We start from the raw sequence: 115343 nt of genomic DNA on the forward strand, positions 1-115343 counted from the left end.
CACATCCGGGTGACCTCAAAACACGAGCTCAAGGAACGCATTATGGCCGGTATCGACGACATCAATCGTCATCCCGTCATCCACACATGGTCATACAAGCTCGCCGAGGCTGCTTGATATGATTCGAACCACGAAAACGCGCTACTAGGACGATAGCCGACCTTATAATCGGCCGCTATATGCTGACAGCGCTTAAAAAGCGTCTGCGCCAGTTTTCGCCAGGCTCGTAATCAATCGAATGATCGACCGCCGGACCTTATTGTCGTTGATACTCGCGAAGCATGATACCTTCCGGTGATCCAGCGAACAGATGTATGTCATCAACTTCCACTACACCGTAAGCCTTCGGCGAAGGCCGCAGGCTAAGTCGCTTGAGCGTCGATCGCGCGCGGTGTCCAGTTCCACGGAAGCAATTACTCCAGCCTGGTAATTGGCGTGTCGGTGATGCGAGCGAGAACGTCGGCAAGCCATACTTGCGGGTCGTTGATCGGCTGCCGTCTAACCGTTCAAGTGCTTTCACTGACCGACAGAAAACGCGAGTGGGCGTCGGCAGGAGTAAAGGTTTGCTAGATGCCGCGAGCCGCCAACTGTGAACGCCCGGGAGATCTCAGCATCCCCAGGGAAAGTCCCATCGCTAGCCAGGTCACCAGGTTCGCCGCAAGCGTCCCGATCACGAACTGATGGTGCAGCGCTTCCGGAACCAGTGTCGCCGCTTCCGAGATTGCAGGTGCGCCGACCAGGAATGGCATCGCTACGAGCGCCGCCGCGCCAAAGAGCGCCAACGGACTGCGATAGTTTAACGCAAGCAAGATCGCGCCCGCAGTGCAGGCAGCGCAAGCGATCCACCAAACCTGGCGCTGAAGGAGGTCCGCAGCTGGCATCCCGGGAAGCTCCGGCGGAAGGCCGAGTGCGGGAACGAGGCTGAAGACGAGGTAGCCGGCAGCGCCCCACGCGAGACCGGATTTCCAGGACGTCAAGCTACCTTTGAGTTCGGCGAGGACCGTCATCATAAACGCGAAGCCGACATAAGCCAGGATCATGCCGACGACCGTCAGCGTGTTCCTCGCGAATGTAGCCACCTCAGGGTGCTCCTGTGCTCCATGTTCGCCGGCGTGGGCATGTTCGGTCGTATGCTCGTACACCTCCGCCTGGAGGATCATTGGCACGGTAACCGAGATATTGAGCGCCGACGCGAAAAAGCCTCCGATGAGACCTGCGATCAGGGCTGCAAAGAAGAGTTTCTGAAGATAGGCCATGGTTCCGACCTCAATGGCAGGGAAAACTTAGAGTGTGACGGACATCGTGAGCGGCGTCGTGGATTGCTGGAATTCCGGCGAAGCCTACGCCGCCAACCAGAAGTGTGCCCAACAAACCAAGCATGAGTAGTGCGGAGGCCTTTGCGGGTGTGGTTGCATGGGCGACTTTTTGTTCAGTGATCGTTGTCATATCGGTTCCTCTTTTTCTTAGGATGCTTCGTTTCTGATGGCTGCTGTCGCGGCGTGTTTGAGCGCCTCAGACATCTTTTGGATCGGTCCGGCCATCGAGAGGCCGTGTCGGCGCGCGATATAGGCAGGCTCGTTGTATGACAGCCATTGTTTGCCTTGATGGGTCCAGGCAAGCGCCTTGAGCGGCAGATCGATACCCGTGTGCGGTGCGTCGATGAGCAGAAGAGTCCCGACTTTTGGATTGCCGAAGATGAGCAAGACTGCATCCTCCATGGTCAACCCAGCATTCTTCGCGTCCGCGGCGAAGTCGATGACAGCAAACACCTTCATCCCGGATGCTTCCACGGCAGAGCGAAACCGCTCGATCGCTTTGTGCGGCGGCAGCTGGGTCTCGAGGACGGTCATACCCTTAGGCTTGATCATTGGGCTGACCTCGAAATTGAACCACGTTGGCGGGGCATGGCTTACGCTCCTCGAATGCGACTTTAGTTATCCCAAGTGCTACGAGCAAACCGACGACCTGAGCCACGACGAACGCAGCCGCGGTCGCTATGCTCAGCGCCACCGGACCGCCTGCGAACGCTGCAGCAATAGTGACTGCGGGATTGGCAAAAGACGTCGATGGCGTGGCTAAAATGGCCGCAACCAACCAAGCACCAACGGCGAATGGACCCGTATCCCATTTACCGCTTCGCCCGCAGCCAATGACGATCGTAAGCAACCCCGCCGAAGCTACGATCTCGCTGATGACAAGGCCGGGAGAGGGTTCACTTCCTATATTCGGGTTGGCTGCTGCACCGAACATCGTCGTGGTGATGATCGCGCCAACCACCCCACCGACGATTTGGGCAACGACATACGAAATCGTGCAGACGGCGGGGCGTTCGCCTCGGAGCCATTGACCGAAGGTGATCAGGGGATTGTAGTGGCCCCCGGAAACCTTTCCGAGGGCGATGATCAGTCCCACTAGCGAACCGGCGATCGAGATCGCGATAACGAGCGATGCCGCGATTCGCTCCCCCGCGAGCTTCTGCTCGACGGCTAGGCCGGAGCCAACCATCGCAATTGTCAGCAAGCAGGTGCCAACCGCTTCGACAAACGAACGTCGCAGGACAGGTATCGTCCCATCGACTTCGAAAAAGCACGCCGCTTCGCGCGTCGCCGCGATCTCAGCCATTGGGTTGGCCTTGCAACTGGCTTTTTGCGTGCGCCTCGACCTGGGCCATTTTGGCGGCGATATCGCTCGGGGTCAGGATACCCTTTTGGAACAAGATGTTGGCGAAGGCAACGATCCAGCGCTCATAGTAGGAGAGCTTTCCGATCATCTCCGAGCCTAGCGCCTCGACACCGCGGCGCTTCTCCTCGGTATTGATGATCTTGTGGAAATCGAGGACGTCTGCCAGGGCGTGGCAGCGCTTCTCCCACGGCAAAAGCTCGTGTTCGACACGTTCGATTTTCCCGCTGGCGTCGCCACCGATGTCGTTGGGCAGTTTCTTTACGAGACCTTCGCTGGACATCATGCAGCCCTCTTCTGATATTCGACCGGGATTACGCCGATCATCGCGTCGCGCGTTACCAGCGCGGCAAGTTCTTCTTCGGACAGACCTTCTGTTCCCGCCGGCCGCATAGGCAGCACGAGGTAACGAACCATCGCTGTAGAATCGCTGACGACGATCTCGATATCGTCCGGAATGTGCGTGCCGAATTCTTCGAGAACGGCACGGGGCTCGTAAACCGCCCGGGCTCGATACGGCTTGAGCTTGTACCAGTCCGGCGGCAAGCCGAGGACGGGCCGCGGGTAGCAAGAGCACAGCGTGCAGACGATGAGGTTATGGACTTCGGCCGTGTTTTCTAGAACGATCAGCTGGGTATCGTCGTAGAAAGTGATACCGAGTTCCTCGCAGCCCTTCCGGCCGTCCTCAAGCAGGCGCTTGCGGAACTCTTCGTCGACCCAGGCTCGCGCAACGACCTTTGCACCGAGCGCGGGAGTGCGGGAATCCAACACTTCAATCTGTCTACGGATTTCGTCCGCGCCGAAGAGCTTGCGTTCGACGAGCAGCTCGCGGACAGCGGTTTCCAGCATGTCGTAATAGCCCGGAAGCTCCGTGATAGAGATCTCCTCGTGCGGATGAGAATGATCATGGTCGTGATGATCGTGGTCAAGGCCGTCGTGATCGTGATTGTCGTCGTGCAAGGTCAAATCCTCTCCAGCCAGGTTTCAAAGACTTCGATCCGCAGGCCGTCGGTGGCCTGGCCTTTGTAGTCGGCCCAGATTTCGGTCATGGGGATCGCGATGCGGTAGTAATGACCCTTCGACCCGGCATTCCGGCCATAGCCTTCCTCCTCGTTGTCGACGCCCATCGTAGGGATAATGCGTTCGACAGTGCCGGCCTTGCCGCGGAGATAGGTGGGAAGTCGGTAGTGGCCGACCGGAAAGCGCACGGCCGTCCGAACCCGATCGCCTACCTGGAAGTCGGGGACTTCTCCGAGGGCGGGTACGACGGCTTGCGCTATCGACTGTGCAGTCATTTCAACGCTCCTTCATTTGGATGCGCTCAAACTGCAACGCTAGGCCGACATCGATCTTGTAAAATCGCGGACCTAAATGGCCATCGTCTTCGGCGTTCGTGCGTCGCTGACGTATTGTACAAGATCGCCTTTCAACGACCTGCTTGAAAGTCATGTCGCTGGTGGTTTCACGCGCTTTGCCCCCGCCCAGCAGCCAAAGACCAGGTAAGTTAGAAAGGACGCTCCATGACCGATCGTTTGGAGACCGCTCAGACGCAATACGTCGAGGCATATCGAACGCAATACGCCTACAGGAGGCTTGGGCCAGACTCAGGAACGCCATTGGTGTTGCTCCAACATTTCACTGGCACGATGGATGCCTGGGACCCCTTGGTGGTCAACGGGCTCGCCGCCGATCGCCCGGTTATCGTTTTCAACAACGCCGGTGTGGGTACATCGAGTGGCACAACACCAGACAACGTCGAACAGATGACGCTCGATGCTCAGAGCTTCATTGCCGCGCTGGATCTCGATGAGGTCGATTTGTTGGGCTTCTCATTGGGCGGTTTCATCGCACAAGCCATGGCCAACCGTGCGGCGGTGAAGGTGCGGAAGCTGGTTGTCGTCGGGAGTGCTCCAAAAGGAGGCGAGGAGCATCTCTCGCAGGTGGTCCAAGACGCGTTCAGCAAGAAGGCCGCCGACGTGCGGCTTCCATTGTTCTTCACCGGCTCGACCGCGAGCCAGGCTGCAGGCGAGGCGTTTGTCCGACGTGCAGGTGCCCGTTTGCAGGAGCGTGATCCGGACAAGGGCGACTCCGTCAGTATCCCGCAGGCAACAGCGATCGTTGCATGGTGCGCTGAGCCAGACCCGGAGCTGAAATCGGTGGCGAGTATCAAGCAACCGACGCTGATCGTTCACGGAAGCGACGACACGATGTTTCCGTCAATCAACGCCTACCGGATGTTCAAGGCAATGAGAACCGCATCGCTGATCATCTACCCGGATTCCGGACACGGTGCGCTTTTCCAATACCCCGAGACGTTTGTCGCACACGTCACGACATTCCTGAACCAGAAAAACTAAGCTTCATTTCAGATAGAACGGAGACAAGACAATGAACGAATTGGCGCAAACCATCATCGATGCGCATGGCGGACTTGATCGCTGGAAGCGCTTCGGGAAAGCAACGGCACACCTCAAGCAAGGAGGTGCTTTGTGGTCCCTCAAAGGTCATGAAGGTCAACTCGACGAGGTCGATCTGACTGTTGGCCTCGGCGAGCAATGGGCCTCTCACTCGCCGTTCAGCGCGGACGGCAAGGTCAGCCACTTCAAGCCAAATCTTGTAACTATCACCGATTCCGCGGGCAAAGTGGTCGAAAAGCTGGAAGAGCCCCGGGCTTCTTTCGCCGGCCATACGCTCGAGACCACCTGGTCCGATCCGCAACTCGGCTATTTTGCCGGCATCGCGATGTGGACGTATCTTAATATGCCGTTCGTCCTAGCGGCTCCTGGCGTTGAGACCGCCGAAATCGAAACCTGGACCGAGAAAGGCGAGACCTTGCGGCGGTTGCGTGTCACGTTCCCGTCGAACATCGCAACTCACTCCACTGTCCAGACGTTGTATGTCGACGCGTCCGGCCTGCTAAAGCGCCATGACTACGACGTTGAGATTGCCGGCAACACGCCGGGTGCACACTACATCTCCGAGTACACCGACGTCGACGGCATCAAGTTTCCGACGCGCCGGCGGATTTTTCCGCGGCAGCCGGACGGCAACTCGCTTGACGAGCCGCTGGTGGTTTCGATTGATCTTTCGGACATTCGCCTGAGCTAGGTCGATCGAGACGAAGGGCAGCTCGGTAAGCGCTGCCCTTCGCACGTTGGCGGAAAATGTCGAGGCGTCCCTCTTTACCCACACGCCAGATCAGTGGCGAAACAAAGCCTGTATGAGGCCGTCTTTCCTCAACGGTCAGTTGGTCTTTAATTTCGTCGGGCACAACAAAACCACCACGACCAGAACGATTTATGGCGTATATCACGGGCGCTTCATCGACGCGATGTTGACGCATTGCGATGACCTATTCTCAGCGGCCTTGGCAAGTGCGATGCCCACGAATAGTGACTATATTCAGCATGCTGCATAAGCAAATCGTCGCTTCGAGCGGACTGGCTGGTGCGGGACGGGACCGTATGCTGCAGACAGAACGCCGGTGAAGGTGCCGACGGAGATCACCCTCCGTCGGGCCATCGCTTCACTTAGCCTTGGCTGCATCTTCGATGATCTTTGCCACCTTATCCGGGTGCGAAACCATCACGACGTGCGATGCGCCCTTCACGACGACAGTTTCTTTCGAGTGAGCGCGCTCGGCCATCCAGCCGATAGCCTTTGGGGGAATGTTTTTGTCGGCGTCACCATATATGAACCAGGAGGGGATATCCTTCCAGGCGACGTCCTTCGCCTTGTCTTCGAGGGCAGCCTGCGTCACCGGACGTTGGGTGGCCGCCATCAACTTGGCTTCCGAACGCGGAACGTCGGCTGCAAACTGTTCCGGAAACTTGGCCTGGTCGATATAAAGATCCTTGCCGTTGTTCTCGAGAGTAACCGGCGTGGCAAGGGTCGGTGGGAGGGTGCTGCCAGGAAACTTGCCTGTCAGATCGAGTGCGGATTCACCGACATCCGGTGCGAAAGCCGAGACGTAGACAAGCGACTTTACCCACTTCGCGCCGGCTGCCGCCTGGGTGATGACCGCACCGCCATAGGAATGGCCGACGAGAATAACGTTCGTGTTGAGGCCATCCACAATACGTCGGACGTAATCGGCATCGCTGGGGACGCTGCGAAGCGGGTTGGCGACCGCAACGACCGGATAGCCGTCCTTCTCCAGCTTGGCGACGACACCGTTCCAGCTGGAAGCGTCTGCGAACGCGCCGTGTACGAGTACAACCGTCGGCTTATCTGCAGAATGTGCGTAAGCGGGAGCGCCGAGCACCGTCATTGAAAGCAGGGCGTGTATGATATGTTTGCGCATGGTAAATCCTTCTGATTTTTGTCGGCCGTCAAGCGACGTCGATGGAGAAGTGGTCTCACTCTTTATCGCCTGCGGCTTGTACAATCGAGTGGTCGATTCGGGCGATGAGGTTTCAGTGAGTCAGCTCACATTTCCGACACGGTCCAATCCGGAAACGAGCCTTGCCGGACATCATTTCGCATATGCTTCAGATGCCTTCTCAAGCGGGAACTCCTCTATCATCGCGTTGACGCCAGTCATCGCGCTAAACTTGAGCGTGAGATCACCCGTGGCAGGATCGCTGGTAAGTGAACCGTAGCCGACCATCTCGATGCGTTCAGGAAGTGATTAAACCTTGGGCTAGACACGAAGCGCAGCGGAGCATGAACAAAGGGTCGGCGGTTACTCGCCGTCGGCCCTCTTCGCACTGATATCACTAATTAGGTGCGCCGAGCTGGGTCGAACCGTCGATCAAGCAAAAGGGCCACAAGCTCAGCTACACCTGCCGTCAAACCGATCAGCCAAATGTTACCACCGCTGACGATCGCCGCGCCAATCGCGCTGCCAATCGAGAAGCCGAGGTACATGGTCGAGGTGTTGAGCGAGAGCGATACGGATGCTTGGGCTGCCGACGATGCGACGATCAACCGTGCCATCTGTGCAGGAAAGAATGACCAGACACTGAAGCCCCAGGCTGCTACCGCCACGAGTGCCGGGAGCAAAGCAACAGTTGGCGGAAGCGCCGTGGTGGCTGCCAACGAAAGGAAGGCCAAGGCAAGCAACGCGAGGGAACACGAGGCAACCATCTTTGAGCCGAAACGATCGTTGAGCGCTCCACCCGTTGTAACTCCAACCGCAGCCGCAACGCCCCACAGAGAAACCGTGGCCGCGATGCCAACGACATCGAAGTCAAGCACCCCTTTAAGGTACGGTGCAATATAGGGGTATGCTGTATACGCACCGATCGACCAGAACATAGTCACTGCCAAAAGCTTCAGGATCGCCGATTGACGAACAACGTGGATACGTTCGGCCAAGCTGGCGACGGTCATACCCTCAGCAACGGATCGCTTTATACCGATGACGATCCCGGTGATTGCTACAACACCCATAATAGCTACAGCAATGAACGTAGACCTCCAACCGAACGCATGACCTATAACCGCACCAAGTGGTAGGCCGAGTGCGATTGCAATCGTCATTCCGCCGCTCACGATCGCGAGGGCGCGGCCCCGCATGCTCGGTCCTGAAATCGCCCCAGCAAGGGCGTTCGCGCTTGGCACATAGAGGCCCGAAGCCATCGCCATCAGGATGCGCGCGACAACCAAGGTCTCGAAGTTTGTTGAGAACGCGGCGAGCAGGTTGCCAGCGGTAAAGATGACCATCGCGGCGACCAACGTGTCGCGCCGGTTCCACTTCCCGGTGGCGACCGTTGTTATGGGCGAGCTGATGGCGAGAACCAACGTGAAAATCACCACAAGCATTGCTGTGGCAGACAGCGTCATTCCCAGGTCGGCGGCGATAGTCGGAAGAAGCGGAGCGATCATGAAGCCTTCGGTGCCGATGGCAAACGTACCAAGGGCGAGGAAATAGGCTGGTACCAGTGAAGGTGCGACGCCCGTTGAAGCCGAATTGGCAGCGGCTTTACGCTCGCGAGTATCAAATCTGTCTGACATTGGATTTTCCTCGTGGAACCGTCCCGCGCCGCTGAGCGGGGACAGTTCCACGCTTGATTGGGCTCAGACTGGGATCGGGTTTTCGGCCAAGGACTGATTGAACCCGTGCACGAAGGCGTGTTCCTTGCTGCCCGGGTTGTCGCGAAGTGCCGCGATTTCCTCGACGTATACTTCGGGATCTTCGGTCTCTAGGCCCCTCATCGTCTTCTCGATGAAGACGTCTAGCGGCATTGCACGGGGATCGCCGCTCTTCTTGACGAGGTCCGTGTCAACCCATGGCGGAGCGATTTCCTGGACCGTGACATTGGTGTCGCGGAGCATGAAGCGCTGCGACATCGAATAGGAGTGAAGCGCAGCCTTCGTGGCGGAGTAGACGGCATTCGATGCAAGAGGCACGAAAGCGAGCACCGACGTGTTGTTGATGATTGTTGCCGAAGGCTGAGACTTGAGATGCTCAATGAGAGCCGATGTCATACGGATCGGGCCGAGAAGATTGGTCTCGATAATGCCGCGCGATACCTTGTCGTCGATCAAACCGGAAGCATCGTCGAACGGCATGATGCCAGCATTGTTGATGAGGACGTTCAGCTTGGGGTACTCGGTGATCAGCTGCTTGGCGACGCGGTCGATATCGTTGATGTCGCTGATATCGAGTTCAACGCCCTCGATGCCGGGATTTGCGGCAGAAACCTCATCGAGAAGAGCCTTCCGGCGGCCGGCGATGATGACCTTGTTGCCAAGCTTGTGAAAAGCTTCCGCAAGCCCGCGACCGATACCGGAAGTGCCGCCAGTGATGAAAATCGTATTGCCAGTTGTTTTCATTTCAGATCTCCAAATCGAGTAGACGGCGCGACCTTAGGCGTATCGGCGTCGTTTCGATTGGCAGATCATGTCCCAAAATCTCTCCGTCTCAAATGTCATTGAAACGGCATTTTCGGACATTGCAGAAGGTGCGAACGGTTCGGTCACACTACGGCTCAAGAGGCTCAGATTGCTTGATCTCCGGTGCATGAGATGCCCTCCTGAGGCTCTGGGGAGGCTGGCCGAATGAGCGCATGAACGCCCGTCGCATTCGGTCTCGGTCGGCGAAACCCGTGTCTCGCGCGACGATTTCAATTGGATGGTGTCCGTCCTCCAGCATTGCTCTGGCAGCCTCGAGTCTGAGCCTTTCGACGGCCTTCGCGGGCGAGTGGCCCGTCTCCTTGAGGAAAATTCGGCTGAACTGCCGTGGGCTGAGGTTCGCCGCGCCCGCAAGTTCTTCGACGTTGAGGGGGTTCCGGAGGTGCTCCTTCGCATAAACCAGAGCCTTGCGGATACGGTCTGAGCGCGGTTCGAGGTCTAACAGAGCGGAGAACTGCGATTGCCCCCCGGGTCGCCGATGATAAACGACGAGCTTCCGAGCAACCAAACGGGAAAGCGCGGCATCGAAGTCGTCTTCGATAAGGGCTAGCGTGAGATCAATCCCCGCGCTCATCCCGGCCGACGTCCAGATATTGCCGTCCTGAACGAAGATCCTGTCGTCGTCCACGTGGACTTGGGGATACTGTTCCTGTAGCCGCTTCGCGTGCGCCCAGTGGGTCGTTGCGAGACGCCCATTGAGGAGACCTGCGTCCGCGAGCAGGAACGCTCCGGTGCAGATTCCCGCGACACGCCTGCTTTCTGTCCTCCCTGCACGCGCGATGTATTCGCGCAGCTTCTGCGAAGGCAGTTTGGGAACCAATTCACCGACAACAATCAGAGTGTCGGGAAAATCGGATAGGGGAGCCGTCTCGATTCCTATCTTGAGCGACGACCTTATGGTACCCCCTGACTCTGACATGACCCGGAGCCGATAAGCTTCTTCGCCAAGCGTGTCGTTCACAAACTCGAATGCGGATAGCGCGGCCAGACCCATCACCTGAAAGCCGTCCTCTAGAATGAAACCTATCGTGCGCAACTGGGAATCCCTCTCTGAGGCAGTATCACGTTGTCCTAAAGCAGAAACGCCGCGTGGCAGCGGCGCTCCTTCGGCACTGGATCGTAATTTTACTCGGCCGCCTGAGCCGGCTCAACCCTCCAGTCTTCTTCCTCGATCTCTTTCGGGCGATACCGCGACCGCAAGAGAACGAAGAACACCGGTGTGAGAAACAAGCCGAACATCGTGACGCCGATCATTCCGCTGAAGACGGCCGTACCGAGTGATCGGCGCATTTCCGCGCCTGGTCCCTCGGCAATGGCAAGCGGCAAGACGCCGAAGATGAAGGCGAGGGCCGTCATCAGGATCGGGCGAAGGCGCAGATGGCAGGCTTCGATAGCCGCCTCGACTGCACTCTTGCCCGCATCCTGGGCCTGGCGGGCGAATTCCACGATCAGGATCGCGTTCTTCGCAGCCAAGCCGATGAGAACCACGAAGCCGATCTGGGTCAGGATGTTGTTGTCCATGCCCCTTAGGTAGACGCCAAACAGGGCACCCAGCACAGCTAATGGAACGATCAGGATGATTGCCGCCGGCAAAATCCAGCTCTCATATTGTGCCGATAGTGCGAGGAACACGAATATGACGGAGAGGGCGAAGATGTAGACCGCGCTGCCCCCCGCATGTGTTTCCTGATAGGAAAGCTCTGTCCATTCATATGTAGTGCCGGGCGGTAGGGTCTTGGTGGCCAATTCCTGCATCTTCGTAATCGCTTCGCCGGTGGAAACGCCGGGTGCTGCATTCCCTTGCAGGGGAACGGAGACATACATGTTGTACCGTTGCACGAGTTCAGGGCCGCTGGTTTCCTTGATGTCGGCTAGGGTACCCAACGGTACTAGTGCGCCAGCAGCGGACTTCACCTTGAGGTCGAGCATGTCGTCGCGCTCGACGCGGAATTGCTTGTCTGCCTGGGCGCGTACCTGGTACACCCGTCCGAATGCATTGAAATCATTTACGTAAGCTACGCCGAGGTTGTTCGACAGCGTTTCGAAGATGTTGGGGATTGGCACGTTAAGATACTGTGCCTTATCACGGTCGATCGAGAGATAGAACTCGGGGCTCGACTCGGAGAAGGTCGTGAAAACTCCGGTAAGGCCGGGGGTCTGGTTGGCCGCTACCATCATCTGGCGGGCCAGACCCAGGACGCGAGCCATGTTGGAATTGTCCTGGTCCATTATCTGCATCTTGAAGCCACCGGAGTTGCCGATGCCCTGGACCGGCGGAGGCGGGATGGCAATGATGAACGCCTCGTCGAGGCTTTGCAGATTCTTATAGAGAGTCTGGATGATCTTCGTAGAGTTGTCACCGCTTTCCAAGCGCTCCTCGAACGGCTTGAACGGTGTGAAGATGACGCCGGCGTTGGAGGCATTTGTGAAGGTCGCGCCGCTGAAGCCAGCGAACTGGACAGCGTTCGCGACGCCTGGCGTCGTCCGAGCGATCTCGCCGGCCTTCTTGATGACGGCATCCGTTCTGTCGAGCGAAGCACCTTCCGGGAGCTGCACGACAACGATTGCGTAGCCTTGGTCCATGATCGGGATAAAGCCGCTTGGAACTTTGGTATTGAGGAACCACGTCGCGCCGAGTAGGGCGGCGAAAACCAGGATGGCGCAACTCAATCCTGTCTTGGAGTCAACGATGTGCCGGACGCTCGACGAGTAGCCCGAGCTAAGCTTGTCGAAGCAGCGGTTGAACACGTCGGCGCACCACTTTCCCGCCCGACCCGCAATGTTTCTGGGAGCGTTTCCGTGATCATGCGGGCGCAAGACGATAGCGGCGATCGCCGGAGAGAGAGTGAGCGAGTTGAGTGCCGATATCGCCGTTGCGATCGAGATCGTAACCGCGAACTGCCTGTAGAACTGACCGGAAATCCCCGGGATGAATGCAGTAGGAAGGAACACCGCAATCAACACGAGCGAGATGGCGATTACGGCTGTGCCGACTTCGTCCATCGTAACGTGTGCTGCCCTTTTGGGCGACATGCCCTTTGCCAGGTTGCGTTCTACGTTTTCGACCACGACGATCGCGTCGTCCACAACAATGCCGATCGCTAGGACGAGACCGAACAACGTCAGCATATTGAGGGACATCCCGAATGCGGCGAGGAATGCGAATGTACCGACCAGTGAAACCGGAATCGCAACGATCGGGACGATCGCCGTTCGCCACGACTGAAGGAAGATCAGGACGACCGCCGCCACAAGGATGATGGCCTCGCCAATGGTCCGATAGACCTCGTTGATGGAGTCCGAGACGAAGGAGGTCGTGTCGTAGATGATTTTGTACTCGAGACCGGGCGGGAACTGGCCGGAAAGGTCATGCATGATCGATTTGATCTGGGCCGCAGTCTCCAGCGCATTGGTGCCGGGCCGGGCGAAGATGCCCATGCCGACCGCAGGCTGATTGTTGACGTAGGCGTTTGTCACGTAGTCACGCGCGCCGAGTTCGATCCGAGCCACGTCCTCGAGCTTCACGAGCCGGCCATCGGGCGTGGATTTGACGATAACGTAACGGAACTGCCGGGCGTCCGAGAAGCGCCCGTCGGTTCGCACGGCGTACTGGAAAGGGTTTTCCTTCGCGGTTGGCGGAGCGCCAATCGAACCACCGGATACCTGCACGTTCTGGTCCCGGAGGGCATTCACGACATCGCTCGTTGTCATCCCGTAGGAAGAAAGCTTCTCAGGATCCAGCCAGATGCGCATGGCGTACTGCCGTTCGCCGAAAATCTGAATGTCACCCACGCCCTGCAGGCGTACGAGCACGTCGCGAACACGGTTTCTCGCGTAGTTCGAGGTGTAAAGCTGATCGTACCGTCCGGTCGGCGAAAGCAGGTGGACGACCATCAGAAGGTCGGGCGAGCTTTTCGTTGTAGTTACGCCGAGCCGCTGAACTTCCTGCGGCAGGCGGGGCAGGGCGACGGCAACGCGATTTTGAACCAAGACCTGGGCTTTATCCAGGTCTGTGCCCAGAGCAAAGGTGATAGTCAGCGTCATCGCGCCGTCCGCGCTCGAATACGATGACATGTAGAGCATGTCCTCGACGCCGTTGACCTCCTGCTCGATCGGCGTGGAGACGGTGTCCGCAATCGTCTGGGAATCCGCGCCCGGATACGACGTCCGAACGACGATGGTCGGGGGAGCGATCTCCGGATACTGTGAGACCGGCAATTCGAAATAGGCAATTGCGCCCACGATCATGAGCACCAGCGAGATGACGCAGGCCAAAATCGGTCGCGAGATGAAGAAATGAGCGAATCTCATTGCCCTGCCTCCGCGCCCGATGCGGTCTCGGGAACCCCAGCGGAGTTATCTTGCGGTAGCGTCGTCTCTTTCGGGTCGACCTTCATGCCCGGGCGAATACGGACAACGCCGCGAACCACGATCGACTCACTGCCGTCGAGTCCGCTTCTTACGACCCGGTAGCCGAACACACGCGGCCCTGGGCGAATTGCCTTGGTGGTTACGACATTATCCTTGTCGACGATGAAGACCACGCGCTCGTCCTGATCCGAGCTGATTGCTTCGTCGGGGATGAGAACCGCTTGATACGAATTCGAACCCTCAAGCTCAACTCTGCCGAAGAGACCCGGCTGCAGGACGAAATCAGGATTGGCAAACCTTGCTCGAGCACGGAGCGTGCCGGTCTGCGGATCAACCCGGTTTTCGGCGAAGTCGAGGGTGCCGGAGTAGGGGGATCCATCCCTGTCACCCAGCTTCACGGAGACCTTGAGGCCTCCACCACCACTTTGGAGCACCTCGCCACGCTTCCGCGCGGTGTCGGCGTAATTGAGCAGCCGTCGTTCATCGATATCGAAATAGAAATCGATAGGGTCGAGCATTACGATCGAGGTAAGGACGGTCTGGTCCAGTTGGACCAGGTTTCCGACGGAAATAAGGTGACGGTCGATCCGCCCACTGAGTGGAGCTGTGATCCGGCTATACATCAGGTCCAGATTGGCTCTATCCAATGCTGACTGCGCGCCCTGCACGTTTGCAAAGGCGGAATCCAGCTCGCGACGACGGTCGTCCAGCGACGACACTGTCTGACTGCCGGACTTAACCAACGAGTTTACCCGGTCGAACTGAGCCTGTGCGAAAATAAGGGATGCATTAGCGACCGATAGGCTGGCTTTCGCCTGTCCGAGCGCGGTCGCGAATGGCCGCTGGTCAATTTCGAAAAGCTCGTCGCCCTCTTTGACAAGTTGGCCGTCCTTAAACTTGATAGCTTGGAGATATCCACCGACTCTGGCGCGCAACTGGACCTCTTCTGCCGCCTGGAAGCGGCCGATGAATTCGTCGCGGTCAACGATCTCGCGGACGACTGGTTTTGCAACCACGACCTGCGGTGCTGGGGGTGTTTCTTGGCTGATGGCGTTCGAGCTGATGGACGCGCTGAAAAACGCGGCCAGTAGCGAAAGTTTCCTGCGGGATGGCATTGTCGAGACCCTCTGATTGTTCGGACGGTCAAACCGTCGGTGGGCCGAGACTGAAACATCATGGGCAAACACGATTGTAGGATTTGGGCGTGGCGTGCGAGTTTCCCGGGGACGAAATGTCCAAGACGCTAGAATTGCCTCCGCTAGGATCCCGTCAGCCTTTGAAAGGATGTTCCATGAACAAGATTGCCGGACACGAAGATGAAGAGGTTCGAGATAGCGTCGAGACCCTGCCGGAATTCGCGGAGATCGCGCTCGAGTTGCCTCAAGTTGTAGAGCGACGAAGTGCCGACGGTGTTGAGGAAGCACTGCTTGAGAGCTTCCCGGCTAGCGATCCGCCCGCCTCGGGACGCATGACGTAGGCCGCTAGTCCTTACGCACTCAGCGACTCCGCTCCGAGAGCGGAGCACACCTCAGACAACTAGGACATATCAATGGAAACCAGCTCACGCGACTACCAGCGATTTCCGACGCTAACATCATTGCAGATCGAGATAGCGCAACGTTTCGCATGCGGCGGTCCGACGTCTCTCGGCCCGGGCGAAAGCATCTTTGCCGTTGGTGAACGAAATGCGCCAGCTCTGCTGGTATTGGACGGGCAAGTCGACGCCTACCGCCATGATGGATTCAAAGGTGACCACGGTGTGGCATCGCATCATACCGGGCAAATTTCCGGCGAGATCAATCAGCTATCAGGCCGCCCTGCGCTTGCCGGTCTCCGTGCAGGGCCCGAAGGCTGTACATTCCTTTCTTTCGACGCTGCTCATCTGAGGTCATTGATCATCGGGTCGGCCGAAGTCGGTGAGACGATCATGCGAGCATACATATTGAGGCGTGTAGCCTATTTGGATGCTGGCTTGGGTGGCTCAATCCTGCTGGGCACAAGGAGTGACCCCTCGCTAATCCGACTACAGGGCTTCCTGACAAGTAACGGATATCCCCACATTGTACTCGACGCGGCCTCTGACGAGGAGGGGCGGGTGCTCGTGGAGCGGCTAGGAATGCAGCCCGTCGACCTCCCGCTCATGGTTTGCCCCAGTGGCACGATCTTGAAAAACCCGACCGATACAGAGGCCGCAGTTTGCCTCGGCATCACACCCGAACTCGATCCGACGGTACTCTACGATGTCGCCATCGTCGGGGCCGGGCCGGCAGGCCTGGCAACATCGGTCTATGCTGCGTCGGAAGGTCTAAAAGCGATCGTCGTCGACGAGCGTGCCATCGGCGGACAAGCGGGAAGCTCTTCTCGAATCGAGAACTACCTGGGCTTTCCCACCGGAATATCAGGAGCAGCTCTAGCGGGGCGCGCTTTTAGTCAAGCGCTTAAATTCGGTGTCGAAGTCGCGCTGCCGCTTAGGGTAAGGGAACTCGTGACGCCGGATCCGGCTGCACCCGAAACTTCCCCAATCGTACTCGCACTCGAAGGCGGGCAGGAAGTTCGCGCGAAAACGCTCGTGATCGCCTCGGGAGCGCGCTATCGGACCCCGGAGATCGATGGGCTCGATGAAATCAAGACGAGCGCTGTTTCATATTGGGCATCGGCATTGGAAGCGAAGCTCTGCGAGGATGTAGATGTAGCGCTGATCGGCGGGGGAAACTCCGCTGGGCAGGCGGTAGTTTTCCTTGCACCGCGTGTGCGTCGTCTGCATTTGATTGTTCGTCGCGACTTGTCCGAGACCATGTCTCAGTACCTGATCGACAGGATCAATGCGCTGCCAAACGTTGATATCCATCTTGGAAGCGAGCTTGTCTCGGTCGAAAGGACCGGCGAGCCTGACGTCTCAGGCACGTTGCGTCATAAGGTTTCCGGCGAGGAAAAAAGCTGCGCATTCAGGCACCTGTTTCTATTCGCCGGCGCAGAACCCAACACCGACTGGATCGGCGGCAGAATCGCCAGGAACTCTAGCGGGTTCGTCATGACGGGGGGTGGCTTTGGCGATCAGTTCGCTACAGTAAACGATCGCCAGGCCTTTCCTTTGGAAACCAGCGTTCCGAACATTTTCGCTATCGGCGATGTCAGGGCGGGATCGACCAAGCGGGTGGCTGCTGCCGTCGGAGAGGGAGCGGCGGTCGTGAGCCAGATCCACCAGGCCCTGAAGCTCCGGGGATAGGCGCACGTCAAACGTAAAATTGCTGCCAGGCAATTTTGCAACATCAAAGCCGAATTCAGGCTTGGGCCGCCCCTCGAGTTTTCCTCACCGATCACAGATGGTTTACCGCCCGCGATTGCTGCGATCGCGTAACCCGATTTCCCCTATATGTTGAAAAATCGCATACGACCAGTAGACCGTAAAATGTGAGCAATGTAACTTTCCGGTAGAATCTCTACCTTTAGCACACGGAAAACATATGCTTGGGAATACTACCTATCCGCGCGGCTCCGAATGGAGACTGTGGGACCTTCACATTCATACGCCGGCCTCATTTCACTGGGAAGGCGCGCGATTCATCCCAGGCAATGATGTCCATAATAACGGAATCATCGATGATCTGATCGTCGCTCTGAACGAAGCCGAACCGCAAGTGTTCGCGTTCATGGATTACTTCACGTTCGAAGGATGGTTCCTCTTAAAGCGGAGGTTACAGGACCCGACGGCTCCCATGCTCGAAAAGACCGTCTTTCCTGGAATAGAGCTTCGCCTGTCAGCTCCGATGCGCGGCAGGTTGAATGCACATGTCGTTTTCTCTGACAAGATTCAGGACCAGCACCTCCGAGATTTCCTTTCCGCTCAGAAACTAGAGCTAATTGACCGACCGCTGTCTGACGCGGCGCTTGCAGACTACGCACGCCGCGCATCTTTGGAAAAACTTGCTCACCACGGCTTCAAGAAAGCTGACGTTGAGGCGGATGAAGCAGTAGCGCTCCAGGCAGGGTACACGATAGGTGAGATCAACTGCGACGCCTATAAGGCGGCAATTCGCAAGGTACCCAACGAAATGGCCATTGGGTTTATGCCATTTTCGACCAATGACGGTTTGACCGATATTGAGCGCAACCAACATTACGCTTACGCGCTGAGTCTCTTCGAAACATCACCCATATTCGAGACACGCGACCACAATGAATGGGCCGCATTTGCCGGTGTAAAAACGCCTGGCAACAAGAAATGGATCGAAGCGTTCCAGGCAGCGTTGCGAGATGTGCCAAGGCTGGCAGTCTCGGGCAGCGACTCTCATCGGTTTCGTGGCGTCACTGGCGATAACAACAAGCGCGGGTATGGCGACTTTCCCTCAAACAAAAAGACTTGGATCAAAGCTGACCCAACCTGGGAAGGACTTCTGCAGGCAATTCGCGAACCCGCAAAGCGGTCATTCCTCGGCGCGATGCCGCTAAAGCTGGAACTGGTGAACTCCCTCAAAACCTTCTACATCGACAGGATCGCAATCAAAAAGGTGCCAAACAGCACTTTTTCGGACGATTGGCTCGATGGCGTCGAGGTGACTTTGAACCATGACCTGGTTGCCATCATCGGAAATAAGGGCAGCGGCAAGAGCGCACTTGCAGATGTAATCGCTTTGCTTGGGAATTCGCAGCAGCAGAAGCACTTCTCCTTCCTTCAGACCAAACGCTTCCGTGGAAAGAACGGCGAGCCTGCGCACCATTTCGAGGGAACGTTGAACTGGCTCGCTGGTGAGCCTGGCTCGATGGTTTTGAGCGATAATCCCTCTGCGGAACGCGTCGAGCTGGTGAAGTATATTCCGCAGGGGCGCTTCGAAGCCCTATGCAACGAACACGTTATGGGCACGTCCAATGCCTTCGAGAATGAGCTTCGATCGGTTATCTTCACCCATGTTCCAACCGAGGTTGCGGACGGGGCCCTGGATTTTGAGCAACTTATTGAAAAGCAGGAAGAGGTCCATCGAGCTAAGATCGGGGAACTCCGAAAACGGCTTAGAATACTGAACGAGGAAATCGTCCATATCGAGGATCAGCTAAACCCTGCGCTGAAATCGAACCTTGAAGAACAGTTGTCTTTGAAGCGTCAGCAAGTTGTGGAGCACAAGGCTGCCGTCCCGAAGGAGGTCCCTGCGCCGACCGGCGAGCTTTCGGCTGAGCAACAGGACGCGACATCGCAGCTTGTCGCCCATTCCGAAGAGATGAACAATTGGCCGAGGCGCTTGAAAAAACGAAAGAACAACAGGTCCTCGTTGCCTCAAAGCGGCGCTCTATAAAGAATATCAATGCTAGAGTGGCGATTTTTGAATCCCAGCTTGGAGAATTGCGGTCCGGCATCTCGGCGGACCTGAAGAACATCGGCCTGCAGCTTGACGACGTCGTTCAATATAAAAGCGACCTGGCAAAACTGGCCGAAATCGAAAATGCCTTAGATGACGAAACCGCACAACTGATCGAACGGGCCGCTCAATTTGAGCAGCGCAAGCAAGCAATTCAGCAAGTGCGACTGGCGCTCGCAAGCAAGCTTAATGAGCCGCAACAATTGTACCAGGAGTATCTGGCTGCGATGGAGCGGTGGCAAAAGACCTTGGCAACGTTGGAAGGAACAGAAACATCGGCTGAAAGCGTTCGCGGCCTCACCGCCCGCTTGTCACAGCTGAAGGTGTTACCGGAGGCGCTCGGCAAGAAACGCGGAGACAGGCGCGAGTTAGCGGGTGAGATTTATGACCTTTTGGCCGCCCAGCGTGAAGGTCGGGCCGAACTATTTTCTCCTCTTCAATCGCTGATCCAAGGCAATACCCTGATAAGAGAAGGATACAAGCTGGAATTTGTCGCCAAGCTTGGCGCTTCTGTGGAGGCGATTGCATCTCGCTTGTTCACTCTGATCAAACAGAATGCCGGAGAGTTGCGAGGAGAAGAAGAAAGCCTTGCTGCAGTGAGGTCGCGCTTCGAAAAGCACGATTTCACAGCGAGAGATCATGCGACCCAGTTCGTCGATGATATGGATGCTCTTGTGAGGGAGGCCTCGAACCGGGTGTCAGGGGGTGGTGAAGGGATACGTCCCGTGCTCCGCAAGGATCGTGAGTCCGTAGAAGTCTACGACTTCATATTTGGCCTGGAATATTTGGAGCCAAAATACACCCTGCTTTTCCAGGACACCCAGATAGAGCAACTGTCACCTGGTCAGCGCGGTGCGCTGCTGTTGATCTTCTATCTCTTAGTTGACAAAGGCAGAAACCCAATCGTTTTGGACCAACCAGAAGAAAACCTAGACAACGAGACGGTGGTCAGCTTGCTCGTCCCGGTTCTCGAACAGGCGAAACAGAACCGCCAGATTATCATGGTTACCCACAACCCCAATCTCGCCGTAGTATGCGATGCCGAGCAGATCATCTTTGCGGAGTTTGACAGAAAAGCAAACCCGAAGATTACTTACGTGTCGGGGGCGATCGAAGCGCCCATCATAAACAAACACGTTGTAACAGTGTTGGAGGGGACCAAGCCCGCCTTCAACAACCGAAGCCAAAAATATCACTGAATTAGCGCAGGTAGGTCCCCGGTGCATCGCCGCCGAACAACTGCCTGGCGACGTCCGCATGTGGCGGCGCTAAGCAGCCCTCCGTTGCGCGCCAATCATCGAAACTACCTAACGCATTCCGCTAGGGTGCCACAGAGACATCGCTTACCGTCAAAACGTTAGGGGCTGCGCCGCAATACAGCCGACGACTAAACCGACCCCGAAAGCTATCAGAGAAACCGCATACCATTGACCAAGACGACATCAGTGCGGGAAGCATAAAACCGCGTTCGAGTGCAGATCTATCGAAGACGGCCGGCAAAAGTAGATCCGCGATGGGGCGCAGTTCCACACGAAGACCGTCCGCCTGCCGTAAGTGTGCGCCCACGCGCTGCGCGGCGTTCAAGTCGCTTCGCAGGTAATCTTCAACGGCCCGCCTGCGATCGTCGGGCAACCGTCGGTCGATGTATAGGTCGAACTCGGCGTCGGATGGCTTTCCCGTCATTTAATCCGCCTCAGATGTCCGTTCGCCGCGGGGTATTGGCGTAACGATGTTTCGACACTCTTCCGCAGGCGTTCCCGCGCACGAGCCAGACCCGGCAGGATCTGGCTCTCCGACGTACGAAGTACCCACGCTGCGTCCTCATGGCTCAAATCCTCCACAGACACCAGCAGGAGCAGTCTTCGATCGAAAGCCGATAGTCTAGGGAGGTGGTGCGCAACATCAGCTTGTAAGCCGCCCAGAGGATCGGGACTCCCGGGCTCACCTGAATTGTGGGTTTCGTCTGCTAGTCCAAATAGCGCGGAACATTTCGAGCCTGACCGCAGCTCTATCCACCCGGATCCATCTGGAGCGGAGCCTCTCCATCGCCCGTAAAACGAGATCGTCAACAGCTTCTTGAGTGATCCTTTTGCAGCTTTCTAGGAACGTTTCCATGCGCGTCTTTTATGATCGGGCACCTCGTGCTCGTCCCACCAAATCGGCAGCTAGTCTAAGATCGTCGGTCTCCGAGGCGGGCTCAAATTTGGAAACAATGGCCGCGATGTCGCCGGTCGAGCGTTCAATAGGTTCGGCGAATGCGTGTGCGGTCATCGCGCAGCGCAACTCCCAGAAAACCGCACCGTTAGAACGGGCATTGTTCATTGCTTCCTGGAGGATCACATCGGCAGCTCCCCGATCACTCGAGTGGATCGAGAGCGCCTTGAGGCGTAGGAGTTCCGCGCGGCACCACCCGCCATCCCCAGCGAGCGCTCGCTCGATTTGGTCGAGCGGAGCGCGGGTACCTGACACGACAACAAGATATTCGAGGCGCATGCCAAGAGACTCGGAGAGCTCTGTGTTCAACGTATTTTCACTATCCGTGCCAGGCAGAAGCAGTTGACGATATGACCCTATCCACTGCTGCCATCGGACCAGGCGGTGCTCCTTGGCGAGCTTTTCCGCCGTATCGAGATGCCCGATAGCAATAGCAGTCCTCCCGGCAAGGAAATTGAGTGGAAAGGCGCTGAGCATCAGCAGCAGGCAGGACGCTATGGAGTAGTCGAGCTTCTTCGCCTCCGCGACGGCGTCTTCCAACACGGTGAGAGATGTAACTGTTTTTCCTTCCAGAAAATCGACAAACGTCATGACGGCCAGGGCGATGATCCGTTGATCAAAGCCCATTCCATGGTTAGCCGTGCGTCTGACCTCACCGCTAGCATCGCTGAAGGACCCCGCAAGCTCCCATCGTGACAGTTCCAGATCGCCATGGAACAGGTAATTGTGCTCGAGCATACGACTGAAGGTTTCACGCGGAAGCTGGTTATGGCGCTCGCGCAATGCCAAGGCCCGCTCGATTGCTTCACCATAACGTCCGTGCGATGTTAGCAAGGCTATGAGCCCGCTTTGTGCCGCTACGAGCTTCCGCACGTTCCCTATTCTATCCGCGATTTCGACCGCTCTTCGGAATTCCGCGAAGCAGTCGGTGTCAGCGGGGAAGCCCTTCGTGTGATAAAGCGCACTTCCTCTCGAGAGTCGCAGGTCCAATTCCGTTTCTGTACCTTCGGCTGGGGACCCCTGTGTTTTCTTGAGCGCGCGCTCGGTCACACCAATCTGCTCATTCATCAGGCCGAGTTGGACCCAGAAGATGTTCGAGCGGCTTGCGAGTTCCACACCGACCTGACTGAAATCATCGGTCTCAAGCGCCCAATTGATTGCGCTTCTTATGTCGTGGATGAGGTCGCCATGTCGCCGCATCCAGTCAGCGGTGGGCAATGTCTTCCAGTCTTCCGCGGCGCGCGCGAGCGTGGTTTCGCAGTAGGAAGCGTGCGCTAAGTGAAGGGGAACCATGCTTCCGCTCTGCGCCACCTTCTCGATAGCATAGCTGCGCGTTGTCTGGAGAAGTCGATATTTCCCATCGCCGCCGCTAACGGAAAGCAGTGACTTGAGGAAAAGACCGTCAAACGCTTGGTAAAAATCATCGGTGGTCATGGCCGCAGCACTGATTGTCAGAGCGGCTTCCGTGCTGAACGCGCCGGCGAACATAGCAACATACTGGAAAAGCAGGCGCTCTTCCTGAGTCAGATTCTCGAAGCTCCAGTCCAAGGTTGCCCGGAGCGTTTGTTGCCTTGGTGGTGCCGTGCGGCGACCGCGTCGTAGAACCGAAAGCGGATTATCGAGCGAGGCCAAAAGATGGGCAAGACCGAGGTTTGCTACACCGGACGCAGCCAGTTCGATTGCTAAGGGGATGCCATCAAGTCGGCGCACAACCTCCGCAGCGGCGGAGACGGTCTCGTCCTTTTCAAAGTTTTCCTGCTCGGAGGAGAGCAGTACGCGGTCGATAAACAGTTCAACCGCGGGGGACGAGCGTATTTCGGAAGGACTTGCGCCTTCCGGGGGGACGGCTAACGAAGGAAGCTGGCGAATTTTCTCGCCGGATACACGGAGGGGCTCGCGGCTCGTGGTAAGAACCGTCGCCGTGTCCGTCGTCGCAATAATATCTTCTACAAGCACTGCCACCGACGTAATGAGGTGTTCGCAGTTATCCAACAGAACGAAATAGTTCCGGTCGGCCAGCGCGCCTAGAACGGCTTGTCGAGTGTCGTCCAAGAGCGACTTGAAGCCAAGCAGAGTAGCGAGTGTTGGAATTATCTCACTCTCCTCGCTCAGAGACGCTAGATCAACGAACAGGACCTCGCGCTGGGTGCTCTCCGCCTCCGCGACCGCAAGAGCCACGGAAGTCTTACCAACACCTCCAGCACCTGCAATAGTCACGATCCGGTTGCTTGAAACCAGCGCTGAGATTTCAGCCACGATACTGTCACGGCCGATAAGACGCTCAGTGAGGCGAGGCAGGCTCTGATGGATCCGGCGGGGTGTCGGGTCCTTTGCCCGTGTCGGCTCGTTAGTAACTTCCACCGGCATCACGAAAACGTAACCCCGACCGGGAACGTTTTCGATATATCGACCGGCGTGGCGGTCCCCAAGCAGCTTGCGGAGGGTCACAAGATGGACCCTCAGTGCGCCTTCCTCAACGATTGTGTCGGGCCAAACTTTTTCGATGAGTGTCGCTTTGGTGACTATCTCGCCCGCGGACATGGCTAGAACGGCTAGGATATCGAATGCCTTACCACCCAACTGGAGGGCTTTTCCGGATTCGGTCAGCCGCCTTTGAGACGGATCCAGCTCAAAACGCCCGAATTTCAATATCGGCATCGCCCACACCCAATCAAGTCGCGCGTCTTAGCGGTTTCAACCGAGGCTCGGGATCAGAGACGGTAAGGTTTCCCCTGGATAGGTCCTGTCACCTAGTCCGGTCGATTGCGGTCCAGACGCTTCGTTGACACGACGCCTAGATTACAATCAAGCCGCTATAAATTCGACTAGACTACCCCACAGTCGTTCGCAACGAATTTGAAAGGGTAAGCGCGGGATATAGCGCCGATTGCGCAGCTATGCGTTGTAACCGCCGTCAACATTTAGAACACTGCCTGTGATAAACGACGATGAGGGTCCGGCCAGGAAGCGGATGGCGTTGGCCACCTCCTCAGCGGTTCCGAGCCGTTTGAGGACGTTAGACTGCATCTCGGCTTCCAACATCTCACGCGACGCACCCTGAAACTCAGTGTTGATCGAGCCCAATTGGATCACATTTACGTTTATTCCGCGTGGACCCAGATCATGAGCCGCTCCACGGCAAAATGCGGTGATCGCAGCCTTGCTGGCTGCGTAGTCAGCCAGTCCGGGAGAGCCCACGCGATCGGCGAGGCTTGCGCTCAAAGCGATAATTCTCGAGCCCGGCACCATGAACCTTACGGTGGCACGCACCAGCGTCGTAACTGCTCTCACGGTCGCTACATACTGTTGGTCTAGAGCATCTTCATCCACGTCCACATCGTCGATTTGCCAGTGGGTGCGGTAGTTCGCGTTCGTGATAAGGACGTCAATCTGGCCCATTGACGCGGCGATGCCGCGACTGAGACGACCACACTCGAGGCCCGATGCCTGGCTCGGCCAAGTGAAAGTCTCGACACGACCGCCGTGTTGGCGCAACTCTTCGAACAACGCGGGATCCAACTCGTCGCCCTCTGTAGTCAGGGCGAGGTCGGCCCCTGCAGATGCGAGTAGGCGGGCGGTAGCAATACCAACGCCATGGTTGACATTCGTCAGTACGACAACCCGCCCCGCAAGCTCCTTGAAGGTCGAGTTCAGTATCTCCTGCACGGAAAATTCCTTCACGTAATTGGCAATCTGCCAAATAGAGCGCACCCACCGTACCGCGATAAGGCTCCTGACGAACCCCGTCTTGTATGATCAAGTTGCGACGGAAAAGCCCACGCATCCGGAGCACCATTGGGGTCGAGCTGTAAGCCTTGCACGACCAGGCAACGGCTATAACGACACTTAACAACGCTTAACTCGTGCTGGCTTGGGCACGAAGCTAGTCTCCGGCAATCGGAAACTGACGAATGGAGCCTGACCGTGCAAAACGTTTATCCGTTCACGACTCCCCCATCCGGCGAGCCAGGCTTGATTTCGGCGCGACAGGATCAGTTGGCGAGGCGTTCGGAGTTGGAAACGCTGGAACTCCATTCGCCAAAGTCGCCGAGGAGCGCCAGGGGAAGGCCCGTTGCGGGTTTGACCGAATGGCAGAAAGCAAAGATCGCTCGGTACATCGATGATCATATCGACAGTCGTATCAGAGTCGTCGAGTTGGGGCGGCAAGTGCGACTAAGTGCCAGCAGATTCTCCAAGGGCTTCAAAGTTTCCTTCGGACAGTCTCCTTATGAATACGTGCTGGCTCGCCGCATCGACGCCGCCAAATTCCTCATGCTGATGACCGAAGACTCCCTCAGTCATATCGCGCAGATATGCGGATTGAGCGATCAGGCCCATCTGTCGAAAATATTCAAGCGGATCGCCGGAACTACGCCCCTTAAATGGAGACGCGGTGACCCGTCATTGCGCTCTCTGTCGGCCTCCTGTCCGCGATGGACAAGGCTTCTGCCACCGGTCGTGCAGGCTTTGGCCGGATGAACGACCAGCCGACGTTGCCTGTGCGGTGTCCAGCCACCGAGACCTAGTTCCCTGACGGAGAATAGAAATGAACAAGACATTGCGTCTGATCACTGCTGCTGCAGCGCTTGGCATTGCGATTGCCGCAAGTGCCAAAGCAGATGGCGACGCTGAAATGGGAAAGAAGCTCTTCGCGAGGTGCAACGCCTGTCATGCAACAGGGGAGGAGAAACGGGTCGGACCCGGTCTCGCGAACATCGTCGGGCGGCCAGCAGCGAGCGCAACTGGCTACACCTATTCTGCTGCCATGAAAAATTCCGGGCTGACGTGGGACGAGGCAACTCTCGACCAATTTCTCAAGTTCCCCCAAGCGATCGTCAAAGGCACTCGCATGAACTTGGCTCTTCCCAAGGACTCCGATCGAGCTGACGTGATCGCGTACCTCAAGACCCTTGCAACTAAATAACCAGGGAAGAACGCCATGAAAACCATTACGATAAACGGTCAAAGCCATCAGGTAGACGTTCCCGATGACATGCCCTTGCTCTGGGTTCTCAGGGATATTCTCGGGATGACGGGTACGAAGTTCGGCTGTGGCATTGCCCAGTGTGGCGCTTGCACCATCCATCTTGACGACATGGCTGTAAGGGCCTGTCAAACGACCATGGACATGATCGACGGCCAGAAGATCACCACGATCGAAGGGGTCGGCGCGACGGAAATCGGCGCGAAAGTGCAGGCGGCGTGGCTCGACAAGGAAGTCGTGCAGTGTGGTTACTGTCAGTCTGGCCAGATCATGTCCGCAACGTCGCTCCTGGCATCTAATCCCAAGCCGACGGACGCCGAGATCGATGAGGCCATGTCTGGAAATATCTGCAGATGCGGCACCTACGTCCGCATCCGCGAAGCCATCCACTCCGTTACCGCATGAGGCACTGAAATGATCGAGAACCTCCATTCGAGACGCGGTTTCCTAAAAGGCACCGTCCTTGGCACCGCCGGCCTCCTGCTCGCGGTGCAGATGCCGCGATCCAGCAAGGGCGCGGCTAGCGCCGCAGCAGCAAATCAGAGCCCCTTCGTCCCCAACGCCTTTGTCAAGATCGACACCGCTGGCATCACTCTCATCATGCCCCATACCGAGGTCGGCCAAGGCATCTACACCTCGAGCGCCATGTTGATGGCGGAGGAACTGGAAGTCGGTCTCGACCAGGTGAAAGTTGAAGCAGCTCCGCCAGACCTGTCCAAGTACATGGATCCATTGCTCTACGACCAGGCGACCGGGGGCTCGACCTCGACGCGGGCCGATTGGGTGCGCCTGCGTCAAGCTGGGGCTGCGGCCCGCACGATGCTCATCGAGGCGGCCGCAAAGGAATGGGGCGTACCGGTAGACGAATGTCGCGTCGATGGAGGCAAGGTGCTTCACGATGGCACTGCTAGGTCGCTGACCTACGCCGACTTGGCTCCCATGGCAGCGGCGATTCCGCTACCCAAGGATCCGCCGCTCAAGGAGCCGTCGCAATTCAAGATCATCGGAACAAGAGCGAAGCGTATCGATACCCCGGAAAAGGTGAACGGGTCGCTTGTCTACGGCATCGACGTGAAGCTCCCGGGAATGAAGATCGCGACCCTCGCCATGCCGCCTGTTCTCGGCGGGAAGCTGGCGAAGTTCGATGAGGCGGCGGCACTTGCCATCAGCGGCGTCAAAGAGGTCGTGAAGACCGATGACGCTATCGCGGTTATTGCAGATCATATGTGGGCTGCCAAGCAAGGCTTGGACGCGCTCTCCATAGAATGGAATGCCGGCGCAAATGCATCGGTGACGCTGGACACCATCGTGGGCAAGATGGAAAAAGCTTCGCACGAGAAGGGCGTGGTTGTCCGAAACGTCGACAACGCCGAGGCCGCCATCGCTGGCGCAGCGGTAAAATTGGAGGCTGTATATCAGTCGCCTTTCCTGTCGCACTCGGCGCTCGAGCCAATGAACTGCACATTGCATATCCAGGACGACAGCGCGGAGTTGTGGGTGGGAACCCAAGTGCCCGTTCGCGCCCAAAACGCCGTTGCGGGTGCAACGGGTCTTCCGCCGGAAAAAGTCAAGGTGAACAACCTTCTCATCGGCGGAGCATTCGGTCGCCGGCTCGACATCGACACGATCGAGATCGGCGCGAAGCTACTCAAGGACATACGGTATCCGGTGAAGCTTGTGTGGACTCGTGAAGAGGACATGACCCACGACTTCTTCAGGCCTTACTACTACGACCGGGTCGCCGCCGGCCTCGACAAGGACGGTAACCTTGTCGGACGCACCCATCGTGTTACCGGTTCCTCGGTCCTGGCGCGCTGGGCTCCACCCGCCTTCGTGAACGGCATTGATCCGGACGCGCTCGATTGCGCGGCCGAGACACCATACGACGAAAAGTCTGTCCTTGCGGAGTTCGTGCGTTTCGAACCGGAGGGCCTCGTGACTGCCTGGTGGCGAGGCGTCGGGGCCACTCATAACGTATTTGTTGTCGAGAGCTTCGTGGACGAGATGGCGCACGCCACAAAGCAAGATCCGCTCGAATTTCGGCGCAAGATGCTCACCAAAAACCCCAGAGCCCTAGCTGTACTGAACCTGGCGGCAGAGAAGGCGGGTTGGAGCAATCCGCTTCCCGAGGGTCAAGGGCGGGGAATCAGCCTTCAATTCGCGTTCGGTACATATCTCGCGCACATCATCGAAATCGAGGTAAGTGCCGAAAAGGAGGTCAAGCTCCTGCGTTCGGTCATAGCCGTCGACTGCGGCGTGGTGGTAAATCCGGACACGGTCGAAGCGCAGATGCAAGGTGGCGTCATCTTCGGCTTGAGCAGTGCGATGTTCAATGCCGTGACCTTTACCGACGGCGCGGTGGATCAATCGAACTTCGACATGTACCGGGTGCTGCGCATCAACGAAGCTCCGAAAATCGAGGTTCATCAAGTAAGGAGCGCTGAGTTGCCGGGCGGTGTGGGGGAGGCAGGAACCGCAAGTGTCGCGGGCGCGCTCGGGAACGCAATCTTTGCGGCCACTGGGAAGCGGTTGCGATCCCTTCCTTTCGCAGATGCCGTGGCAGCCTAATGCTGAAAACACATCTTGCAAGGACGAGCCGTCTTGTAGAACGTGGATACGCCTATAGCGCACTGGAGCGCATCCGAGCACCGATAGGCCTTAACATCGGTGCTCGCGATCCTGGGGGAAATCATCGCTCACCGCCGATCTCCAATTCGGAGCATGGATGATGTTCGGCAGAATTGAAACGACAGCGGGCATGGGCGCGATGCTCGCGCATCGTCTGATCACAAGCCAGCGAACTTTCCAGAAGGGACATCTCCTCTCAGCCCATGACGTCCGCCTTCTTTTGGGGGAAGGTGTGCACCAGATTGTCGTGCACCGCCTCGAGCCAAGCGAGGTCGACGAAACAACCGCTGCGGAAATTGTGAGCCGTCCATTTGTTTCAGAAGACATTGAGGCCAGGGCGGCCGTCGGTGGCCGAATCAATCTTTACTCAACGTCCAGCGGACTTCTCCGGGCGAACCAGCCACTGATAGACGATTTCAATGCGATCGACGATGCAATTACTTTTGCCTGCCTGAACGACTATTCACAGGTCGCAGCGGGTGACCTCGTTGGAACGATAAAAATCATACCACTTGCAGTACTCCGACAGTCGGCCGCTGAAGCCGTTCGAAGCGCATCGAGCGCTGCCCCACTTCTTGTAAAACCGTTCATATCCCACACGGCAACGATAGTCTCGACGGTCTCAGAAGGAGTGAGCCCGAAGACGCTCGCGAAAACCGTTCGGGTTACCTCTGATCGATTGCTCGTTCGAGATAGCGAAGTGATTTCGGAAATCGTCGTCGATCATTCAGTCGTTCCTCTTGCGAATGCTCTTCTATCCGAGAGCACAATCCAGCGACATCGGCCCCACATGATTATCGTATTCGGTGCGTCGGCTGTCTCCGACGCACATGATGTCATTCCATCGGCGATACGAGCTGCCGGCGGGCAGGTCGAGCGGGTCGGCATGCCTGTGGACCCCGGAAATCTGGCAGTCGTGGGACGCGTCGATGGGACAATCATAATCGGTGCGCCGGGATGTGCCAGGAGTCCGGCGATGAACGGTTTGGACTTCATACTGGATCGCGTGATCGCCGGAGAAGAAGTCAGCCGAGCTGTGATCGCCCGAATGGGCGTGGGAGGGCTCCTGAAGGATATCGAAGGCCGGACGCAACGGCGTGAGGATATTGTCGGTCACGCCACCGTCTCTGACCTTCGAAAGATTGCCTGATCGGTTACGATCTCGATCAGGCGTTTTTGCGCGTCATTCAGACCTTGCTGTAGTCGCCGTTGATCCAGGCGATCACCAGAGAGGCGTATTCCTGGGCGGCGTCTTCCCACACGAAATGCCCCGCGTCGAGAACCTCGGCACGGCAACGGGGCATGCTTTTTCTGAGAAAATCTCCGTTGGCGGGTGGAACGAACGGATCGTCTTTACCCGATATGATGAGCGTGGGCACCGTAATGTCGCCAAGGAGGCTTTCGAGCTTTGGCAGGTCGGTTTCGTAAGCACGCACAAAATCAGCCGCCTCGTTCCAGCGCTGACCCGATGACGACCGTTTGTAGTCCCGCAGGGTGAACTCGGAGAGCGGAGCTTTCGCCGTCGACGATATAAGCTGATACACCTGATCGCCCCCGTCCGATCCGTCGAAATCGGCTCTGGACGACGATGCGATCTGCCGCAATGGCTCTCCGAGGAGTTCCATCTTGGTGCCTCCGCTACCTCCAATGATGCTCTCGAACCGCTCGGGGAATTCGCTAGCGGCGAAAAGGGCAGCTAGTGTTCCGACGTCGGGTGCGATGACGTGCGCTTTCTCGAGCTTCAGAGCATCCATTATTTTCACAAGAAACTTGCTCATTGCCGAGGGCGACATAAGATCCGCCCGTCCTTGCGACATGCCGAAGCCAGGCAGATCGATCGCCGTGACCGAGCCGAGAGAGGCAATTTCTGCCCAGACGAAATCGAAGGCGAACAAGCTTTCGGGCCAGGGCGCGGTCATCAAGATCGGGATGCCTAATCGCCTGTCCGACTCGATAAGCCTAATCTTCAGGCCATCGACCAGTTCCATCGTGACATTGTCCATGTCCATAGTGTGGGTCATTTGCGTGCTCCTGGTGTCGAACACCGGACAGTTACTTCAACGCAACCCATCCATCTTTGACGATCGAGCTTTCGAATGGCGGCGCACAGCCGCATCTTACAATACCGGCCGATTGAGCGATGGCTTTATGCCCCCCGATAAGCAGCGAGGCGCAAATGACCCAAGTAGAGAAGTTCGACATCCTAATCTTTGGCGGCGGTAAAGCCGGCAAGACACTGGCGATGGACCAGTCAAAAGCCGGCAAGAAGGTGGCCGTGGTCGAGGCCGGTATGATCGGTGGTTCCTGCATCAATGTGGCATGCATACCGAGCAAGACATTGATCCGGAGCGCTGAAATCACGCACCTCGCGAGAAATATGCACGAGTTCGGAGTGGTAGCGGACAATGTTCGCAACAACCTTGAGCATGCCAGAGATCGCACGGCGCGAGTGGTGGCTGAGATGGTTGCGACAAACCAAGCCGGCTTTGATGCCAGTGGCTTCGATTTGGTGCTTGGACGCGGTCGCTTCGTCGCTCCCAAGACAATCGAGGTTCAAACAGCGCGGGGTGCCCGGGTCGTAGAAGGCGAGCAGGTTTTTGTGAACCTGGGTACCTCGGCGCTGGTGCCCAACATCCCTGGCCTCAAGGAAGCAAACCCGATCACCCATATCGAAGCCCTTCAGCTCGGGGATCTTCCGACGCGGCTGCTGGTGGTTGGCGGCGGATACATCGGCATGGAGCTGGGGCAGGCGTTCAGAAGACTGGGTGCCGAGGTGGTGATAATTGAGCGCGCTGCTCGTCTCGCCCCACGCGAGGATGCTGACGTCGGCGAGGCTATTCTGAAAATTCTGTCGGATGAAGGCGTCGAGGTTGCCCTTGGTGCGTTTGATCTGCAAGTCTCAGGCCGATCTGGCGAAGGCGTAACTATCCGAAGTGCGGATGGTCGTTCGTTCGCTGGGTCGCACGTCTTGGTCGCGTCGGGTAGGACGCCGAACACGGCCGACATCGGTCTGGAGATCGCCGGAATCGAAACCGATGAGCGCGGCTTCATTAAGGTAGACGGGCAGCTGCGAACATCCGCGGCCGGCGTGTGGGCGATGGGCGAGGTGGCTGGTACACCGATGTTCACCCACGCATCCCTGGACGATTACCGCATCGTCAAGAGTGCGATGTCCGGCGGCACGCGCCGCACGGCGGACCGAATGATCCCGTACTGCGTCTTCATCGATCCCGAATTCGCTCGCATCGGCAGGAACGAGGGCGAGTTGAACAAGGATGGAACACCGTACCGTGTAGCAAAGCTTCCAATGGATGTTGTTCCTCGGGCCCGAACGCTCTCTCACCGAAAAGGGTTCATGAAGGCGATTGTCGCAGCAGACAGCGACAATATCCTGGGCTTCAGCATGCTCGGCATCAATGCAGGTGAGGTGATGAGTGTGGTTCAGATCGCGATCCTGGCGGGCTTGCCCTTTACCGCCCTTCGCGATGGGATTTTCGCGCATCCGACGATCACGGAAGGCCTGAACATGCTCTTCGCGAACGTCACTGCACCCTCCAAGCCCGCGTAGGCGGACGCAGGTCTGGGTAAAGCGCAGAGCATCCTTTGCGCACGATGTCAGGGAGCGCGCGTAACCAGCGCGTCTTAAAAGGATCGCGCAGTCCTGCGCTCATTGTTTTTGTCCGATCCTGTCGTCGCGGTTGCCCGCGACGACTTGGAGGCTCAATCATCCAATATCGTTCCAAGCCGCTGCGATAGAGAGGCACAACGGCCGTCACGCGGCTTAACGTCTCTACTAAGGAACGGCGATTTGAAGCGAGTCCTCGTAGTGTTCGCGCACCCAGCGCAGCGAAACACAAGCATCAACCTAGCGATGGCAACGAGGGCGAAGCAGCTCGACAGCGTAACCCTTGTTGACCTCTACGGAGAATATCCGCGGTTTGAGATTGATATCGAGAAAGAGCAGGAGCGACTGCTTGCGCACGACATCATCGTGCTGCAATTCCCGCTCTTTTGGTACTCAACGCCCGCTCTTCTGAAGCAATGGCAAGATCTCGTCTTGGAATATGGATTTGCTTATGGCCCCAAGGGAAAGAGGCTGGCAGGCAAGACCGTGATCGCGAGCGTGACCACGGGAGGCAGTGCCGCCGACTACTCTCAGCTGGGCGGAAATAAACATCCGTTTCCGGATTTCTTGCTGCCATTACGGCAGACCGCGGAACTGTGCGGAATGACGTTTCTTCCGCCGTTCGTTCTTCATGCTGCCAACCATATCGAAACCACGGAGGCGAGGATGCACATCGAGGCGTACCCCGTTTTTCTGGAGACACTCGCGTCAGACTCGTTCGATAGTTCCACCCTCTTCGATCTCCCTGAGATCCAGACGAAAGATGTGGCTGAGATGCTGGCGAGGATCGCGGCATGACAGCCATTGTTTTCTCCGCGTTCTCTTATCTTGCTTGTGCCGTGGGAGCGGTATTCGTGTCGAGACGCCTGGGCCTGGGTTCGGTTGTGGGATACATTGCGGCCGGCGTCTTCATGGGGCCGGTTCTGCATATGGCCAATACCGGTTCCGAGTATCTCGAGTCTTTATCTGAACTCGGGATCGTGATGATGCTCTTTCTGATCGGTCTAGAGATCGATCCGAAAATGGTCTGGCGGTTGCGCGCAAAGCTGCTTGGCCTCGGCGGACTTCAGGTAATCCTGACAGTCGCTGCGGTCACCTTAATAGGCGTGGCTTTGGATTTCGAATGGCAGCAGTCGGTACTCTTCGGCTGTATCGGAGCCCTGTCGTCCACGGCGATCGTCCTTCAAACCCTTGAGGAGAAGGGTGTACTCGAATCTGATGGAGGACGCGCAAGCTTTGCTGTCTTGCTGTTCCAGGACCTAGCCGTAATCCCGATGCTCGCGGGTTTGCCTCTGATGGCGAATAATAGTCACGCCTCCGCCGACGCGCACGGCGCGGACCTTCTGTCATCGATGCCGGGTTGGCTTGCCGCGCTGGCTACGTTCGGAGCCGTCGCTGTGGTCGTCGTTGGTGGGCACTATCTCTCCCGCCCGGTGATGAGAGCGATCGCGCGGGATGGCTTGCGGGACATCTTCACCGCCTTTGCGCTCCTTGTGGTCGTGGCGATCGCGCTCCTCATGTCAGTTGTGGGACTGTCTCCCGCTCTTGGCGCGTTCCTCGGTGGGGTTGTGCTGGCGAACAGCGAATATAAGCACGAGCTACAGAGCGATATCGAGCCGTTCAAAGGATTGTTGCTGGGTCTCTTCTTCGTCACCATAGGTGCGAAGATCGACTTGGCTGTTTTGCTTGGCAATTGGGTCTACGTCGCATCGGCAACCGTCGCGCTCATAGTAATCAAAGTCGCAATACTTCTGCCGCTTGCTCGGATGTTCCGGCTACGCGGCTCGGCTTCCTGGTTGATCGCGCTTGGCTTGGCGCAGGCGGGGGAGTTCGGATTTGTCTTATTGTCACTAGGGCAGCAGATGAGCATCCTCGATGCGCCCGTAGCTTCAATCGGCATATTGGTCATTACCTTGGGAATGATCCTCACGCCGGCATTGTTCATGGTTGTCGATCGGGTCGTGGCGGCACTCGAAAAGGCTGCAAATGCCCCCGCCGAAGCAGAGGTTCCTGGTGCTGGTACGGTTATCGTGGCGGGCCTTGGGCGCTTTGGCCAAATCATCAATCGAATGTTGTTGGCAAGCGGCCATAAGCCGGTCGTCCTGGATTACCGGGCCGACGTCGTCGACGATCTCAGAAAATTTGGTGTCCGGTCCTATTTCGGCGACGCCGGTCGCTCGGACCTGCTGGCGTCAGCCGGGATTGCCAAAGCGGATCTTCTAGTGGTCGCGATCGACGACCCCGAACGCACCGTGGAAATCGTACAGCGCGCAAGGGCTGCTAACCCCCGGGTCGTGATCATCGCACGGGCATACGACAGAATTCACTACTACCGACTTGCATCGGCAGGCGCAGATCACATCGTTCGCGAGCTATTCGGAAGCTCGGTGGAGGCAGCAGGCTTGGCGCTGCAAACTCTTGGCATGCACCCTTACGAAGTCGAAAAGCGCAAGAGTGCCTTCGTCCAGCAGGATTTAGCGGGTCTCGCACGAATGGCATCGCTTGTCGACGACGAGAAACGAGTCTCTGACAACGATCGCTTTGTCGCCGGGTTCAACGACATCGGGAGGGTCATTCAGGAAGCAATGCTGGGGAGGCGTGCCCGGTACGACGAGATCGTAAGCCGCGGATGGAGCCCACCGAAATTGGACCAAAGCCACACCCCTCCCCAAAACGAACACCGGAATGACAAGGTAGGAGCAAGACAATGAAGCGGGCCACGAAGGTTATTGCTGTGTTGGGGGCCGCAACGGTCCTTGGTGCTTTGGGGGCCGGATTGTTTTTCTTCCTGCCCCACTCACTTCCCGAGGTCGCTCCAGGTCCAACACAGCCGACAGGGGCGGCACTGGTTGAACGTGGCGAGTATCTAACAATAGCTGCCGACTGTGCTGCCTGTCACACCACCCGAGATGGAAAGCCGTTCGCCGGCGGGCTTCCTTTCAAACTGCCATTCGGAACGATTTATTCCTCTAACATCACCTCCGACAACGAAAATGGTATTGGCTCGTGGAGCGATGCCGAGTTTGTCAGAGCCGTTCGGTCGGGAGTAGGTCAGCATGGTGAAAACCTCTACCCTGCATTCCCGTACACGTCGTACGCCCTTCTTTCCACCGACGATATTCTGGCGATCCGGGCGTATCTGAGGACTGTCGCAGCGGTCGCCGCGCCGGCCCCGGAAAACTCCCTTTCGTTTCCTTTCAATCAGCGCTGGCTTATGCGGGGTTGGAATCTGCTTTTCCTGCCATCAAGCGAGTTCGCTGCAGACCCCTCAAGGGGGGATGAGTGGAATAGAGGCGCATACCTGGTCGAAGGCCTTGCTCACTGTGGTGAGTGTCATACGCCTCGAGGTTTGATGTTCCAGCGAAAGCAGGGAGAGGCTTTGTCTGGCGGCGAGGTCGACGGGTGGAAGGCATGGAACATCACGAGTGATCCTGAAACCGGCATCGGTTCTTGGACGGACGCGGACATCACCTCATTCCTGTCAACCGGGCACGCCAAGGGCCATGGCCCAGCTGGGAGTGCGATGCGCGAAGCCGTGGACCTCTCGTTTAGCAAGTTGCCTACGGCGGACATCAAAGCGATCGTCGCGTACCTCAGAACGGTCCCGCCCATTGCTACAGACCCAGCCACGAGAGTGGTAACCGAAATGCCATCCAGTCCTTCCGAGCCGTCGAACACTTTGGGCGCTCGCATTTTCGCCGGAGCTTGTTCGAGCTGTCATGGGAAGGACGGAAGCGGGCTGGTAAATGCTCACGCCTCCATCCAAGGGGCGCATGCTGTGAACGATCAAGAAGGCGCAAACTTGATACGCGTCATCCTGCAGGGATCGTCCGACGAGACTAAAGAGCCCGGACGGACGATGCCAGCGTTCAAAGCGATCTACTCGAACCAGGAAGTGGCGGCGCTGGCAAACTATGTGATTCAGCGTCTCAGCGCAAAAGCGGGCAAGGTGCTACCTGAGGATGTTGCGCGGGCGAGAGAGTGATGCTCGTTTCCACTACCTATACTTTGACCTGACCTGGTGAAAAAATCCGGGTCAGATGGAGCGCATTGCTCAAGGCTACCGATCGCCGAGGTATCGGCGAAAGGTCGAACAGCTTTGAACGATATTTGCGCCTCGCAAAAGAGCGAACGAGGCCCGATCCATACGGCGCACACTTCTAAGCACGTACAAATCGCGCACGCGAGCGACGGTGATGTCGTTCAAGTAGAGGTCGATATTTAATCCACCGACAGCTACCAAACGGTCATTCTGGAACGCTCCGACGAATAGTTCCCCCGGCTTGTCAAAGCGGTTGACCTGTGAGCTCGTTAGTGGCTTCGTCCCGAGGCTGAGCGATGTTCGGTTGCAAATGAAGGAACCGCCTGATTTCGAGAATATTCATAGCAGTCTCGTCAATTGGGGCCAACTTCGCTTCATAACGGGCCGAGTGCGACCAACAGCAGACATGTACGGTATCGCAAAACCGCCTATCGTGCGGTAGTTGCAAAAGCCAGGAAAACAAGTATCGCTTTAATCGGGAGTGAAGCGATAAGAGGGAGAGCCGGTGCTGCATCACATTTCATTTGGCGTTGCCGACATCGAAAGATCAGCTGCTTTTTATGACGCCACTTTTGAACCCCTTGGCTATGTCCGGGTCTGGGAAGACCTTGCTCCCGGCGATCCAGGCCAGGCAATAGGCTACGGTCTGCCTGGTGGTGGCGATAAATTTGCGATCAAGCTCCGAGGTGGAGAAGCTCATTGTCCGGGGCCCGGTTTCCACCTTGCGTTTGCAGCTCCAAGTCGAAGCGCGGTCACCTTGTTCCACAAGGCCGCTATGGACCATGGCGGCCTCGACAATGGAGCGCCGGGCTTGCGAACACACTATGGACCCACCTACTTTGCCGCCTTCATTATTGATCCTGATGGGCACCGACTGGAAGCAGTCTGCAAAGAGCCGGAAGTTGGGAATGAATGAAGCTTGAACAGTTTTTCATACCATCCAACCAGGCAGACGCCCGACTGGAAATTGTTGCAGCCAAGCCTCAACATCAGGGACCGAATCCGACGATAGTCTTCAACCATGGCTCAACCGGACGGGGCACAACAAGGCCCTCTATTCAAGATCGGTTTCTCCGTGTGTCGTGGCAGACTACTTCACTGCGCGGGGGTGGATGGTTCTTTTCCCGCAGCGTAGAGCCCACTGCGCTTTGAAAACGATCGGCCTGGGGCTCAACGGTCCTGCGGGAGCCCTTGTCATTAAGGCGACTAGGAGCAATCCAATAACGGCAAACCAAAACGCAGATAGGAAGCTGTCGCCGTATGCGAGCACATTGGATTGGGTCCTGGCGGAGCTAGATAGCGCGATGATTGCCTTGGCACTTCCTCCGTTGCCAGTCCCGAAAAGGTGGCTGAGCGCACCGATATGTTGACGCAAAGGGAGTGTGTCGGCCGTCAAATGCACACCGAGGGCGTTCGAATGGAACTGCTCACGAAATCGCAAGAACGTCGACATGAAGCTCGCGGCGACTTCTGCGCTTCCAAGTCGGAACACTTGAATGTAGGCCGAAAGGGAGGTCGACCTCTTCGGGTCCGAGTTTGCAACGATAAAGACAAACGCAGCGAAGAAAGTCATGACCTGGCCTGCCGTGTTGAGCAAAGTCGGCAGACGGAAGCTCTCGGGAAACCAATCGGAAGTTACCCTTAGCCCCATAAGCGCGGCGATCCCTGTGGCGGTCATGCCAAGAACAAGGATCACTCGCGGGTCGAAATATCTGAGAAGTACGCCAGTGATAGCGACAAAGAGAAATGCGGGAAGCGCCGCATAGAATATGAAGAGGCTGCCGATCTGATAAGGGCGCATGCCTGCAACGGTCTGCATGAAGCCAGGCACAAGCGTGCTTCCTGAACTGCTCGCCAAGGTGTAAACAGCGATGGCAACGAGGCCCAGCACGACATTTCTGGATCGCAAAACGCTCGCATGGGCCCATGGTCGAGAGACCATGGCTTCGTTGGCTAGAAACAGAACGAACAAAATCCCGCCCGCGATGAAAACCGAGTTGATCAATCCAGAGTGAAACCAGTCAAGCCGGTTGCCTTGATCGAGCCCCACGTAGAGCATGGTCATAGACGCGCCCAGCAACAACATGCCACCCCAATCGGCGTTCTCGAGAAGCGTGGTGTCGATCGGCAGTTTTGGCGCGCCCAGAATTAGGAAGATCCCGATGAGAGGTGCCAAAGCAACGTCTTGCCAGTAGAGCCACTGCCATCCCAAGTCTTCTCCATAGAAGCCAACCAAGGCGAAGCCCAAAGCCTGCGATAGTGGAATGCGGAGTGTGTAAATGGCGAGACCGACGATCCAATATTCCGGAGACAGGTTCCGGAAGATAATCATGAGAGTGGCCGGGATGAACACCCCAAGCGCGGTGGCGCGCAGCATATGGGCTGCGAAAAGCAGCTCTTGATTTTGGATGAGCGGGATAGAAAGGGATAGAAGCGCGTAAGACACGCTTAGAGGCACCATCACCCTGCGAACGCCGTAAACCGTGATGATCCACGCAACGGCTGGTGCGACGAGGATCTGTGGAGCGTTCGCCGCCGTATAGAACCAAGCACCCTCATCGAAATCCAGACCGAACGCTCCCCGCAGGTCCGGAAGGCCGACTGAAAACACCCGCGTGTCGAACCCAACGACGAACGACGCGAGGAGCAAGGCAGCAACAATGAACACCGGACGCTGATTGGCGACCGGCGGCGAGCTTGCCATCTCTCGGTTATTACTCATGGGTTCACGCTGTCCGTATCGACCGTCACCTCAGCAGACATCCCGGGGGAGAGCCGGTCAAGGAACGGCTGCCCTTCGTCGAGTTTGATCCTTACGGGAAGCCGTTGAACGACCTTCGTGAAGTTGCCAGTCGCGTTGTCCGGCGGAAGCAGCGAGAATGTCGCCCCGCTTGCCGGCGAAAGCTTGGCAACCTTTCCGCGGAAGGAGGTGTTCGCGAACGCGTCGATATCTACGATGACAGGTTGCCCAACTTGCATATGGGCGAGCTGCGTCTCTTTAAAGTTCGCTGTCACGTATACGTCGGGGAGGGGGACGATCGAAACGATTCCGCTGCCGACGCCGACGTAGTCGCCGACATGTGCAGACTTCTTGCCAACCACGCCGTCGAATGGCGCTAGGATCTTCGTGAACCCGCGATGAAGTTCAGCGGTCTCGAAGTTCGCCTGCTGGGCCGCGATCTGAGCGTCGAGCAACGGTCGTTGGCCGTCTAGCACGTCGAGCTGAGCCTTCTGTTGGTCAACTGCCGCCATGGTCGATTCAACGGCTGCCTGCGCCTGCAGGAAGGCGGCCTGAGCCTGCTGAAGCCGCTGCTCGGTACTCGCTTGACCGAGGCTACGCTGTCGTTTGAACTCGAGTTCCGTTTGAACAAAGGCGGCGGCAGCGGAGCGCTGTTGAGCTTCCGCAGCTTGGATCACGGCTTGCTGAAGTGTTTCCTGTCGCTCCAAGTTCGATCGGCTTGTCTTCGCCGCGAGGAGATTAGCATGCGCCAGCGCAGATGCGGCTTCGTACTCGCTGGGATCAATCTCCGCGATCAAGTCGCCCTTACTGACACGAGCGTAATCGGCGACCAAGACGGATTTGATGTTTCCGGAGACGCGAGCACTTAGATTGCTCACGTCAGCACCGATCGACGCGTCGTTGGTCATTTGATAGCGAGAGAATGAAGTCCAAGAATCCCATCTGACGGTGGAGTAGAAGACGCCGGCTATCGCAATGGATACCGCCGCGACCGGCAATACCATCCGCTTGATGAGGTCTCGAGCGGGGGCGGGGCGGTCTCCGGAGGCTCCCGCGGCCGCGCGATCGGTCTGTACGGTTGTATCTGCCATAATATGGCGACGGCTCCCTGCTGGTTCGCGACTACGGAAGGCTCCCATGAGCCCGCCCAATCACCCGTTATGCGGCAATCCCGTTCAGCAATTCGAACTCGTCCTCGGCAAGGACGATGTTACGTGCCGCGACATTCTCCTCAAGATGATTGACATTCGAGGTTCCGGGGATGGGGAGGATCACCGGGCTCCGCCTGAGCATCCATGCCAGCGCGATTTGGCTCGGCGTCGCGTGATGTGCGCGGGCAATCGCGTCCAAAGCAGAGCCTGGCTTGGAAAGTTCTCCCGAGGCAAGGGGAAACCAGGGGATGAAGCCGATATTGTTTGCTTCACAGTAGTCGAGAACGTCTTCACTCTCTCGATCGATTAGATTGTAGCGGTTCTGTACAGTTGCAACCGTGAAATATTTCGAGGCTTCCTTGATTTCAGCGACGGAGACCTCGCTCAATCCCGCGTTTTCGATGATCCCCTCCTTGATGAGCCGCGCTATGGCGTCGAACTGTTCAGAGGCGGGTACGCGTTGATCAATGCGATGCAACTGCCACAGACCGATGCGGCCTACGCCGAGCCTTCTCAAGCTTCCGCAAGCTTGTTCGGTCAAATACTCAGGACGGCCGTTTTGCGCCCATTGTCCAGGCCCACTCCGCGTCAAGCCCGCTTTTGTAGCGATCAACATTCCGGGGTAGGGGTGCAGAGCTTCCTTGACTAGCTCCTCCGATACATTGGGCCCGTAGGAGTCGGCCGTGTCGACAAAGTTCACGCCAATTTCCGGCAAACGACGCAAGGTTGCCAATACTGCGGCGCGATCAGAGGGCGGACCCCAGACGCCGGGCCCTGTGATACGCATAGCACCGAAACCAAGGCGATTGATCTTGTGCTTTCCGATCGCAAACGATTGGCGATTTGTGTTCTCACTTGCTTCCGGCATTTTACCGCTCCGTTGTCCGAGGCCTATTGGCGCTTTGCTCGTTATCCGGAGTAGTCGGAGAAGTGAAATCGGTATTGTAAGATTTAGCCTTCTGGATCGACGCATGTCGGCGCTCATCTCTTAGGTCCGAAAGTGCCGGATTCGCCAATTCCGCATGGACCAGTCGTGGTTTGATCGCATGAAGGTCAACAGCGAAGAGATACATCCGCCGTTTCTCTCCTTTGACCTTCGCGCCGCAGTCTCCCCCTCAGGCATGCCGCGCTTTGCCCCTGCCCCCGGTGTCTCATCCGCGGGCAGGGGCTTTTTCGTTCGTGCGTCGATTGGATTAGGGGGCAGCAGATTTAGGTGGGGGTGAAATGGCCACGGTCGTCGTGAGGACGCTTCATTCGGAATTGATTGCAGGTTCAATCTGCAGGTAGCGAGTCGCGCTCCGCAGCCACGTGAGTGAAGTGCAACGGCCCCGAGCGACGTTCGCTACATCATTTGTGACTGGCTGGATCGAGAAAATCGCTGTTAGCCCGATAATCGATAGAAATGCGAGTCCGTAAAGAGCGACCGCAGTATTTAGCGCCGCAGATCTGCCGGATGTGGTCCTCGCGCTACCTCTGCACGGGAACGCTCCCGATTTTTTATCAAGGGGCTCGCTTGAAACGGTGCAACATGTCCGCCGAGCGGAAACACTTCCCGCTCGGCCATTTGCGTAGTGATGTCAGCCCTTGATGAAAGCCAGCAGATCGGGGTTGATCACGTCGGCGTGGGTCGTCAGCATGCCGTGGGGATAGCCTGGATAGACCTTCAGCGTGCCGTTCTCGAGCAGCTTCACAGCAAGCTTTGCGGAATCGTCGATCGGGACGATCTGGTCGTCGTCGCCGTGCATGACGAGCGTAGGCACGGTGATCTTCTTGAGGTCCTCGGTCTGATCGGTTTCCGAAAAGGCTTTGATGCCGTCGTAGTGTGCCTTTGCTCCGCCGCTCATCCCCTGACGCCACCAATTCTGGATGGTGCCGGGAATGGCGGTGACGCCCGGCCGGTTAAAGCCGTAGAACGGCCCTGTCGGCAGGTCGAGGAAGAATTGAGCGCGGTTCGCAGCGAGCGCCTTGCGGAGTCCGTCGAAGACATCGATCGGAAGGCCGCCGGGATTGGCTTCGGTTTTCAGCATCAGCGGCGGGACGGCGCTGACGAGGACTGCCTTTGCCACGCGGCCTTGCGGTTCGCCGAACTTGGCGACATACCGTGCGACTTCGCCGCCACCGGTCGAATGGCCGATGTGGACGGCGTTCTTCAAGTTGAGGTGTTCATAGACCGCGGAAGCGTCAGCCGCGTAGTGATCCATGTCATGGCCGTCGGCGACCTGGCTGGAGCGACCGTGCCCGCGACGGTCATGGGCGATAACGCGGTAACCATGCTCGAGGAAGAACAGCATCTGAGTGTCCCAGTCGTCCGAGGACAGCGGCCATCCGTGGTGGAAAGCGATCGGCTGAGCGTCCTTGGGACCCCAATCCTTGAAGAAAATATCGACGCCATCCTTGGTCTTTACAAAATGTTCGGTCATGGGCACCTCTCCGTTGTGTTTGAGCTTCTCGATCTTCTGCGCGGCAAGAGACGGGGCCGCGATCAGAAGCGTAGTCGTCGCGCCGGCGAAAAGCGTCTGCCTACGGGTTAATGGAATTGATAGATCGGCTGCCACCTTGTGCTCCGTTACGAGATTTCGACAGGAGCAAGCCTAACGGTCACCAGGGAGGCGATATTGTATTTTTGCGCCCCGACCATGGGCACTTGGAATGTTCGGGACACGTTCCCGGCAATCTGTCGACAGCACGATGAGCCAACTCTGGATGGAGCCCATCAGGCGGCCATCCGTAGGCCGTATAATGGCCGGGTACCATCCAGCAGACAGATCGCAAACGAGTTGAACAAACTCTCGCGCTGTTTTCCGGAGCGCAAATCCGCAACAATGTCTGCAACCGAGGCAGCTTTGCTATAGAGGTAACGCGACGGGCTTCAGGCGGCTTTCGACGAACCAGAACTTCGCAGCAAAAACTGCTGTTCAACGAAATGCAGCGCATCGTCAAATGCCGCGATCAGGTTTGCTTGTCCGTGCGACGATCCCGGCAGGATAGTGAGGGTTGACGCAACTCCGGCCTCGGTCAGGGCCCGTTGCATGGCCATTGCGCCGTCCGCCCACACCAGCTCGCTGACAGCGTTGATCATCATCATCGGGCCGGAGGTCTCGCTGACCCGAGATAGTGGCGTCGAAGAAGCAAGCCAGCTAGCGTTGTTCGATACAAGCTGGAGAACTAGGTTCCGGAGTAAGGCATCATTCCGTCCGCCGTGCTCGACCACATCACGCGTCTGCCCCGCGAGATCAAAATCGTAGTCCTTGTCGGCCAGAAGCGTAGTCTCCCGCATAAAAGTCTGTAGATCAATCATGCCGGACCACGACACGGCCGGGACACTCTCGGAAAGCGCAACTTCAGTTGCCAGTGTCCCACCCGCCGAAAACCCCCAAGTGGCGATACGAGTGCGATCGAACTCGAACGATGACCCGGCCATCCATGTCAGCGCCAGCAAGACGTCACCGCGCGACTCCGAGAACAATGCGTGGGGCGGCAGCCGAAAGTTTGGCACAAAAGCAGTGTAACCTCTCTCCGCCAGCATTTCGCCTACTGCCGAGAGATCGCTCTTGTCGCCGTTAAGCCAACCGCCGTGTAAGAGGAGGATCGCGCCCTTGGCGAAACTCGAGGGTTCGTAGACGTCCACGAGATGGTGATCTGCATAGCGGATGTCGGAGTGCAACTTCATTTGATTTCTCCCGATTTGTGACGAGCGACGTCAGCTACAAGGCGGTCGCTTCGATAAGAATTCGCCTCATCTCGTCCAAGAGCCCGGTTCGTCATCATTACCTCTGAAGTCATCCTGCGATTCAGCCCGCGAACAAGAGGCGTCGGAAACTGTCGCTGGTCTTGTACGATCGGAGCCCCATGTGGGTGGTGTGGCCTCAGACGGCTGGACGGAGCCCACGGACGCGGGCTATGCCCAGGTGAAGCATCTGATAATTCCGTGGGGGCCCTCGGTGAGACGGTTTGAGGACAAGATTGTACTGGTAACGGGAGCGTCGAAGGGAATTGGCGCTGCATGTGCGGCCCGATTTGCAGGGGAGGGCGCGCAGGTCGTTGTGCATTACCACACCGACCAAGAAGGCGCGTCACGGGTGGTCTCAGCGATCGAAAGCGCCGGCGGACGAGCGATAGCATTGGCGGCCTCGGTCGCCGACGAGGACAAGGTCGTCAAGATGCTCTGGGAGATCGATCGCTTGTTTGGGCGCGTTGATGTACTCGTCAACAACGCCGGCGTGTTCAAACCGACGCCTTTGCAGACGATCGGTGAGGCCGACTTTGACTGGCACTTTAAGACGAATGTGCTTGGCATGCTGCTGATGTCCAAGCATGCTCTGAGGTTGTTCCCAACCGCAGGTGGCTCGATCGTAAACGTCGGCTCGACAGCCAGTACAATGGGCCCGCCTGGAGGCTCGCTGTATGCGGCAAGTAAAGGCGCGGTGACAACGGCTATCAAATCTCTTGCCAAGGAACTCGCGCCTCAGGGCATCAGGGTCAATGGTGTGAACCCCGGTTACGTCCTTACTGAAGGCGTAGCCGCAGCCGGTTTGGCCTCCGAGGAGTTCCAGGCGTTTATGGTGGCGGGCACCCCGCTCGGACGACCGGGTAAACCGGAGGAAATCGCTGCCGCCGTGGCGTTTCTCGCATCAGAGGATGCTAGTTTCGTCACAGGCGAAATCCTGGTCGTCTCGGGCGGTTCAGGGATGTGATGATAGCGCTTTCGAGATGGTGACCGGAGCGCCTTTATAAGCCGGCGTGCCAGAGTGAGGATCGTAGTCAGCGAGCGCGATCACACGATTGAGTTCGGGGTAATAGCCAGCGACGGTGCCTTGAGGAATGTTATACTCGATCGCGATGAAGCCGCTCGCCGTGCGAGGTGCCGCCTGCGGTCTCACGTTGATGGAGGTGATGTCAATCCTGTCACCTTCAGTGATGCCCCTTGCTTCCATATCGTGCTTGCACATGAACACCACATCCCGGCGTCCGAAAACACCACGATACCGATCATCGAGGTTGTAGATGGTGGTATTGTACTGACCGTGGCTATGGATCGTCGTCAATGCAAGTGCCTCCGGAAGGCTCGTTCGATGGTCCCCATCGAGGCCCCGCGACATGGGGCTAAATTCCGGCTGCGGGTTCAAACGCAGTATCGTCCTGAACGTCTGTATCCGGACGATCGTTGCCACGCGAATGCTCGCTGTGCCATTTACCGTCGCGGCCTTGGTAGACAATTTCGGTGGCGCGCCCTCCGACCCGTTGGCGTTCGGCGGCCAATTTGGCGGCGCTTAGTGCGGAGTCATGATCAGCAAACGGCTCCGACCAAACGTCATCGAGGCGGTAGGCATAGCCACCGTCATGTTGGCCAACATGGTAAGTGATGTGCATGCTTGGTGATGCTCCTTCATTTGAGATTAACGTTGTCTTGGAAACACCTGCTCTACCGGGTTTCGGCCACTTGCAGGTAAACCCTCACGTTTGGCTCCGGCTTCTCAAGAAGCACCGAACCGACGACCAGGTAAGCGGTCATCGCGATCATTGCCGAGCCGATGACGATCAAGGGAAACCTTGTTGAATAGTCATTTGGATTGCTTCTTGAGTGATCGCTGTCACGCATTTGTCGGTTCCATCGCTGGTCTGGAACCACGCTAAAGGCCGCTTGATCGATGATCTTGTATTTTTCGGGTGTCTAATGACGAAGCTAAGACTGAGCAGTTGCCGAGGATAGCCATGCAAGATCCGCCTTGCTGATTTGATGAATGAGCGAAACTCCGAGCATTGAGAGAAAGCACTGCGATTGTCACATAAGCTCGGAAGACACGAACCTTGAGACCTTCTGGTTAAAGCCAAGGCGTCCGGCACTGGGGCGTTCGGAGAAAATAATTGGAAACACCGCTGGACACTTGCCGAAATGACGCCGAGAGAGCGCTCTTGCATGATCGACGTCGTCGTTGACTCGTTGGAGGGCTTTGCTGAGGAGGCCGAACTTGACGGCGATGCGAAGTTCGCCTCCAACTGTCACGCAGTTGCCTGCACTATAACGGGCGCGCAAAGTTCGGAATGCGAACTGCGGATGGTTGAAATGCTTGTCGAGCAAGCGATCTCGCTGATGCACGCCTACAAAAATCGACGACCAGTCGGCGAGATCGTCAACTGAATGCGCTACCTCGCTAGCGGCGGGGTTGACTCGTTCGAAAGGACGAACGATCGGAACATCCGATTGCAAATTGGCTTCCGACCTCTGTGGACGTTCTCTGCAGCTTGAGTCAGCAGGAGCCTGAAGCTCGCGGCGTCGACTCCGTCAGAAGCGTTTAAACTCGCTATCAATGGATCATCAAGTAGCTCGGCAAGGGTCATTGGCTGGCACATAGCGGTCTCCTAAGCGTCCGACCTTGGTACCGGCTTCTCCGAAACCGCGATTGTCAAAAAGCGCTTCCCAGCACCGGGCATCCACTTGGGAGCGGCACAGTGGTCGGCTCCGAGACCGGTGCCAATGCAGGGCTAAGCTCTCGTTCTTTTCTTGCTCCGATTTGGAGTGGGAGGCAGGGAGTTTGCCTGGACGATACGTCCCTCGCGGGCATCATAAGCGTACTGGCTGGCCACCAGCCATCCTTTAAGAGGCCTAAGCGGCGGTATGCAGGTCAGTGCAACAAACGGACCGGTGACCAGCAACTGCGTCCAAACAGAAGCGTGATGAGCGACTTCAAGCCATACTGCAAGCAAAACGCTTGGTATGCAGGCGAAGCAGATCACGAAGAACGCAGGTCCGTCAGCAGGGTCGGCAAAGGAGTAATCGAGATCGCAAACTTCACACGATTTTCTCATCGCGATGAAGCCGTCGAACAACCTCCCTTGACCGCAACGAGGGCATAGCCCACGGACTCCGGTCTTGAAGGGTGACAGCGGCGGGTAATCAGTCTCCATCATTGTCTTCTCCGTGTTCGAAATCAAAGCCGTGAACCAGTGGAGGGGTCGACGACCAATGCTTGCTCTGACCGTCTTTAACGCCCTGGCAATCTCCGCCAGGATTTCCTTGAATGCCTCGGCATCAACCTTGTCGGATACGATTAGCGTCGTAAGCACCAGGTCGTCGGGAAGCTCGCCAGTCTTTGGCGGTTTTGGCGATGCATTCTCGTGGCAGAGCTACCCTAGCCACCCGAGCATGCAAGTTATTGTCTGATTGAGTTCTCCAGTCGTACTCCACCTCGCTTGGTTCCGCGCGGCGACATCGTGCAAGACACGGCGCTCCACAAACGCCAATGCTGTTTCGCATTGCCAGGACGCCACACTCCTCGATCCCGAAATGGGTCCATGAGACGGGCGACGCACCTGAACGGGCCATTCTTTCGCCATCGCGTGCCTAGAGACACGCCGTGCGAAAAGTGAAAGGAAGCAATATGTTTACCAAGGTATCTCTGGCGTCGCTTTTGGTTATGGTGTCATTCGGCGCGGCAACGGCCTCTAGCGATGGCTCGTGGAATGCTTTGTTTGCAAAGGCAAACGGCACCTGCATCGGGCTCTCGCGGATGCATACGCCTGAGGCATCGGCACCGGTCGTATTCGACGACAGCGTAGGCAAGATCGCCGTACTCCTGCGCGGTCAGGTTGGTAAAGGTAAGGCAAGGACGAAGGTCAACATGATCTGCCTCTACGACAAGCGGACAGGCAGAGCATCGATCGCTGAGTATCAGTGGCTCAGCGACTAATCGACAGTTTCCGGCAGCGTGGCTCCGGCGGGCTGCGTCGGGCCGCGCTCGTTTAGGACGTCGCCTACTTCACAGTCTAAGCATCTCTGGAGTTGCGTTTGATTGGCATACAGGAAGCCAAACTGTTCCACACCCGAGAAGCCTTCTTTCCCGCGGCCTTCGTCTTTGACGGTTCCGAGGCTAGGACGTTGAGCAGGCCCGTCAATTCGGCTTCGACCGCGACAGGGTGTACGGCCGCTTCCCTCATGAGCTCAAGGCATGCCCTTGCCCTCGTCGGCTGACGCAGGTTACGGAAGCCGTGCTCAAGATCGTAGCCAGCTTCTCCGAGCGAGACAATCTCGTCCGAAAATCGAGAGTCGACCCATTCGCGCACGGGATGTTCGCCTACCGAAAGCTTGGCTCGTTTCTCTCGAAACAGATCGATCTTTGACCTGATTGCAGCGCCCAGCGCCACGCGAAACCGCTCGGTGGCCTCATCAAGCTCGGCGAGCCATTCAGAGGACAGAAGGCGGGTTGTCTGCTCCCGGGTCCATCCTGTTCCAAACAGTGCTCCGAGGCCACCAACGCTGCCGAGCACGAGCGCGCCGGCGGGGCCGAACGCCAGAAGCCCTATCGTTTTTCCGGATAGTCCACCTACAGTCGCCAGCCCACCCTTGACCGCGTTATCGATAAGAACTGACAGGGGCAAATCGCACAGCTGCATACGACCACGCCACCAGCGATACAGATTCCGACCCGTAGATGCAGCCATGGCGAAATAGGGGACATGAAGGTCGCCCAGCGCATCACCAGCTTCCAGAGAAGTTCGCGTTATCAGGTCGGCAATCTCGTGATCGAAGCCGTCGATGTAGAAGACCTTAGACGCCCATGCTTCACCGCTTGCCAAGACCACATCGGCAAGCTCGGCGTTTGCGTACACGGGCATGTCTGGATACTTTGCAAAGTGTTCGCGCAAACCGTCCAGGCCGCGCAGGCACTTCACCTGGAAGGGATTTCCGTCGACCAACAGGTCAAAGGCCGGATTGTTGGAGGTATCAGGGAATTCGACGACATATCCGTGCTCAGCCAACCGCGCCGCCACGATCTGTTCCGACACGTATCCTCGAAGGTTGTTGCCCGCTCCAGCCGCCGCCGCGCCGGTCATCGATGAAATACGATCCGCGAACAGCCCGAACTTGAATATGTCGCTGATGTCCTCGATCCTTGAGAAATCCGCTGCGGATAAAACGATCGGATCGATTGCGGCGGCATTGAATACAATGTTCGCCGTGGTCGCAGCGCCAGCGGCCGATATCTCCAAGGCCTCGCCTCGGCTCGCGGATATTGCGCCCTCGAAGTATTTGGCGAAACCGTCGGCACTCTGCTGGCCGGGATAACCTCGAGGGGCGTCGGGAAGATGGCCGCCGACCGCCTTCGATACCGAAACCATTTTTGTCTGAAGTGCTTGGCGATCGGCAGCTGACAAACCGGGCAGGTCATCGGACTGCGCCATCCGAAACTGATCGAGGACGGACGCGAGGCCATCGACCCCCACAGGCAACCCTCTGAGGCCGAGGTGAACGACGACATTGGCAGCCAGTCGGCTGGCGCTCTGGCCATTGACGTGTCGGCTTGCCAGATACCCGATACCGGCGACAGCCGGTACGCTGAACAGTGGGTTCGCGAGCATGAACAGCGTCGAGACGGCAGCCGGTCCGCTCACGAAGGGAATGAAAGCGGACGCCTGAGCGGCTAAGACGTAGGCGCTAAAGCCAGCGAGATTCACGCCAACCCCTACAGCGAGAGCGGATGTTCCGGACACAGCCATAAGAAGGGCGGCATTGTCGCCCCTTCTAAGTGCGTCTCTTACCGCGGAATCCTGGGCTTCGGGGGGTAGCGTTTCGATATAGGCGCGCACTCTATGTTCGATCTCGGCCGTGTCGGAAGCCTTCAGCTCGCCTGTCTGAGTAGCCTTTGCGACGGTATCGGCGACGATTTTGGCCTTCTCATTCACCAGGATATCGAAATCCGCGACATTTCCTCCCGTCGCTATCGTTCGTATCCGCCGAATGGCGCTCCCGACAAGCGATTTCCCGGCTTCATGATCTTCTTCTGAAAGAGGCTGTGCGATTACGGCCGCGGCGGCGTTTGCCAGACTCACACATGCAGACGTGGACGTCCTCGTTGAGAGTGGAAACTTGGGGTCGATTTCAAGTGACTGCATGACAAGCGTCCAGAGGCGCAGACGCAACGTGGATGTCGAAGCCTCTGATGCGACGATCTTGTCGGAGAGGTCACGCAATCGGCGCGCAAAGGAAGCCACCTCGCTATCACGGCTTCCGTTCTGGAGACGGCTGAGCGTGTCGGCGATTTTATCCCGCGAGATGTTCAGCAGCGTCGTCGCTTCGAAGTTCGCCAGGAGGTCCGCTACCTCCTTACGCTCGAGCGCGCCAAGCCCTGCCAAAATTGCCCAAGGGGGTACGTCCATTCAGTCACCTCATGCCCTAACCCTTCGTGCCGGAAGGCTTTCAAAAAGTCGAGCGCAATCGAATAGCGCGAAACTGAATGGACAATTATGGCAACAGGACTCGCCTTCCGATGATCGGCGTGGCAACCATAGGTCATTCGAGCCACTTGGAGGGGACATGTGGGAATATCTTGGCATCGCGGCGGCCTTCGGCCTTGGGTGGGCAATCAGGAACGGGGCAGCCAAGCCGGATCGAGGAGCAGCCGCTCACGCGCTATCAATGAAGGCGCAAAATCTCGAAGAGGCCGAATCCAGATATCTCCAAACGCATCAGAGGGAGGTTGCCAACCGATCTCATGGAGAAGGCGTATAGGAAGGCCAGGCGGCGTCAGGACGAGGCTATCGAGGGTGGGCCTGCGCGGATCGAGGCGGAGCTGACGGCACTATCGCACAAGTATCCGTTCTTTCAGGATTTCGAAGTTACTCGTGCAAAATCTCGGCCTGCAACACGAAAGAGAAACGGAAAGTCTATCACGCTGGCATAAATCCGAAATTCCATGGGGCGACAGCTGCTTCCTAACGGGGCGCTCCCATCCAAAAAGATTATGGCGAGTTAAGGTCGGGCCGGGTGGGCCCGATCATGTTAGCAATCTCAGCAGCCTCTGGCCGAGCGTCGCCGGGGTTGTGTGGATAGTGCTCCCAACACCACCACCGTGTTTCGACAGACTTCGACGACGTATGGCCGAATCCGCCCCACGCCTTGCATCCCGCTGTCGAACACCAGTGATCAATGGTGGCGTCGATAGCACTGCTACGTCCATGGAGGCTCACGGAGGATTGCTCCCGAGCAATCGCAAGGTCCAACCGGAGGACTTGGGCGGTTGAATGCCTGCCTTGGTCGGTAAAAGATAGACTTCAACTTCGCCGTTGACTGGTGCCGACCTCTCCTGTGAGGCGGCAGGCTAGATCAAGCGCACGACGTTCGTGCCTGATCTGGCGTCCTCCATTCCCTGGGGTCATGCTTTTCACGACGACAGCGTCAGGGTATAGTGTGAGTCTAGTTTGGGAGTTTGTGCGGATGAGGGACCAAGAAGAATGGTCGCGGGTCGAAGCGGAAGCGCGCATACGCGACGTTTTCGATGACGCCAAAGCAGGTGAGCCGCAGATCGTCCGTGATAACGGTGGCAAGTTCGAAGTTAGATTTGTTGCCGATGATTCAGCTAAACCCGCTGGGCAGTATCTGGCGCAAGGCGGCCCTGATGAAGATTGAGCCCAAGCGCCGGCCAGCGTGGACGTGCCACATTGGGATTCGGCTACCATACTAATTTTGAGCCAGCACAGTTCTAACGAGGCGACACGTCACATGGCGCTTTCCAATCGTTTTGCGGGCGTTGGTCGTGGTTCGCACTGCTGCTCTGGGAATGCCGTAACGGCAAGGCGTCGGCAGATTGGCTGACAGCAGAGTATTTTATTGACCGAGGAACGGCCCAAATCTGATGGTTTGGATTGTAGACGCCCGGCAGCGCCTGGAATTTGTTGATCTGCACAAAGTCACCGTGGTTCATTGTCGCGATTGGCATGTCGTACACGATCGATAAAGCCGCGATGAAGATATCCTGCCCGGGTTTCTTGTCTTCTTCCGGATACCAAAGCTTGCGAAGAGGGTGGCAGCAGTAGAGCTTCGCAACTAGTCGTGCGACCGCGGGCGTATAAGGGGGGGAATAGAAACTCGTCTTCAGCAGGCCATCTATCCAGTCAGTCAACTTCCTAGCGCGGACTGGGTCGACTGGCCACAGCTCGGCTATTCCTGTTTCGACCTCCAGTATGGCCCCGAAGGGTATAGCCAAGCGCGATTGACGCGCCAGCCATTTTGAAACCGCTGGCAAAGGAGATGTCTTACTGGAGTTGCTGATTACATTCGTATCCAGCAAGAAGATTTCTTCAGTCATGCCTCCGGTCCGCATCACAATCAGATAGGACACGGTCGCGCGCCAGGATTAACAAGTTGTAAAAGGAAAGGTTAGCTACTCCTAATTTAGATAAGGGCGTTGACCTTTGTAGCGATGTTCGCTATATGTTCTTTCCATGAGCCAGATAGCCGTGAACCGAATTATACGAATTATTTGAACGCAGCCGCGCGGGCGGAATGGTGTCCAATTTCGTATCTTGTAGAGGTCACGCATGCAATCTCCGGATCACGTTAAGCAGAACAGACGCTCCGTCGCCGATACTGACAAACCCCTATTCTACCGACCACCGTTGAAAGGACCACCGCGCCCGATGTTCCGTTCGAACGCTGCGCGGGACATGGCTTCCATTCTGGATCTAAATCCAGGCGTCCAATCCTGGACATGCAGTGCCATTGCGTTGAGGGTCGGTCGTAGACAACACGTTTCCGATTTCCAGATGGAGGATGCCGACGGTCGCCAGTGGCTGCTGGATGTGTTCGATCGGAGAAACCCTCCCGATGAATGCATTCTCCAAGCCGCGGCGTCCGTACTCTCGTTTCAATACCGGAGGGTGGATCGTGCCGAGATTTACGATGGATTCAGACTTAGGAACGCGAACGATCTGCTCCGCTACGCCGGGCACAGTGTTCCACTCGGTGACCGAGTTTGTTTGCTGTCGCTACTGGGTGAACACGGCCCGTTGTCACTGTCCGACTGCCTCCGTGCAGTCCGGGAAACTCGGCCAGTGGCCGCAATTGCATCTCTTATCCTACAAGGCTACCTCGAGGTTGACCTCGACGACGAGCTGATCGGACCGGAGACGATGGTGAGACGAATTAGCGGCTGAGCCTTACCGCCGTCACTCCAATCCACGAGGCTCATCATGACATCCCTTTTTGCATCTCGGAGACCCGAAACCGGACCCGTCAACCTGGTCACAGTCGTCGCGCCGATGGCCGTCCGCAGAACCGTCAGGCATTTTCTGCGGTTATCTCACTACGTTCTTGCGATCCGAACGCCAAACCTGAACGATGTGTACGTATACGAGATGGCTGCGCGCGCTCTTCTCGATCCGCAAGGCCTGATGGACGAGGACGGACAGCTCGCGGTAATGGCGACCCAAGCGTCACACATCAAGGAAAGCGGATGGGACCTCGCACGCAGGTTCAACAAAATCCAACGTGTGCTTCTCTTCTATACGGACGAAACCGAAATCTCGGCCGATCTGGCTTTACTGATCGATCACAAAATCGAAATGCAGTTGCCAACACCCAAGCACTTCGAGGAAGGAGCAAAATACTTCGGACAGACGATTTCCTGTGACGAGGCAGCGTACCTCGCAACCCGCGATCTCCGCGACATCCGCTTGGCTTGGCGGCCAAACCGCTCGATCCCGAAGCTCATCCATCGTCTGAAGAGAGCCGTCCCGGAGGAGCCGCGGCCGAACGTCGAGCTGTCCGAGCGCGGGTCTCCGCGCTTGGAGGATCTCGCTGGATTTGGAGCAGCCAAAATCTGGGGGCTTCAGCTGGCCGCCGACATCAAGGCTTGGATGGCAGGGGAAATTGAGTGGGCCGATGTCGACAAAGGCATCGTTCTGGCTGGCCCGAGCGGCTGTGGCAAGTCGACCTTTCCGAAGGCTCTCGCCAACACCTGCGGTATCGCTCTTATCACCAGTTCAGCCGCGGCTTGGCAGGCCACGGGGCATCTTGGCGACATGCTGAAAGCGATGCGGAAAGCCTTCAAGGAGGCGGCCGCTGCCAGACCCTCGGTCCTCTTCATTGATGAAGTCGACAGCGTCGGAGACCGAGAAGCGTATAAGAATAGCGACTATCACGACTACAAGCGCCAGGTAATCAACGGGCTTCTGGAATGCATGGACTCTACCGACGGACGAGTGGGCGTCGTAGTGGTCGGCGCTACCAACGACGCAAGCGCGATAGACGCCGGCCTGCTGCGCCCCGGTCGGTTCGAGCAGGTTGTGCAAATCGAACGACCGGATGCAGAGGATCGGCAGGCAATCCTTAGATATCACCTGCCGGAGCTTGCAGTACAGGATTTCAGTCCATTCGTTGCACAGACCGAGGAATGGTCGGGTGCCGACATCGAGAAGTTGGCCCGGGACGCACGGCGAACGGCTCGGCGTTCGGGACGGAAAGCCGTAACGGACGACGACCTGCTCGGCGCAATGCCGACACTCTCTGCCTACACTGACGAGGAGCGATTTCGGCTCGCCGTCCACGAAATCGGGCACGCTGTCGTTGGTGCAACATTACGGCCGGAACAACTCTTAAAGGTCAAGATCAATCGGTGGCGGCCGGCCCAAGTGGGCTGGAACCAGATCGGCGTTACCTTTTTCGACGGTAATTCTCCACTCATGACAACGGCCTCCTACTTCACGGACACCATCGCGATCCTCCTGAGCGGGATGGCCGCGGAGCGCATCCTCCTCGGCGAGCATTCTATGGCATCCGGTGGCGATGCCTCGGCCGACCTTACCAAAGCCACCGATATTGCCACGATGATGGAACGATCCTTCGCGTTCGGCGACGGGCTTCTCACAGACATGGGCATCGGCCGACGCCCCATGGAGAACCTACGACAGTCCGACCCAGCCCTCCGTCAGGCCGTTCGGCAGCGCCTTGATGCTCAATACGACCGGGTGATGCAAATCCTCATATCGAACCGAGCTGAAGGGCAGAGCTTGGCCGAACGGCTATCGGATTGCTTCGAGCTCGAAGCCGCCGACATTCTTCAGGCGCTACATATCCAAGTGGATTCCAAAATGGAGGAGGAAGCATGAGAATTTCGGTGTTCTCCGACCTTCATCTCGAATTCGGCAAGCCCTTCACGGCCGCACCGCCTATCGGTACTGACGTCATCGTTTGTGCGGGCGACGTATTGGATAAAGGCGTCGTGCCAAGTATCGAATGGTTGGCGGCGATGGCAGAGCCAAGTATTCCCATTATTTTTGTAGCGGGAAATCACGAATTTTATCGCAGTTCCATGGTCGAGAGCATTGCGGCGGCGAACGCGCTACGCGATCGGCACCCGAATATCCATTTCCTTGACGACCGTGATGTCGTGATCGACGACGTGCTTTTCGCCGGCGCGACGTTTTGGACAGATTTCCGACTTTTCAATCGCAATCCGGAAACATCGATGTGGTGGGCCGAGAAGGGGATGAACGACTACAAGCGGATCAACCTCTCCAAGAAGCCATTCAGAAAGTTCAAGCCGATTGAATCTTTCCGAAGGCATGGTGCCTCGATCAAATTCCTGTCGGAAAGCCTGGGTAGAGCGGACGTCAGGAAGAGGGTTGTCGTTACACACCACGCGCCGTCGCCACGATCGATTTCCCGGTACTTCCGGGATGACCCGTTATCACCGTGCTACGCATCCGATTGCGAAGCGTTCATCAGGGAGGCAGAGCCCGATCTATGGGTCCACGGGCATGTGCACCACAGTGTGGACTACACGGTCGGCTTTACTAGGATTATCTGCAATTCACGTGGATATCCGGGGGAGGCGACGGGGTTTGATCCGAGCTTGGTGATTGAAATCTAGAGATGGCGCGGGCGATTTGAAGTGGAGACATGTCTTCCGGCAACGCTCGCGTTCGCAATCTGGAGCCTGTGTCCCAATTGGTATTGACGAGCGGATTGCCACGCGGTGCAATTGAGGAGCCATGAGGGGCTCCATGATCGCTGATTTCACAAAGGAACAACGGATGCGAATTATAGTCGGTGACCGCATGATCGCCGCCCGACGGCTGCACGAGTTGCTGCGCAAGAGAAACAGGCTCCAGAATACGCCTTCGATCGACGAGTGCGAAGAGATCGTTGATCTTCTCGTCGCAGGCGTCGAGCAAGCCGGGAGATAGGCGATTGCTTGACTGTAAGCTGCTCGAAAGTCGGGGCCGTGGACCTCTCTCTTGCTAGTTGCCTTCCTCGACACGAGCCAGCGATCTCTGTAGGCTGTCGATACGTCGAAGGAGACGCATCCAATGGGAACGACCATACCACCCACGGAAAACGAGTCTGACAAGGCCAGCTTTGGCACCGGCCTCGGTGGAGATTTCGAACCCCTCGGCAAACGGATTGTGATCCCCAAAGCACGGGACGAAACACCGCTGAAGATTAAACGCCAGCAGACGAGTAAAGAGAGTGATCGTTGATTTCCGCCGCAATGCCTGCGGCGTTGAACCACGTCATTCTATAGGCCGGTTCCAGGCTTGATATCAGGTCCGCCCTGACTACGCCGACGCTATTCTGTCCAGAACCTCTTCAGACAGTTGAGAGCCATGGCCAGGGTCTCCGGACTGCATCCATGAACCGGTCTATCCGAGCCAGGGACGGGCCGCAGCGCCACTGACGTCTCACAACGGACAAGGTTGGCGGTGGCCTGTCCGCCGTGAAGTGTAGAATTGACGCTCGTGCCCAAAAGCTCAGATCACGTGCTTCGGTAGCGCGGTACGACGAGCGAGTAGGGGCGTGTCGATGCCGAGGCAGTACCACTCCGCCTCTCGGACGAATCGCGTAAGGCCGAAGACCCCATGCGGTCAGGAGTCGCTCATTGGAAACAAGGCCTGCCTACCAGTTCCCCCTTTGCCTGAGAATACTTCGATCTTCGCAATCCGCCCTGCGGACTGGGAAGGTGTGGCATTCTCGAGCACGATGATTTGGGCGAAGTGCTTTAGTTCGTGCCTGTAGAACGATATAGCCAAATCCGATTTCGCCAGCGCGCTTTCATCGTCGGAAAGCTCGCCGTGCTTACTCGTTAGAGGCTCTCGGTAAGTGAGCAACGGAGTATCAAGGACCAGGAAACGCGGATGCGAGAGGCCGCGCCGATGACAGAAGAGCAGAAGCGCTACATTGAAAGCTGCGTGCAATATGGCGCGTACGCCCTTTCCGCTCGCGACCGAACTCGCAAGATCTTTGCCGGGGAGCAAGGCCTTGCCGATGTACTTGGCCTCGTCAACGCGCGGCATGTTCTTGATGCATGCTTCTTCCGAAGCGGCAGTGGATAGGCGGAGGTCATGTGATGTTCTTTCTGTGGGGTCGTTTTTTCCGCTGCAATTTATGGATCTGAGAAAATATAGGAGAAAATGCCTAATTTCGATCATTTCTGGCGTTTTCCGAAAATCTTAGGAGGTGTTTTCCGAGAATTTGAGCCTGATTTCCGAAAAACCAACCGCGCTCGACAGACAACTTGCCCTTGACGCTTCCGCTCCTTTTTGGAAATGCTAGGATGTCAGACCAATTCAAGCTCGACTGCCTATAAGAATTCTGGGGAACCATGAAGGCACCACGCAGCGACAGGCCGGTTATCCGGCCGCTTCCGGCCATGGATCGGGCACGTCAGGTGACCGACGCACTGGCCGAGTATGTTCAGAGCGCGCAATTGAGGGCAGGCGATCGCCTGCCGGCGGAGCGCGAGCTGATGGCGGCGCTGATGGTGGGCCGTTCGACGATCCGCGAAGCGATCCGTCATTTCCAGGCGCTCGGCGTCATCGAAACCCGAAAGGGCAGCGGAACTTACCTGCTGAAACCGGTTTCGAAGGCGACAATCCATATGCCGCTGTCGCTTGATACCGGCCATCTGCGTAACGCTCTTTTGCAAACGCTCGAGGTGCGTCGCGGGATCGAGTGCGAGGCCTGCATGGTCGCCGCACGCAAGCGGACCGACAAGGATCTCATCCTGATCGAGCAGAACCTCAACGAGATGGAGCGCGTCCACATAGAGAAGGGCACGTCGGGGCCTGAAGACCTTGCCTTCCATCTGGCGATCTACGATGCCACCCACAATCCGCTTTTCCGCCAGCTTCTCGAGCAGATGCGCGAGACATTCTGGCAGTTCTGGGAGCATCCCTTCGAGCGCGAGGACTTCGCCCGCCGCTCGTTTCCCTTTCACCGCACGCTCTTCAACGCGATCGCTGCCCGGGACGCCGAGGCCGCGCGTGAAGAGACACTGAAGATCCTCGGGGTTGTCGAGGAAGATATCAAGGAAATGTCGAAATGAACAATGGCGCAGACGCGTTCGATCTTGCCTCGCTCATCACAGCACACGACGAAGGAAACTTCGCCGAAGCCGTCGTGCCACCGATCTTTCAGACGTCGCTTTTCACCTTTTCCGACTATGACGACATGATCTCCTCCTATCGGGGCGAAAAGGTCCGGCCGATCTATACGCGCGGCCTCAACCCGACCGTTCGCATGTTCGAGGAAATGCTGGCAAAGCTCGAGGGCGCTGAAGATGCGCTCGGCTTTGCAAGCGGCATGGCAGCGATCTCCTCGGCGGTGCTCTCCTTCGTCGAGCCGGGCGACCGGATCGTTGCCGTCAAGCACGTCTATCCCGATGCTTTCCGCCTGTTCGGCACGATCCTGAAGCGCATGAAGGTCGAGGTGACCTATGTCGATGGTCGCGATGAAGAGGCGGTAGCCAAGGCGCTGCCCGGCGCCAAGGTCTTCTACATGGAAAGCCCGACCAGTTGGGTGATGGAAGCCCATGATGTCGGCGCGCTCGCGGCCCTTGCCAGGAAGCATGGCGTCGTCACCATGATCGACAATAGCTGGGCGAGCCCATACTTCCAGCAGCCGATTTCACTTGGCGTCGATATCGTCATCCATTCGGCCTCGAAATACCTCGGCGGCCACAGCGACGTCGTGGCCGGTGTCGTTGCCGGCTCGAAGGAGATGATCGCCCGCATCAAGGCAGAGGCCTACCCCTATCTCGGCGGCAAGCTCTCGCCGTTTGACGCATGGCTTCTGATCCGTGGCCTGCGCACATTGCCGATCCGCATGCGGGCGCATGAGGCGGCCGCGATGACGATCGCCAGGCGCCTGCAGGAACTCGACGTGGTGGAGACGGTCTGCCATCCGGGCCTTGCCAACCGGCTTCCGGCTGGCCTCAACGGCACGTCGGGCCTGTTTTCCTTCATATTCCGCGAGGGCGTCGATATCCGCGCCTTCGCCGATCACCTCAAGCTCTTCAAACTGGGAGTGAGCTGGGGTGGGCATGAAAGCCTGATCGTACCAGGCGAGGTCGTCCTTCAGCAGAAGGCGCAACCGAATTCCGCGCATACCTTCGGGATCCATGCGCGGTCAGTACGCCTTCACGTCGGCCTCGAAGGAACTGAGGCGCTGTGGAAGGACATCGAGGCGGCATTGGCGGTCGCCTCTTGAGTTGACAACCTGAAAAACCTGAAAAGGGGGAGCAAGCATGAAAAGACTGATCACCGCCACTCTACTCGCCACGATGATGGCCGGTACGGCGCTCGCCGATACCACGCTGAAACTGGTCGAGGTCATCACCAGCCCCGAACGAACCGAGACCCTGAAATCGATCGTCGGCAAGTTCGAGGCCGCAAACCCCGGCACCAAGGTCGACATCATCTCGCTGCCCTGGAACGAAGCCTTCCAGAAGTTCGCGACAATGGTCTCGGCCGGCGACACGCCGGACGTGATGGAAATGCCCGACACCTGGCTTTCGCTCTACGCCAACAACGGCATGCTCGAAAGCCTCGAGCCCTACCTTGCCAAGTGGGAGCACACCAAGGGCCTGACGCCGCGCGCCCTTGAACTCGGCCGCGACGTCAAGAACACCGCCTACATGCTGCCCTACGGCTTCTACCTGCGTGCGCTGTTCTACAACAAGAACCTCTTCAAGGAAGCGGGCGTTTCCGAGCCACCGAAGACGCTTGACGATTTCGTCGCAGCTTCCGAAAAGGTCTCCAAGCTTCCGGGCAAGTCCGGTTACTGCCTGCGCGGTGGTCCGGGTGGCCTGAACGGCTGGGTGATGTTCGGCGCGACGATGGCGGGCTCCAACAAGTTCTTCAACGAGGACGGCACCTCGACGATGAACAGCGAAGGCTGGGCAAAGGGCCTCGAATGGGTTGTCGATCTCTACAAGAAGGGCCTGACGCCGAAGGACAGCGTCAACTGGGGCTTCAATGAAACCGTCGCCGGTTTCTATTCAGGCACCTGCGCGATGCTCGACCAGGATCCGGACGCGCTGATCGCGGTTGCCCAGCGCATGAAGCCGGAAGATTTCGGCGTCACCAAGATGCCGGTCGGCCCGAGCGGCAAGGGCTTCACGACAATCGGCTTTGCCGGCTGGTCGATGTTCACCACCAGCCAGAACAAGGATCTCTCCTGGAAGCTGATCGAGACACTTGAATCGCCTGAGGGCAACATCGAGTGGAACAAGCGGACGGGCGCACTTCCGGTCCATACCTCGGCCGAGAAGGATCCCTTCTATGCGGGCGATCAGTTCAAGGGTTGGTTCGAGGAGCTGGCCGATCCGAATATCGTTCCGACCGTGATGCCGACCTACCTCGAAGAGTTCGCCTTCTTCAAGGATTCGCTCGCGATCAAGACGACCCAGCAGGCGCTTCTCGGCGACATCACGCCGAAGGAACTGGCTGACCAGTGGGCAGATTATCTGACCAAGGCACAGCAGAAGTTCCTCGCCAAGAAGTAACGGACCACCGGCGGCGGACCTGTCCGCCGCCTCCTTCCCTGTCTTGCGACGGCGCAACAAGCGCCGCAAAACGGATTTTGTCTGATGACCATGACTGCCGATACGCTGGAAAGGCACCAGGACAGGCGCCCCTGGCTGAAGCGCGTCGCCGATGCCTCCGAACCCTATCTCTACAGTGCGCCATCGCTGGTCCTGATCATTGCGGTGATGCTGGTGCCACTGGTGATCGGGGTGTCCTACGCGTTTCGTGACATCCAGCTGCTCAATCCCTTTTCGGGCGGCTTCATCGGGCTCGACCATTTCCGTGCACTCTCGCAAGATGCCGCTTTTTACGGTGCCTTGAAGAATACGCTGTTGTGGACGGGCGCCTCCGTCCTGCTGCAGTTCGTCTTCGGCCTCATCCTCGCGCTTCTGCTCGACAAGCCGTTCTGGGGCAGGGGTGTCGTGCAGGCTCTGGTCTTTCTGCCCTGGGCTGTCCCATCCTTCCTCGCCGGTCTGAACTGGGCCTGGCTCTTCAATCCCGTGATCGGCCCAATCCCGCACTGGCTGTTTGCGCTGGGGCTGATGAGCGAGCCTGCCAACATCCTCTCCGATCCGCAACATGCGATGTGGGGACCGATTATCGCCAATGTCTGGTGGGGCATCCCGTTCTTTGCGATCACCCTGCTTGCCGCATTGCAGGCGATTCCGCGCGATCTCTATGAGGCAGCCTCCATCGACGGCGCCGGCTGGTTCCAGCGGTTTCGTTCGATCACCTTGCCCTTCCTCGCGCCGACGATTGCCATCACCGTGCTGCTGCGCACCGTCTGGGTCTCCAACTTCGCCGACCTGATCGTCGTCATGACCGGCGGCGGGCCGGCCGACCGGACGCAGATCGTCGCGAGCTACATCTTCACGCAGGCCTTCAAGCGCCTGGACTTCGGCTATGCCTCGGCAATCGCACTGGTGCTGCTCGTCCTGCTGCTCGCCTACTCGATGCTGATCATCCTGCTGCGGCAGACCCTGCTGAACAAGGATTGATGCCATGAAGCGATCCCTTCTCCCCACCATCGCGCATCGCCTGGCCATTCTCTGCTACATCGTCTTTGCGCTGTTTCCGCTGTTCTGGCTCCTCAAGGTGTCGGTGACGCCGAACGACCTGCTCTATACGGAAGGCGTCCGGATGTGGCCTTCACGGACGACCTTTGAGCATTATTCCTTCGTCATCCAGCACAGTGCCTTCCCGACCTTCTTCAAGAACAGCCTGATCGTGTCGGCCTCGACCGCCGTCGTCGTGACAATCTGCGCTTCGCTTTCGGGCTATGCGCTGTCGCGCTTCAACTTCCGGGCGAAGTACTGGATCGTCGCCTTGATGCTGCTGACGCAGATGTTCCCGCTTGTCATGCTGGTTGCGCCGATCTTCAAGATCCTGACGCCACTGCACCTGACAAACAGCCTCACCGGCCTCGTCGTCGTCTACACCGCCTTCAACGTGCCCTTTGCCACCTTCCTGATGCAGTCGTTCTTCGACGGCATTCCGAAGGATCTCGAGGAGGCAGCGATGATTGACGGCGCAACGCAGTTTACGGCCTTCCGGCAAATCATCCTGCCGCTGACGTTGCCCGGCATCGCCGCAACGCTCGGCTTTGTCTTCACCGCTGCGTGGAGCGAACTGCTCTTTGCTCTCATGCTGATCAACGGCAACGACGCGGCGACCTTCCCGGTCGGGCTTTTGACCTTCGTTTCCAAATTCTCCGTGGATTTCGGGCAGATGATGGCGGCGGGCGTGCTCGCGCTCATCCCGGCCGGTCTCTTCTTCCTGCTCATCCAGCGTTATCTCGTCCAGGGCCTGACGGCCGGCGCGGTCAAGGGTTAATCAAAATGGCATCGATCGATATCCAGAACGTCAAGAAGGCCTATGGCCCCGTCAAAGTGCTGCATGACGTCGACCTCAGGATCAAGGACGGCGAGTTCGTCGTGCTTGTCGGCCCGTCGGGCTGCGGCAAGTCCACGCTGCTGCGCATGATCGCTGGCCTTGAGGACGTTACCGGCGGCGAGATCCGCATTGCCGGCAATCGCGTCAACGAGCTGCATCCGAAGGACCGCGACATCGCCATGGTGTTCCAGTCCTATGCGCTCTATCCGCACATGAATGTTGCCGGCAACATGAGCTACAGCCTGAAGCTTCGCAAAACCGCAAAGGAAAAGATCGCCAGCGCCGTCGGTGCTGCCGCCTCCAAGCTCGGCCTCGACCCGCTGCTCGAACGCCGGCCGAAGGCGCTTTCGGGCGGCCAGCGCCAGCGCGTCGCCATGGGCCGTGCCATCGTGCGCCAGCCGAAAGCCTTCCTCTTCGATGAGCCGCTGTCGAACCTCGACGCGCGCCTGCGCGAACAGATGCGCGCGGAAATCAAGAAACTGCATGGCGACCTGAAGGCGACGTCGATCTATGTCACCCACGACCAGATCGAGGCGATGACGCTCGCCGACAGGATCGTTGCCATGCATGGCGGTGTCGTGCAGCAGGTCGGCAGCCCGCTCGAACTCTACGATACTCCCGCCAACCTCTTCGTCGCCGGCTTCATCGGCTCGCCAGGCATGAATTTCCTGGACGCGACCTATACAGACGGCGGGGTCCGCCTGAAGGACGGAACGGTTGTCCCGCTCGCTGCGCCGCTATCGCTGACAAGCGGTGCTAAAGTCACGCTCGGCATTCGTCCGGAGCATGTTGTGATTGCCAGCGAGGGCGGTCTGACCGCGAACGTCGAATTGGTCGAGCCGACCGGCTTCGGCATCATCCTGCACCTGTCGCTGCACGGCCTGCCATTCAAGATCTTCACGCTCGACCGGGCCGCGTTGACATCCGGCCCGACAATCAACGTCTCGTTCCCCGCGCAGCATCTGCACGTCTTCGATGCCGATGGAACCAGGGCGAAGTAGGGCGAACAGCCTCAGCCGTGGGCGAGGCTGCCGCGCAGAACGGCGTTATCGAAGTCCGGCCTCGGCGTCGGAATGGCGACTGGTATCGCCGCGTCGGTGCTGACAGGTACGACAGCTTCCGTCGGTGCCGGAGGAGCCGGTTCCGTTCCCAAGGTCGCCACGGTCCCGGGCATCGGGATCGGCACAGGGACCGTCGTTGGAACAAGCGCCTCGAACTGCGCCGGCATCCTGCTGCGGCCCGGCAGATAGTTCATTGCAACTTCATATGCGGGCAAGGGTGCTGGCGTCTGCAGCGCGCCGTCCCGGCCACGCTTCTCGTAGAACGCATTGCCGCCGGCAATCGTCACGTAGTGCATGTTGCGATATGGAAATGACAGACCGTCCGTGTGAAAGAACATCGCGTCCTTGACGCCCGGATGCCGTTCGCCACGCAAGATTGCGTCAGCGGCGTCTGCCAGTTCAACCTCGGCGACAGGCTCGACCTCGCGCGTCATCACGCCAGGTGCAAACTGCCTCTGTTGGGCAACAACACCGCAGATTGAATCGGGATAGGCGCCCGACGTCAGACGGTTCATGACCACGGTTCCGACCGCCATGTAGCCGTCGCGATCAGAATGCTCGGATTCGAAGTACATTGCCCGCTTCAGGCAATCGCGATCCTTGGCCGTATAATTGAAGGTAACTTTGGTTGATTGCGCCGCGTGCGCCGCATTCCTGGGCTTGGTGGCTTCGCTCACCACCTTCGAAGCCGGTTGCTGTGCGGTCGTGCAGCCTGCAGCAGCCACGCCCGCGAGCAAAATCCCGGCGAGAGATTTTCCCAACGATGTATGCGCCCTCAATGTCAGGTGCCCCCTATTTAGAGTAGTAAGCCCTTCTCGATTAAGTGATCGCTTTCTTACCTGCGTTTCGGGTAAATTTCAAACCCAATTAGTATCACAATTTGATTTGGGCGCCTTTCGCCCGGCTGCGCAGGGTGATTCGCACTGCTGCCGCCCACCGAAAACAAAGAGATCTTCCATCGCCGGTAATGACCGCCAGGCGGATGCAACCACCGAAATCGGCCCGCGCGGCATGCTGATTCGTACCGTTATCGACCGCGTGGACCCGTCACTATGAAGCCGGCCGGAACAACTTCCACCGTGTCGGTCTGAAGGCGATCCGCGTCCGATCGAGCGTCCCTGCCTGCGAAGGCGACAGTTCGAGTTCGATGGGCGGATGTCCCTTGCCGATGTCGACCTCGATATGGCGCGTGCCGGCAACGCGCCGGCTTGTCGTCAGCAGACCGGCGATGCAACCGCCGCAGCCGTCCCGCAACTCGATATCGTGCGGCCGGAAGTAAAGCTGGGCGTCTCCATCTGCTTCGCTCTCGACCTTCAGCCCGAGCGGCCGGTCCTCGAACCAGATCTCGCCGCCATTGACCCGCACGTCGAGACAGTTCGACTGTCCGACAAAGCCAAAGACGAAGGGAGAGTTTGGGTTGTCGTACACCTCGTCGGGTGTTCCGATCTGCTCGATCGCGCCCTGGCTCATGACAACCACGCGGTCGGCAAGCTCCATTGCCTCGTCCTGGTCGTGCGTGACGAAGACGGTGGTGTGGCCGGTGCGATCATGGATCTCGCGCAGCCATTTGCGCAGATCCCTGCGCACCTGGGCGTCGAGCGCGCCGAAGGGCTCGTCAAGCAGAAGAACGGTCGGCTCAACCGCCATGGCGCGCGCAAGCGCCACGCGCTGACGCTGGCCGCCGGAAAGCTGGGCCGGATAGCGCTTCTCCAGGCCGGAGAGTTGAACGAGGTCGAGAAGCTCCAGAGCCCGCCTGCGGATCTCAGCCTTGGGCGGACGCCGCGCACCATCGCGCACTTTCAGGCCGAAGGAGACATTGTCGAGCACGGTCATATGCCGGAAGAGGGCATAATGCTGGAACACGAAGCCGATATTGCGCTGCTGCACGGTTTTTTTCGATGCATCCTCGTCGCCGAAATAGATCGACCCTCCCGTCGGGCTCTCGAGACCGGCAATAAGACGCAGCAAGGTCGTCTTGCCGGAACCGGAGGGTCCCAGCAGCGCAATCAGTTCACCGGAGTGTATGTCGAGCGAGACGTCGTGCAGCGCGGGAAAGCGTTCGAATTCCTTGCGCAGGTTTTGTACGCGAACTTCCATTCCAATTCCTTCAGTGCCGTCGGCTGGCGGCGATTTCTTCACTGTATCGCAGCTCGAGCAGCGTCTTTAAAACAAGGGTCACGAGCGCAAGCAAGGCAAGCAGGGTGGCGACGGCAAACGCGCCGGTGAAATTGTATTCGTTATAGAGAATTTCCACCTGCAGCGGCATGGTGTTCGTCTGTCCCCGGATGTGACCGGAGACCACAGAAACGGCGCCGAACTCACCCATGGCGCGGGCGTTGCAGAGCAGTACGCCGTAGAGCAGACCCCATTTGATGTTCGGCAAGGTCACATGCCAGAAGGTCTGCCAGCCACTGGCCCCGAGCGATATCGCCGCCTCTTCGTCACCCGTCCCCTGTTCCTGCATCAGGGGGATCAGCTCGCGCGCCACGAAGGGAAAGGTGACGAACATGGTCGCGAGAATGAGCCCCGGAACGGCAAACAGGATCTTGATATTGTAGGCGCTCAGCCAATGACCAAGATAGGTATTGGCACCAAGCAGCAGGACGAAGACCAGTCCCGAAATGACCGGCGAGACCGAAAAGGGCAGGTCGATCAACGTCGTCAGAAGAGCCTTGCCCTTGAACTCGAACTTGGCAATCGCCCAGGCGGCCGCCACTCCAAAAGACAGGTTGAGAGGCACGCTGACACCCGCGACGATGAGGGTCAGGCGAATGGCGGAAAAGGTCTCCTCGTCCTGCAGCGCCTCGATGAACGGTCCCGCCCCCTTGCGGAAGGCTTCGACGAAAACGGCTGCCAGGGGCAGAAGCAGGATCAGCGTCAAGAAAAGGAGCGAGACAAAGATCAGCGTCCGCCGTGCGAACCGGTGTTCGGTAACGGCGGAGCCCACCTTTGTCGGAGCGCTGGTATCAAGTGCCATAACCATATCTCCGTCTGCTCCAGCTCTGGATGAGGTTGATGATCAGCAGCATGGCAAACGAAATGACCAGCATCACGGCCGCAATGCCCGTGGCAGCTGCATAATTATATTCTTCGAGCTTGATGACGATCAGAAGCGGCGCAATCTCCGAACGGAACGGAAGATTGCCGGCAATAAAGATCACCGAGCCATACTCGCCGACGCCGCGGGCGAAGGCGAGCGCAAAACCCGTCAGGACAGGTGGGGCTAGGCCCGGCAGCAAAACGCGGAAGATCGTCTGCAGGCGCGTGGCGCCAAGCGTTGCGGCAGCTTCTTCCACCTCCTTGTCGATCTCCTCCATGACGGGCTGGACCGTCCGCACGACGAAGGGAAGGCCGACGAACACCAGGGCAATGACGATACCAAGCGGCGTGAAGGCGATCTTGATGCCGAGTGGTGTCAGGAACTGGCCGATCCAGCCATTCGGCGCATAAAGTGTTGCGAGCGCAATACCGGCCACGGCGGTCGGCAATGCAAACGGCAAATCGACCATGGCATCTATGATGCGTTTGCCAGGGAAGCGGTAGCGCACGAGCACCCAGGCCAGAACGACGCCGAAGGCGGCATTGAGGCAGGCGGCTGCAAAGGCGGCTCCAAAGCTGATGCGAAGAGCACTCAGCGTACGAGGATTGAAGGCAATGGCCAGGAATTCTGTCCAGCCGAGCTCGCTCGACCGCCAGGCAAGGCCCGAAAGCGGAACGAGGATCAGAAGGGTGAGCCAGGTCAAGGTAAGGCCGAGCGCCATTCCAAAGCCTGGAATGACGCTCGGCCGTCTGAACCGCCACCGCGTGGGGCTATATGCTTTCATGCGACGTATTATTGTGCCGGCTTGTAGATTTGGTCAAATACGCCGCCATCGCCGAAGAATTTCGGCTGCGCGTCCTTCCAGCCGCCGAAATCATCGATTGTCGCCAGCTTCAGGTTCGGGAAGCGCGCAATGTCTGCCTTGTCGGCAACTTCGGGCTTGATCGGCCGGTAGAAGTGCTTGGCAGCAATCTTCTGGCCTTCGTCCGAATAGAGATAATTCAGATAGGCTTCAGCGAGCTTGCGGGTGCCCTTCTTGTCGACGTTGCCGTCAACGACGGCGACCGGCGGGTCCGCGCGGATCGAGAACGCCGGGGTGACGATCTCGAACTGGTCAGGACCGAGTTCTTCCAGGGAGAGATAGGCCTCGTTCTCCCAGGCAAGGAGGACGTCGCCGAGGCCGCGCTGCACGAAGGTCGTTGTTGCGCCGCGCGCACCGGTGTCGAGTACCGGGACATGCTGCAGGAGCTTTGTTACATATTCCTGTGCCTTGGCGTCATCGCCGCCATTGGCCTGCTTGGCCCATGCCCAGGCGGCCAGGAAGTTCCAGCGCGCGCCCCCCGACGTCTTCGGGTTGGGCGTGATGACCTGGACATCATCCTTCACCAGATCAGCCCAGTCCTTGACGCCCTTCGGATTGCCCTTGCGCACAAGGAAGACGATCGTGGAGGTGTACGGCGTCGAGTTATTCGGGAACTTGGTCTTCCAGTCGGCAGGGATCTTTCCAGTCTTCTTGGCAATCGCGTCGATATCGCCCTCGAGGGCGAGGGTTACGACATCGGCATCAAGCCCGTCGATGACAGAACGCGCCTGTGCGCCGGACCCACCATGAGAAGCCTTGACGGTGACCGCTTCACCGGTGTCCTTCTGCCACTTCGCAGCGAAGGCGGCGTTGAAATCCTTATACAGTTCTCTCGTCGGATCGTAGGATGCGTTGAGAAGCGTCTGATCCGCGAGTGCGGGAGCGACAGACCCGATAGCGACGCTGCCTGCCAGCGCCACAGCCGCGAGAAGCCGTGTGATCCTTGTGGACTGCATGGAAACCTCCTTCGTTGATGGCCGAAACTCTACCAAGTCAGTCGTATAATGAAACGAAGAATGTTTCTGTTCCTCCCTCAACTCTGGAATGGCATCCCATTTGGAAGCCACTTTGGAAATGGACTTGCTCCCTCGGACACGCCGAACCTTCAAGTGCACCACCGGAACACGGCCCGTCTGCGGTCGCTTATCCTCATCGATATTGCCTGAATCGGGTCGGATGCACCGGCGGGGGGCCACCGAATGGTCGAGAGGCATTCGGTGCGATCCTGTCTGCCGGGTCCGGGCGGCAGCCGGGCCTGCGGCGTTGGCACACCGAGCCAAATCGGAGCGATCTACCGGTTCGTCAAAGACGCGAATCCGCCAGGAAATCAGAATAGAGTTCTTCGACGGTCCTGGCCTTGCGCATGGCTGCAAGAACCCCCGGCGCCTGCAGCTGACGCGCTATAGCCGCCAGCACGTTCAGATACTCGCCGCGGTTGGCCTCGCCAAACAGAAGCGCGAAGGCAATGTCTGTCGGCACGTCGTCGACGGCCTCGAAATCGAGTGGCCGCGCAAAGCGCACGAGCAAGCCACGCGGATGTGTCAGCCCTTCGACGACAGCGTGCGGAACCGCGACACCATTGCCGATCCCCGTCGATCCAAGGCTCTCACGGCTCTCCAGAGCCTGGAGTATCTTCCTCTCCTCGACATGGAAGGCGATGGCGGCTTTCTCAGCAATATTCGCCAGCGCCTTCCATTTCGTCGCCACCGACACGCCTATGAAGGTGTGCTCGGGACGGATGATCATCGAAAGGTCCATGAAGTCTCTCTTGTCGTTCGTGCGTGCGGGTCCGGGGATCGGCCAGGACTGTCGCTGTCGCCAGCCGGTTTCGTGGGTCGCCTTGCCCCGCGTTCATAGGCTCAGACGGGATAAAGGTTCGAGCGTGATAAACGACTACAAATATAAGCACCGCATAAAGATCACCCAAGCTTCCAACCACTGATCGAGGAAAATTCAGGCCAGTGCCCAGTTTCTAGAAATGAATTGATCGGCGGTTCCCGTACCATCGTCAGCGATAAATCTCGTCCGGCCCGGCTGATCCGACCTCAAACAAATGAGCATTTGAACTTTTATTGAGCAAAAGCCTTCTAGATCCGATTGAATGCGAAGGCTTCGGATCATATAGTCCGTCCAAAGCCGCCGCTCCCAGACAAGAGCGGGCGCCAACCGGGAAGGAAACACACAAATGGCCAAAGTCCGCGCGCTGGTGCTCGAGCGCCAGCATGAACTCGCGCTTCGCGACATCGATTTGCCAATGGAGACAGGCCCGGGACAGGTGAAGATCAGGATCCACACGGTCGGGGTTTGCGGCTCCGATGTACATTACTACACCCATGGCAAGATCGGTCCCTTTATCGTCAACGAACCGATGGTGCTCGGACACGAAGCGGCCGGCACTGTCATTGAGGTCGGCGCCGGCGTCACGCATCTGAAAGTCGGCGACCGCGTCTGCATGGAGCCCGGTATCCCCGACCCCAATTCCAAGGCGAGTCGCCTTGGAATGTACAATGTCGACCCGGCCGTTACCTTCTGGGCCACTCCGCCGGTCCACGGGGTGCTGACATCAGAAGTCGTCCATCCGGCCAATTATACCTACAAGCTTCCTGATGGCGTCAGCTTCGCAGAAGGCGCCATGGTCGAGCCCTTCGCGGTCGGGATGCAGGCCGCAGCCAAGGCGAAGATCAGCCCTGGCGATACGGCCGTCGTGCTTGGTGCCGGCCCGATCGGCACGATGGTGGCGATTGCCGCTCTTGCCGGCGGCTGTGCTCGCGCTGTCGTTGCTGATCTGGCCCAACCAAAGCTCGACATTGCCGCCCAATATCAGGGTGTCATCCCGGTCAATATCCGCGAGAGGAACCTCGTCGAAGAAGTGGCACGCCTGACGGATGGCTGGGGCGCTGATGTGATCTTCGAATGCTCCGGCTCGCCAAAGGCCTGGGAAACCATCATGGAACTGCCCCGTCCGGGCGGCGTCATCGTCGCCGTCGGTCTGCCGGTCAATCCGATCGGCTTCGATGTCTCGACGGCCTCGACAAAGGAAATCCGCATTGAGACCGTGTTCCGCTACGCACACCAATACGAGCGTTCGATTGCGCTGCTCGGCTCCGGCCGTGTCGATCTCAAGCCGCTGATCTCGGAGACGTTCAGCTTCGAGGATTCCATTGCCGCCTTCCATCGCGCCGTCGAAGCGCGTCCGAGTGACGTGAAGCTGCAGATCGTGATGGGGTAGGGCGCTTCGCAGGCTCTGTTGCGTTCATTCGGCGCGAACCTGCCTGCGGCGCCGACACCGATATTGCGATTTGCCTACTGCGACAGAACTCCCTCGGCGTCGCTCCAGGCGCATTCGAATGCCAGCACCGGCTTCGAAAAGCCCTTGAGACGTCGGCGCGCTGCGTTGGCGAAAAGATCGGAGGCTCCGTGCTCCCTGAAGATATTCTCCGATACGAGTATCTGATCGACTCCGGCTGCCGCGCAGAGCCGAGCGGCGAGCTGCACCGTCGAGCCGAAGAGATCGTGGCTGTCTTCGATCGGCTCGCCGCAATCAAGTCCGATACGAACGTGAATGGGTTCCGGCGTTCCGCTGTTATAGCTGGTGAATTCGCGCTGGATGCTCATGGCACAGCCAACGGCGGCGTGCGTCGAAACAAACGAGGCCATGATCCCGTCGCCGGTATGCTTCACTTCCCGACCCTCGCATTGTGCCAGGCAACGGCGCACGATCGCATCATGCGCTCGCACCAGTTCCGCAGCCATGCGGTCGCCAAGGCGTGATGTCATCTCCGTCGAGCCCACGATATCGGTAAACAGGATCGCCCTGTGCCCGGCATCCCTTTCGGCATCGGGCTGGCCGGCCTTCTGCTCGGGCTCGTGAATGCGCCCAAGGAATGCCTCGACCGCCGACAACGCCACCTCGACCACTTCACCGGCGATAAATCCATGTGCCTCGCGATGCACGCATTGCGCGGTCTCGGCGTCCGGCGCATCGATCAGGCAGAACGCCGTTCCGCGCCGCTGGTCATACCAATAGGTGAGGAACTTTACCCCATACCGATCCTCGACAGCCAGATCCTTGCGATGCGCCTCGGCAATGTCTTCGGCGGATGTCCCCGCAAGATCATGCCGGTCCATGAAGATAGCCACGTGCGTGCGTCCTTCGGAGAGCCCCTCAGCATTGGCGCCATCTTACGCCGTTGGCACCGTCAGGTCCACATGAGGGGATGCTGGCGCGTCGGCGGGCGCCCCCGGACGCCTTGCTGACAGAGGCCGGCCGCTGGATACTCACACCGCAGATCGCGGAAAACATGGCCGCTGGCCGACGTCAGAAAACGCAGCCTCGTGCCTCAAGCCGCATCTTTCTTCTCAGTATGATTTCGTTGCTTTTGCCTGAGTTTTTCGCTTTTGCTATCAGCTTTGCGCAGGCCTTCGGACTGAGCCTGGATTGACTGTCAGGCGCAACATATCCGCTTTGTTGTTGCGGGGCAGTGGGCGGAGCAGCAAGAACCGGATTAAAGGTGAGTGCGGCCACGGCACTGAACGCGATCCCAAATACCAGGTGCCTTTTCAACGCGACCTCCCTATTGATTGGTTGTTGAGGATAGGTTGCAAGCTCGCCTTTGGCCGTCAGTCGTGGTCAAGCAGGGCGTTCCAGCTATCCTGCACTCATTTTTTCGACTTCGCGGAATACTGACTGGTCAAGTTTCCGCCGAGGTTCGAATTGGACAGCGGCCGGTAGCGTTCGGCGAGCCGTGTCGCTTTCTCACTTTGCCGAAACTTCAGATAGGGCTCCAGCCATGCGATCTGGAAGGGTTCGAGTTTTTCCTTGCCAGTCGAAAATGTCTGTTCAGTGCCTGCCTTGGCCGCAGCCAGCTCTGGCTTCTGGAGTGCGGACAGCGTGAAATCAACGATCCGGTCGAGCTTGCCCTGGCATACGTTGAAACTGTCGTTGAACTTCGCATTCAGGAGTGCCGCATTGACGACAAGAGGACCCACCGCATGAAGCTGGTAATGGAGCGCCTTGTCGCCCCGCTTCATCTCCAAGGGCAGTCCGCCGTCATCGTCTGCCGAGCATATGACCATCTCATTCGTCTTTGCGCCCCAACTGGAAAGCTGGTCATTGTCTGTCGCAACTCCGATCTGGCCGACGGCGAGGCCTGCCCAGGCCCGCAAATTGTTTCGCGAAGCCATTTTCGGCGCGTCTTCGTCGAAGAATGTCATGAGCTCCACGCCGAGAGACTGAAGCCAGGTTTCGATTGCCTTCTTCTGTTCGTCGTCGGGCGGCGTGACGGCCTTCGCGTCGTGGTAGGATATTGCCATTCCCGCCAGTCGCGGCGAGATCGCAAGCTTGGCATTGAGCGTGCCGAGGTCGGAAAGGGCGCCGGCATCCGCCCAAGTCGACAGCGCACGATACAAACAGCGGTTCGTTTCGTCCCGCGTCGAAGCCTTCGGCGACTGGTCGGAAAGATTTGCCAGGCTCCTGACATAGACGTCGATCGGCTTCAACGCCTTGTCGACGGCCGCATCTGCATTCTCGTCGATGTCGGAACGAGACTTGTCATTGCTTTCATATCGGCTGCCCAACTCCAGGCTGACCACAGGTTTTCCGACGCTGGGGCACTTTACGGCCGCCAGCGCGTAGGGCGGTGCAGCAAGCAGGCCCATTGTCATGATGATAGATGGCAACTGCCACTTTCGGCGCCGATCGACGTGACCTTCGCATGGTGTCCAAAACCGAATGGTCTGCATGTCAATTGGCCTTCATTGTCATGACAACGAGCATTTCCTTGGCCTCCTTGTTGCCCAGGCTTGCCGCCTTTTCGAGCCACGTCCTGGCCAGCGAGAGGGATGGGGTGGTGCCAATACCGAACGCGTAGTTTCTGGAAAGCAGCACCATTGCTTCGACGTCACCCTTGCCGGCTGCCTTTTGGAACATATCCTGGGCGACCACCGCGTCTTCGGGACCGTCCATCCTGGCAAGCTGGAGCTTGCCAAATTCCCTCATGCCGACGGGATCGCCAGCTGCAGCAGCATCGTGAAACAGTGTCGCCAGGTTCACGCGCGCCAACACCTGCTGCTGTATGGCCTTGTGTGACCTCTCAAGCCGCGACAAGCTGTCAAGAATCTGCGCAGGCGAGGCCTTGCTGATCGTGGCAACCATCAGGTCGACCGCTTTTTCCTGGGAGTAATTGGGGCCCGCGGCGTCCAGGTAGGCCTTCAGCAGATACTGCTGGGCCTTTGCGTCGCCGCCCAAGGCCGCGACTTCAAACAGCCGCATGGCATTGGCCTGCATATCGGGCTGTGGGATCCGCTGGAACGTCTCGCCGAGCAGCCTTGATCTCCACGGCTTTCCTGCAGAAAACGCCTCTGCAACCGTCATCCATTTGACGGCATCCGCCGCCTGATTGAAGGAGAAATAGGCGCTGGCCATCGAAAGTGCCGAGTCGAAAGAGCAATCGATTCTACCCGCCGCCCGGGCAAGATAGCTCCGTTTTTGTTCGACGTCGGAAACCTGTCCGGCCGCGAAGATCATTGCCTCCGTATCACCACGAGCTTCGATAGCGTCGCTATAGTCCCGGTAGACGTCGGCAGCCGATGTCGACGGGCCCGACTTTGTTGCAAGAAGCTGCAGGGCGGCTCCCGATCCGCCTGCCGCTTCGGCATGAAGGAAATCTCCCGCCGTCTTAACCAGTTTCGCGTCTTGACCAAAAGAGGTCAGGATAAGATCGGCGGCGGCTGTCTTTGCACCCCGGCCGCCGGCTTGCGCCGCTTCCAGCAGCATTTTCAAGGCAACCTTCTTGTTGTCTACGCCGTCGTCCGCCTGCAGCATTAGAACTGCGTAGGCGGTCTTCGCGTCGGGATTTTGCGCAACGCGTTTTTCCCATTCGCCGATCGCCTCCGGGGTAGCCTTCGACGTCTTGAGATACCAGAGATACCCCGCAATGAAATTGGACTGCCCGTTCAAGGCGCCCGACTGCAGGCTCRCCGTTTCGGCGGTGCTGGGATGCTCGACAAGATCTCCGATGGTCTTGACAGACCACCCGGCATTGAGTGCCTCCTTTGCGGTCGCCGACCAGTATTGGGCCTTCTCGATCTGCGGACCGTCGGGGGCATGGCAAAGGTAGGCATCTCGAAGGTCGGCCATCGTGTCCGTCCGGCCATAGCTATCGAGCAATTCGAGGAGCAGATTTATGCCCTCGTCGAACTGACCGTCGGTGGCACTGTGTTGAAGACGGATCAGAGCCAAACTGCGGATTGATGTCATGTCCCGGCGCTCGGCGCCCTTCACGAAAAAGTCCGTCGCTGTTTTCTCTGCCCGCCAGTAGCCGCTTTCCTCGATGGCGAGATTGCCAAGCTTGGCAAAAGCCCAGCCTGGTGGGTCCGGGAGTGCAGCGAGTTCATTCAATGCGTGGCGGTATTTTTCGCGCGCGCCTTGCTGATCGGAGTCTTCGTAGAGATTTGCAAGTTTGATCAGGCTGTTTCGATGACCCGCGGCGACGGCAAGCTGATAGTAATACTCGGACTTGGCCAGATCCTTTGGAACAATCGCCCCAACCTCATAGAGGTGCCCGAGTTCAGACTGCGCGGCAACCACGCCCTTGTCAGCGGCAAATTGGAGATAGTGGATCAGCAGATTGTTGTCCTTGGTAATCTCGGAGCTGTCGAGATGGTAACGGGCAACATTCCAGGCTGCGTTTCCATCTCCAAGATCGGCGGCAAACCGCAACCACGCCTCAGAAATACGGCGATCGGCGGCGACCACTTCTCCCTTTTCGTACTCCCGGGCGATGCGCGTGACGCGGTCACATATTCCGTTGTCGAGCTTACCAACCATCGCGCCAAAGGCCATCGTTACGGCCAGCGACGGATCGACACTCCAGCCCTGGATCTGCTGACCCTCGAGATTTCTCTTGGCCAGCTCCAGAAGGGCGTTCGGGTTGCCGCCGTAGGCGGCTGCCACGAGATATGAAAGGGCCTTCTTCTCATCCTGCTTTGCGCTTACACCATCAAGCATCAGTTCAGCAGCAAGATAGAGGCTCTTCGGGGTGTTCGCCTCTGCGCGACTGATCAGCTGTTCAACCATCTTGCTCTGACGCAGCTCGTCAGTCTTTCCGGCGCGCAGGTAGAGTGTAATCTCCTCAGCGGCAACATCGTCTGCCTTCATTCCGGGGTCGATCGTGGGCAGAAGTTCGATCATCCGTTTTATGATCGGAAAATACTGTTGCGGGTCGATGTCGCGCAGGCGCTGAGCCTCCCTCAGAACAAGCCAAGGCTGTTGCTTCGGCAGCGCCTTTCTGTCCCAGGCAAGCCAGCGACCGACGACATCGCTGTCCTGTGAGCGCTGTTCGCAAATGGGTTTCAACTCAATCGCCGGAGGCAGAAACTCAACGGCAACCGGCTTTGCAGCAGCGGATGCGGCCCCCAAAACGGCAACCACGCCCGCTGCCACACCGAGATGGCTGATCCACAGAACTGAGAAACGCAAACGCCCGGTCACGATTGGATCTCCTATTGATTCAGGTAATTTTCTAATGCGATGACGCGGTAGTTGCCGGCGCTGCCGGAAAGAACAATCGTGAAGCCCGAGCGCCTCTTGAGATCCACCTTGCTGGTTTCCGCTACAGTCTTCCCGCCTTCCTGGATGGCAAAGCTCAAGCTCAGTGGTGCTCTCAGCGATACGCTTTGAGCCTCTCCCTGCGCCACTGCCTTCAGTGCGGTGGCCTTGGCAGCCGGAACCACGAGATCCACCGCTTTCAAATCGCTCAGATTGTAGAGATAAACCTGTGCCTTCGACGGATCGTCCTTGACCGCATCCGTGTAAAGCTTCGTCTGCCCATCTGCCAGGGCGGCGTATGTGTAGTATTTTCCGGGTTCGGCCGTCACCTTGGCTGTCTTGGCCCCCAGGGACATCTCCACTTCGCCCGGCTTCACGTTGACGTAGGGTGAGACGCCATCGCTAAAATTCTCGATGGATGCCCCCGCAATGATGGCTGAAGAGGCACTTGCGTCAAGAACTCGAATGAAGGAGGAATTCGGATCCATCGGCTTGCCGTAGAGGCCAGAGTCCTGGGCTAGCCCCGCTGAATAGGTTGAGGCAACCAGAAGAGTTCCTGCGGCGAATATTCCAAAGGCACGAGCCCTATCCATCAGATTATCCTCCTCTTGTGTTGCAGATGCCGACCGACACTTCCTTCGCCGACATGCGATCAAACTCAAGGTTCAGTTTTTGCGATGCCTGTACTCCAAAGTAGCGCACAGGAAAGTAATACCGCCCGGTGGAAATCATCCTGTCCGCACGCCGAATGCTGCTCTCGAACATGTGGCCGTCATTCAATCGGAAGCGTAGGGTTGCCTGTCGACTGCGGTCATCGCCGGAATACACGTATATTACTGCCGAATCCGGAATTTTGCTGCCATCCTGAAGGGCGATTTCGAGCGTACTGTCGCCAACGGTGGAAATCTCGTCGGGCTCGATCTCGTGGCAACTCTGGCCAGCCGCCGTCCTCAACTCGAGCAGGGGCGCATCACCAAATTTTCCGAGACTGTTGTAGATCGGGTTTTCCCAGATGAGAAAGCGCGGTCGCGACTCTGCGAAGTTTTTCGACGTCAGATAGGATGTAATTGATCCGAACTGATTGCCGCCCGAGATCGAATAATTCGTAACCGGGGAGGAGAGCGCTTGCGAGAGGAAGCCCGCAAAGTTGGACGCAGCCAGATCCGAGTAACTCGTTCCCACCAGCGCTACAGCGCCCTTCGAGGCGCCGTCTCCAAAGATATCGAGCCCGGCATCTCCGGCTGCCACCTCTGTCGTCGTAAACGCATCGGTTTCCGGCAATGGCAGGGCCTGTTTGCAATTCGCCTGCAACAGGCGGCGCATCGTTGAGATGATTGCTTGGCGCCCTGCGGGTTTGGTCTCGAATGAAGCCTTCGCGAGATCATTGACACCCGGAAGTTGCTGGATCACGGCCGCAATCCCATCTGCCGCTGCGCGAGCTCCTGAAGAGGTCCAGTGAAAGTCCGCTTGAAAGAACGGTGGCTCCTGACCTCCTGCGCGCTTCATCGCACCGAGAACATCGACCGTTACCACCCCGTGGTCGCGAAGGCGCTTGATGACATCGTCATAGACGCGCTTTGCCACGTCGTAGTCAAAACCATAGTCGCCCGCCTCGCGCGGCAGATACTCGGGCATCACCAGACTTTTTGTCGGAATTGGCACATAAACGAGCGTCGTTCCACCTGCTTCCAGAGCCTCCGAGAGTGCGGCCATTTGACTGGCCGTATGCTCGGAAAGTTGCTGCTCCATTCGCAGATCCGCGATCGTCCGATAGAAATACCCCTGACTGCCTTCCACGACGCTCAGTTGCTTGTCGGTCTCAAGGTTCGCACAGCCGAAGTTTGATTCCGCTTTGGCTGTCTGGGCCAGCACCAAGACGCCCAGTGCACATAGGACAACGCAGGGCCACCGCGACGATTTTGTCAGAGGATGCCTCATTGACTTACCTCGATCGGATTGACGGGCGCAGCGTCGAGTTGCCGGAGCACTGCCGCGGCCACTGTCTTGACACTCAGTTCAGGTGACTTTTCGGCGATTTCCAGATATCTGCGGGCCTCGGATTTTTCGTCTTCGTCCAGCAGACCTTCCGAGATCATCGCGATGGCTAGATCAAGCGCGACTTTGCTGTCGCCACCTTTTGCGGCCTCGCGTCGCAGTCGTTCGGCTTCCTGCGGGTTGGTGCCGAACGGCTCCCCGGCGGCATAGAATTTGACAAGCGCGTCGATTGCGACGGGGTTCCTGCGCGCGGCGTGCTGAAGCAGTGTCGCCTCTGCCTGGTCAAGGCGGACCTTGCTGACACCATCGCTGGCGCTCTTGAGCTGTCTTGCAAGCGGCGCAACCGCACCCGCCCTGCCGGTGGTGCAGGCGATTGTATAGTAGTGGATGGTATCCGCGTTATGGGCGGGATTTGTCGAGAGCCGTTTTGCGACGTAAAGCGCTGCCAGGCCATCGCCACGATCCGCCAACAATTGAAGCTCCCTGTAGGACACTTTTCGGTGGCCTATCATGCGCTTGCGAATTCCCTGAAGCTGGGCGCTGTTGAGCTGATCGGTGCGCGTTACTCCCTGATTAAATCCGCGTCGATAACGGCGTTCGTCGGCTTTCGATTTCCTGGTCTCGACCTTGGTGTTCTTGGGTTGGGTAACCGCGCCCGACTGGGTAACCGCGCCAGCGTCGCTGCCAGCGATGCATATCGCGATGCCAAGAGCGATCAGACTCGCGGTCCTGAGCATCCTGTTACTCCTTCGTCTTGAGATCGTCCGACTTCCACAACGCCGGATCGGTCAAGTAGCGGATCGGAAATTCCCATATGACGGTCTCTGGCCAACTCGTGCCGTTTGCGTTGGACAAGAACTTGTGCATTGGAAAAACCGGTCCTCGACCGACCTCGGCGACATTGAGGACGTTCGATCCCAGTGCCGCTTCAAGATAAGAAGCGAATGACCAAGCCTCGTTGGCACTGTAACTTGTCCCGACCAGAACCGTTGGAAAGCTCTCGTCTGCCAGAATGTCATTTAGCGCGTCGGACCCGGTTTGCGACGCTGTTTGCGGCGTGATGCTTTCATCAGCCAGCCCGATCGCAGCCGCAAGCGCCCTACCGGTGACGAATTTGACCAGGTCGCCCCGCACGTCCTCGGCTGGGGCATCATTCAGTGCATATTGCGCCATGGGGGAAACACCCGCCCTGGCCCCGGTAGCGTCGGCGACGGCCTTGGCACCAAGCGGCGTCCAATGCGTGTCGGTCTTCAGAAAAACCGATCCCCTCGACTTCATCTCAAGAAGCGCCGCTCTTGCGTCTACAAACTCAATATTCGCCGAAGCCATGGCACGGGTGAAGTCCAGATAGCGATCCCGGGAAATCTCGGCGTAACGAGGATCTGCAAGGTGCTCGCGATAGACATCGTTCTTGGCTGGAAGCGGAACAACAATCAGGCGTACGCCGTGTGAGCGCAACGTCGCCGCGATCTTGGCTATTTCCCTTGTGGCGTCGCTGATACCGGCTTCAGCGCTCGCGGCACCGCGAAATTCCTCGTCCGAAAACAGCCATCCTTCCTTTCCGACGATAACGCCGCGGCGGCCCTCCCCAAGGACCATGTACCTGGCTGCACCGATCAGATCGAACGCGAGTTCCCGGTGGGGAAGCTCAGTCTTGTAGAGCGCGTCGAGCCCGTCTCCGAGCATGCCGTGGCTCAGGGAGCCGCCATCGGTTGGCAGCCGTGAAAAGGCGCCGGCAATCTTATCTCGGATGTCGACATTGGCGAAGGCCGCATAGCCGAACAGCAAGGCGGGAAGCAGGAATTTTGTAATCGGTATTGCGCGTTCAAACATGGCACCACCCTCAGAATTGAAAATAGAGGAAGGGAGTCTGGCTGGATTCCGCGAGCTTCAGAATGGTGACCGTGGCGAGCAAGGAAAGCAGCAGTGGCATGACGATCGACTGGCGCATCACGGCGGCGCCGTCACCTGCCGGTGCTGCAATGTTTGTTTGCCTGAGCGATCCCATCATCGGCTCGATGGCCACCACGAAACACGCAACGGCCAGCGTCAACATTGCCTCATGCGTGACATCGAGAAGCGTGTCGGCACGAATTCCCAGCCCGTTTTGACCGAGCATGCCGCCATAAAGGGCAAAAGCATCGGCCACGCTGTCGGCGCGAAACATCACCCAGCCTAGCAACACGACCAGCAAGGTCCCTGGCAGGGCGATCCACCTGGTGTCGGCGATCCTGTTCCAGCCAGTCGCACGCTCAAGCGCAAGCCATCCGCCGTGCCATCCACCCCAAAGCACGAACGTCCAGTTTGCTCCATGCCACAGGCCGCCAAGCAGCATGACCAGAACCAGATTGATATAGGTGCGCGTCGGGCCGAGCCGACTACCGCCCAACGGAATGTAAAGGTAGTCACGAAGCCAGCTCGACAGGCTGATGTGCCAGCGACGCCAGAATTCGGTTATGCTGCGGCTGATGTAGGGGTTGTCAAAGTTTGGTCGGAACTGGAAACCGATCATCAGCCCGAGGCCGATTGCCATGTCGCTATATCCCGAAAAGTCAAAATACAGCTGCATCGCGTAGGCGATCGCGCCGAGCCAGGCCTCCGCCATGGTCGGATGCGAGCTTGCAAAAACGGTGTTGGCAATGGGCGCGATGGGATCGGCAAGCAGCACCTTCTTTGCAAGGCCTATGACGAACAGGGACGTGCCGTCCGTGAACTTCTCGAGCGTATGCTGCCTCGACTGGAACTGGCCGGCGAGATCCCTGAAGCGCAAGATGGGGCCTGCTATCAGCTGCGGAAAGAGGGCCTTGTATGCGGCGAGGTCGATGAAATTGCGGGTTGCAGGCGTGTCACGCCGATAGACGTCGACCAGATAGCTGATCGACTGGAAGATATAGAAAGAGATACCGATCGGAAGGATGAGGCGCCAGTGAACGCCAAGGCCGTGCGCATCGGTTCCCATCAACTCGGCGAAGCTGTCGATAAAGAAATTAAGGTATTTGAAGATGCCGAGCACAGCCAGGCACCCGGCAATCCCAATGGTTAGGAAGAGCTTGGCATGGCGGCTACCGAGATTGCGCTCGACCAGGATCGCAAAGGTGTAAACCCAGACGGTCGTTCCGAACAAAAGAACAAGGAAGTCCATACGCCACCACGCGTAGAAGACATAGGATCCCAAAAGGATCGTGACGGAGCGGCCCCGCATGGGCGTCAAATAATAGACCGCCAGGAAAACTGGCAGAAAGAGAAACAGGAAGACTTCGGAGGAGAATACCATTTTGATTCATCCCCCCTTTCCTGCGCAGGCAGCAAGGTCGACAGCGGAAAACGCCGCGAGAGCTGGCTGGTTGTCGATTGTTTTTCCCGCAAGACGAAATTCGCCAGGCTGCCTTGACGCGTCGAAAGCCAGCAATTGGCCGACGCTACCGGCAAATTCACCGACGCCGAGGCGCGGCATTTGCCTGTCGAAATCATTTCCCACCAGAACCACGGATCCGACCCCTGATCCAGCCAGGCCCGCTCGGTTTTCTCTGAACGCATTGCGGGATACTTCGAGCGGCATGCCGTGATACTGGTCGTCGACCGAAAGGCCTGCAAAGCCATTGCCTACGAAGTGGTTTTGACGAACGTGGCTGTGAAGCGCCGTGCGCATGGCAACGCCCTTGGAACCATTGTTGATGACGGCGTTTTGCTGCACTGTGACGCAGGCTGCTGTATCAACACCGATGCCGGTCAGTGCCGACAGGGCAACGATGTTGTTGGAGATCGCGACCGACGTCGCGCCGTCGGTCACAAAAATTCCGTTGCCTGCACCGCCCACGACGAGATTGTCATTGATCGTGACGCCGCTCGAACTGCTCATCACCTTGATGCCATGCGAGCCGCGGTCGCCGACAATAATGTTTCCAGCGATGTGCACGTCGCGCGCAGTTCTCAGGATGATTGCCGTCGTTGGGCTGTCAATGAAGCGATTACCCAGAATATTCAAGCCGTTGACGTCGATCAGGCTGAGGCCCGCGACATCCTGGAACAGACTGCCTTGCACGATCGAAGGCCTGGCGGCATTCGCAAATTGCTGTCGGGCAAATGCAATGCCTGCGGTTTCAGCTGACGCGTCGAAGCCAAGGCTGACGAGATTGCTGCGATCAATTGTTGTGGTGCCGCCGAAGGTGGTCAGGACGAAGGCCCGAAATGTCGACGCGCCCCGGCCAATGCCTTGCAATGTTGCATGATCAACCGTGAGCGAACCGGCGTTCACCATGAACGCGCCCTTGGCATTGTCCATCTTGAGAATTTCGCCGGGCGTTATCTTCAACTCTGCGCCATTCCAGATGAAGATTGGCGTGTGTGCAATGTATCCACCGGGCGTTGCTTCGAGATGTCCGGCGTGGCCAAGCGCTTCCAGTTCACGCCTGACATCGCCAAGCCGGAACGAGCCGCTCTCGATGACGACCGCACCGATCCCGTCAGGCGGCTGCGCAGCCAGAACCGTCTCCATGAAACCGGCGCCGGCTGATGGACCGATGCGGCGCACAAGAATGTCGACGGCAGATCGGCTGATCCTCTTCTGGCGACTTGAAGCAGGGACGCTGTCTGGCTGTTTGAGTGCTGGGAGCGCGTGAACCTCGCCAAAAGCCGCAGCGCGCTGGAAGACATCAGGCGCCGCGACGGAGAGGTCACGGGCGTCCTGTACCAGGGCCAGGAGCGGTTGCTGCTTCTGTGCAGGTCCGCCGTCCGTCGCCGATGACGACGTTGCCGCACCTATGGCGCTGAACATCAAGGCTACCCTCAACCAGCTAGGCATAGTCGGCCATCCTTACGCCGGTCGCGAACTGTGTCAGAGAGGGCGCGACGACACCGGCCATCACCGTTCCACAGCTGATCTCGACGATTTCCGCAGCACCATCTGCATGGTTGAAAAGCGTTACGCCCGTTGCCGAATCGATCATCGCCGACAAGCCGGCGGTGAGCTGTTCCTGAGACCGGTTGCCATTCACGCTGACGCTGCCGCGGATCACCACGAGCACCCGCGACACGCCTTCTTCCCCAATCAGGGTCACCTGCTTTCCTGGATCAATCGTCAGCAGATCCATTGCAAAACCCGCACCCGCCTGCATGGTCTTCATGCCGCCCCATTCCGTGACCTGACTGCGGTGGCTTTCTGCCTCGCGACGCTTGAGCGAAACGAGATGTTCAACGATCTTCTTGACATCCTGCGCACTGGCCCTGTTGGTGACCAGCAGGGCGTCATCGGTATCAACGACGACGACGTCATTCATGCCAACCACGGCAACCAGGCGATCACTGCCGCGAACCAGGGAGCCGCGGGTGTCCAGCAAGACAACATCGCCCGATGTGACGTTGCCGCTCTCGTTCTTCAAGCCGATCGAATGGATGGAGGTCCATCCTCCTACGTCGTCCCATTCGATTACAGTTGGGGCAAGTGCGATATCCCTGCATTTTTCGAACACAGCCATTTCCGTTGGCTGGCTGACGGCCTGCGCAAAGAAATGCTCTTCCAGAAGCAGCCCGGTTTCAGCGGCCAACGGCGAAGCCGCCGTCAATGCGCGGGTGACTGCATCAAGTGTGGCTGGGTCGTACCGTCGATATTCATCGACAAGTTTATCGGCCCGGAACATGCTGATACCGGAAGCCCAGTACGCAAAGCCGGTGTCAATCAGCGACTGGGCAACATTGACGCTCGGCTTTTCGATAAAGCGTTCAACCCTGTGAAGGCCGGGGTAATCATTAAATTCGCCGCCGTCCATGATGTAGCCGTATCCCTTTTCCGCATAGGTCGGATGGATACCGAAGGTCACGATCATTCCATCGAAAGCCGCACGGTGCATCCGCGCGATGACACGATTCAGGTCGCCCTGAATCACGTGATCGGAAGGGAGGACAATGAGAACGGCATCAGGCTCGGCGGCCATAAGGTAAAGCGACGCGGCAAGAACGGCCGGCCCGGTGTTTCGAGTTACCGGCTCAGTGAGGATGCTGGCTTTGCATTGTATTTCGCGAAGCTGACGGCCCACTGTTTCCACGTGTCGCGCATTCACACACACGATCGGATCAGAAAACATTTGCGTACGATGGCGCTGAACGGTGCTTTGGAAAAACGTCAGCGTTCCATCGCCGTTGATTGGTTGAAACTGCTTCGGCTGATGAGCCCTGGACAGCGGCCAGAGACGCGTCCCGGAGCCGCCGCAGAGAATAAGGGGATGTATGCGCTTCATTGTGCACCTCCTACGGTTTGCTCGGCCGCAAACGAGATGCCGCTGCGAATGGTTCGCAGCCATTGCGGGGTAGCGTCTAGACGGACGGCAACAGGTGATCCTGGCTGCAGTCCGGACACGGGTTGCAGTGGAACCAGAACTACCGATGCTGATTGGCCATCGCCAATGGCTTCGCGATCAACTTCGACCTTCGCAGGAACAGAGCCGCCATCGACGGTTTCAATCGTCACTTTCGCGCCGTCCGCAACATGGCGGAAGTCGGAGCCCGTGAAGGACGTGCGAACGATCATCGGCGCTCCCGGCTCGCTGACGAAGAGAACCGGCTGACCGGCAATCACGGTCCCACCCTTCGCAAGACCGGCTGTCTCAACATCGCAGTCGCAAGGCATCGTAGCCGTTACCGCAACGCCGGTTGACGCAAGGATCGAATATGCGGGCTTGCCGACTGCGGCATGAGTGTCGATAAAATCAAGCTGACCGCCCGTTGTTGCGGTCATCGTCGAACCCTGCCTGTAAGCGATGGCCGGTGCCTCTACGTCCGTCACGAAAAGGCGGTCACTGAGCACCGATGCTGCAAAGACAAATAGCGCGGCCGACGCGGCTGCGACGACGCATGTGCCGAGCAGCTTCGAAAGGCGCGATGAGCCAGACTGGGCGACTTTGTGTGCGGTATTTTTGCCTTTCGGCAGACTGCTTTCGGCCACCAGCATCCCGTTAACGTCGACGTGGTCGCCAGCAAGCCAGGAATTCAGGATGTAACGCAGTTGCGGCATATGCTGGCCGGTCGGATCGCGATAGCGAAGAGTAACTGCTCCGGTCTTGCTGTCAGCAGCAGAAACCGTCACGTCGATTGGAAGAGACATCCAGAAGCTCCCAAAATTGAAGCGAAAGATCGCCAATTTGTGGGCGCCCGGCCAATTTGCTCCGACGATTCCCGTCACGCGGGCCGCGACCATGGACAGTGCTGAGCCCTCATATGATCGCCCGTCGATGGTCACCGAGAAGGGCAGTTTGACGCGCGGATGTTCGTTGCCATCGGCAAAATCGAGCAAACTGTCGCGTTCCGCGTCTGCTGGCGGCGGGCTATCATTGTGTTCACGTTGATCAAATGTCGTCATGAGAAACTCCAAATCAGATCTTGGCGTTTGAAATCATAAAGGCAGCGAACAACAGCCACCCGCTTGCGAGGATGTGTACGTAGGTCGATGAGAGCCCGCGAAGGCGCTCGGAGGCGGATGGAATGCGGTGTGAGGCTTCGGCTGTTTGACGTGTCCATCTCTGTCGATCGAGACGAAAAAACACGAAGCTTTTGACGAGCGCCCCACAGATCTGGCTGAAATAAAGAAGGAACGGATAGGATATCGGGAAGGACGGTCGGAATGTCGCCAGCAGGCAGCAGTTTATGTACCGCGTGAACATGACCCACGCGACATAGATCGGCAGGACGAGCGGACTGACGAAGAGTGTCGACATGAGTACCGCTACCGGGCCGAAGAGGGTAGTCCACATGGAGATGCGCTGGTCCAGAAGCGACCACCAGGTGAACAAGCCAATGCGTCTTGGCCCAAGAGCCAATGCTCGGCCATTGGTTCGCAGCATGTTGCCAAACCAGCGCAGCATCAATGCCACAGCGGAACCCACAAAGCCCGGCTTCGGCTGGCTTTCCATCGAAACAGAGCGCACGTCGGGCAGGTAGGCCATTTCATAGCCGTTCTTCAACAGCCAGAACCACGTCGACTTGTCGTCACCAGTGACAAAGGGGACTTTGCCAAGACGCCAGTGCTCAAGCGAATCGTACTGAATGCTCTCGATAAAATCGGCATTGCAGGCGAGAGACGCACGGAATATCGACAGGCGTCCGGTCAAGGTCAGAACGCGCCTAGATAGGCCCATCGAAGACATCATCATGTGGCGCTGCGTGAAGCGCAGATTGAACCAGTCGCGAAAGAGCTTTGAATCGTTGATTTCGCAATCTTCGTCGGTCGTAACCGCGCCCAGGCTGTCATCAACGAAGAAGGGCGCGCATGCCTCCACAACATCTTCCGGTGGGCAGCTGTCACCGTCGACGAAGACCACAATGTCATCGTCTGTGGGGCATTGCCTCGAAAGGATCCGCAAGGAAGCAGCCAAGGCATCGCGCTTGCCGGTCGCCGGTATTCGGTCAACGATCAGATGAATGGCTCTAGCGTTTTGCGGCATCAACGAAAATATTCGCCGAACCAAACGCTCGTCAGCAACGTCCACGACAGAGGCAACGACGGTGGCGCCGCCCCGGGATGCGGCTGCAGCCCGAAAAATCGCGCGGTAGACACGCACTGTTACCGCGACATCAACCTTGTAGGTCGTGACGACAAAGAAGGCGTGAGCCGGTCTGTTTCTTGCCTCGTATCCCCTGACTGCAGCTGCTCGTCGGGCTGGATGCGCGAAGTGAATGAAGAGCTTCGCCCTTGCGAAATTCACGGCACCCCAGCCATAACGCCAGATACCCAGTGTGCCGATTGTCAGCGCCAGGCCGGCATTCTCCGCAAGCCGGTGGGTCGGTACGGCAATCGCGATACTCACGAAAACTAGCATGTAGAGGATGTGACCAAGCACAAGCATACGGGTCTCTCCTACCAGCAAATGCCTTCGTAGAAGCCGCCTGACCGCAAATCCGGCCTGAGGCGCGTGAGGTCGACAAGACTTTTGGCCACGGCAGCTCTTGCCAATGGCTCGATCGTCTCTTCGTAGCGATTGCCGACCAAAAGGACGTCGGCTTCGTCGATCAGTTCTTCGATCCCGGCAACCAGTCGTTCCTTAAGGTCGGGAACCTTGCCGTCGCCGCGCCCGGATCCACCAAGCTCGCTCTGATAGGCAACACGGACGCTCGGGTCGTAGACCTTCAGGCCGAAGCCCTTGGAAATCAGTCGTGATGCGAGCTCGGCAAGCGGGCTCTCCCGCAGATCGTCCGTCCCTGCCTTGAAGCTTATTCCGACCATTCCGACGGATCTGCCACCGCTGTTGTGGACGAGATTCTCGGCTCTCTCGATTTGGCGAGTGTTTGCCTCAAGGACCGAATCCAGCATTGGCGTCGCAACACCGCCTTTATGCGCGACATGACGCAGCGCGCGCACATCCTTTGGCAGGCAGGAACCGCCAAAAGCAAACCCCGGTCGCATGAAATAGGGCGACATGCTCACCTTGCTGTCGGAGCAGAGAACCTTCATGACCAACTGGCCGTCGATCCCACAGCTCTTGGCAATGTTGCCGATTTCGTTTGCGAAGGTGATCTTGGCCGCGCGCCACGAATTGCTGGTATATTTGATCATTTCCGCGGTCGACAGCGGCACGACGCTGCACACGCAGGCAAGCCTAGCGTTCAGCTCGCGCAGGATGTTTTCAGTCGTGGTGTCGAGGGTGGCAAAAACGATAAGGCCCGGATTGTAGTTGTCATCGATGGCTGTACCTTCACGAAGGAATTCAGGATAATAGCCAACCCCGAAATCCCTTCCTGCCGTCAGGCCCGAAACCATCTCGAGGATCGGTATGCAGGTCTCTTCCATTGTCCCTGGTACAATCGTGGACCGCAGGACAACGGAGTGGAATGAGTTCTTTCTGCGCAAGGCAGCGGCAACATCGCTGCACGCCTGCTTGACATAGTTGAGCTCAACTGAACCCTCGGCGGCGCTGGGTGTGCCCACACAGATGAACGTTATGTCAGTATTGGCCACTGCCGCGCAAACATCGGTCGTGGCCGAGAGCCGTCCACGGTTAACGTTTCGGGCCAGCAGCGTCGCCAGTCCAGCTTCGACAATTGGCGGCTCACCCGCATTGAGTTTGGCCACTTTCGAGGGATCGGTGTCAACCGCGACAACAGTGTGACCGTCCTCCGCGAGACAGGCAGCCGAAACGGCACCGACATATCCGATGCCAATAATGCTTATTCTCGACATGTCATGTCCCCGTTTTACGATCACTAAAAACTCTCGCTGCGGAATCCGGCAGCGTCTGCTTTTTAGGCAAGTCTCGAGTCTCGTCAGGCGCAAGAGAATGTTATGCCCGCGACAGAAGAAATGAAGTCGGGAAAAACAGAATAAATGTAGGGAAAATGCGAAAAGACGATTTTATATTTAGGCGCAATTGTATTGATCCGTAGAATAGACGGCAGCATCTATAGTACGTTCTAATTACGCGCGCGATTTAAGTATTGTATATGTCGAACCAGCCTCGTGATGCGCCATATTTTACTATGGATGCCCGGCTGGAAAGGCTGAGCTTGTCGGCTCCACGTGCCTTGTATGTCTCGACTGTTTTGGTGCTCACATGGATTTCGGCGGCAATTTCCTTCGTGCTGAATCCATATGCAAAAAGCTTTAGCACAATTTCCTCTCTGGCGCTGAGATTGCCCTCGGAAAGACGCTCGATCCTCTCGGGTCCGCTATTGATCAGGGAATGAAAACTGCGAATATCGAGCGCCGACAAGCTGTTGAAGACAGCCGCGCTGATGTAGTGGCCACCCTGCGCAACAAGCGATATCGCCTTATAGATCTGCTGATCGTCGTCGTTGGTGAAGACGATGTTTAGCATGCCATCGACGTAGATTTCGTCGATCCGGCGCGCGATCAGGGGATCCACCGCGTAGATGACCTTGAACGAGCTATCCCGCTCGGCATTTGACAGCCGACGCACGGCTCTGCCGACTGCAAGGTCAGCATCATTTGTCACTTCGCAAATGACAACAGTGGGGAGGGTTCGACCGATGAAATCGACCAATGATTCCTCCTTGCGTTTCGTGTCAACGAAACACATCGAGGAATCTCCCAACAAACTTGAACCTATGACGTCGGGCAGTCCCGGAGATGCGCAAATAGCCGAAACCCGGCTCTTATTCGGTGCCATGAAAGTTCCTCGATTAAGACGAAACTTCCTCCCAGGCTTAGTTCGAAGTTACTGCACGTGTCCCGATGTAATACGACATCGCCTCCGGACATCAGTGAAGTAAGCTAGAACCGTGCTTATAGTTTGGAATTTAAATTCCTAAGTCAAGGGATCAGTAAACATCTTTTGTTGCGCGATTTATCGAAAGCAAGGCCGATAAATACAGTTTTATGCTGCATAAACACGTAGGCGATATTGAAAGTTGCTGATTTCGGGAAACCTTTAATGACGCCATCTGATCGACCGCAACGGTGAGTAGTGTCAACCATGTGGGTGCTTTTCCCCACACGATACTCCTGCGATGCCGCGCCAGGCAGCCCCACTTGTGGAACCGAACTGCGGGACGACCAGATCAAGGTGAGCCGAAGGATATGGATGCAGGTCAATGCTCAGACCGCGGGGAGCGGGCTGCTGAAGAAACCCTTTCATGGCGGGGCGCCAGTCGTGTGCTGACAATTTTTTACGACCAACGGAACCTTTTCGCGATTGGCAGGTTTGAGCCATGGCCACGCACGGAGCCCTTCCTCCGGGCCACGCCTTTGGTGAAGGGCCTGCTGTCTCCCAGGCCAGGCTCTTCACCGTCCTTCCCACGCATTCGAGACAGGGACCGGCCCGATGGAGGCTTGCCCTATGCCGCCGGCAAAGCCGGATCACAGCACTTTCCGCTTTGGTTCAATGAAGGAAACCTCGCACGGCTCTCTGCCTGTGTGCGGGAACCCGCGTGCCGGAGCCAGCATGCCGGGGCCTGGCTTCAGGCGCTTGTCATCTCCTGTTCGCGATCATCCTGTCCTGTGCGCTGATCCGCACCATTGGCCCCAACGGCGCCATCTCTGCTGCTGAATGCCGTTGGATTGCCGAAGCTGCCGTCGCCTTTGGCCGGTTATCGGTCCAGCCGGGATGCGTGAAGGGCTTGTTGTCGACGACATAGTCGTCAGCCCGCCATCAGCGTTCCAAGCCTGGATGTCCCGGGACTTGCCGATTTCAGCGACTAACGGTAGCATTTGTGAATAGCGGTCGATCTGATACCTACTTTTAAGTGCCTGGAGTTGAAGAAGCCATCTCGGTTCTGCTGGAGACTGGTCGATGAAACTGTCATGTCGTGTTCCGCCAGCCTGCCTGTTGATCGTGCTTGCAGCCTGGATGGCCGCGCCTCGAGGTGCAGTGGCACAGACTGCCCCATCGGTTGGCGTTATCAGCGTTCCGGTGGAAGATGTTTCGCCCAAGCACGAATTCGTCGCGCGCGTGGAAGCGGTTAATGCCGTCGATATTCGATCGCGGATCGAAGGTTTCCTGGACAAGCGCCTTTTCGACGAAGGCCAGGTCGTCGAAAAGGATCAGGACCTTTTCCTCATCGATCCTCGATCCCTGGAAATATCCGTGTCAGATGCGAAGGCTGCCCTTGCGAGTGCGCAGGCGACGCTGGCTGACGCCCAGCGTCGACTTGCGCGAAATCAGTCACTGACCACACAGACCGTATCGCGTGCAACGCTGGAAGAAAGTCAGGCCGCGGTCGAAACCTCTCAGGCTTCCGTGATGTCGGCACAGGCGCGCGTGGGCCAAGCCGAACTTAATCTCAGCTACACCCGGATAACCGCACCGATCAAGGGGCGCATAGGGGCGGCCGAGTTGTCGGTCGGCAGCTTCGTCAGCGGCAGTTCGGTGACACTGGCTCGCATTGTCGAGCTGGATCCGATCCGGGTTGTATTCTCTGTCAGCGACCGATCGATCCTTGAACTGCGTGCGGCTGCCGGAGGTGCCAGCAAGGATGATCTTGCAAAGCGGTATGAGCCTGGCCTGCGACTATCCAACGGTCAGCAGTACAAGGAACCGGGCAAGATCGAGTTTTTCGGAAACGAGATCGACGAATCAACGGGAACGCTGGCAATTCGAGCGCTTTTTCCCAATCCGGAGCGCCTGCTCACCCCGGGCCAGTTCGTAACGGTGATAATTTCGGAAAGGGAAAAGACACTGCGCCCGGTTGTGCCGCTCGGAGCAGTCCAGCAGGATCGCGAGGGCAAGTTTGTGTTGCTCGTCGATGAAAAGAACGAGGTCGCGCTTCGACGCATAAAAGTCTCCCAGCAAGTGGGTGCAAACTGGGAGGTGGACGACGGCTTGAAAGGCGGCGAGACGCTGATCGTCGAGGGCCTGCAGAATGTCTCCGAGGGCTTGGCCGTGACCGTCACTCAGATATCCCCTGATGACAACAACCTGACCTCTGCCACTCCCGTCCTGTCACCATCCGGTACGCCGCAATGAACATATCAGCGCCGTTCATTGCCCGGCCAAGGTTCGCGATGGTTATTGCGATCGTCATGATCATCGCAGGACTGGTCTCCCTCCTTCAGATACCCGTCGCGCAGTTTCCGCAGATCACCCCCCCCGAAGTCCAGGTGACGGCAAGTTATCCGGGCGCGAGTGCCAGTGTCATGACTGACAGTGTGGGCGCACTGATCGAAGATCAGGTGAATGGTGTCGAAGACATGCTCTACATGTCGTCGTCGAGCACCAACAACGGCAGCTATAGTCTGACGGTCACATTTGCGGCAGGGACAGACCCGGCGATTGCCCAAGTCAACGTACAAAATCGCGTCGCAATGGCGACACCACGCCTTCCTGCTGCGGTCTCCCAAACAGGCGTCTCGGTGAGAAGTCGTTCCTCGAGCATGCTTCTCGGTTTTGCGGTCTATTCCCCAAAGGGGACCAAGGACGACGTGTTCATCAGCAACTACGCGACGGTCAATATCCGAGATGCGATCGCACGCCTGCCGGGCGTCGGGGAAGCCAGCGTATTTGGTCCCGTCTACAGTATGCGCGTATGGATGAACCCCGATCGGATGCAGGCGCTTGGGGTGACGGCATCCGACTTGACCACGGCCATCCAGGGCCAGAACGCGCAGGCATCCGCCGGCCAGCTAGGATCTCCTCCATCGCCGACAGGCCAGCAATTGCAATTGACGGTTCAGGCCCAGGGACGGCTTGCGGATGCAACAGAGTTCGGCAACATAATCGTCCGCACCAACAGAGACGGAGCGATCGTCCGCCTTCGCGACGTCGCCCGGGTGGAGCTCGGAGCGCAATCATACGACACGGCATCAACCCTGAACGGGCAGCCGAGTGCCACGGTTGTCGTTTATCAATCTCCGGATGCAAATGCGCTCGCCGTTTCAGCCGCGGTCCTTGCGGAACTGCAAACATTGTCGAAGCAGTTTCCTGACGACGTCGCATATACGGTCGTTTTCGACACGACCACTTTCGTTCGCCAAACCATCGAGGAAATTTTCATTACGCTGGCAATCACCTTTGTGCTTGTCGTGGCGGTCGTCTTCCTTTTTCTGCAGGACTGGCGTGCGACGATCATTCCCACGTTGACGATTCCCGTTTCGCTGATAGGCGGCTTTGCCGTGCTTTACGTGATGGGGTATTCAGCGAATACAATCACGCTGTTCGCCATGATCCTTGCCGTCACTCTGGTCGTCGACGACGCGATTATCGTCGTGGAAAACGTCCAGCGCGTCATGAGCGAAACCGGCGTCGACGTCCGCGAGGCGACACTGCGCACGATGGACCAGGTCACGGGCCCGATTGTCGCCACCACACTGGTGCTGGCCGCCCTCTTCGTGCCGGTCGCCTTTCTCGCCGGCATAACCGGTGAGCTCTATCGGCAATTTGCGGTCACCATCCTGGTCACGATCACTTTCTCGACGATCAACGCGCTGACGTTCAGTCCGGCAATTTGCGTTCTGATGCTGCGCCCCACCCCCGAGAGCCGCTCGCGGTTTTTTGTCAAGGTGAACCAGGGACTGGATGCTTCACGGCGGTTTTATCTGCGGTTGCTCGATCTCTTTGCCCGCAAGCTTGCCCTCAGCGCGCTGGTTTTTGCTGTCATCGTGGGCGGTACATACGGTTTCTATCGCATCCTTCCGACCGGCTTTGTTCCTTCGGAAGACCAGGGCTATCTCTTCATGAATGTGCAATTGCCGAACGCCGCTTCGCTCGAACGCACGCAGCAGACAATTGCGGCCGTCAGTTCCGTGCTTCAACGCACGCCGGGCGTTGCAAATACGATCGGAATTGCCGGCGCAAGCATGGTTGGTGGCGGCGGCTCCAATTCCGGAATGATCATTTCCGCGCTGAAGCCCTGGAATGAACGGGGGGCCGATCAAAGCGTCTTTGCTCTCATGGACCGATTGCGCGCGGAGTTCGCCGCGATTTCGACCGCCTCGGTCGTGCCGTTTAATCCGCCTGCAATTCCGGGTCTCGGGACGACTGGGGGTTTTGACTTCCGACTTCAGGCGCGGGCCGGGCAAAGCCAGGCGGAGCTCGCCGAAGTCATGAGGGGCCTGATTATCGCAGCAAACCAGACGAAGACATTGACCAGTGTCTTCAGTACTTTTTCTGCCGACGTTCCCGAGGTCTATCTTGATATCGACAGGAAGCGCACGGAGCTTTACGGGGTTTCGCCCGCCACGATCTTCAACACGCTGCAAGCCCACCTGGGATCGTCATATGTCGACGACTTCAATATTTTTTCGCGCGTATACCAGGTTCGCCTTCAGGACGAACCGAGTTTTCGAACCCGCATCGAGGACATTCAACGGCTGAGAGTGCGAAGCCAGTCGGGGAGCCTTATTCCGCTCCAGGGGCTGCTTTCCATTTCTACCGTCTACGGACCCAACTCCATCAGCCGCTACAATCTTTTCCCGTCCGCGGCGATCAACGGACAGGCTACCGCGGGAACGAGTACAGGCGCCGCCCTCGACGCCATGGAGACAATCGCTGCGCAAAAGCTGCCACCCGGCTTCGGATACGAATGGACGGGCATGGCGCTTCAGGAGAAGCAGGCCGGTAACCAAACAACAATCATCCTGATTGCGGGGATCCTTTTCACCTACCTCTTCCTCGTTGCCCAATACGAAAGCTGGAGCGTCCCGCTTGCAGTGATGCTGTCCGTAACAGTGGCCGTTCTGGGGGCGTTGGGCAGCCTTCTGATTGGTGGTATCGACCTCAACATCTATGCCCAAATTGGCCTGCTGCTGCTGGTCGGACTGGCCGCCAAAAATGCGATTCTCATCGTGGAGTTCGCCAAGAAGCGCCGGGAGGAAGGGCTGAGCATCATGGAAGCGGCGACCGATGGCACGTCACAGCGCTTCAGGCCAGTGCTGATGACTGCGATGGCATCTGTGCTTGGCGTGGTGCCGCTGGTCGTGGCTACAGGTGCGGGAGCAGGCAGCAGGCAGGCAATCGGCACGACGGTTCTCGGCGGCCTGGTGGTCGGATCGGTCCTCGGCCTCCTGATAATTCCACTCCTCTATATATACGTTCAAACGGTCAGGGAGGCGGTCAAGCGTCAGCTTTTTGGTGTCGATCGGGTCGACCCAGACAGCAAACCTCCGGCTGCGGCGGCCGCGGATTGAAAATCCCAACTCTTTAGGAAAGCTGAACTTTGGGATTCTCTGCCGAGAGATGCAAAGCGCACTATAGTTCTTGAAAGCGGAACATCTGGAAGATCGCGTCCTCTCACCGAGGCGGAGGAGCAATCACGCCATCGGTCGGTGCAGCAGGCGTCGAGCTGCTACAACGTTGCAACCCGGCGCAGCGGACGCGCGCGCCCCGCGGATATGACTCGCTCTGGTGCCACTTCACGACTTGAGATCGTTAGCGTGCTGTCGCTTGCCTAGGGATCTGAATCGCATGTCTCCCTTCCCATCTCGATATTTAACCTTGCATTTCTGGATCTGAACTCCATAATTGCAAGGATGATCCGCAGGCGAAAAACATTAGAACTCATTGAGCTCATCGATTCCAATCCGGCCGTCGCTTTGCTGGGACCTCGACAGGTAGGAAAGACAACGCTCGCATTGGAAATAGGCGAACAGCGGCCGTCGATCTATCTCGATCTGGAGTCGGACGCCGATCGAGCCAAGCTCTCCGAACCGGAGCTCTACCTTTCCGGTCACGAGGATAAACTGGTTATTCTCGACGAGGTCCACCGCCTTCCGGACCTCTTCCAGGCTCTTCGTGGACTAATCGACAAGGGGCGGCGAAAGGGATTGCGCAGCGGCCGTTTCCTTTTGCTCGGCTCGGCCTCAATCGATCTCCTGAAACAGTCCGGCGAGAGCCTGGCTGGACGGATAGCATATTTGGAGCTTGCCCCAATTGACGGCCTCGAGGTCCACACGACTGAGCTCAATACGCTGTGGAACCGGGGTGGGTTTCCTGACAGTCTTCTGGCCAGGACAGATGCTGTTAGCCGGCGGTGGCGCCTTGATTTCATTCGAACGTACCTAGAACGGGACATTCCGCTTCTTGGACCAAGGATCCCTGCCGAAACGCTACGCCGATTCTGGACAATGCTCGCGCACCATCAATCCGGCCTTCTCAATGCGGCAGACTTCGCCCGCGCACTTGGCGTCGACGGAAAGACCGTTGCTTCCTATCTCGATCTCATGGTGGATCTGCTTCTGGTGCGTCGGCTCGAACCCTGGCACAACAATGCGGGCAAACGCATGGTAAAGTCGCCGCGTGTGTACGTTCGCGACTCCGGGCTGCTCCACAGTCTACTTGGATTGACAACGCTCGAGGATATTCTCGGGCACCCGATCGCCGGCGCCAGTTGGGAAGGATTCGTGATCGAAACGCTTCATGCCGCTATGCCAGTGGGCGCACATGCGAACTTCTATCGTACCGCTGCCGGCGCCGAGGTCGACCTCATTGTCACTCTGCCCGGCGGGCGCCGTTGGGCAATCGAGATCAAGCGAAGTCTCTCTCCGAAAGTGGAACGCGGCTTTCATAACGCCTGTCTGGAACTGAAGCCCGATCGCCGCATCGTCGTTTACCCAGGGTCCGAGGCCTATCCTCTCAACAACGAAATCGAGGTGCTGCCGTTGCGACAGCTTGGTGAGCAACTCACGCATCTTCAGCCTTGATAGCGAGCGCGTCCGGCTATTTTAGTGTGATTTCACCAGACCGGAGAAACCAGCGACAGCCAGAAGGCTGAGGGCCCAGCCGATGACGGACTGGAAGAAAAAATATCTCAAGGAGAACGTGCCGTTTGGTTTCATCGAATCCGGTCGCCAGTATTCCCTTTGACCGATGGACGCTACAGGCAGGAGTACATCCAGCGAGTACATTGGCGCATTGAACTCCGGGTAGCTGGCCGCTTCCGGCTGATTGCGGAAGCAAGTGAGTTGGTCTTCCCCGACCGCGGCACGTCCAGCCAGGTCCTGTCCGGTTGATGGCATATAGCGGATTTCGGTTCGCGGGAGATCACACATCGTCCATTCGGGGGAACGCAGAACGATGGGATTGTTCGGTTTCATTGCACCGTCGCGATAGGCGAATGCGAAGACACCCGTGCCGATCGCCCAGAAGAGCATCAGCCAGACCAGCACCAGCAGAGGCTGCCGCCCGTAACGAAGGGTGACGGCGAGCACACCGTCGACAATCGCCAGGCTTGCCCGCAAGATTGGATTTTTGGCACGCGCTCGGCGCGCACGTCGCTGCAGTCGCTCCTTGGCGATCAAGACCGCACGGGCATCCTCGTCATGGCCCATTTCCCGCAATACCATTGACAGATGCTCGTAGGGCTGCGGCCAGAAGTCCGCGTTCCACCGTTCTGGCGTCTGACGCGATAGCCAGTCGAGCCGGCTTGCCGCATCGGCTGGTCCTCCAATGAAAGCACCGTACCGGCAGCGGTTCAAAAGCAGGTCGCCAGTCTTGGGCCAGCTGCTCTGATCGTCATCGATCGCGCCGATCGTCGTCGCAGTGAGGTCGAGCGCACCCTCGACGGATGCACCTTGTCGCAGGAAGAATGCGCCGTCGATGATGGCGCGATTGAGCCGCAGCGCATTGCCGTTGGGCTGCGAAAGTGATGCGGAAGTGCAATTGACGTCACCTCCGAAGCGGGCACCGAGCAGGCGCGTTTCGCCGACGATGGTCGCCCCACGCAAGGCAAGGTCGCCCCCGGCCACGATCGCGTCTGCGTTCAATGCGACTTCGCCCGGGCGTTCAACCTGTGCGCCGACCGCATTGACGTCGCCCCCCAGCCGCGCCGCCGAAAGATTGATGCCGCCACGCACATTGGCGCCACGCAACAGGATGCCACCGCGTGTTTCCAATGCCTCGGCGTCGAACGCCATATCGCCGGGCGAAGCGATCGAAACACCATCAGCCTCAATGCTACCGCCAATCCGCGCGCCGGGAAGGCGGATTTCACCGGTGACAATCGCGCCGCGAAGCGAAATGACCCCCCGTGCCTCCAACCTGTCGGCCTGCAAGCCGGGCAGGGCCGAACCGTCGAGGAACAGATTGTCGATAACCGCCGAGCGCAGCACCGGCGAGGCGTCGAAGTGACAATCCTTGAGACCGATGTCGCGCGGTATCCGGCACCCCTCCAGGTCGAGAATGCCAATGATCCAGGCTCCGCTCAGCCTCAACCCTTTTTCATGCAAACGATAGGCACCGTCGCCAAGGATGAGATAGCGCAACAGGTCCGCCCGCACCGTCCGCTCGGGATCTTCCTGTTCCGGCCGCAGACCGTCGCCCAATCGGTCGAAGTCTCCGAGCTGCAGATGTGCCACGACCTTCGTTTCAGCGGCGCTGAGCGGATGAAAATCGGCAAGGCTGGGTAGGACGGGAACATGAGATCCCGGTTGGGGCGCTTTCTGGTTCATGAAGCCGGCATCCGTCTGACACCGCGTGAAGATCTTGCTCGAACGCAGCTTTGCCGGAGTGGACATCTTCCGGGGCTGCAAATCGGTCGATCGACAGGCGAGGCATGGCAATTCATGACGATCGTTCTCCTCCACCATGGCGTTCGCGCCGTGAGCGACTATGCGCCTTGGCCGCAGGGTAAACGTGACCCAAGACATCGATCAAACTTTGGGGCTCCCGCAGGACCTCGGTCCCAACGATATCGGATCGTCGCTCGCTTGGAAACGCGCCGGGGCGGCTCTTTTCCAGCCCCGTTTCACGATTGATTTCGTCGTTTGGGCGGCGGGTCAAGAGATGACGCCGACATGCGCCGAGGCTATCAGCGGCATATCGGACCAGGAGCACAGTTTCTGGCCCCCAGAATGGTTGTCGTCACTTCAATCCTTGCTTCGCCTATACTTGACGGCCCTATATAAAGGGCGCTATCAATTCCGAACATCGAAAAAAATCAGGCGGTTCGGCCTCACCGGGATGACATCCCGCGTGGGGTTTTTTCGTTCATAGGTGCTTTTTGGACACTCGGACGGTTGTTCAGGTCGGCGTATTGTTTTCCCACTCCGGTCCCTACGCGGATCTGGGTGAGCAGGGCTACGCTGGCACAATGGCTGGGATCGCCGCAGTCAATGCACGCACCGGCCTGCCGTTCCGGCTTGAGGCCAGTGTTGCCGATCCGAAGGGAAATACCGATCGCTATGCTGCGCTTGCCGCCGAGCTGGTGAGCGGTGGCGAGGTCCGACATATTGTCGGCTGCACGACATCCTGGAGCCGCAAAGAGGTCATCCCCGTCCTGGAAAAGACACAGGCACTCCTCTGGTACCCCTGCGTCTACGAGGGGTTCGAGGCGAACGAGAATGTTGTCTATGTCGGCGCCTGCGCCAACCAGCACATTCTACCGCTTCTGGAATTCGCCCTTCCTGCCTTCGGCCGCCGGGGTTTCCTCCTCGGCTCAAACTACATTTGGGGCTGGGAGACCTGCCGTATTGCTCGTGATGTGATCCTGCGTTCCGGTGGCGAGGTCCTCGGCGAAAGGCACGTTCCGCTCGGCGACGCCGATATCGACCGTATCATCGATGAAATTCACCGCAAAAAGCCGGATTTCATCCTCAATTCGCTGATCGGACCGTCATCCTATGCTTTCCTGCGCGCCTATCGCGCGCTCGGCGAGCGCGACGGCGATTTCGCGCCCGGCCGTCGCCCGGTGCTGAGCTGCAATCTCGGTGAGAACGAGATCGTCAAGATCATGCCCGCGGCCGAAGGGCACTACACCACAGCCACCTATTTCGAAACGCTGGAGACGCAGGAGAACGCGCGCTTTCTCGCGGGACTTCCAGCAGACGCTCGCGCCGCCGGCATATCGGCCTTCTTCGCACAGGCCTATTCGGCGGTTCTGCTGATCGCTGCCGGGATCGAGGTCGCAGGCGAAGCGGCGGCACTCGATGTGCTCGAAGCGGTCAAGGCACGCGCGGTCGAAACGCCCTTCGGCCCGTTGCGGATCGACCAGGCCAACAACCATATTCACGTGGTCGCGCATGTCGCTCGGGCGACTGCCGGCGGCCGTTATGATATCGTCCGGCAAGGACGCGACGCGATCGCACCGGATCCCTTCCTCATCCGCTCGGCGCTTGCCGTTCCCGCAATCGAAACCGCGACGACGCCGTCCCGACCACAGCTGAGACTCGTCTAATGAACAATGGCTTCATGACGCCTTCCTTCGAAGGCCTAAGAGCGCTGATCCTGCACCGCCAACACGCCAATACCGAGGCGCTGGAACGCCAGTTCGCGCGCATCGGCGTCAGTGCCGTGACCGTCTGGCCGGAGCTTGCGGCCGAACAGTCGTTTCAGGATTTCGACGTCCTGATGTTCGACGCAGACATGGGCTATGATGAGCAGTTTCCCTGGAGCGCCGGCGAGGCGCCCATTCCCACGATCGCCCTGATCGGCAGCGAAGCACCGGGACGGATCACCTGGGCCGTCAGCCACGGCGCCGACGCGCAGCTGCTGAAGCCGATCGGCAGCTCGGGCGTCTATAGCGCGCTGGTCATTGCCACGCATGCGTTTAAACGCCGCAAGTCGCTCTCAAGCGAGGTCGCAACGCTCTCCGAGCGTCTGGCGAACCGGGAAAACCTTGCCGAGGCCACCGCGATCCTGATGGTGCAGGAGCGGCTGCCGGCCGACGCCGCCTATGCGCTTCTTCGCCGCCGCGCGATGGACGAACGCCGAACGATCGACGAGGTCGCTCAAATCATTCTGGAGAAAACCGGGTTGAACGAGGGCAAGCGCCGTGGCTGAGGTCGCCATCTCCGTCCCTGTTGCCCCGACACCCGGCGTCTTTCGCCGCCTCCTGAAGCGCAAACTTGCCGTTTTCGGGCTGATCGTCATTGCGCTGATCGTTTTCGCCGCAGTGTTTGCGCCATGGATCGTTCCTTACAATCCGGATGAACAGTTCTTCGAAGGACTGACGCTCGAGGGCGCGCCGCTCGCGCCGAACGCGCAGTTCTGGTTCGGCACCGATCTGGTCGGCCGCGATCTCCTGAGCCGCATCATCTACGGCGCGCGAACCTCGCTGATCATTGGCGTCATCGCCAACGGCGTTTCCGTCCTCATCGGCTCGGCGGTCGGTATCACTGCCGGCTATTTCAAGGGCTGGGTGAGTACTGTGCTGATGCGTTTCACCGATCTGATGATGGCATTTCCGGCGCTGTTGCTTGCCATCGTGCTTGCGGCGATCTTCCGCCCGAGCCTCCTGATCGTTGCCATGGTGATCGCCATGGTCAACTGGGTGCAGATCGCCCGCGTGCTCTACACGGAAACGCGTTCGCTTGCCGAGCGGGATTTCGTAGAGGCTGAACGGGCACTCGGAGCAGGGACTTTCCGCATCCTCACCCGCCACATTTTCCCGCATCTGGTATCGACCATCGTCGTCTATGCGACGCTCGGCATTGCAACGACGGTGCTGCTCGAGGCGACGCTCAGCTACCTCGGCATCGGCGTCCAGCCGCCGACGGCCTCCTGGGGCAACATCATTTTCGAGAACCAGACCTATTTCACCAGCGCGCCCTGGCTCGTCTTCATTCCGGGTTTTGCGATCATCTTGCTCGCGCTCGCGTTCAATCTCGTCGGCGATGCCCTGCGTGACATCCTCGACCCGACTCAGCAGGGGCACCACTGATGATCTCCTACGTCGCCCGCCGCCTGCTGCAATCGGCGCTCATTCTGGTCGGCATCAGTCTGGTCACCTTCGTGCTGCTTTACCTTTTGCCGGCCGATCCGGCCCGCCAGATCGCCGGGCGCAGCGCGACGGCCGAGACTGTGGAAAGCATCCGTCAGCAACTCGGGCTCAACCTGCCATTCTACCAGCAGTATCTGCGCTATGCGACCGGACTGCTGCACGGCGATTTCGGTCGCTCCTACCTGCAGAAAACCGAGGTGGTAGAGCTGATCGCCTCGCGCCTGCCGGCAAGCCTGCTTCTGATGGCAGGGGCGATCACCTGCGAACTCATTCTCGGCATCGCCATGGGTCTCGTCTCGGCGCTGCGCCGTGGCTCGGGGCTCGACAACGGGCTGATGCTCCTTTCCTTCGTCGGCGTTTCGGCGCCGCAATTCGTTATCGGCATCCTGATGCTCTACGTTTTTTCCGTGCAGCTCGGCTGGTTTCCGATCGGCGGCTACGGCACCTTCGCGCATCTTGTACTGCCCTCACTTACTCTCGGAGTGCTGGGAGCGGGATGGTACGCGCGCATGATGCGTTCCTCGATGATCGACGTGCTGCGCCAGGATTTCATCCGCACGGCTCATTCCAAGGGGCTTGGCCGCGCCACGGTGATTTTCCGCCACGCGCTGCCCAACGCCATTCTGCCGGTAATCGCGATGATCGGCATCGACATCGGGATGTTCATGTCGGGCATAGTCGTGGTCGAAAGCGTATTCGGGTGGCCCGGTATCGGCCAGCTTGCCTGGCAGGCGATCCAGCGGGTGGACATTCCGATCATCATGGGAGTCACGCTGGTCTCGGCCCTGGCCATCGTCGTCGGCAATCTCATGGCGGACCTCATCGCCCCGATGATCGATCCGCGCATCAAGCTTCGCTGACAATCGTCGGCGGATAACGTGAACAGGTACAAAAAAACCAGAGGAGAATTGCAAATGCGTAAGACACTTCTTGCAGGCGTGGCGTTCTTTGCCATTGCCGCAGCGGGCATGACGGCGGTACACGCCGATGACATCAAGCAGGGCGGCCAGATGGTCGTGACCTACAAGGACGACGTGTCGACGCTCGATCCGGCCATCGGCTATGACTGGCAGAACTGGTCGATGATCAAGAGCCTGTTCGACGGTCTCATGGACTACGAACCCGGCACTTCCACACTTCGGAAAGATCTCGCCGAGGACTACACCATCTCCGACGACGGCAAGACCTTCACCTTCAAGCTGCGCAAGGGCGTGAAGTTCCACAACGGCCGCGAAATGACTGCCGAGGACGTGAAATACTCGCTGGACCGCGTCACAAACCCGGCGACCCAGAGCCCCGGCGCCGGCTTCTTTGGCTCGATCAAGGGCTTCGACAAGATGGCCGACGGTTCGGCCAAGTCGCTGGAGGGCGTCACTGTCGTTGATCCCTACACGGTCAAGTTCGAACTGACCCGTCCGGACGCCACCTTCCTGCACGTCATGGCGATCAACTTCTCCTTTGTCGTCCCGAAGGAAGAAGTCGAAAAATGGGGCGCCGATTTCGGCAAGCATCCGGTCGGTACGGGCGCGTTCAAGCTGGGCGAGTGGACGCTCGGCCAGAAGCTCGTGTTCGAGCGCAACAAGGATTACTGGAACGCTGGCCTTCCGAAGCTCGACCAGATCACTTTTGAGGTTGGCCAGGAGCCGGTTGTGGCGCTTCTGCGCCTGCAGAAAGGCGAGGTCGACGTCGCCGGCGACGGCATTCCGCCGGCGAAGTTCCTCGAGGTGAAGAACGACCCGACCTATGCCAAGCTGATTGTCGAGGGCGGTCAGCTGCACACCGGCTACGTCACCATGAAGACGACGATCAAGCCCTTCGACAACGTCAAGGTGCGTCAGGCCGTCAACATGGCGATCAACAAGGATCGCATCATCCGCATCATCAACGGCCGCGCCGTTCCGGCGAACCAGCCTCTGCCGCCGACCATGCCGGGCTTCGCCAAGGACTACGAAGGCTACAAGTACGACGTGGAGGGCGCCAAGAAGCTTTTGGCGGAAGCCGGTCTGGCGGACGGATTCGAAACCGAACTCTACGTCTACAACACCGACCCGCAGCCTCGCATCGCCCAGGCGATCCAACAGGATCTCGCCGCCATCGGCATCAAGGCTGAAATCAAGTCGTTGGCCCAGGCCAACGTCATTGCCGCCGGCGGTGAGCCGGACCAGGCGCCGATGGTCTGGTCGGGCGGCATGGCCTGGATCGCCGACTTCCCGGATCCGTCCAACTTCTACGGCCCGATCCTCGGCTGCTCGGGCGCGGTCAAAGGTGGTTGGAACTGGTCCTACTACTGCAACAAGGCACTGGAAGAGCGCGCGACCGCGGCCGATTCGATCACCGATCCGGCCAAGAAGGCTGAGCGCGAGGAAGCCTGGCGGTCGATCTTCCTCGACATCATGAAGGATGCCCCGTGGGCACCTGTCTTCAACGAGCAGCGATTCACCATCCGCTCCGAGCGGCTCGGTGGTCCGGACGCGATTTTCGTCGATCCGGTCCACATCCCCATCAACTACGAGCAGGTTTACGCCAAAGATGTGCAATAACTGTAACTACACCATCCACGGCGCGCATCATCACTTCGGGTGGGATCATTCGATCCCGCCCGTCGAGAAAGTCGCGCCGGGCTCGACGATCCGCTTCGAATGCATGGATAGCGGCAGCGGGCACTTCAATGCCAACAGCACCGCGGCCGATGTCGCGACGCTGGATTTCTCGAAGGTCAATCCGGTCACCGGTCCCGTCTATATCGACGGGGCCGAGCCCGGGGACGCGGTCAAGATCACCATCCACGAGTTCGAGCCTTCCGGCTTCGGTTGGACGGGGATCATTCCGGGTTTCGGACTTCTGGCGGATCAGTTCACCAGCCCGGCCCTGACGGTGTGGAAATACGATCCCGTCAGCATGGAGCCGGCTATGTTCGGCAAGAACGGCCGCGTGCCGTTGAAACCGTTCGCCGGCACGATCGGGCTGGCGCTGGCGGAAGAAGGGCGTCATTCGGTTGTTCCGCCGCGGCGGGTGGGGGGCAACCTCGACATTCGGGACCTGTCCTCCGGCTCTGTGCTTTACCTGCCGGTTGAAGTCGCTGGTGGCCTGTTCTCGATCGGCGACACGCACGCTGCACAGGGCGATGGCGAGGTTTGCGGCACGGCGATCGAAAGCCAGATGAACCTCACGGTGACGCTGGATCTCGTCAAGGGCGCCAAGCTGACCATGCCGCGCTTCACCACGCCCGGCCCGGTGACCCGTCATCTCGACGCCAAGGGCTACGAGGTGACGACCGGGATCGGAGCGGACCTGATGGATGGGGCCAAGGCCGCCGTTTCCAACATGGTCGATCTGCTCGGCAAGCTTTACAACCTCTCCGCCGACGACGCCTATATGCTCTGCTCGGTCTGCGGCGACCTGCGCATCAGCGAAATCGTCGACATGCCGAACTGGGTCGTGTCGTTCTACTTCCCACGGATCGTGTTCGAATAAGCCATGCGGAGCCGCGTTTCAGACGCGGCTCCGCTTCTTTCACCCTTATTGATCGCAAGCCATGACGACGACGCAAAAGACATCCTCAGAACCGCTACTTTCTGTTCGCGATCTCGTGACACAGGTGGCGACCCCCTTGGGCGCGAAGACCGTCGTCGACGGCCTGAGTTTCGATCTCATGCGCGGCGAAACGCTGTGCATCGCCGGCGAAAGCGGTTCCGGCAAGTCGATGACGGCACTGTCGCTGATCCAGCTGCTGCCGAAGCCGATGGCACGGGTCGCTTCCGGCCTTGCGCTGTTCAAGGGCCGTGATGTCTTCGCGCTCGACGACGAGGGACTGCGCAAGCTACGCGGCAAGGAAATCGGAATGATCTTCCAGGAGCCGATGACCTCGCTCAATCCGGTCCTGACGATCGGGCGCCAGCTCGTCGAAGCGATCACGGCGCAACGGCCGATGAGCCATGCCGAAGCCATGGCCGAGGCCCTGCGGCTTCTGGAACAAGTGCAGATTTCAGACGCGGCACGGCGGTTAAGCCAATACCCGCATGAACTTTCAGGCGGCATGCGTCAACGTGTGATGATCGCGATCGCGCTGTCGCAAGGCCCCGATATCCTGATCGCCGACGAACCGACCACGGCGCTCGACGTAACCGTCCAGGCGCAAATCCTGAGCCTGATCCGCCACCTGCAGAAGGAGCACGGAACGGCGGTGATCATGATCACCCACGACATGGGCGTCGTCGCGGAAATGGCCGACCATGTCCTGGTGATGAAGAATGGCAAAGCCGTGGAATACGGCACCGTGCACGACATCTTCGAAAAACCGGGCGCGCCCTACACGCAGATGCTGCTCGAGGCGGTTCCAACGCTCGGGGAAATGCACGGCATCGACACGCCGAAGCGAGCAAAACCGATCCCCGCCGTTCCTGCCTCCGCGACCACGGAGGCTGCGGCACGGACCGACGGGGCGCTGGTGGAGGTGAGGGATCTCACCGTCCGCTTCGACATCAAGGGCGGTATTCTCCAGCGTCCGGTGAGCCGCGTCCATGCGGTCGAGGGCCTGAGCTTCGAAATCGCGAAGGGCGAGACACTCTCGCTGGTCGGTGAAAGCGGCTGCGGCAAGTCGACGACCGGCAAGGCGCTGATGAACCTGATCCCGTGGACAGGCTCGATCCGGGTTAAGGGACAGGAGACGAGCGGGCTCGGTCGCCGGGCGATGAAGCCGATCCTCCGCGACGTGCAGATGGTGTTCCAGGATCCCTATGCCTCGCTCGATCCGCGCTATCGCGTTGGCGATCTCGTGGCCGAGCCGTTGGTAATCCATGGCCTTGCCAAGGGCTCCGAGCTCAAGGACCGGGTGGAGTACTTGTTCCGCCGGGTTGGTCTGTCTTCGGATCAGATCAATCGCTATCCGCACGAATTTTCCGGCGGCCAGCGCCAGCGCATCTCGATTGCGCGCGCCTTGTCGCTGTCACCGAAGGTCATCATCGCGGACGAAAGCGTCTCGGCGCTCGACGTGTCGATCCAGGCGCAGGTTCTTGATCTACTGCAGGATATCCAGAACGAGACCGGCATCGCCTATCTGTTCATCTCCCACGACATGGCCGTGGTCGAACAGATCAGTCACCGAGTCGCGGTGATGTATATGGGCCAGTTCGTGGAAGTGGGAACCCGCCGGCAGATCTTCGAAAACCCGCGGCACAACTATACGCGCCAGCTGCTCAGCGCGGTGCCGGTTCCGGATCCACGCCGAGAGCGCCGGCTTTACGACGCAGCGGCGCGCGAGATCAAAAGCCCGATCCGGCCACTCGGATACCAGCCGGTCTACAATCAGCTGACGGACATCGGCGATCGGCATCTGGTCGCGGCGGCCTGAGGCGATCACGGGCAGGGGACGGTGTTGCCTTGATTGCTGGGCGTGCGCCCACTGTGGTCATGAGGGATATCGAGTGGCGCACCTCACTCCAATAACCCTCCGCGACGACGTAACCGAAGATTTCGAGTGGGCGAGAGATCGTGGATTGCGGTTCTCACCCCAGACCGGCCGCCGCGGCGATTTGCTAGACCGCCTTCAGATCCCCGAGCAATGTCGGAATGAGTTCTGACACGGTTGGATGGATCGGCACCGCCCATTTCAGCACCGGATAGGGCGCCTTGGCATTCATCGCGTCGATGAAACCGTGGATCGCCTCGTCACCTTCGATCCCGAGGATTGCAGCACCCAGGATCTGCTGCGTTTCGGCATCGGCGATCACCTTCATGAAGCCCTTGGTCTCGGCGCGCTCGTTGGCGCGGCCAACACGGCTCATCGGCCGTGTGGAGATCATGATGGTGCGGCCCGACGCCCGTGCTTCCTTCTCGGTCATCCCGACGCGACCGAGCGGCGGGTCGATATAGAGCGCATAAGCAGGAATGCGATCGCTGACCTTGCGATCCTCGCCGTCGAGAAGGTTCGCGGCAGCGATCTCGAAGTCATTATAGGATGTGTGGGTGAAGGCGCCTCGGCCATTGCAATCGCCGAGCGCGAAGATCCCCTCGACATTGGTGGCAAGCTTGTCGTCAACGGTGATGTAACCGCGCCGGTCGGTGGCGACGCCTGCCTTGTCAAGACCGAGGTCGTCGGTGTTCGGCGTGCGCCCGGTGGCAACCAGCACGTGGCTCGCCTCAATGGCCGGCTGACCATTGCCGATGCTAACGCTGATGCCGTTGGCCGTATTGGCAAATCCGATCCCGTCGGCATCCGTATGTACGGCAATGTCTTCCGAGCGCAGGATGTCAGCGATCGCGTCTGAAATGTCGGCATCCTCACGCGAAGCAAGCTTCGGCCCGCGCTCGATCACCGTCACCTCAGCGCCGAACCGGCGATACATCTGCGCGAACTCAAGCCCGATATAGCTGCCGCCGATGACAGCAAGGTGCCTTGGAAGACGGTCGAGATGGATGATCGAGGTGCTTGTCAGGTAGTCTATGCTGCCAATCCCGGGCATATCGGGAATGGTCGGCCGCGCGCCGACATTCAGGAAGATCTTTGGGGCCGTCAGGATCTCGCCGTTGACGGTCACGCTATGGGCGTCCTGGAAGCGGGCATGCCCATAGATGACGGTCATGCCGTCCATTCCGGCGAACCAGTTGATCAGGCCGTGGCGGGCGTTCATCGTCACGGTTTCGGCACGCTTGCGCACGACAGTCATGTCGATACCCACGCCACCTGGAAGCACCACGCCGAAGTCCGCGCCGCGCCGCGCCATGTGGGCGGCACGGGCACTTGCCACCAGCGTCTTGGTGGGCATGCAGCCGGCATTGACACAGGTGCCGCCGAGGAACTTGCGTTCGATCAACGCCACCTTCATGCCCTTCGCGACCATGCGCGCGGCGAGGAAGGGACCGGATTGGCCGGCCCCGATGACGATGGCGTCGAAACTAGGCATCACACTGCTCCCACGATGATGAGCGCGCCGATGATCGCAACCGCATCCTCGATCAGCGCTGCCGGTGTATCCTTGCCGAAGGCGGCGGCGAGTTTACCACGAGCCGCCGCTCCACCGAACGTGCCAATCGCTGCGCCAACGACGCCCGCGATCAGTCCGCCAATGAGTGAGACGCCGGTAACACCGATCGTGGCGCCCGCCAGCCCGCCCATGATCAAGCGAGCGGCAAATTGCATCGGAACCTTGCGGGACGGGGTCGAGGGCAGCTGGTCGGTGATCAGCTCGACCACAGCGAGCAGGGTGAACACCCATGGGGCCCAACGGTATCCCATGAAGGCAAGCGGCGTCTGCGAAACGTCAAGCCAGCCGAGAGCAGCGGCCCAGGCAACGGCGGCAGGCGCCGTCATGGCCCTGAGACCCGCGATAATTCCAATCAGAAATGCAAGAAGCAAAAGCATGTGCAATCCCCCATGCCGCGCACAATCTAAACGCGGTCATGGGAAGCTTGCACATTGTCGCGCAGGTTTCAATTTGCGCGATGGTTTACGTGTTTCAATTGGCGAAGGCGGCAATGCCCGTGACGGCGCGGCCGAGGATAAGGGCGTGGACGTCGTGGGTCCCCTCATAGGTGTTGACCACCTCGAGGTTGACGAGATGGCGGGCAATGCCGAACTCGTCGGAAATGCCATTGCCGCCGAGCATGTCGCGCGCCAGCCTTGCGATGTCGAGGGCCTTGCCACAGGAATTGCGCTTGACGATGGAGGTCAGTTCCACGGGCGGGTGCCCGTCCTCCTTCATGCGGCCGAGCCGGATGCAGCCCTGCAGGCCGAGCGCGATTTCGGTCACCATGTCGGCGAGCTTCTTCTGGATGAGCTGGTTGGCAGCCAGCGGCCGGCCGAACTGCTTGCGGTCGAGCACATATTGACGTGCCCTGGCATAGCAGTCCTCGGCAGCGCCGAGCGCCCCCCAGGCAATGCCGAAGCGGGCCGAGTTCAGGCAGGTGAACGGGCCCTTGAGGCCCGAGACGTTGGGCAGCAGGTTCTCCTCCGGTACGAACACCTCATCCATCACCACCTCACCGGTGATCGAGGCGCGCAGGCCGACCTTGCCGTGGATCGCCGGCGCCGACAGGCCCTTCCAGCCCTTCTCGAGGATGAAGCCGCGTATGACGCCGTCTTCGGTCTTGGCCCAGACGACAAATACGTCGGCGATCGGGGCATTGGAAATCCAGGTCTTGGCGCCGGTCAGGCTGTAGCCGCCATCAACCTTTTTCGCCCGCGTCACCATCGAGCCCGGATCTGAGCCGTGGTTGGGTTCGGTGAGGCCAAAGCAGCCGATCCACTCGCCGGTCGCAAGCTTCGGCAGGTACTTCTGCTTCTGCGCCTCGGAGCCGAAGGCGTCGATCGGCACCATGACGAGGGACGACTGCACGCTCATCATCGAGCGGTAGCCGCTGTCGACGCGCTCAACCTCGCGGGCAATCAGACCGTAAGCGACGTAGCCCAGGCCGGCGCCACCATATTCCGGCGCGATCGTCGGCCCGAGCAGTCCGAGTTCGCCCATTTCGCGAAAGATCTCCGGATCGGTCTTCTCGTGACGGAAGGCTTCGAGCACGCGCGGCGCCAGCTTGTCCTGTGCATAAGCCTGCGCCGTCTCCTGCACCATGCGCTCCTCGTCGGTCAGCTGCTCGACAAGGCGAAACGGATCGGCCCAATCAAAGATCTCGCGGGTATGCTGCATGGTCACTTCTCCTCATTTACCTGCTGGCACCAACATCCTTCGGGCATAGACCCGGCCGTCGAATGGGTCAACTCGCCAAGAACACTGCTCGGTGGCGCCTTATCGCTTCACCCAGGGCGGAATGAACCTGACGTCCTCGCCGGTCACCGCCTCGCGCAGGAAATCGATTACCGCACGCACCCGCGGCGACTGGCGAAGATCGCGATGGCAGGTGATCCAGTAGTGCCGCCTGAGATCGACCTCTTCAGGCAGAACCCGCTCGAGTTCGGGGTAGCGACTTGCGAAGAAATAGGGAAGCACGCAAAGCCCAAGACCATTTCTGGTCGCCGTCAGCTGCGCAAAGATGCTCGAGCTCTGGAACTGCGGCTTGATGCGCGGATGAACGTCGCCAAGATAGTCGAGGCCAGGGGCGAAGATCATTTCCTCTATGTAGCTGATGAACGGGTGCCCCAGGAGGTCGTCGCGGCAGGTGATGGGCGCGCTTCGGTGCAGATAGTCCCGCGAGCCATAGACCTGAAGGTGGTAGTCGGTGAGCTTGTCGGAGAAATACGGTCCGCCCTTCGGCTCATCGAGAACGACGGTGATATCGGCCTCCTTGCGCGACAGCGACATGATCTGCTGGATCGTCACAAGTTCGAGCGACAAATTCGGATGCCGGGCGACGAACTGCGGCAACACACGCGCGAAGAAGAAATTGGAGAAGCCCTCGGGCGCACTGAGGCGTACCACGCCGCGTTGGGTCGTTGCGCCGTCGGTGAGGTCGGCGCGCAACCGTTCGGTCTCCTGCTCCATCTTCTCGGCGGTTTCGACGAAGCGGGCGCCCATCGCCGTCATCACATAGCCGCGAGGGTTGCGTTCGAAGAGCTTGACCTTGAGCGCAAACTCCAGCCGGTCGATGCGGCGCGACACGGTGGCGTGGCTGGTGCGCAATTGCCGCGCCGCCGTCGACAGCTGTCCGGTGCGGGCAACCGCGAGAAAGAACTGCAGGTCATCCCAGGTAAATTGCGGCGGATTGTTCATTCGGATCCCCCAATCGGCGCTTGCATCATCCAGCCGTTCGATATTGGTCTTTCGTCTAATGCGCCCCGGCCTGCACCTCGTCGTCTTCCGCCCTAGGTTCCAACGAAAGCGCCCTAACGATCTGCATTCATTGGGGAACCTCGACAGACCAATAGTTCTGTTCAAAAACGAACAGATACTGTTTGGAATTAGTTGTAAAGCGGCCTTGCCTGATTGGTGCAATTCCGTGATCGTGGGGCATGCGCTGGCGGCCTTGAGGAGGGCGGCTGGCCAAATTTGAACAGATCCGCATTCTGGCCAATCTCTGGGAGGAGAGACATATGCGAAAGAATCTCATTGCGTCGCTGGCATTCCTGCTTGCAAGCAGCACTGCCGTGCTCGCCGATGGTGCATCCGACGGCAAGGTGAAGATCGGCATCCTGAACGACCAGTCCGGCGTCTACGCTGATTTCGGCGGCAAGTCCTCCGTCGAGGCGGCCAAGATGGCGGTCGAGGATTTCGGCGGCAAGGTGCTTGGCGTGCCGGTGGAGATTGTCGACGCCGACCACCAGAACAAGCCTGACATCGCCTCCAACATTGCCCGCCAGTGGTACGACACGGAGCAAGTGGACGCGATCATGGAATTGACCACCTCGTCAGTGGCGCTCGCGGTTCAGGCGATCGGGAAGGAAAAGAAGAAGATCAACATCGTCACCGGGGCCGCGACCACGGATCTCACCGGGAAGGCCTGTTCGCCCTACGGCTTCCACTGGGCCTATGACACGCATGCGCTTGCCGTCGGCACTGGCGGTGCGCTTGTCAAGCAAGGCGGCGACAGCTGGTTCTTCCTGACGGCCGACTACGCGTTCGGCTACTCCCTGGAGCAGCAGACGAGCGATTTCGTCAAGTCCGCCGGCGGCAAGGTCGTCGGTTCTGTCCGCCATCCCCTGTCGAACCAGGATTTCTCGTCCTTCCTGCTGCAGGCACAATCCTCCGGCGCCAAGGTGATCGGCCTTGCCAATGCCGGCCTTGATACGTCCAACGCCATCAAGCAGGCTGCCGAGTTCGGCATCACTCAGGGTGGCCAGCATCTGGCGGCACTGCTCTTCACGCTGGCCGAAGTTCACGGCCTGGGGCTCGAGGCAGCGCAAGGCCTGACGCTGACGGAAGGCTATTACTGGAACCTCGACGACAAGAGCCGCGAATTCGGCAAGAAGTTCTTCGCCCGCACCGGCAAGATGCCGAACATGATCCACGCCGGTACCTATTCGGCCGTGCTCCAGTATCTCAAGGCGATCGACAAGGCCGGCACCGACGACACCGAGGCCGTTGCCAAGCAGCTGCACGAACTGCCCGTCGACGACGCCTTCGCTCGCGGTGGCACCGTCGGCCCGAATGGCCGCATGATCCACGACATGTACCTGCTGCAGGTCAAGAAGCCGGCCGACAGCAAGGAACCGTGGGACTACTTCAACGTTCTCGCGACCATTCCGGGCAAGGAAGCCTATATCGATCCCGCCAAGAGCGGCTGCGCCTTGGTGAACTAGGCGATGGCGGTTTCCGCGACCCAATCGAACGCTATGCCGCGGGTGGTCCTTTCCGCTCGCGGCCTGCGTCGTGACTTCGGCGGCTTCACTGCCGTCAAGAATGTTGATCTCGACGTCCATGACGCGAGCGTGCATGCCCTGATCGGCCCCAACGGCGCGGGAAAGACGACGGTATTCAACCTGCTGACGAAGTTCCTGCAGCCGACATCGGGCACCATCACGCTGATGGGGACGGATATCACCAGAACGGCACCCGACAAGGTGGCGCGCATGGGGTTGGTGCGATCATTCCAGATCTCGGCCGTGTTTCCACATCTCAGCGTTCTCGACAATGTGCGGGTGGCGCTGCAACGGCCCAACAAGCTGTCAACGCAATTCTGGCGCCCACTATCAGCACTCGACGCATTGAACGATCGCGCCGAACAGCTGCTTGCGAAGGTCGGCCTCTTCAAGGAGCGCGACGCCATCGCCGCCGATCTTTCCTATGGCCGCAAGCGCGTCCTTGAGATCGCAACGACCTTGGCACTTGATCCAAGAGTGCTCCTTCTCGACGAACCGATGGCCGGCATGGGGCACGAGGATGTCGGCGTCGTCTCCGCTCTGATCCGCGAGGTGGCGCGCGACCGCGCCGTCCTGATGGTCGAGCACAATCTGTCCGTCGTCGCCAACATCTGCCAGCATGTGACCGTGCTGCAGCGTGGCGAAATCCTTGCCGAAGGCGACTATGCGACCGTCAGCGCCGATGAGCGGGTTCGCCAGGCCTACATGGGCACGGAGGAGGGCTGATGGCGACACTTCTGGACGTCCAGGGGCTCAACGCCTGGTACGGCGAAAGCCACATCCTGCACGGTGTCGACATGCGGGTTGGCGAGGGTGAGACAGTCACCATTCTTGGCCGCAACGGCGTCGGAAAGACGACGACGCTGCGCACCATCACCGGCATCGTCCGCACCCGCAAGGGCAAGCTGACATTCGCAGGTAAGGACATGATGCAGGTGCCGTTACACAAGACGGCGCATCGCGGTATCGGCTTCGTGCCGGAGGAGCGCGGCATATTCTCGACGTTGACGGTGTCCGAGAATCTGATGCTGCCGCCAGTCGTTGCCTCGGGCGGCATGACGGTCGAGGAGATCTACGAGCTGTTTCCAAATCTTTACGAGCGCCGCAACAGTGCGGGCACGAAGCTGTCGGGCGGTGAGCAGCAAATGCTGGCAATCGCCCGCATTTTGCGCACCGGTGTTCGCATGCTCTTGCTCGACGAACCCACGGAGGGACTGGCGCCCGTCATCGTCCAGCGCATCGGCGAAGTGCTGAGGCAATTGAAGGAGCGGGGCATGACGATCCTGCTTGTCGAGCAGAATTTCCGTTTCGCTAGCCGGATCGCCGATCGCTTCTATCTTATGGATCACGGGCAGATGGTTTCGGAGTTCCCGGTGGGCGAGTTGCCCCAGCGGATGGATACGCTGCACAAGGTTCTGGGAGTGTGATCTGAATGACAATGATCTTCGGCATTCCCCTGCAGGCGTTCATGGGCCAGTTGCTGATCGGTCTGATCAACGGCTCTTTCTACGCGCTCTTGAGCCTCGGGCTCGCCATCATCTTCGGCCTATTGCGCGTCATCAATTTCGCGCACGGCGCGCAATACATGCTCGGCGCCTTCGCCGCCTACCTTCTGCTTGCCTATGCCGGCATTGGTTACTGGCCATCGCTGATCCTTGCCCCCGTGATCGTCGGATTGGCCGGCGCGGTGATCGAACGTTTGTTCCTCCGTCGGCTCTATGATCTGGACCCACTCTACGGACTGCTCTTCACATTCGGTCTGGCCCTGACGGTCGAAGGCACCTTCCGTTACCTCTACGGCTCATCCGGCCAACCCTACGCGCAACCCGCTGCCCTCGCCGGCGCCGTCAATCTCGGCTTCATGTTCCTGCCGATCTATCGCGGCTGGGTGGTCGTCGTGTCGCTTGTGGTCTGCCTCGGCACCTGGCTCCTGATCGAGAAGACAAAGCTCGGCGCCTATCTCAGGGCCGCCACCGAGAATGCAACGCTCGTCCAGGCATTTGGCGTCAACGTGCCGGTTCTCCTGACATTGACCTACGCACTTGGAGCCGGTCTTGCGGCCTTTGCGGGTGTACTGGCCGCGCCGATCTATCAGGTGTCGCCGTTGATGGGCTCCAGCATGATCATCGTCGTGTTCGCCGTCGTCGTGGTTGGTGGCATGGGCTCGATCATGGGCGCGATCATCACCGGTTATGTACTCGGCATCGCGGAAGGCCTGACCAAGGTCTTCTATCCGGAGGCGTCCAACATCGTGATCTTCGTCATCATGGCAATCGTTCTTCTCATCAGGCCCGCGGGCCTCTTCGGCCGGGATGCATGACGATGACAGAGATCACCGAAACCATCCGTCCGGAAAAAAGCCGCACCGCGCTATCGGTA

99 protein-coding genes and 1 pseudogene (1 of these 100 running past the window's edge) are annotated in these 115343 nt (G+C 58.5%); 47 read left to right on the top strand and 53 right to left on the bottom strand.

Going from position 1 to position 115343, the window contains the following annotated elements; translation table 11 throughout:
* Positions 1 to 566: 566 nt before the first annotated feature.
* Genes AC1DE4_RS03215 through AC1DE4_RS03245 form a run of 7 tightly spaced genes read right to left on the bottom strand, consistent with a single transcriptional unit; the run spans position 567 to position 3974 of the window.
* Entirely contained in the window at positions 567 to 1256 is a 690-nt protein-coding gene (locus AC1DE4_RS03215; RefSeq protein WP_477879843.1) for a CbtA family protein, read from the bottom strand.
* Between the two features lie 10 nt (positions 1257 to 1266).
* The gene (locus tag AC1DE4_RS03220) at positions 1267 to 1446 is read right to left on the bottom strand and encodes a CbtB domain-containing protein (protein ID WP_477879845.1); all 180 of its coding nucleotides are present in this window, start codon (positions 1444 to 1446) and stop codon (positions 1267 to 1269) included.
* A gap of 17 nt (positions 1447 to 1463) precedes the next feature.
* Positions 1464 to 1868 carry a DUF302 domain-containing protein gene (locus tag AC1DE4_RS03225; RefSeq protein WP_477879847.1) on the bottom strand — a complete coding sequence of 135 codons (405 nt, stop codon included), beginning with the start codon at positions 1866 to 1868 and terminating at the stop codon, positions 1464 to 1466.
* Positions 1855 to 2622, bottom strand: coding sequence for an aquaporin (locus AC1DE4_RS03230; RefSeq protein ID WP_477879849.1), 768 nt, complete (start codon positions 2620 to 2622; stop codon positions 1855 to 1857). Before AC1DE4_RS03230 ends, AC1DE4_RS03225 begins: the two co-directional genes overlap by 14 nt.
* Positions 2615 to 2965 carry a nitrile hydratase gene (locus tag AC1DE4_RS03235; protein ID WP_477879851.1) on the bottom strand — a complete coding sequence of 117 codons (351 nt, stop codon included), beginning with the start codon at positions 2963 to 2965 and terminating at the stop codon, positions 2615 to 2617. Before AC1DE4_RS03235 ends, AC1DE4_RS03230 begins: the two co-directional genes overlap by 8 nt.
* The gene (locus AC1DE4_RS03240) at positions 2962 to 3645 is read right to left on the bottom strand and encodes a nitrile hydratase subunit alpha (RefSeq protein ID WP_477879853.1); all 684 of its coding nucleotides are present in this window, start codon (positions 3643 to 3645) and stop codon (positions 2962 to 2964) included. The genes AC1DE4_RS03235 and AC1DE4_RS03240 overlap by 4 nt, the downstream gene beginning before the upstream one ends.
* Positions 3642 to 3974: an SH3-like domain-containing protein gene (locus AC1DE4_RS03245; RefSeq protein WP_477879855.1), complete on the bottom strand. Its 333-nt coding sequence runs from the start codon at positions 3972 to 3974 to the stop codon at positions 3642 to 3644. The genes AC1DE4_RS03240 and AC1DE4_RS03245 overlap by 4 nt, the downstream gene beginning before the upstream one ends.
* A gap of 225 nt (positions 3975 to 4199) precedes the next feature.
* Here AC1DE4_RS03245 and AC1DE4_RS03250 point away from each other — a divergent pair, with 225 nt between their 5' ends.
* Positions 4200 to 5036, top strand: coding sequence for an alpha/beta fold hydrolase (locus tag AC1DE4_RS03250; protein ID WP_477879857.1), 837 nt, complete (start codon positions 4200 to 4202; stop codon positions 5034 to 5036).
* A gap of 31 nt (positions 5037 to 5067) precedes the next feature.
* Positions 5068 to 5787, top strand: a complete 720-nt coding sequence (locus AC1DE4_RS03255; RefSeq protein ID WP_477879859.1) for a hypothetical protein — start codon at positions 5068 to 5070, stop codon at positions 5785 to 5787.
* A 418-nt stretch (positions 5788 to 6205) separates the two neighbouring features.
* Here AC1DE4_RS03255 and AC1DE4_RS03260 read toward each other — a convergent pair whose 3' ends face one another.
* The 6 genes from AC1DE4_RS03260 to AC1DE4_RS03285 form a co-directional block, all read right to left on the bottom strand.
* A complete protein-coding gene (locus AC1DE4_RS03260) occupies positions 6206 to 6982 on the bottom strand; it encodes an alpha/beta fold hydrolase (protein WP_477879861.1) in 777 nt (258 codons plus the stop codon).
* A gap of 419 nt (positions 6983 to 7401) precedes the next feature.
* Positions 7402 to 8688: an MFS transporter gene (locus AC1DE4_RS03265; protein ID WP_477879863.1), complete on the bottom strand. Its 1287-nt coding sequence runs from the start codon at positions 8686 to 8688 to the stop codon at positions 7402 to 7404.
* A 12-nt stretch (positions 8689 to 8700) separates the two neighbouring features.
* The gene (locus AC1DE4_RS03270) at positions 8701 to 9459 is read right to left on the bottom strand and encodes an SDR family oxidoreductase (RefSeq protein ID WP_477879865.1); all 759 of its coding nucleotides are present in this window, start codon (positions 9457 to 9459) and stop codon (positions 8701 to 8703) included.
* Positions 9460 to 9607: 148 nt separating this feature from the next.
* A complete protein-coding gene (locus tag AC1DE4_RS03275) occupies positions 9608 to 10573 on the bottom strand; it encodes a GlxA family transcriptional regulator (protein WP_477879867.1) in 966 nt (321 codons plus the stop codon).
* Positions 10574 to 10662: 89 nt separating this feature from the next.
* Positions 10663 to 13848 (bottom strand): efflux RND transporter permease subunit, encoded by a 3186-nt coding sequence (locus AC1DE4_RS03280; protein ID WP_477879869.1) that lies wholly within the window; start codon positions 13846 to 13848, stop codon positions 10663 to 10665.
* Entirely contained in the window at positions 13845 to 15023 is a 1179-nt protein-coding gene (locus tag AC1DE4_RS03285) for an efflux RND transporter periplasmic adaptor subunit (protein WP_477879871.1), read from the bottom strand. The genes AC1DE4_RS03280 and AC1DE4_RS03285 overlap by 4 nt, the downstream gene beginning before the upstream one ends.
* Positions 15024 to 15199: 176 nt before the next feature.
* On the opposite strand from AC1DE4_RS03285, the gene AC1DE4_RS03290 reads away from it, so the two are divergent.
* The 4 genes from AC1DE4_RS03290 (at position 15200) to AC1DE4_RS03305 (ending at position 20458) form a co-directional block, all read left to right on the top strand.
* The gene (locus AC1DE4_RS03290) at positions 15200 to 15385 is read left to right on the top strand and encodes a hypothetical protein (protein WP_477879874.1); all 186 of its coding nucleotides are present in this window, start codon (positions 15200 to 15202) and stop codon (positions 15383 to 15385) included.
* Positions 15386 to 15457: 72 nt separating this feature from the next.
* Complete coding sequence (locus tag AC1DE4_RS03295) at positions 15458 to 17134, top strand: FAD-dependent oxidoreductase (protein ID WP_477879876.1); 1677 nt, start codon at positions 15458 to 15460, stop codon at positions 17132 to 17134.
* Positions 17135 to 17372: 238 nt separating this feature from the next.
* A complete protein-coding gene (locus AC1DE4_RS03300; protein ID WP_477879878.1) occupies positions 17373 to 19196 on the top strand; it encodes a hypothetical protein in 1824 nt (607 codons plus the stop codon).
* Positions 19130 to 20458 (top strand): AAA family ATPase, encoded by a 1329-nt coding sequence (locus tag AC1DE4_RS03305; protein WP_477879880.1) that lies wholly within the window; start codon positions 19130 to 19132, stop codon positions 20456 to 20458. The genes AC1DE4_RS03300 and AC1DE4_RS03305 overlap by 67 nt, the downstream gene beginning before the upstream one ends.
* Positions 20459 to 21383: 925 nt before the next feature.
* Here AC1DE4_RS03305 and AC1DE4_RS03310 read toward each other — a convergent pair.
* Together AC1DE4_RS03310 and AC1DE4_RS03315 are read right to left on the bottom strand one after the other, a co-directional pair.
* Positions 21384 to 24131 (bottom strand): ATP-binding protein, encoded by a 2748-nt coding sequence (locus AC1DE4_RS03310; RefSeq protein WP_477879882.1) that lies wholly within the window; start codon positions 24129 to 24131, stop codon positions 21384 to 21386.
* 237 nt (positions 24132 to 24368) lie between these two features.
* Positions 24369 to 25139 (bottom strand): SDR family NAD(P)-dependent oxidoreductase, encoded by a 771-nt coding sequence (locus AC1DE4_RS03315; protein ID WP_477879884.1) that lies wholly within the window; start codon positions 25137 to 25139, stop codon positions 24369 to 24371.
* A gap of 258 nt (positions 25140 to 25397) precedes the next feature.
* Between AC1DE4_RS03315 and AC1DE4_RS03320 the strand changes: the two genes are divergently transcribed.
* The 5 genes from AC1DE4_RS03320 to AC1DE4_RS03340 all read left to right on the top strand — a co-directional run bounded on the left by AC1DE4_RS03320 (position 25398) and on the right by AC1DE4_RS03340 (position 30235).
* Positions 25398 to 25952: a helix-turn-helix transcriptional regulator gene (locus tag AC1DE4_RS03320; RefSeq protein WP_477879886.1), complete on the top strand. Its 555-nt coding sequence runs from the start codon at positions 25398 to 25400 to the stop codon at positions 25950 to 25952.
* Positions 25953 to 26019: 67 nt separating this feature from the next.
* Positions 26020 to 26397 (top strand): c-type cytochrome, encoded by a 378-nt coding sequence (locus tag AC1DE4_RS03325; protein WP_477879888.1) that lies wholly within the window; start codon positions 26020 to 26022, stop codon positions 26395 to 26397.
* A gap of 15 nt (positions 26398 to 26412) precedes the next feature.
* Complete coding sequence (locus AC1DE4_RS03330) at positions 26413 to 26862, top strand: (2Fe-2S)-binding protein (RefSeq protein ID WP_477879890.1); 450 nt, start codon at positions 26413 to 26415, stop codon at positions 26860 to 26862.
* A gap of 9 nt (positions 26863 to 26871) precedes the next feature.
* The gene (locus tag AC1DE4_RS03335; protein WP_477879892.1) at positions 26872 to 29025 is read left to right on the top strand and encodes a xanthine dehydrogenase family protein molybdopterin-binding subunit; all 2154 of its coding nucleotides are present in this window, start codon (positions 26872 to 26874) and stop codon (positions 29023 to 29025) included.
* A gap of 157 nt (positions 29026 to 29182) precedes the next feature.
* Complete coding sequence (locus tag AC1DE4_RS03340) at positions 29183 to 30235, top strand: molybdopterin-binding protein (protein WP_477879894.1); 1053 nt, start codon at positions 29183 to 29185, stop codon at positions 30233 to 30235.
* A gap of 37 nt (positions 30236 to 30272) precedes the next feature.
* Here AC1DE4_RS03340 and AC1DE4_RS03345 read toward each other — a convergent pair whose 3' ends face one another.
* Entirely contained in the window at positions 30273 to 31106 is an 834-nt protein-coding gene (locus AC1DE4_RS03345; RefSeq protein WP_477879896.1) for an alpha/beta fold hydrolase, read from the bottom strand.
* Between the two features lie 155 nt (positions 31107 to 31261).
* Between AC1DE4_RS03345 and AC1DE4_RS03350 the strand changes: the two genes are divergently transcribed.
* The 5 genes from AC1DE4_RS03350 to AC1DE4_RS03370 all read left to right on the top strand — a co-directional run bounded on the left by AC1DE4_RS03350 (position 31262) and on the right by AC1DE4_RS03370 (position 37668).
* Positions 31262 to 32653, top strand: a complete 1392-nt coding sequence (locus tag AC1DE4_RS03350) for an FAD-dependent oxidoreductase (RefSeq protein WP_477879898.1) — start codon at positions 31262 to 31264, stop codon at positions 32651 to 32653.
* A gap of 240 nt (positions 32654 to 32893) precedes the next feature.
* On the top strand, positions 32894 to 33508 hold the full coding sequence (locus AC1DE4_RS03355) for an NAD(P)H-dependent oxidoreductase (protein ID WP_477879900.1): 615 nt from the start codon (positions 32894 to 32896) through the stop codon (positions 33506 to 33508).
* Positions 33505 to 35421 carry a cation:proton antiporter domain-containing protein gene (locus AC1DE4_RS03360; protein ID WP_477879902.1) on the top strand — a complete coding sequence of 639 codons (1917 nt, stop codon included), beginning with the start codon at positions 33505 to 33507 and terminating at the stop codon, positions 35419 to 35421. Before AC1DE4_RS03355 ends, AC1DE4_RS03360 begins: the two co-directional genes overlap by 4 nt.
* Entirely contained in the window at positions 35418 to 36695 is a 1278-nt protein-coding gene (locus tag AC1DE4_RS03365; protein WP_477879904.1) for a c-type cytochrome, read from the top strand. The genes AC1DE4_RS03360 and AC1DE4_RS03365 overlap by 4 nt, the downstream gene beginning before the upstream one ends.
* A gap of 562 nt (positions 36696 to 37257) precedes the next feature.
* Positions 37258 to 37668 (top strand): VOC family protein, encoded by a 411-nt coding sequence (locus tag AC1DE4_RS03370; RefSeq protein ID WP_477879906.1) that lies wholly within the window; start codon positions 37258 to 37260, stop codon positions 37666 to 37668.
* Between the two features lie 174 nt (positions 37669 to 37842).
* Here the strand turns inward: AC1DE4_RS03370 and AC1DE4_RS03375 are convergent, their stop codons facing one another.
* The 5 genes from AC1DE4_RS03375 to AC1DE4_RS03395 all read right to left on the bottom strand — a co-directional run bounded on the left by AC1DE4_RS03375 (position 37843) and on the right by AC1DE4_RS03395 (position 44313).
* Positions 37843 to 39456 carry an MFS transporter gene (locus tag AC1DE4_RS03375; RefSeq protein WP_477879908.1) on the bottom strand — a complete coding sequence of 538 codons (1614 nt, stop codon included), beginning with the start codon at positions 39454 to 39456 and terminating at the stop codon, positions 37843 to 37845.
* A gap of 14 nt (positions 39457 to 39470) precedes the next feature.
* Entirely contained in the window at positions 39471 to 40583 is a 1113-nt protein-coding gene (locus AC1DE4_RS03380) for an HlyD family secretion protein (protein WP_477879910.1), read from the bottom strand.
* A gap of 67 nt (positions 40584 to 40650) precedes the next feature.
* Entirely contained in the window at positions 40651 to 41511 is an 861-nt protein-coding gene (locus tag AC1DE4_RS03385; RefSeq protein WP_477879912.1) for an aldo/keto reductase, read from the bottom strand.
* Positions 41512 to 42220: 709 nt separating this feature from the next.
* The gene (locus tag AC1DE4_RS03390) at positions 42221 to 43063 is read right to left on the bottom strand and encodes an alpha/beta fold hydrolase (protein ID WP_477879914.1); all 843 of its coding nucleotides are present in this window, start codon (positions 43061 to 43063) and stop codon (positions 42221 to 42223) included.
* 449 nt (positions 43064 to 43512) lie between these two features.
* Positions 43513 to 44313: an alpha/beta hydrolase gene (locus AC1DE4_RS03395; RefSeq protein WP_477879916.1), complete on the bottom strand. Its 801-nt coding sequence runs from the start codon at positions 44311 to 44313 to the stop codon at positions 43513 to 43515.
* Positions 44314 to 44584: 271 nt separating this feature from the next.
* Here AC1DE4_RS03395 and AC1DE4_RS03400 point away from each other — a divergent pair, with 271 nt between their 5' ends.
* Entirely contained in the window at positions 44585 to 45337 is a 753-nt protein-coding gene (locus tag AC1DE4_RS03400) for an SDR family NAD(P)-dependent oxidoreductase (protein ID WP_477879918.1), read from the top strand.
* Here the strand turns inward: AC1DE4_RS03400 and AC1DE4_RS03405 are convergent.
* The 3 genes from AC1DE4_RS03405 to AC1DE4_RS03415 are packed head-to-tail and all read right to left on the bottom strand — an operon-like array spanning position 45326 to position 46242.
* Complete coding sequence (locus tag AC1DE4_RS03405; RefSeq protein WP_477879920.1) at positions 45326 to 45742, bottom strand: molybdopterin dinucleotide binding domain-containing protein; 417 nt, start codon at positions 45740 to 45742, stop codon at positions 45326 to 45328. The genes AC1DE4_RS03400 and AC1DE4_RS03405 overlap by 12 nt on opposite strands.
* Positions 45743 to 45746: 4 nt before the next feature.
* Positions 45747 to 46013, bottom strand: coding sequence for a DUF2188 domain-containing protein (locus tag AC1DE4_RS03410; RefSeq protein WP_477879922.1), 267 nt, complete (start codon positions 46011 to 46013; stop codon positions 45747 to 45749).
* Between the two features lie 52 nt (positions 46014 to 46065).
* Complete coding sequence (locus AC1DE4_RS03415) at positions 46066 to 46242, bottom strand: hypothetical protein (protein WP_477879924.1); 177 nt, start codon at positions 46240 to 46242, stop codon at positions 46066 to 46068.
* A 318-nt stretch (positions 46243 to 46560) separates the two neighbouring features.
* Between AC1DE4_RS03415 and AC1DE4_RS03420 the strand changes: the two genes are divergently transcribed.
* Complete coding sequence (locus tag AC1DE4_RS03420; RefSeq protein ID WP_477879926.1) at positions 46561 to 46782, top strand: hypothetical protein; 222 nt, start codon at positions 46561 to 46563, stop codon at positions 46780 to 46782.
* 344 nt (positions 46783 to 47126) lie between these two features.
* Here the strand turns inward: AC1DE4_RS03420 and AC1DE4_RS03425 are convergent, their stop codons facing one another.
* Complete coding sequence (locus AC1DE4_RS03425; RefSeq protein ID WP_477880323.1) at positions 47127 to 47549, bottom strand: DUF983 domain-containing protein; 423 nt, start codon at positions 47547 to 47549, stop codon at positions 47127 to 47129.
* 473 nt (positions 47550 to 48022) lie between these two features.
* Between AC1DE4_RS03425 and AC1DE4_RS03430 the strand changes: the two genes are divergently transcribed.
* Complete coding sequence (locus AC1DE4_RS03430) at positions 48023 to 48331, top strand: hypothetical protein (RefSeq protein WP_477879928.1); 309 nt, start codon at positions 48023 to 48025, stop codon at positions 48329 to 48331.
* A gap of 76 nt (positions 48332 to 48407) precedes the next feature.
* Here AC1DE4_RS03430 and AC1DE4_RS03435 read toward each other — a convergent pair whose 3' ends face one another.
* Positions 48408 to 50798, bottom strand: coding sequence for a hypothetical protein (locus AC1DE4_RS03435; RefSeq protein WP_477879930.1), 2391 nt, complete (start codon positions 50796 to 50798; stop codon positions 48408 to 48410).
* 1057 nt (positions 50799 to 51855) lie between these two features.
* Here AC1DE4_RS03435 and AC1DE4_RS03440 point away from each other — a divergent pair.
* On the top strand, positions 51856 to 52047 hold the full coding sequence (locus AC1DE4_RS03440; protein ID WP_477879932.1) for a hypothetical protein: 192 nt from the start codon (positions 51856 to 51858) through the stop codon (positions 52045 to 52047).
* A 73-nt stretch (positions 52048 to 52120) separates the two neighbouring features.
* Here the strand turns inward: AC1DE4_RS03440 and AC1DE4_RS03445 are convergent, their stop codons facing one another.
* Complete coding sequence (locus AC1DE4_RS03445) at positions 52121 to 52726, bottom strand: PIN domain-containing protein (protein WP_477879934.1); 606 nt, start codon at positions 52724 to 52726, stop codon at positions 52121 to 52123.
* A gap of 883 nt (positions 52727 to 53609) precedes the next feature.
* Between AC1DE4_RS03445 and AC1DE4_RS03450 the strand changes: the two genes are divergently transcribed.
* From AC1DE4_RS03450 to AC1DE4_RS03465, 4 genes are all read left to right on the top strand, one after another.
* Positions 53610 to 55526 (top strand): AAA family ATPase, encoded by a 1917-nt coding sequence (locus AC1DE4_RS03450; protein WP_477879936.1) that lies wholly within the window; start codon positions 53610 to 53612, stop codon positions 55524 to 55526.
* On the top strand, positions 55523 to 56290 hold the full coding sequence (locus tag AC1DE4_RS03455) for a metallophosphoesterase (RefSeq protein WP_477879938.1): 768 nt from the start codon (positions 55523 to 55525) through the stop codon (positions 56288 to 56290). Before AC1DE4_RS03450 ends, AC1DE4_RS03455 begins: the two co-directional genes overlap by 4 nt.
* 163 nt (positions 56291 to 56453) lie before the next feature.
* The gene (locus tag AC1DE4_RS03460) at positions 56454 to 56606 is read left to right on the top strand and encodes a hypothetical protein (RefSeq protein WP_477879940.1); all 153 of its coding nucleotides are present in this window, start codon (positions 56454 to 56456) and stop codon (positions 56604 to 56606) included.
* A gap of 123 nt (positions 56607 to 56729) precedes the next feature.
* Positions 56730 to 56900 (top strand): hypothetical protein, encoded by a 171-nt coding sequence (locus AC1DE4_RS03465; RefSeq protein WP_477879942.1) that lies wholly within the window; start codon positions 56730 to 56732, stop codon positions 56898 to 56900.
* A 384-nt stretch (positions 56901 to 57284) separates the two neighbouring features.
* Here AC1DE4_RS03465 and AC1DE4_RS03470 read toward each other — a convergent pair whose 3' ends face one another.
* Positions 57285 to 57848 carry a hypothetical protein gene (locus AC1DE4_RS03470; protein WP_477879944.1) on the bottom strand — a complete coding sequence of 188 codons (564 nt, stop codon included), beginning with the start codon at positions 57846 to 57848 and terminating at the stop codon, positions 57285 to 57287.
* 173 nt (positions 57849 to 58021) lie between these two features.
* Here AC1DE4_RS03470 and AC1DE4_RS03475 point away from each other — a divergent pair, with 173 nt between their 5' ends.
* From AC1DE4_RS03475 to AC1DE4_RS03500, 6 genes are all read left to right on the top strand, one after another.
* Positions 58022 to 58744: a FadR/GntR family transcriptional regulator gene (locus AC1DE4_RS03475; protein WP_025658300.1), complete on the top strand. Its 723-nt coding sequence runs from the start codon at positions 58022 to 58024 to the stop codon at positions 58742 to 58744.
* A complete protein-coding gene (locus AC1DE4_RS03480; protein ID WP_018855411.1) occupies positions 58741 to 59907 on the top strand; it encodes a PLP-dependent transferase in 1167 nt (388 codons plus the stop codon). The genes AC1DE4_RS03475 and AC1DE4_RS03480 overlap by 4 nt, the downstream gene beginning before the upstream one ends.
* 37 nt (positions 59908 to 59944) lie before the next feature.
* Positions 59945 to 61204, top strand: a complete 1260-nt coding sequence (locus tag AC1DE4_RS03485) for an ABC transporter substrate-binding protein (protein ID WP_025658301.1) — start codon at positions 59945 to 59947, stop codon at positions 61202 to 61204.
* A gap of 84 nt (positions 61205 to 61288) precedes the next feature.
* Positions 61289 to 62224: a carbohydrate ABC transporter permease gene (locus AC1DE4_RS03490; RefSeq protein WP_477879947.1), complete on the top strand. Its 936-nt coding sequence runs from the start codon at positions 61289 to 61291 to the stop codon at positions 62222 to 62224.
* 4 nt (positions 62225 to 62228) lie between these two features.
* Entirely contained in the window at positions 62229 to 63059 is an 831-nt protein-coding gene (locus AC1DE4_RS03495; protein WP_025658303.1) for a carbohydrate ABC transporter permease, read from the top strand.
* Between the two features lie 5 nt (positions 63060 to 63064).
* On the top strand, positions 63065 to 64120 hold the full coding sequence (locus AC1DE4_RS03500) for an ABC transporter ATP-binding protein (RefSeq protein WP_477879949.1): 1056 nt from the start codon (positions 63065 to 63067) through the stop codon (positions 64118 to 64120).
* 11 nt (positions 64121 to 64131) lie between these two features.
* On the opposite strand, the gene AC1DE4_RS03505 is transcribed toward AC1DE4_RS03500, so the two are convergent.
* The 6 genes from AC1DE4_RS03505 to AC1DE4_RS03530 form a co-directional block, all read right to left on the bottom strand.
* The gene (locus AC1DE4_RS03505; protein WP_477879951.1) at positions 64132 to 64959 is read right to left on the bottom strand and encodes a cell wall hydrolase; all 828 of its coding nucleotides are present in this window, start codon (positions 64957 to 64959) and stop codon (positions 64132 to 64134) included.
* Positions 64960 to 65230: 271 nt separating this feature from the next.
* Positions 65231 to 66277, bottom strand: a complete 1047-nt coding sequence (locus AC1DE4_RS03510; protein ID WP_477879953.1) for a sulfate/molybdate ABC transporter ATP-binding protein — start codon at positions 66275 to 66277, stop codon at positions 65231 to 65233.
* Between the two features lie 10 nt (positions 66278 to 66287).
* Positions 66288 to 67157, bottom strand: coding sequence for a sulfate ABC transporter permease subunit CysW (gene cysW / locus AC1DE4_RS03515; protein WP_477879955.1), 870 nt, complete (start codon positions 67155 to 67157; stop codon positions 66288 to 66290).
* Positions 67147 to 68004 carry a sulfate ABC transporter permease subunit CysT gene (cysT, locus tag AC1DE4_RS03520; protein ID WP_477879957.1) on the bottom strand — a complete coding sequence of 286 codons (858 nt, stop codon included), beginning with the start codon at positions 68002 to 68004 and terminating at the stop codon, positions 67147 to 67149. Before cysT ends, cysW begins: the two co-directional genes overlap by 11 nt.
* Before the next feature lie 8 nt (positions 68005 to 68012).
* Positions 68013 to 69038: a sulfate ABC transporter substrate-binding protein gene (locus AC1DE4_RS03525; RefSeq protein WP_477879959.1), complete on the bottom strand. Its 1026-nt coding sequence runs from the start codon at positions 69036 to 69038 to the stop codon at positions 68013 to 68015.
* A 346-nt stretch (positions 69039 to 69384) separates the two neighbouring features.
* On the bottom strand, positions 69385 to 69840 hold the full coding sequence (locus tag AC1DE4_RS03530) for a PTS sugar transporter subunit IIA (protein ID WP_018855421.1): 456 nt from the start codon (positions 69838 to 69840) through the stop codon (positions 69385 to 69387).
* 427 nt (positions 69841 to 70267) lie between these two features.
* Here AC1DE4_RS03530 and AC1DE4_RS03535 point away from each other — a divergent pair, with 427 nt between their 5' ends.
* On the top strand, positions 70268 to 71311 hold the full coding sequence (locus AC1DE4_RS03535; protein ID WP_477879961.1) for an NAD(P)-dependent alcohol dehydrogenase: 1044 nt from the start codon (positions 70268 to 70270) through the stop codon (positions 71309 to 71311).
* A gap of 74 nt (positions 71312 to 71385) precedes the next feature.
* On the opposite strand, the gene AC1DE4_RS03540 is transcribed toward AC1DE4_RS03535, so the two are convergent.
* From AC1DE4_RS03540 to AC1DE4_RS03605, 14 genes are all read right to left on the bottom strand, one after another.
* Positions 71386 to 72222: a nickel-binding protein gene (locus tag AC1DE4_RS03540; RefSeq protein WP_477879963.1), complete on the bottom strand. Its 837-nt coding sequence runs from the start codon at positions 72220 to 72222 to the stop codon at positions 71386 to 71388.
* A gap of 519 nt (positions 72223 to 72741) precedes the next feature.
* Entirely contained in the window at positions 72742 to 73761 is a 1020-nt protein-coding gene (locus tag AC1DE4_RS03545; RefSeq protein WP_477879965.1) for an alginate lyase family protein, read from the bottom strand.
* A gap of 64 nt (positions 73762 to 73825) precedes the next feature.
* Positions 73826 to 76573, bottom strand: a complete 2748-nt coding sequence (locus AC1DE4_RS03550; RefSeq protein ID WP_477879967.1) for a tetratricopeptide repeat protein — start codon at positions 76571 to 76573, stop codon at positions 73826 to 73828.
* An 11-nt stretch (positions 76574 to 76584) separates the two neighbouring features.
* Positions 76585 to 77223, bottom strand: a complete 639-nt coding sequence (locus tag AC1DE4_RS03555) for an alginate O-acetyltransferase AlgF (protein ID WP_477817521.1) — start codon at positions 77221 to 77223, stop codon at positions 76585 to 76587.
* Positions 77224 to 77227: 4 nt separating this feature from the next.
* The gene (locus AC1DE4_RS03560) at positions 77228 to 78502 is read right to left on the bottom strand and encodes an alginate O-acetyltransferase AlgX-related protein (RefSeq protein WP_477879969.1); all 1275 of its coding nucleotides are present in this window, start codon (positions 78500 to 78502) and stop codon (positions 77228 to 77230) included.
* 62 nt (positions 78503 to 78564) lie between these two features.
* On the bottom strand, positions 78565 to 79362 hold the full coding sequence (locus tag AC1DE4_RS03565; RefSeq protein ID WP_112647002.1) for an SEL1-like repeat protein: 798 nt from the start codon (positions 79360 to 79362) through the stop codon (positions 78565 to 78567).
* A 4-nt stretch (positions 79363 to 79366) separates the two neighbouring features.
* Positions 79367 to 80458 carry an alginate O-acetyltransferase gene (locus AC1DE4_RS03570; RefSeq protein ID WP_477879971.1) on the bottom strand — a complete coding sequence of 364 codons (1092 nt, stop codon included), beginning with the start codon at positions 80456 to 80458 and terminating at the stop codon, positions 79367 to 79369.
* Between the two features lie 10 nt (positions 80459 to 80468).
* The gene (locus tag AC1DE4_RS03575; protein ID WP_477879973.1) at positions 80469 to 81899 is read right to left on the bottom strand and encodes an MBOAT family O-acyltransferase; all 1431 of its coding nucleotides are present in this window, start codon (positions 81897 to 81899) and stop codon (positions 80469 to 80471) included.
* A gap of 6 nt (positions 81900 to 81905) precedes the next feature.
* On the bottom strand, positions 81906 to 83399 hold the full coding sequence (locus tag AC1DE4_RS03580; protein ID WP_477879975.1) for a right-handed parallel beta-helix repeat-containing protein: 1494 nt from the start codon (positions 83397 to 83399) through the stop codon (positions 81906 to 81908).
* Positions 83400 to 83418: 19 nt separating this feature from the next.
* On the bottom strand, positions 83419 to 84858 hold the full coding sequence (locus AC1DE4_RS03585) for a mannose-1-phosphate guanylyltransferase/mannose-6-phosphate isomerase (RefSeq protein ID WP_477879977.1): 1440 nt from the start codon (positions 84856 to 84858) through the stop codon (positions 83419 to 83421).
* Positions 84855 to 85976 (bottom strand): hypothetical protein, encoded by a 1122-nt coding sequence (locus tag AC1DE4_RS03590; RefSeq protein WP_477879979.1) that lies wholly within the window; start codon positions 85974 to 85976, stop codon positions 84855 to 84857. The genes AC1DE4_RS03585 and AC1DE4_RS03590 overlap by 4 nt, the downstream gene beginning before the upstream one ends.
* Positions 85977 to 85989: 13 nt before the next feature.
* Entirely contained in the window at positions 85990 to 87459 is a 1470-nt protein-coding gene (locus AC1DE4_RS03595; protein WP_477879980.1) for a glycosyltransferase, read from the bottom strand.
* Between the two features lie 11 nt (positions 87460 to 87470).
* Positions 87471 to 88790: a nucleotide sugar dehydrogenase gene (locus AC1DE4_RS03600; protein ID WP_477879982.1), complete on the bottom strand. Its 1320-nt coding sequence runs from the start codon at positions 88788 to 88790 to the stop codon at positions 87471 to 87473.
* Between the two features lie 247 nt (positions 88791 to 89037).
* Entirely contained in the window at positions 89038 to 89646 is a 609-nt protein-coding gene (locus AC1DE4_RS03605) for a helix-turn-helix transcriptional regulator (protein WP_477879984.1), read from the bottom strand.
* Positions 89647 to 90858: 1212 nt separating this feature from the next.
* Between AC1DE4_RS03605 and AC1DE4_RS03610 the strand changes: the two genes are divergently transcribed.
* From AC1DE4_RS03610 to AC1DE4_RS03625, 4 genes and pseudogenes are all read left to right on the top strand, one after another.
* Positions 90859 to 92031 (top strand): efflux RND transporter periplasmic adaptor subunit, encoded by a 1173-nt coding sequence (locus AC1DE4_RS03610; protein WP_477879986.1) that lies wholly within the window; start codon positions 90859 to 90861, stop codon positions 92029 to 92031.
* On the top strand, positions 92028 to 95189 hold the full coding sequence (locus tag AC1DE4_RS03615) for an efflux RND transporter permease subunit (protein WP_477879988.1): 3162 nt from the start codon (positions 92028 to 92030) through the stop codon (positions 95187 to 95189). Before AC1DE4_RS03610 ends, AC1DE4_RS03615 begins: the two co-directional genes overlap by 4 nt.
* 84 nt (positions 95190 to 95273) lie before the next feature.
* Positions 95274 to 95453: pseudogene (locus AC1DE4_RS03620) on the top strand (hypothetical protein); the annotation flags it as partial.
* Positions 95454 to 95531: 78 nt separating this feature from the next.
* Positions 95532 to 96701 (top strand): ATP-binding protein, encoded by a 1170-nt coding sequence (locus AC1DE4_RS03625; protein WP_477879991.1) that lies wholly within the window; start codon positions 95532 to 95534, stop codon positions 96699 to 96701.
* A gap of 21 nt (positions 96702 to 96722) precedes the next feature.
* Here AC1DE4_RS03625 and AC1DE4_RS03630 read toward each other — a convergent pair whose 3' ends face one another.
* On the bottom strand, positions 96723 to 98447 hold the full coding sequence (locus AC1DE4_RS03630; RefSeq protein ID WP_477879993.1) for a hypothetical protein: 1725 nt from the start codon (positions 98445 to 98447) through the stop codon (positions 96723 to 96725).
* Positions 98448 to 98998: 551 nt separating this feature from the next.
* Between AC1DE4_RS03630 and AC1DE4_RS03635 the strand changes: the two genes are divergently transcribed.
* The 7 genes from AC1DE4_RS03635 (at position 98999) to AC1DE4_RS03665 (ending at position 107066) form a co-directional block, all read left to right on the top strand.
* Positions 98999 to 100171, top strand: a complete 1173-nt coding sequence (locus tag AC1DE4_RS03635) for a transporter substrate-binding protein (RefSeq protein WP_477879995.1) — start codon at positions 98999 to 99001, stop codon at positions 100169 to 100171.
* A complete protein-coding gene (locus AC1DE4_RS03640) occupies positions 100171 to 100776 on the top strand; it encodes an ANTAR domain-containing response regulator (RefSeq protein ID WP_477879997.1) in 606 nt (201 codons plus the stop codon). The genes AC1DE4_RS03635 and AC1DE4_RS03640 overlap by 1 nt, the downstream gene beginning before the upstream one ends.
* Entirely contained in the window at positions 100769 to 101656 is an 888-nt protein-coding gene (locus AC1DE4_RS03645) for an ABC transporter permease (protein WP_025658341.1), read from the top strand. Before AC1DE4_RS03640 ends, AC1DE4_RS03645 begins: the two co-directional genes overlap by 8 nt.
* The gene (locus AC1DE4_RS03650; protein WP_477879999.1) at positions 101656 to 102576 is read left to right on the top strand and encodes an ABC transporter permease; all 921 of its coding nucleotides are present in this window, start codon (positions 101656 to 101658) and stop codon (positions 102574 to 102576) included. The genes AC1DE4_RS03645 and AC1DE4_RS03650 overlap by 1 nt, the downstream gene beginning before the upstream one ends.
* A gap of 54 nt (positions 102577 to 102630) precedes the next feature.
* Positions 102631 to 104256: an ABC transporter substrate-binding protein gene (locus AC1DE4_RS03655; protein ID WP_477880001.1), complete on the top strand. Its 1626-nt coding sequence runs from the start codon at positions 102631 to 102633 to the stop codon at positions 104254 to 104256.
* Positions 104246 to 105190 (top strand): acetamidase/formamidase family protein, encoded by a 945-nt coding sequence (locus AC1DE4_RS03660; RefSeq protein ID WP_477880003.1) that lies wholly within the window; start codon positions 104246 to 104248, stop codon positions 105188 to 105190. Before AC1DE4_RS03655 ends, AC1DE4_RS03660 begins: the two co-directional genes overlap by 11 nt.
* A 61-nt stretch (positions 105191 to 105251) precedes the next feature.
* Entirely contained in the window at positions 105252 to 107066 is a 1815-nt protein-coding gene (locus AC1DE4_RS03665; RefSeq protein WP_477880005.1) for an ABC transporter ATP-binding protein, read from the top strand.
* A 184-nt stretch (positions 107067 to 107250) separates the two neighbouring features.
* On the opposite strand, the gene AC1DE4_RS03670 is transcribed toward AC1DE4_RS03665, so the two are convergent.
* From AC1DE4_RS03670 to AC1DE4_RS03685, 4 genes are all read right to left on the bottom strand, one after another.
* Positions 107251 to 108618 (bottom strand): FAD-containing oxidoreductase, encoded by a 1368-nt coding sequence (locus AC1DE4_RS03670; protein WP_477880007.1) that lies wholly within the window; start codon positions 108616 to 108618, stop codon positions 107251 to 107253.
* Entirely contained in the window at positions 108618 to 109076 is a 459-nt protein-coding gene (locus AC1DE4_RS03675; protein WP_018855460.1) for a membrane protein, read from the bottom strand. Before AC1DE4_RS03675 ends, AC1DE4_RS03670 begins: the two co-directional genes overlap by 1 nt.
* Positions 109077 to 109170: 94 nt before the next feature.
* A complete protein-coding gene (locus AC1DE4_RS03680; protein WP_192240087.1) occupies positions 109171 to 110358 on the bottom strand; it encodes an acyl-CoA dehydrogenase in 1188 nt (395 codons plus the stop codon).
* A gap of 99 nt (positions 110359 to 110457) precedes the next feature.
* Complete coding sequence (locus AC1DE4_RS03685) at positions 110458 to 111378, bottom strand: LysR family transcriptional regulator (protein WP_113113108.1); 921 nt, start codon at positions 111376 to 111378, stop codon at positions 110458 to 110460.
* 320 nt (positions 111379 to 111698) lie between these two features.
* Between AC1DE4_RS03685 and AC1DE4_RS03690 the strand changes: the two genes are divergently transcribed.
* The 5 genes in view from AC1DE4_RS03690 to AC1DE4_RS03710 are tightly spaced (at most 5 nt apart) and all read left to right on the top strand, a layout consistent with a single transcriptional unit that may run on beyond the window.
* Positions 111699 to 112904, top strand: a complete 1206-nt coding sequence (locus AC1DE4_RS03690; RefSeq protein WP_477880010.1) for an ABC transporter substrate-binding protein — start codon at positions 111699 to 111701, stop codon at positions 112902 to 112904.
* Between the two features lie 3 nt (positions 112905 to 112907).
* Entirely contained in the window at positions 112908 to 113690 is a 783-nt protein-coding gene (locus AC1DE4_RS03695; protein WP_018855464.1) for an ABC transporter ATP-binding protein, read from the top strand.
* Positions 113690 to 114391, top strand: a complete 702-nt coding sequence (locus AC1DE4_RS03700) for an ABC transporter ATP-binding protein (protein WP_169680007.1) — start codon at positions 113690 to 113692, stop codon at positions 114389 to 114391. Before AC1DE4_RS03695 ends, AC1DE4_RS03700 begins: the two co-directional genes overlap by 1 nt.
* Before the next feature lie 5 nt (positions 114392 to 114396).
* The gene (locus tag AC1DE4_RS03705; protein WP_025658351.1) at positions 114397 to 115284 is read left to right on the top strand and encodes a branched-chain amino acid ABC transporter permease; all 888 of its coding nucleotides are present in this window, start codon (positions 114397 to 114399) and stop codon (positions 115282 to 115284) included.
* A 2-nt stretch (positions 115285 to 115286) separates the two neighbouring features.
* Positions 115287 to 115343: the beginning of a branched-chain amino acid ABC transporter permease gene (locus AC1DE4_RS03710; RefSeq protein ID WP_169680004.1), read on the top strand. 933 nt of this gene lie beyond the right edge of the window; only the first 57 of its 990 coding nucleotides appear in the window; its start codon is at positions 115287 to 115289; the stop codon falls past the right edge of the window.

It is taken from the genome of Rhizobium sp. 10N414 (genome assembly GCF_056394785.1).

Excerpts from the sequence above, each read along its gene's own strand:
- AC1DE4_RS03470 (WP_477879944.1), bottom strand. The coding sequence starts at position 57,848 with ATGATCGAAATTAGGCATTTTCTCCTATATTTTCTCAGATCCATAAAT.
- AC1DE4_RS03385 (WP_477879912.1), bottom strand. The coding sequence starts at position 41,511 with ATGCCGGAAGCAAGTGAGAACACAAATCGCCAATCGTTTGCGATCGGA.
- AC1DE4_RS03625 (WP_477879991.1), top strand. The coding sequence starts at position 95,532 with ATGATCCGCAGGCGAAAAACATTAGAACTCATTGAGCTCATCGATTCC.
- AC1DE4_RS03630 (WP_477879993.1), bottom strand. The coding sequence starts at position 98,447 with ATGAACCAGAAAGCGCCCCAACCGGGATCTCATGTTCCCGTCCTACCC.
- AC1DE4_RS03675 (WP_018855460.1), bottom strand. The coding sequence starts at position 109,076 with ATGCTTTTGCTTCTTGCATTTCTGATTGGAATTATCGCGGGTCTCAGG.
- AC1DE4_RS03705 (WP_025658351.1), top strand. The coding sequence starts at position 114,397 with ATGACAATGATCTTCGGCATTCCCCTGCAGGCGTTCATGGGCCAGTTG.
- AC1DE4_RS03345 (WP_477879896.1), bottom strand. The coding sequence starts at position 31,106 with ATGACCCACACTATGGACATGGACAATGTCACGATGGAACTGGTCGAT.
- AC1DE4_RS03225 (WP_477879847.1), bottom strand. The coding sequence starts at position 1,868 with ATGATCAAGCCTAAGGGTATGACCGTCCTCGAGACCCAGCTGCCGCCG.
- AC1DE4_RS03535 (WP_477879961.1), top strand. The coding sequence starts at position 70,268 with ATGGCCAAAGTCCGCGCGCTGGTGCTCGAGCGCCAGCATGAACTCGCG.
- AC1DE4_RS03425 (WP_477880323.1), bottom strand. The coding sequence starts at position 47,549 with ATGGAGACTGATTACCCGCCGCTGTCACCCTTCAAGACCGGAGTCCGT.
- AC1DE4_RS03280 (WP_477879869.1), bottom strand. The coding sequence starts at position 13,848 with ATGAGATTCGCTCATTTCTTCATCTCGCGACCGATTTTGGCCTGCGTC.
- AC1DE4_RS03220 (WP_477879845.1), bottom strand. The coding sequence starts at position 1,446 with ATGACAACGATCACTGAACAAAAAGTCGCCCATGCAACCACACCCGCA.
- AC1DE4_RS03660 (WP_477880003.1), top strand. The coding sequence starts at position 104,246 with ATGTGCAATAACTGTAACTACACCATCCACGGCGCGCATCATCACTTC.
- AC1DE4_RS03640 (WP_477879997.1), top strand. The coding sequence starts at position 100,171 with ATGAACAATGGCTTCATGACGCCTTCCTTCGAAGGCCTAAGAGCGCTG.
- AC1DE4_RS03420 (WP_477879926.1), top strand. The coding sequence starts at position 46,561 with ATGATCGACGTCGTCGTTGACTCGTTGGAGGGCTTTGCTGAGGAGGCC.
- AC1DE4_RS03495 (WP_025658303.1), top strand. The coding sequence starts at position 62,229 with ATGAAGCGATCCCTTCTCCCCACCATCGCGCATCGCCTGGCCATTCTC.
- AC1DE4_RS03215 (WP_477879843.1), bottom strand. The coding sequence starts at position 1,256 with ATGGCCTATCTTCAGAAACTCTTCTTTGCAGCCCTGATCGCAGGTCTC.
- AC1DE4_RS03295 (WP_477879876.1), top strand. The coding sequence starts at position 15,458 with ATGGAAACCAGCTCACGCGACTACCAGCGATTTCCGACGCTAACATCA.
- AC1DE4_RS03595 (WP_477879980.1), bottom strand. The coding sequence starts at position 87,459 with ATGCTTGTGCTTGGTCACATCCTCTACATGCTAGTTTTCGTGAGTATC.
- AC1DE4_RS03290 (WP_477879874.1), top strand. The coding sequence starts at position 15,200 with ATGAACAAGATTGCCGGACACGAAGATGAAGAGGTTCGAGATAGCGTC.
- cysT (WP_477879957.1), bottom strand. The coding sequence starts at position 68,004 with ATGAAAGCATATAGCCCCACGCGGTGGCGGTTCAGACGGCCGAGCGTC.
- AC1DE4_RS03255 (WP_477879859.1), top strand. The coding sequence starts at position 5,068 with ATGAACGAATTGGCGCAAACCATCATCGATGCGCATGGCGGACTTGAT.
- AC1DE4_RS03565 (WP_112647002.1), bottom strand. The coding sequence starts at position 79,362 with ATGCTCAGGACCGCGAGTCTGATCGCTCTTGGCATCGCGATATGCATC.
- AC1DE4_RS03650 (WP_477879999.1), top strand. The coding sequence starts at position 101,656 with ATGATCTCCTACGTCGCCCGCCGCCTGCTGCAATCGGCGCTCATTCTG.
- AC1DE4_RS03360 (WP_477879902.1), top strand. The coding sequence starts at position 33,505 with ATGACAGCCATTGTTTTCTCCGCGTTCTCTTATCTTGCTTGTGCCGTG.
- AC1DE4_RS03390 (WP_477879914.1), bottom strand. The coding sequence starts at position 43,063 with ATGACCGAACATTTTGTAAAGACCAAGGATGGCGTCGATATTTTCTTC.
- AC1DE4_RS03585 (WP_477879977.1), bottom strand. The coding sequence starts at position 84,858 with ATGAAGCGCATACATCCCCTTATTCTCTGCGGCGGCTCCGGGACGCGT.
- AC1DE4_RS03690 (WP_477880010.1), top strand. The coding sequence starts at position 111,699 with ATGCGAAAGAATCTCATTGCGTCGCTGGCATTCCTGCTTGCAAGCAGC.
- cysW (WP_477879955.1), bottom strand. The coding sequence starts at position 67,157 with ATGGCACTTGATACCAGCGCTCCGACAAAGGTGGGCTCCGCCGTTACC.
- AC1DE4_RS03670 (WP_477880007.1), bottom strand. The coding sequence starts at position 108,618 with ATGCCTAGTTTCGACGCCATCGTCATCGGGGCCGGCCAATCCGGTCCC.
- AC1DE4_RS03435 (WP_477879930.1), bottom strand. The coding sequence starts at position 50,798 with ATGGACGTACCCCCTTGGGCAATTTTGGCAGGGCTTGGCGCGCTCGAG.
- AC1DE4_RS03655 (WP_477880001.1), top strand. The coding sequence starts at position 102,631 with ATGCGTAAGACACTTCTTGCAGGCGTGGCGTTCTTTGCCATTGCCGCA.
- AC1DE4_RS03455 (WP_477879938.1), top strand. The coding sequence starts at position 55,523 with ATGAGAATTTCGGTGTTCTCCGACCTTCATCTCGAATTCGGCAAGCCC.
- AC1DE4_RS03365 (WP_477879904.1), top strand. The coding sequence starts at position 35,418 with ATGAAGCGGGCCACGAAGGTTATTGCTGTGTTGGGGGCCGCAACGGTC.
- AC1DE4_RS03695 (WP_018855464.1), top strand. The coding sequence starts at position 112,908 with ATGGCGGTTTCCGCGACCCAATCGAACGCTATGCCGCGGGTGGTCCTT.
- AC1DE4_RS03680 (WP_192240087.1), bottom strand. The coding sequence starts at position 110,358 with ATGCAGCATACCCGCGAGATCTTTGATTGGGCCGATCCGTTTCGCCTT.
- AC1DE4_RS03335 (WP_477879892.1), top strand. The coding sequence starts at position 26,872 with ATGATCGAGAACCTCCATTCGAGACGCGGTTTCCTAAAAGGCACCGTC.
- AC1DE4_RS03325 (WP_477879888.1), top strand. The coding sequence starts at position 26,020 with ATGAACAAGACATTGCGTCTGATCACTGCTGCTGCAGCGCTTGGCATT.
- AC1DE4_RS03230 (WP_477879849.1), bottom strand. The coding sequence starts at position 2,622 with ATGGCTGAGATCGCGGCGACGCGCGAAGCGGCGTGCTTTTTCGAAGTC.
- AC1DE4_RS03465 (WP_477879942.1), top strand. The coding sequence starts at position 56,730 with ATGGGAACGACCATACCACCCACGGAAAACGAGTCTGACAAGGCCAGC.
- AC1DE4_RS03615 (WP_477879988.1), top strand. The coding sequence starts at position 92,028 with ATGAACATATCAGCGCCGTTCATTGCCCGGCCAAGGTTCGCGATGGTT.
- AC1DE4_RS03410 (WP_477879922.1), bottom strand. The coding sequence starts at position 46,013 with ATGCACATCACTTACCATGTTGGCCAACATGACGGTGGCTATGCCTAC.
- AC1DE4_RS03610 (WP_477879986.1), top strand. The coding sequence starts at position 90,859 with ATGAAACTGTCATGTCGTGTTCCGCCAGCCTGCCTGTTGATCGTGCTT.
- AC1DE4_RS03415 (WP_477879924.1), bottom strand. The coding sequence starts at position 46,242 with ATGCGTGACAGCGATCACTCAAGAAGCAATCCAAATGACTATTCAACA.
- AC1DE4_RS03500 (WP_477879949.1), top strand. The coding sequence starts at position 63,065 with ATGGCATCGATCGATATCCAGAACGTCAAGAAGGCCTATGGCCCCGTC.
- AC1DE4_RS03460 (WP_477879940.1), top strand. The coding sequence starts at position 56,454 with ATGCGAATTATAGTCGGTGACCGCATGATCGCCGCCCGACGGCTGCAC.
- AC1DE4_RS03605 (WP_477879984.1), bottom strand. The coding sequence starts at position 89,646 with ATGTGTTTCGTTGACACGAAACGCAAGGAGGAATCATTGGTCGATTTC.
- AC1DE4_RS03700 (WP_169680007.1), top strand. The coding sequence starts at position 113,690 with ATGGCGACACTTCTGGACGTCCAGGGGCTCAACGCCTGGTACGGCGAA.
- AC1DE4_RS03490 (WP_477879947.1), top strand. The coding sequence starts at position 61,289 with ATGACCATGACTGCCGATACGCTGGAAAGGCACCAGGACAGGCGCCCC.
- AC1DE4_RS03570 (WP_477879971.1), bottom strand. The coding sequence starts at position 80,458 with ATGTTTGAACGCGCAATACCGATTACAAAATTCCTGCTTCCCGCCTTG.
- AC1DE4_RS03250 (WP_477879857.1), top strand. The coding sequence starts at position 4,200 with ATGACCGATCGTTTGGAGACCGCTCAGACGCAATACGTCGAGGCATAT.
- AC1DE4_RS03475 (WP_025658300.1), top strand. The coding sequence starts at position 58,022 with ATGAAGGCACCACGCAGCGACAGGCCGGTTATCCGGCCGCTTCCGGCC.
- AC1DE4_RS03665 (WP_477880005.1), top strand. The coding sequence starts at position 105,252 with ATGACGACGACGCAAAAGACATCCTCAGAACCGCTACTTTCTGTTCGC.
- AC1DE4_RS03525 (WP_477879959.1), bottom strand. The coding sequence starts at position 69,038 with ATGCAGTCCACAAGGATCACACGGCTTCTCGCGGCTGTGGCGCTGGCA.
- AC1DE4_RS03285 (WP_477879871.1), bottom strand. The coding sequence starts at position 15,023 with ATGCCATCCCGCAGGAAACTTTCGCTACTGGCCGCGTTTTTCAGCGCG.
- AC1DE4_RS03450 (WP_477879936.1), top strand. The coding sequence starts at position 53,610 with ATGACATCCCTTTTTGCATCTCGGAGACCCGAAACCGGACCCGTCAAC.
- AC1DE4_RS03300 (WP_477879878.1), top strand. The coding sequence starts at position 17,373 with ATGCTTGGGAATACTACCTATCCGCGCGGCTCCGAATGGAGACTGTGG.
- AC1DE4_RS03530 (WP_018855421.1), bottom strand. The coding sequence starts at position 69,840 with ATGGACCTTTCGATGATCATCCGTCCCGAGCACACCTTCATAGGCGTG.
- AC1DE4_RS03485 (WP_025658301.1), top strand. The coding sequence starts at position 59,945 with ATGAAAAGACTGATCACCGCCACTCTACTCGCCACGATGATGGCCGGT.
- AC1DE4_RS03600 (WP_477879982.1), bottom strand. The coding sequence starts at position 88,790 with ATGTCGAGAATAAGCATTATTGGCATCGGATATGTCGGTGCCGTTTCG.
- AC1DE4_RS03310 (WP_477879882.1), bottom strand. The coding sequence starts at position 24,131 with ATGCCGATATTGAAATTCGGGCGTTTTGAGCTGGATCCGTCTCAAAGG.
- AC1DE4_RS03245 (WP_477879855.1), bottom strand. The coding sequence starts at position 3,974 with ATGACTGCACAGTCGATAGCGCAAGCCGTCGTACCCGCCCTCGGAGAA.
- AC1DE4_RS03590 (WP_477879979.1), bottom strand. The coding sequence starts at position 85,976 with ATGACGACATTTGATCAACGTGAACACAATGATAGCCCGCCGCCAGCA.
- AC1DE4_RS03510 (WP_477879953.1), bottom strand. The coding sequence starts at position 66,277 with ATGGAAGTTCGCGTACAAAACCTGCGCAAGGAATTCGAACGCTTTCCC.
- AC1DE4_RS03260 (WP_477879861.1), bottom strand. The coding sequence starts at position 6,982 with ATGCGCAAACATATCATACACGCCCTGCTTTCAATGACGGTGCTCGGC.
- AC1DE4_RS03445 (WP_477879934.1), bottom strand. The coding sequence starts at position 52,726 with ATGACTGAAGAAATCTTCTTGCTGGATACGAATGTAATCAGCAACTCC.
- AC1DE4_RS03380 (WP_477879910.1), bottom strand. The coding sequence starts at position 40,583 with ATGGCAGATACAACCGTACAGACCGATCGCGCGGCCGCGGGAGCCTCC.
- AC1DE4_RS03350 (WP_477879898.1), top strand. The coding sequence starts at position 31,262 with ATGACCCAAGTAGAGAAGTTCGACATCCTAATCTTTGGCGGCGGTAAA.
- AC1DE4_RS03580 (WP_477879975.1), bottom strand. The coding sequence starts at position 83,399 with ATGTTCAGCGCCATAGGTGCGGCAACGTCGTCATCGGCGACGGACGGC.
- AC1DE4_RS03575 (WP_477879973.1), bottom strand. The coding sequence starts at position 81,899 with ATGGTATTCTCCTCCGAAGTCTTCCTGTTTCTCTTTCTGCCAGTTTTC.
- AC1DE4_RS03480 (WP_018855411.1), top strand. The coding sequence starts at position 58,741 with ATGAACAATGGCGCAGACGCGTTCGATCTTGCCTCGCTCATCACAGCA.
- AC1DE4_RS03330 (WP_477879890.1), top strand. The coding sequence starts at position 26,413 with ATGAAAACCATTACGATAAACGGTCAAAGCCATCAGGTAGACGTTCCC.
- AC1DE4_RS03340 (WP_477879894.1), top strand. The coding sequence starts at position 29,183 with ATGATGTTCGGCAGAATTGAAACGACAGCGGGCATGGGCGCGATGCTC.
- AC1DE4_RS03405 (WP_477879920.1), bottom strand. The coding sequence starts at position 45,742 with ATGTCGCGGGGCCTCGATGGGGACCATCGAACGAGCCTTCCGGAGGCA.
- AC1DE4_RS03430 (WP_477879928.1), top strand. The coding sequence starts at position 48,023 with ATGTTTACCAAGGTATCTCTGGCGTCGCTTTTGGTTATGGTGTCATTC.
- AC1DE4_RS03440 (WP_477879932.1), top strand. The coding sequence starts at position 51,856 with ATGAGGGACCAAGAAGAATGGTCGCGGGTCGAAGCGGAAGCGCGCATA.
- AC1DE4_RS03555 (WP_477817521.1), bottom strand. The coding sequence starts at position 77,223 with ATGGATAGGGCTCGTGCCTTTGGAATATTCGCCGCAGGAACTCTTCTG.
- AC1DE4_RS03375 (WP_477879908.1), bottom strand. The coding sequence starts at position 39,456 with ATGGCAAGCTCGCCGCCGGTCGCCAATCAGCGTCCGGTGTTCATTGTT.
- AC1DE4_RS03270 (WP_477879865.1), bottom strand. The coding sequence starts at position 9,459 with ATGAAAACAACTGGCAATACGATTTTCATCACTGGCGGCACTTCCGGT.
- AC1DE4_RS03395 (WP_477879916.1), bottom strand. The coding sequence starts at position 44,313 with ATGAAGTTGCACTCCGACATCCGCTATGCAGATCACCATCTCGTGGAC.
- AC1DE4_RS03235 (WP_477879851.1), bottom strand. The coding sequence starts at position 2,965 with ATGATGTCCAGCGAAGGTCTCGTAAAGAAACTGCCCAACGACATCGGT.
- AC1DE4_RS03685 (WP_113113108.1), bottom strand. The coding sequence starts at position 111,378 with ATGAACAATCCGCCGCAATTTACCTGGGATGACCTGCAGTTCTTTCTC.